Here is a 104325-nt window from a genome sequence, read left to right on the forward strand (position 1 = left end):
GTCGTCACCCTCGTCCGCAACCCCGACATCCTCGCCGAGGTCGCCGCCGAGCGGGCCCGGCCGGACCAGATCGTGGTGGGCTTCGCCGCCGAGACCGACGACGTCCTGGCCAACGGCCGGGCCAAGCTCCGCCGCAAAGGCTGCGATCTGCTCGTGGTCAACGAGGTGGGGGAGCGCAAGACCTTCGGCTCCGAGGAGAACGAGGCGGTCGTCCTCGGCTCGGACGGAACGGAGACCCCGGTGCCGTACGGTCCCAAGGAAGCCCTCGCCGACACGGTCTGGAATCTGGTTTCGGGAAGGTTCCAGCCGATGTAACAATCAACCTCCCGGGTGAGCCGAAATGGCGCATAACGGGGATAACCACCGCCCTCGCGGGCGAATTATCATCCAGGCATCCCCTGTGCCGCCTGCCGTCGCGCTCCAAAGGGCGAGACGCATGGCCCAGCCGGCGGATGCGACCGATAAACTGGTCGACGGCACACGCCGAGCGCAGCTCTCGGACGTGCCGCCCATGATCAGCCAGCAGCCGCTGCAACCCCAGGGAGCGATGTGTCCCGCCGTCTGTTCACCTCGGAATCTGTCACCGAGGGTCACCCCGACAAGATCGCTGACCAGATCAGCGACACGATTCTCGACGCGCTCCTGCGCGACGACCCCGCCTCGCGCGTCGCCGTCGAGACCTTGATCACCACCGGTCTGGTGCACGTCGCGGGCGAGGTCACGACCAAGGCTTACGCCGACATCCCCAACCTCGTGCGCAACAAGGTGCTGGAGATCGGCTACGACTCCTCCAAAAAGGGCTTCGACGGCGCCTCCTGCGGTGTCTCGGTCTCCATCGGCGCGCAGTCGGCGGACATCGCCCAGGGCGTCGACACCGCGTACGAGAAGCGGGTCGAGGGCGCCGCCGCGGGTGAGGAGGACGACGAGCTCGACAAGCAGGGCGCGGGCGACCAGGGCCTGATGTTCGGCTACGCCTGCGACGAGACCCCCGAGCTGATGCCGCTCCCGATCCACCTCGCGCACCGCCTCTCCCGGCGGCTGTCGGAGGTCCGGAAGAACGGGACCATCCCCTACCTCCGCCCGGACGGCAAGACCCAGGTCACCATCGAGTACGACGGTGACAAGGCGGTCCGTCTGGACACGGTGGTCGTCTCCTCGCAGCACGCCTCGGACATCGACCTGGACTCGCTGCTCGCCCCCGACATCCGTGAGTTCGTCGTCGAGCACGTGCTCGCGCAGCTCGTCGAGGACGGCATCAAGCTGGACACCGAGGGCTACCGGCTGCTGGTGAACCCGACCGGGCGCTTCGAGATCGGCGGCCCGATGGGCGACGCCGGCCTGACCGGCCGCAAGATCATCATCGACACGTACGGCGGCATGGCCCGCCACGGCGGCGGCGCGTTCTCCGGCAAGGACCCCTCCAAGGTCGACCGCTCGGCGGCGTACGCGATGCGCTGGGTCGCCAAGAACGTCGTCGCCGCGGGCCTCGCGGCACGCTGCGAGGTCCAGGTCGCGTACGCGATCGGCAAGGCCGAGCCGGTCGGTCTCTTCGTCGAGACCTTCGGCACCGCCACGGTCGACACGGAGAAGATCGAGAACGCCATCGGCGAGGTCTTCGACCTGCGCCCGGCCGCGATCATCCGCGACCTCGACCTGCTCCGCCCGATCTACGCCCAGACCGCCGCGTACGGTCACTTCGGCCGCGAGCTCCCCGACTTCACCTGGGAGCGCACCGACCGCGTGGACGCTCTGCGCGCGGCCGCCGGTCTCTAGGCCCTGATCCGCCGGACAGGCCCTGGCAGCACCGCACAGCTCATGACGGCGGGGCCCGGACACCGAACGCGGTGGCCGGGCCCCGCTGCCGTGCGCGGCCCCCGCTGTCGGGGCCGCTGTGCGCGCTGCCGCCGCTGTCAGTGCCGTCTGGTAGGAATTCAGCTGTGAGCAGCGAGAACGAGCAGTCCGCCGCACCCGGCGCCGGGGCGTCCGAGCCCGGTGCCGGGGCGCCGGAGCAGCTCGCGCTGATCAGGGAGACCGTGCGCCGGGCCAAGGCCCCCCGCGCCAAGCCGCGCACCTGGCGGGGGGCCGCGCTGGCGAAGGAGCTGCCCGTGGCCCGGGTGCTGGTCAACAAGGGGGTCCTCCACCTCGACCAGTACTTCGACTACGCGGTCCCCGAGGAGCTGGACGCCGACGCCCAGCCCGGTGTGCGGGTGCGGGTGCGGTTCGGCGCGGGACGGCACAACGTGCAGGGCGGCCGGCGCGAGGGGGGCGGCCTGATCGACGGGTTCGTCGTCGAGCGCCGCGCCGAGTCCGACTACCCGGGCACCCTGGCCGCGCTCGCCTATGTGGTCTCCCCGGAGCCGGTCCTCGGGCCCGAGCTGCTCGCCCTGTCCCGCGCGGTGGCCGACCGGTACGCGGGCAGCCTGGCCGACGTCCTCCAGCTCGCCGTCCCGCCCCGCAACGGCCGCGCCGAGTCCAAGCCGTCCCCGGACCCGCTGCCGCCGCCCCCGCCCCCGCGGCCGGGCGCCTGGGAGCGGTACGGGCAGGGCCCCGCCTTCCTGCGCGCCCTGGCCGAGGGCGGTGCGCCCCGGGCCGTCTGGACCGCGCTGCCGGGGCCCCACTGGCCCGCCGAGATCGCCCGCGCCGTCGCGGCGACCCTGTCCTCGGGGCGGGGCGCGCTCGTCGTCGTCCCGGACGGGCGGGCCGCCGGACGGGTCGACGCCGCCCTGACCGAGGTGCTCGGCGCGGGCCGGCACGCCCTGCTCACCGCCGACTCCGGGCCCGAGAAGCGCTACCGCCAGTGGCTCGCGGTGCGCCGGGGCTCGGTGCGGGCGGTCGTCGGGACCCGCGCCGCCATGTTCGCCCCCGTCCAGGACCTCGGTCTGGTCGCCGTCTGGGACGACGGGGACTCCAGCCACAGCGACACCAACGCCCCCTTCCCGCACGTCCGCGAGGTCCTGGAGCTGCGGGCCGCGCAGGGCCGGTGCGCCTTCCTGCTCGGCGGGACGAGCTGCACGGTCGAGGCCGCCCAGCTCGTGGAGAGCGGCTGGGCCCTGCCCCTTCTCGCGGACCGGGAGCAGCTGCGGCGGGCCGCGCCCCTCATCCGTACGATCGGCGACGGCGAGCTGGCCCGGGACGGGGCCGCCCGCTCGGCCCGGCTGCCCAGCCTCGCCTGGCAGACCGTGCGCGAGGGCCTGCGCAGCGGCCCGGTGCTGATCCAGGTGCCCCGCCGGGGTTACGCGCCCCGCCTCGCCTGCGAGCGCTGCCGCACCCCGGCCCGCTGCCGCCACTGCGCGGGCCCGTTGGAAGCGCCGGACCAGCAGGACCTGGACTGCGCCTGGTGCGGGCAGGCCGAGCGGGCCTGGCAGTGCGCGGAGTGCGGCTCCAACCGGCTGCGCGCCCAGATCGTCGGCGCGCGCCGTACCGCCGAGGAGCTGGGCCGGGCCTTCCCCGCCGTCCCGGTCCGCACCTCGGGCCGGGACCACATCCTGGACGCCGTCCCGGCCGCCCCCGCCCTGGTCGTCTCCACCCCCGGCGCGGAGCCCGTCGCCGAGGGCGGGTACGCGGCGGCGCTGCTCCTGGACGGCTGGGCCATGCTCGGCAGGCCCGACCTGCGCGCGGGGGAGGAGGCGCTGCGCCGGTGGACGGCGGCGGGCGCACTCGTCCGGGGCCAGGACGAGGGCGGCACGGTGGTCGTCGTCGCCGAGCCGACGCTCCGGCCGGTGCAGGCGCTGGTGCGCTGGGACCCGGCGGGGTTCGCCCGGCGGGAGCTGGCGGACCGGGCCGAGCTGCGTTTCCCGCCGGTCTCCCGGATGGCGTCGGTGACCGGTCCCGCCGAGGCCCTGGCGGCCTTCCTCGCGGCTGCCGGACTGCCGCCGGAGGCCGAGATCCTGGGCCCGGTGCCGGTCCCGGCGGCCGAGCCGGGACGCCCGCGCCGACCGACGGACGCTCCGCCCGGCGCGAGCTGGGAACGGGTCCTGATCCGGGTGGTGCCGGGACGCGGGGCGGCGCTCGCGGGGGCTCTGAAGACGGCGCAGGCGGCCCGCATGGCCAAGGGCGGGGGCGAGCAGCAGGTGCGGATCAGGATCGACCCGCCGGACATCGGCTGACGGCCGGTCCGGCACGAGCGGCGGTCGGGGCGGGGTGTGGGGCGGCGGGCCGGGGAGACCGCCGCTCCGGATTCGTACCGAGGAGGCGCGGGGAGGGTCAGCCGTTGCGCGGGCCCGGGAAGGCTCCGGGGCGCAGCTCCTCGCGGACCGGCTGCTTGCTCATCGACGGCTGCGGCGGCATCGAGCGCGCCGCGGGCACGGAGGTCGCGGGGGAGACGGTCCCGCCGGAGGGCGACCCCGGCAGCCCGGTCGCCACGGAGACGGGACGGGGCGTCGCCGCCGTCTCGGCGCTCGTGTCGGCGGCCGCGGACTGCGCGGTGGCCCGGCGTGAGCCGTAACGGCGGTGCACCGCCTGCTTGGTGACCCCCAGCGCCGAACCCACCGCGTCCCAGGAGAAGCCGAGCGAGCGGTCGAAGTCCACCGCGGCGGTGACGAGGGTCTCGACGCTGTCCCGCAGTTCCTGGGCGAGGCGGACGGTGGGGGCCGGGGCCCTGCCGTAGACGACGAAGCCCGCGGAGGGGCCGGAGCGGCGCGGGCGGTAGACGTTGCCCAGCTGGGCGGTGAGGGTGCGCAGCGCGTCCACCTGCCGCCGGACCCGCTCGATGTCCCGCACCAGGAGGTGCAGGCTGGCCCGCGCTTGGGCGTCGTGGGTTGCGTGGTCGGCCATGAAGAAGCCTCTCGAACCGGCGTTGAAAGGGATCGGGCCGCATCGGGGCGGCCCGCTTCGGTCAATCTCTTTTGACCAACGCCCGAGCCGGGTATGTGGTCACGCTATCGGGGCGTATGTGCATATGCACGGGGCGTGCACGGCGCACGTGCGCCCCCTGGCCGCCGTGCCGTCGCAGCGGGCGAGCCGGGTGTGCCCCGGGGGCGAGCCCGGCGTGCACGACCGGGCACCACTAGACTGATGTGCTGCTCGTCACCGCACGTCCTGGCCCACAGGGTCCGAGAGACCCGCCGGGCCCGAGAGACCGAGAAGCCCGAGAGGCAGTCAGCCACCCATGAAGCTCGTCTTCGCCGGCACCCCCGAGGTCGCCGTTCCCGCCCTGGACGCCCTGATCGCCTCCGACCGCCATGAGGTGGCCGCCGTCGTGACCCGGCCCGACGCCCCCGCCGGGCGCGGCCGCCGACTGGTCGCCAGCCCGGTGGCCGAGCGGGCACAGGAGGCCGGGATCGAGGTGCTGAAGCCCGCGCGGCCCCGGGACGAGGCGTTCCTCGCACGGCTGCGGGAGATCGCTCCGGACTGCTGCCCGGTCGTCGCCTACGGGGCCCTGCTGCCCAAGGTCGCCCTGGACGTGCCCGCCCGAGGCTGGGTCAACCTGCACTTCTCGCTGCTGCCCGCCTGGCGGGGCGCCGCGCCCGTGCAGCACTCGGTGATGGCCGGGGACGAGGTGACCGGCGCTTCGACCTTCCTGATCGAGGAGGGGCTCGACTCCGGTCCCGTGTACGGGGTCCTCACCGAGGAGATCCGCCCCACCGACACCAGCGGCGACCTGCTCACCCGGCTCGCGTTCGCCGGGGCCGGGCTGCTCGCGGCCACCATGGACGGCATCGAGGACGGCGCCCTGCACGCCGTCCCGCAGCCCCACGACGGCGTGACCCTGGCCCCGAAGATCACCGTGGAGGACGCCCAGATCGACTGGTCGGCCCCCGCGCTGCGGGTCGACCGGGTGGTCAGGGGCTGCACCCCCGCGCCCGGCGCGTGGACCCTGTTCCGGGGCGAGCGGCTCAAGCTCATCCAGGCGACGCCCGTCCTGGACCGCGCCGACCTGGCGCCCGGCGAGCTGTCGGCGGCGAAGAACAACGTGTACGCGGGCACCGGCTCGCACGCGGTGGAGCTGCTCTGGGTCCAGCCGCAGGGCAAGAAGCCGATGAAGGCCGCCGACTGGGCGCGCGGCGTCCGGATCGTCCACGGCGAGCTGCTGGGCCCGTAGAACCTCCCGTACGAGAGCCCGGGGACGGCGACGTACGCTGGGAGAGTTCGCCCTCTCACCATCTGCGGAGCACCTTTCACGTGAACGACCAGCCGCGTCGCCGTCCCGCCAAGCCCCACCGCCGCCCCCAGAAGGACCCTGTCCGGTTCCTCGCCTTCGAGGCGCTGCGGGCCGTCGACGAGCGGGACGCGTACGCCAACCTCGTGCTGCCCCCGCTGCTGAAGAAGGCCCGCGCCAAGGGCGACTTCGACGGCCGGGACGCGGCGCTGGCGACCGAGCTGGTCTATGGGACGCTGCGCCGCCAGGGCACGTACGACGCGATCGTCGCGGCCTGCGTCGACCGGCCGCTCCGCGAGGTCGACCCGCCGGTCCTGGACGTCCTCAACATGGGCGTCCACCAGCTGCTCGGCACCCGCATCCCCACCCACGCGGCGGTCTCCGCCAGCGTGGAGCTGGCCCGGGTGGTGCTGGGCGAGGGGCGGGCGAAGTTCGTCAACGCGGTGCTGCGCAAGGTCACCGCGCACGACCTGGACGGCTGGGTGGAGAAGGTCGCGCCCTCGTACGAGGAGGACGCCGAGGACCACCTCTCCATCGTCCACTCGCACCCGCGCTGGATCGTCTCCGCGCTCTGGGACGCGCTCGGCGGGGGCCGCGCCGGCATCGAGGACCTGCTGGAGGCCGACAACGAGCGGCCCGAGGTGACCCTGGTCGCCCGCCCCGGCCGCTCCACCACCGACGAGCTGGTCAAGGCGCTCGGCGACGACAACTCCCTGCCGGGCCGCTGGTCGCCCTACGCCGTCCGGATGGCCGAGGGCGGCGAGCCCGGGGCGCTCACGGCGGTCCAGGAGGGCCGGGCGGGCGTCCAGGACGAGGGCAGCCAGCTGGTCGCCGCCGCCCTCGCCGCCGCCCCCGTGGAGGGCCGCGACACCCGCTGGCTGGACGGCTGCGCGGGCCCCGGCGGCAAGGCCGCCCTGCTGGCCGCCCTCGCCGCCGAGCGGGGCGCCGCCCTGCTGGCCGCCGAGAAGCAGCCGCACCGGGCCCGGCTGGTGGAGCGGGCGCTCGCCGGCAACCCGGGCCCGTACCAGGTGGTCACCGCGGACGGCACCCGGCCGCCGTGGCTGCCCGGCGCCTTCGACCGCATCCTGATGGACGTGCCCTGCTCCGGCCTGGGCGCGCTGCGCCGCCGCCCGGAGGCCCGCTGGCGGCGGCGCGCCGAGGACCTGGAGAGCTTCGCGCCGCTCCAACGCGGCCTGCTGCGCGAGGCGTTGAAGGCCGTACGGGTCGGGGGCGTCGTCGGTTACGCGACCTGCTCGCCGCATCTCGCGGAGACCCGGGTGGTCGTCGAGGACGTGCTCAAGGGGCGCGGCGGCGAGCCGGTGGAGGCCGAGTGGGTGGACGCCCGTCCGCTGATGCCGGGCGTGCCCGCGCTGGGCGACGGCCCCGACGTCCAGCTGTGGCCGCATCTGCACGGGACCGACGCCATGTATCTCGCTGTGCTGCGCAGGACCGGCTGAATACAGCCCCGACAGTGAGCCTCCCCGTACAGCAAAAGAACAGTAAAGCGCAGGCAAAATGCCCAGAATGTGCGAACTGTGATGGCCGGGTGAGGCTTTGGCGACCGCCGGGGCGGGCAACCGGCGCGGAACGTGGCAGGCTTGGGGCATGGCGCAGATCAACCCCAGCATCCTGTCCGCCGATTTCGCGCGTCTCGCTGAGGAGGCGAAGGCCGTCGAAGGCGCGGACTGGCTCCATGTCGATGTCATGGACAACCACTTCGTCCCGAACCTGACCCTCGGCGTGCCGATCGTCGAGGCGCTGGGCAAGGCCACGGACACCCCGCTGGACTGCCACCTCATGATCGAGGACCCCGACCGCTGGGCTCCGCTCTACGTGGAGGCGGGCGCGGGCTCGGTCACCTTCCACGCGGAGGCCGCGGCCGCGCCGGTGCGCCTGGCGCGGGAGATCCGGGCGAAGGGCGCGCGGGCGTCGATGGCGCTCAAGCCCGCGACGCCGATCGAGCCGTACGAGGACCTGCTCCCCGAGCTCGACATGCTGCTGATCATGACGGTCGAGCCGGGCTTCGGCGGGCAGGCGTTCCTGGACATCATGCTGCCGAAGATCCGCCGCACCCGGGAGCTGATCAGCAAGCACGGCCTCGAACTCTGGCTCCAGGTCGACGGCGGGGTCTCCGCCGACACGATCGAGCGGTGCGCCGAGGCGGGCGCGGACGTCTTCGTCGCGGGTTCCGCGGTGTACGGGGCGACGGACCCGGCGGCGGCGGTGCGGGGTCTGCGGGCCCAGGCGGAGGCGGTCACGGCCGCCGCGCCCTGGGCGTGCGGCCACTGAACAAAGGGCAGATGAACGCGGCCCGACAGGGCCGATCAAGGATCGCCGGATCTGACAGGATGAAGGCGTATCGGGCGTGTGAACAGCAGTGAGGAGATCGCGGTGTCTGGCATCTCGGCGGGTCGGTCAGCCATGCGGATGGGACCCGCGGAGCTGGTGCAGGCGGCGGCCATGGCCCGCCGGTTCTACCTGGAGGGCAAGTCCAAGATCCAGATCGCCGAGGAGTTCGGCGTCAGCCGCTTCAAGGTGGCCCGGGTCCTGGAGACGGCCCTGGAGCGTGATCTCGTACGGATCGAGATCCGGGTGCCGGCCGAGCTGGACGCCGAACGCTCCGACGCGCTCCGGGCCCGTTACGGGCTGCGCCACGCGGTCGTCGTCGAGTCCCCGGCCGAGGAGCAGGAGGACGCCCCCGACCCGGAGAACCTGGGCGAGGTCGCGGCCGACCTCCTCGGCGAGCTGGTGGCCGAGGGTGATGTGCTCGGCCTGGCCTGGGGCCGCTCCACCATCCACATGGCGGCGGCGCTCGACCGGCTCCCGCCCTGCACCGTCGTCCAGCTGACCGGCGTCTACGACGCGGGCACCGCCGAGCGCGGCTCCGTCGAGGCGGTGCGCCGGGCCGCCCAGGTCTCCGGCGGCGAGGCGCACCCCATCTACGCCCCGATGCTGCTGCCCGACCCGGCGACGGCCGCCGCGCTGCGCGAACAGACGGGCATCGCCCGCGCCTTCGAGTACTTCGACAAGGTCACCGTCGCGGCCGTCTCGATCGGCTCCTGGGAGCCGGGGATCTCCACGGTCCACGACATGCTCTCCGACGCGGAGCGCGCCCACTACGCCTCGCTCGGCGTCGCCGCCGAGATGTCCGCGCACCTCTTCGACTCGGACGGCCGCAGAGTCGGCCGCGACCTGGGCGAGCGCTGCATCACCGTCGAGGCGGACCGGTTGCGCCGGATCCCCGAGGTGGTGGCGATCGCGGGCGGCCTGCGCAAGGCGGCGGCGATCGGGGCCGTGCTGCGGTCGGGCCTGGTCACCAGCCTGGTGACGGACACCGCGGCGGCGGACTTCCTGCTCACCGAGTCGGCCGCCGGCGTGCGCCCAGCGCTGGAGCGGGCCGACCCGGACGGGGAGTGACCCGGAGCGGGAACTGACGAAGGCCGGGCGCCCTCGCGGGGCGCCCGGCCCTTTCTCGTACGGGAGGCCCTAGTCGTATGAGGCCATAACGTTCGTCACGCTCGCCAGAGCCGGCGATACAGGTGGTCTCCCCGCTGTGGCTCCGTGCGGTCGGTGGTACTCGTCGCGGACGTCCACACGGCAACAGCCGGGTCACCGTGCGACGGCTGATCACCACCCCGACGTCATGGAGTTCGAACGCGATTCGCGACGCCGACCATCTCTGTTCCCGGCGCATCGCCTCGATCCGTTGCGCGGCATCGGCATCTGTCGCGGTCGGCTGCCGGTGTGGTGGTGAAGACCGGTCCGGCAGCACCGCCTCTCCGTGTCTTGGCCACCGGTTCTTCCACTTCGAGGCGCACACCCGCGAGATGCCCGTCCCTGGGGCGACGTGCGCAGTCGGGCGGGTCGTGCACCGCTCGATCAGGCGTCGGCGGCCTTCGACTGACGAGTGGCGCGTCGGCGTGCGTCATATCTTGCTCGCGAAGAACGCGGTGCTCGCTGCCGCGAGCGCCAGGAACACTCCGGGGAACGCGATGGTGGAGAACACTCGAGCACGGATGTGGGCGATGACTGCTCCGATGAAGAAGACGACGAGTCCGACTCCGGCCGCCAGGCCGAGCGGATGAGCCCCGAGCAGGCCGATGACAAGACCTGCGGCTCCTGCGAGCTTGAGCGTCGCGAGGTACGGCAGCATCGCTGAGGGGAGCCGCACTTCTGCTGAGTTGGCCAGCACGAACGGGGCTCGGCCGTAGTCCGCGACGGCGATGCCCAGGTTGGCTGCGATGCACGCGACCGTGGCGATCACCAGGAAGAGGTTCATGATGTGTACGACCCCACGATCGTGAACGGCTCGGGCGTGGGCGCGAGCGGGCCACTGGCTGCCCGGCTGATCGCGTCTCGTAGCCGCTGTGCTCCGGTCAGCGTCAGGAGCGGGTTCGTCGTCGGTTCGGCGAGTTCGAGCGCGAGGATGAAGTCGGTTCCCGACTCGCTCGCGTATGCCGTACGGGCCAGGCCGGTCGTTGGCGCTGAGCAGAGGGCCGCGAGGACACGGGTCAGGCAGTCAGGCGGCTCGGCGGCGGAGTCCACGGCGGCGCTGAAGCGCACCATCTGTAGGCTCATCGTGCTGTCATCTCCTTGGGATGTGAACGGGCATGGTTCTGAACCGACCGTCCTGACGTTCGCCAGATCAAGAAGGTGACACCCGATGCCCATCACGGTCGGAGAATTCGAGGCCGCCAGGCCGCAGCTGCTGTCATTCGCCTACCGAATGCTCGGCTCGTCGCATGATGCGCAGGACGCAGTCCAGACGGCGTGGCTGAGGGCCACGACCACGCGATCCGACGCTGAGATCGAGAACCCCGCCGCGTGGCTGCGGACAGTGACCGCCAGCGTGTGCCTCGATGAACTGCGGATGCGACGCCGCCGTAACGAAGCGCCTCTGCTGGCGGCAGCCATTCCCGCCGAACAGCTCACGGCGGACGAGGCATTCCTGCGGAAAGAGGGCGTCTCTCGGGCGCTGATGGTCTTGCTGAACCAGCTGACGCCGCCGCAACGGGTGGCGTATGTCCTGCACGACCTGTTCTCGGTGCCGTTCGATCACATCGCGCATGTGCTCGGCGGAACCGTGCCGGCGGCGAAGAAGCACGCCAGCCGGGCCCGGCAGCGCATCGCAGGCGCCCCGTCGGTCGAGCACGTGGATCGCGGGGCCCATCGGATCGTCGAAGCATTTCTGGCAGCGGCCGAGACGGGAAACACGCGCGCGATGATCCAGATACTTGCTCCGGACAGTGTCCGTGACGCCGACGCTGCGCTGCTGCCGCGTGGCGCCCGCACCCACGTCGCCGGGTCGACCGCGATCGCGAACGAGACAAGACTCTTCCGCGACCGGATTCGAGCCGCGTGCAGCATCACGGTCGACAGGCGAAGCATGTACCTCATCGCGCCCGGCGGACACCCGCTCGCGACCCTCGAAATCGTCACCACCGGCAAGGAGATCACCAGAATCACGCTGCGCTCAGCAGAACGAGGGCACGTGTACACAGCCCCGGTCGCGTCAACAACCTCCTGACCCGCGACACCTGGGTGCCGCCCCGACGCGCTTCGTGCGGGACTCCCCGGCCCTGGCCGGTTCGTACGGGAGCCCCCACCCCTAGGCCGGTTCGGACCCGGTGCCCCTATCCCTGACGCGGCTCGTACCGGCGGCCCTGCCCCTGGCGCGGAACCTGCGCCGCGCTCGGCGTCGCTTCCGCGTGGTCGGGGGCGACGCCCAGCACGGTCTCCTCCAGATACTCCTGGGGCTCCTCGTACTGGCCGACGTTCGCCGGGTTGTAGCGCGGGGTCTGGCGCGACCAGTCCAGATTCCCGCGCATCCAGCTGCGCATCCCGTCGAGATAGGGCACCAGCAGGCCGGCCAGCTGCGGATGCATCTCCAGCAGCTCGTCCTCGGCGGCGAGGAAGCGCTCGGTCTCCAGGGCCAGCCGCTCCGCCACGTGGTCCAGGGCCTGCTGCTCGCCGAGGCCACGGTGGTGGCTGACCAGGTGGACGAGGTTGTGGATCTCGCCGAGCACCTGCTCCTTCTCGAAGGAGTACACGTCGTTGGCCCAGCACACGTGGTTGCAGGAGGCTTCCAGGGCCGTGATGAACCGGGGGTCGTTGTGGATCGACTCCGGGGCCTCGATGCCGGTCACGATCTCTATGAGGTCCATGCAGACGTAGATGGCGCCGGTGTGCCGGCGCTTGGCGATGTACGTCTCCTCGGACGGCACCACGCCGTCCGCCCGGTTCCCCGCCTCCCAGGTGGTGGCGGTGGTGAGGTAGGTGACCAGGTGCCAGGCGAACCGGGTCCGCCAGTGGGGGGCCGCGTCCGGCGTCGTACGTTCCCACAGGTCCATCAGGGCGATCACGGCGGCCGGCGGCTCCTCGCCCGGCAGCGGGGCGGGGGCTGAGCCGTCCACCACGGCGCGCATCCGCTCGACCACATCGCGCACCCGCTCGGGGGAGCGCCCCAGATGGCCGTCGTCGAGCTGGTCGTCGACCAGGAACAGCCAGACGAACCAGTCGGCCACCAGATCGAGGTGCTGCTCATCGGCCGTGGGATAGACCATGCCGACGAACGCGCCGAAATCGGCTTGTTCGAAGCGGTTCATCGCGGACTCGCGGTGCACCAGGCCCGTCTGTCTGATCCAGGCGCCCAGGTGGCCGCGCGTGTGCCCGACGTGCGGGTTGGTCCGCTGGGGGAACGGGCAGTAGATGTCCGGCAGTTCGCTGTCCACAGGCGGATTGGGGTCCTCTCCGGTCAAAGGGTGTGCCGAGGTCTCCGATGTGCCGGAGCGGCACCTCGGACACCCCCGAGACCTGCGGATTTGAAGCTACCTGACCCCTTGTCACCGGGTCCAGGGATGGTGATCGCGAATGATTCGAAACCCGTTCGGGTAGAGTCCGTGGGTAAGGCAGGTTCCACTTGCCCGGGACCCCCCAACCACCTCCCAGGAGACCTCCAGGAATCCTTTGGAGGAACAGACGAATGCGGGGGTCTTTTGCTGTGTCTTCGTGGAAACGACCTGCACCGTTTCGTATGAAAAAATGAGTGTTATGCGCTTTCTTGAGCCGGGCACCGGTCGCTACACAGACTCCTCCGTCGTCCCGTACGACCTGACGTACGACGACGTCTTCATGGTCCCGGGCCGCTCGGCCGTCGGATCCCGCCAGGCGGTGGACCTCTCCTCGCCGGACGGCACCGGCACGACCATCCCGCTCGTGGTGGCCAACATGACCGCCATCGCGGGCCGGCGGATGGCCGAAACCATCGCCCGCCGCGGTGGTCTCGTCGTCATCCCCCAGGACATCCCGATCGACGTCGTCACCGACGTCATCACCTGGGTCAAGACGCGTCACCTCGTCCTGGATACCCCGATCGAGCTGGCCCCCGGCCAGACCGTCGCCGACGCCCTGTCCCTGCTGCCCAAGCGGGCGCACGGCGCGGGCGTCGTCGTGGACGAGGACCGGCGTCCCGTGGGCGTCGTCACCGACCACGACCTGACCGGCGTCGACCGCTTCACCCAGCTCTCCGAGGTCATGTCCCGGGACCTGGTGCTCTTGGACGCGGACATCGACCCGCGCGACGCGTTCAACAAGCTCGACGGCGCCAACCGCAAGCTCGCCCCCGCCGTGGACGAGGACGGCCGGCTCGTCGGCATCCTCACCCGCAAGGCCGCCCTGCGCGCCACCCTCTACACCCCCGCCACCGACGACCACGGCAGGCTGCGCATCGCGGCGGCCGTGGGCATCAACGGCGACGTGGCGGGCAAGGCCAAGCAGCTCCTGGACGCTGGCGTCGACACCCTCGTGGTGGACACCGCCCACGGCCACCAGGAATCCATGATCAGCGCGGTCCGCGCCGTACGGGCCCTGGACCCGCGGGTCCCGATCGTCGCGGGCAACATCGTCGCCGCCGAGGGCGTGCGCGACCTGATCGAGGCGGGCGCGGACATCATCAAGGTCGGCGTCGGCCCCGGCGCCATGTGCACCACCCGGATGATGACCGGCGTCGGCCGGCCGCAGTTCTCCGCCGTCCTGGAGTGCGCCGCCGAGGCGAGGAAGCACGGCAAGCACGTCTGGGCGGACGGCGGCGTCCGCCACCCGCGCGATGTCGCCATGGCGCTCGCCGCCGGCGCGTCCAACGTGATGATCGGCTCCTGGTTCGCGGGGACGTACGAGTCGCCCGGCGACCTCCAGCAGTCCGCGGACGGCCGCTACTACAAGGAGTCCTTCGGGATGGCCTCGGCGCGCGCCGTGAAGAACCGCACGTCGGACGAGTCCGCGTACGACCGGGCCCGGAAGGCGCTCTTCGAGGAGGGCATCTCCACCTCGCGGATGTTCCTCGACCCGACCCGTCCGGGCGTCGAGGACCTGATCGACTCGATCATCGCGGGCGTCCGCTCCTCCTGCACCTACGCCGGTGCCGCGTCCCTGGAGGAGTTCGCCGACAAGGCGGTCGTCGGCGTCCAGAGCGCCGCCGGATACGCCGAGGGCAAGCCGCTGCACGCCAGCTGGAGTTGATCCCGCGAAACCCCGACATCCCCGCCCCTTCCGGTGCTTCACGCCGGGAGGGGCGGAGTCGTTCACGGGCGCCCCGGAGGTGGCCGGGAGGCCGCTTCAACTCGGGCCGAATATAAGTAATATGAAGCCCAATCAGCTGCCTGCCTCTCTGCGGTAAGGGATCTCATGTCCTTCTTCACTGACCTGGCCCATCAGTACATCGACGGCGAGTGGCGGCCGGGGAAGGGGTCCTGGGACATCATCGACTTCAACCCCTTCGACGGGGAGAAGCTCGCCTCGATCGCCGTCGCCACCGCCGAAGAGGTCGACCAGGCATACCGCGCCGCCGAGCGGGCCCAGCAGGCGTGGGCCGACACCAACCCGTACACCCGGCGCACGGTCCTGGAGAAGGCGCTGCGCCTCGTCGAGGAGCGCGAGCCGGAGATCGGCGAGGCGATCGTCGCCGAGCTCGGCGGCACCCGCCTGAAGGCGGGCTTCGAGCTGCATCTCGCCAAGGAGTTCCTCCGCGAGGCCATCCATCTCGCCCTGCGCCCGTCCGGGCAGATCCTCCCCTCGCCGACCGAGGGCAAGGAGAACCGGGTCTACCGGGTGCCGGCCGGGGTCGTCGGGGTCATCAGCCCCTTCAACTTCCCCTTCCTGCTCTCCCTCAAGTCCGTGGCCCCCGCCCTCGCCCTCGGCAACGCCGTCGTCCTCAAGCCGCACCAGAACACCCCGATCTGCGGCGGCACCCTGCTGGCCAGGATCTTCGAGGACGCCGGGCTGCCCGCCGGACTGCTCAACGTCGTGATCACCGACATCGCGGAGATCGGCGACACCCTGCTGGAGCACCCCGTGCCGCAGGTCATCTCCTTCACCGGCTCCGACAAGGTCGGCCGCCACGTCGCGACCGTCTGCGCCGCCAACCTCAAGCGGGTCGTCCTCGAACTCGGCGGCAACAGCGCCCTGATCGTGCTCGACGACGCCGACGTCGACTACGCGGTCGACGCCGCGGTCTTCAGCCGTTACGTCCACCAGGGCCAGGTCTGCATGGCCGCCAACCGGATCCTGGTCGACCGCTCGATCGAGCAGGAGTTCACCGAGAAGTTCGTCGCCAAGGTCGCCTCCCTCACCGTGGGCGACCCCGCCGACCCCGCCACCCAGATCGGCCCGCTGATCAACTCCTCGCAGGCCGAGTCCATCTCCCGGCTCGTCGACCAGACCGTCGAGGCCGGCGCCACCGCCCTCCTGCACGGCCGCGCGGACGGCAACCTGGTCAGCCCCTCCGTCCTCACCGGCCTCGCCGCCGACTCGCCGGTCCTCCAGCAGGAGATCTTCGGCCCCGTCGCCCTCCTCGTCCCCTTCGACGGCGAGGACGAGGCCGTCCGCATCGCCAACGACACCCCGTACGGGCTCAGCGGCGCCGTCCACACCGGCAACATCGAGCGCGGCGTGCGGATCGGGCAGCGCATCCGCACCGGCATGATCCACATCAACGACGGCACCGTCCACGACGAGCCCATCGTCCCCTTCGGCGGCGAGAAGAGCTCGGGCCTCGGCCGGCTGAACGGCGAGTCGATGATCGACGCCTTCACCACCCAGAAGTGGATCTCCGTGCAGCACGGCCGCTCGCAGTTCCCCTTCTGACCTTCCGGGCCACCTGCCCTTCGGCCGGTCGGCGTCTTCCTCGCCGGCCGGCCGCCCCCTGCGCCGAGCGCGCCCGCGACGGCGGCTCATGGTCTACTGCGGGAGGCGGCGCCCGCCGCCTCCCGCAGGAGACCCCACCGCAGAGAAGTGAACCGCCCGACGTGCGCCTGAACGACCTCGACGAACGCATCGTCCACGCCCTCGCCGAAGACGCCCGGCGCTCGTACGCCGACATCGGCGCGATCGTCGGCCTCTCCGCCCCCGCCGTGAAACGCCGCGTCGACCGGCTGCGGGCCGAGGGCGCGATCACCGGCTTCACCGTGCGCGTCGACCCGGCGGCGCTCGGCTGGGAGACCGAGGGGTTCATCGAGATCTACTGCAGCCGCAACACCTCCCCGGAAGCGATCAAGCAGGGCCTCGCCCGCTACCCGGAGATCGCCTCGGCCTCCACCGTCACGGGCGACGCGGACGCGGTGGTCCAGGTGTTCGCCGCCGACATGCGCCACTTCGAGCAGGTCCTGGAGCGGATCGCGGGCGAGCCGTACGTGGAGCGCACGAAGTCGGTGCTGGTGCTCTCACCGCTGCTGCGCAGGTACTCGGCGGAGGCCCCGCCGGCCTGAGGGGCCGCCCTCGGAGGCAGCCCCCGCAGGCCCGGGCCAGGGCCCCGGAACAGTGGCCCACATCACCCCCCTGACCTGCGGTGATCCTCCACGCAACGTATCGCCGCCACAGCGCCCGCGCGCGCAACGAATCGACGGTCGACGCGCAACGCTCGCGCCTTGTCCGGGGCGAGAGACGCCACGTACCTTCGATACGTCTCCCCACTCCGCCCGCACCGTCCGAGGTCAGCCATGCCGTCGTTGCGCACCGCCCTGCTCCAGAGTTCCGGCCGGCCCGGCGACGTCGCCCAGAACCTGAAGACCCTGGACGAGGCCGCCGCGCGCGCCGCCGCTTCGGGCGCCCGGCTGCTGGTCGCCCCCGAGCTGTTCCTCACCGGGTACGCGATCGGCGACGCCGTCCCCGAGCTGGCCGAGCCCGTCGACGGCCCCGGCGCCCAGGCCGTCGCCGACATCGCCGTACGCCACGGCCTCGCCGTCCTCTACGGCTACCCGGAGCGCGACGGCGAGCGGATCTTCAACGCCTCCCAGCTCATCGGCCCCGAGGGCGCGCGGCAGGCGAACTACCGCAAGACCCACCTCTTCGGCTGCTTCGAGCAGGAGTGGTTCACCCCCGGCGACCAGCCCGTCGTCCAGGCGGACCTGGACGGCGTCCGGATCGGGCTGCTGATCTGCTACGACGTCGAATTCCCGGAGAACGTCCGGGCGCACGCCCTGGCCGGCACCGACCTGCTGCTGGTGCCCACCGCGCAGATGCACCCGTTCCAGTTCGTCGCGGAATCCGTCGTCCCCGTACGGGCCTTCGAGAGCCAGATGTACGTGGCGTACGTCAACCGCACCGGCCCGGAAGGCGAGTTCGAGTTCGTCGGGCTGAGCTGCCTGGCCGGCCCTGACGGCACGGTGCGCACCCGCGCCGGCCGTGGCGAGGAGCTCGTCGTCGGCGAGGTGGACCCGGAGTTCCTGGCCGCGTCCCGCGCCGCCAACCCGTATCTGCACGACCGCCGCCCCGGTCTGTACGGCTCCCTCGGCTGAGCCCGCCCCCTCCCCGAAGAAACCTTCTCCCCAGAGTCATCGCGCAAGGAGTCCGCACCCCATGACGTCCACGGTGCCCAACGCCATCCAGCACACCGACGCGGCCGCCCCGCCGATCACCATGTTCGGGCCGGACTTCCCGTACGCGTACGACGACTTCCTCGCCCACCCGGCCGGTCTCGGCCAGATACCGGCGACCGAGCACGGCCAGGAGGTCGCCGTCATCGGCGGCGGGCTCTCCGGGATCATCGCCGCGTACGAGCTGATGAAGATGGGGCTGAAGCCCGTCGTCTACGAGGCGGACCGGATCGGCGGCCGGCTGCGCACCGTCGGCTTCGACGGCTGCGACCCCTCGCTCACCGCCGAGATGGGCGCGATGCGCTTCCCGCCGTCCTCCACGGCGCTCCAGCACTACATCGACCTGGTGGACCTGGAGACCCGGGACTTCCCCAACCCGCTCTCCCCGGCCACCCCCTCGACCGTCGTGGACCTCAAGGGCGAGTCGCACTACGCCGAGACCATCGACGACCTGCCGCAGGTCTACCGCGATGTGGCCGACGCCTGGAACGCCTGCCTGGAGCAGGGCGCGGACTTCTCCGACATGAACCGGGCGCTGCGCGAGCGCGACGTACCGCGCATCCGGGAGATCTGGGCCAAGCTCGTCGAGCAGCTCGACAACCAGACCTTCTACGGCTTCCTCTGCGCCTCCGACGCCTTCAAGTCCTTCCGGCACCGCGAGATCTTCGGCCAGGTCGGCTTCGGCACCGGCGGCTGGGACACCGACTTCCCCAACTCCATCCTGGAGATCCTGCGAGTCGTCTACACCGAGGCCGACGACCACCACCGGGGCATCGTCGGCGGCAGCCAGCAGCTCCCGCTGCGCCTGTGGGACCGCGAGCCGCAGAAGATCGTCCACTGGCCGCTGGGCACCTCGCTGGCCTCCCTGCACGGCGGCGAGCCGCGCGGCGCCGTGACCCGGCTGACCCGTACGGCGGGCAACCGCATCACCGTCACCGACGCCACCGGCGACATCCGCACCTTCCGGGCCGCCGTCTTCACCGGGCAGTCCTGGCTGCTGCTCTCCAAGATCGACTGCGATGACGCGCTCTTCCCGATCGACCACTGGACGGCGATGGAGCGCACCCACTACATGGAGTCGTCCAAGCTGTTCGTGCCGGTGGACCGGCCGTTCTGGCTGGACAAGGACGAGACCACCGGCCGCGACACCATGTCGATGACGCTCACCGACCGGATGACCCGGGGCACCTACCTGCTGGACGACGGGCCGGACAAGCCCGCCGTCATCTGCCTCTCCTACACGTGGTGCGACGACAGCCTCAAGTGGCTGCCGCTCTCCCCGAAGGAGCGCATGGAGGTCATGCTCAAGTCGCTCGGGGAGATCTACCCGAACGTCGACGTCCGCAGTCACATCATCGGCAACCCGGTCACCGTCTCCTGGGAGAACGAGCCCTACTTCATGGGCGCGTTCAAGGCGAACCTGCCCGGCCACTACCGCTACCAGCGGCGGCTGTTCACCCACTTCATGCAGGACCGGCTGCCCGCCGACAAGCGGGGCCTGTTCCTGGCGGGCGACGACATCTCCTGGACGGCCGGCTGGGCCGAGGGCGCGGTGCAGACCGCGCTGAACGCGGTGTGGGGCGTCATGCACCAGTTCGGCGGGGCCACCGACCCGACCAACCCCGGCCCCGGCGACGTGTTCGACGAGATCGCACCGGTGGAGCTTCCGGAGGACTGAGCCGAAGCCGGGGGCCGTACGCGGGCGTCAGCGGCAGGGGGTGAGCCAGAGGCGCACCACCAGCCCGGCCCCCGCGTCGGTCCGCTGCCGGAACTCCTCGGCCAGCGAGGGGAGTCCACGCAGCTGCCAGAGCACCCGGGCCGCCGACCAGGCGGCCTCCCGGGCCCGCTCCAGGCTCCAGGAACTCACCAGATGGGTCAGCGGATCCGCGATCCGCAGAAGATCGGGGCCCGGCGTCAGATCGTCGCGGATCCGCTCCTCCAGCAACGCGAGGAGATCACCCACCCGCTCGAACTCCCCCTCCAGCTCCGCCGGGGCGCAGTCCCGCGTACGACAGGCGTCCACCACGGCCAGGGCGAGGTCGTGCGCGACGTGCGCATGGAGACCGCCCAGGGCGAACTGCACCGGCCGTACGCCGGGATGGCGACGGCGGGGGAGGAGCGGACGCCAGCACTCCGGCAGACGCCCGCCCGCCTCCGCCGTGTCGACGGCCCACAGATAGCGCTCCATGAGCCGTTCCTCCAGGGTGTCGGCGGTTTCCCCGTCGCGGGGGACGCCCCGCCCGGCCTGCCCGCGCACCGTCTGGGCGACGGCGAGATACGCCTCGTTGAAGACCCCGACACCGTCCCCGCCCGGCCACCGGCCGCCCCACGCACGCATCCGCTCGATCCCCGCGAGCGTCTGCGCCACCGGAATCCCGGGGCCGGCCGGTTCTGCGGACTGCTCGATCTGCACCATGTGCGGAGCGTCCCAGCCATAGGCTCGCCACGGCGCCGCCCGGCCGGAGGTTCATCGGAACGGGCGAACAACGGTGCCGGAAAAGGGGATCGAGGAGTGCCGGGCACACACGCACGACGCCGCATCGCACACCGGGAGCGCCGACGCGCCGCCCGCCGGCACGCCCTGCTGGCCGTCGCGACGGCGGTCGTGGCGATCGGCGCCACGGCCGGGCTGATCGACGCCGGACAGGACGAACGGCGCACCACGGCCGCCCCGGAGCCGACGCCCGGGCCGGTCCTCCAGCCGCTCCCGGCGGTTCCGACCCCGAGCGCCCCGCCGCCGCCTGCCGCGCCGCCCTCGACACGCCCCGCGCCGACACCGCCTCCCGCGTCACCGTCGCCCACCGCTCCCCGTACGAGCGCCGCCCCCTCCGCGACCTCCGCCGGCCCGGCCGCACCGGCCCCGGCCCCCCGGAACCGCCTCTTCCGGCACCCCGGGTCCCAGGTCCTGGACTGGGTGCGGGCCAACCCCGACGACCCGCGCCGCCCGCTCATCGAGTCCCGGATCGCGGCGCAGCCCGCGGCGGTCTGGTTCGCGGCCCACAACCCGGGGGAGATCGCCGGGCAGGTCCGCGGGGTCACCCGGGGCGCGGCCGCCGCCGGGCGGACCCCGGTGCTCGTGCCGTACGCCATCCCCGACCGGGACTGCGGCGGGGCCTCGCAGGGCGGGGCGCCGGATCTCGCGGCGTACGACGCCTGGATACGGGAGTTCGCCCAGGGGCTCGGCAAGGGCCCGGCCATCGTGATCCTGGAACCCGACGCCATCGCCCTCTCCGACTGCCTCACCGCCCCCGAACGCGCGGCCCGCTTCGCCTCGCTGGCCCGCGCCGGAGACACCCTGCGCGCCGCGAACCCCCGGGCCAGGGTCTACTTCGACGGCGGCCACTCCGGCTGGCACGCCCCCGCGAAGCAGGCGGCCGCGCTCCGGGCGGCCGGGGCGGCCACCAGCGGCGACGGCATCTTCACCAACGTGGCCAACTTCCACCGCACCGCCGACGAGACCGCCTACGCCCGCCGCGTGCTCGCCGCCCTCGACGGCCCCGCCCGCCTCGGCGCGGTCGTCGACACCAGCCGCAACGGCAACGGCGCGCCCCCGGCGGGCCAGTGGTGCGACCCGGCGGGCCGGGCCCTGGGGCAGACCCCGACGACCCGGACCGGCGAGAGCGGCATCGACGCGTACCTGTGGGTGAAGCTGCCGGGGGAGTCGGACGGCTGCTCGGGTGCGGCGGGCTCGTTCACCCCGGAGTACGCCTACGAACTGGCCACGGGGTGATCCTGCGGCCGGCCGATCCTGCGACGCTGACATCCGGCTCGTACGGAGGGAGGCCCTTCACGCCTCCGCCGTACAGGAGGCTCTCACGCCCCGGCCGTACGGGAGGCCCTTCACGCCGGCTCTTCGGTGGCCGCCTCCTCCGCGCCGGTGGTGAGCCTCCGGTCGAGTCGTCGGCGTGCACGCGCCAGGCGCATGGATGCCGCTTTCGCGGTGATCCCGAGGGCGTCCGCGATCTCCGCGGTGCGGAACCCGGCGATCATCAGGTTCAGTACCTGACGGTCGTCGAGGTCGAGCTGGGCGATCGCCCCGGCCAGCACCACCGGCACGACCGCCTCGTACGTGGGGTCGACTCCAGGAGCGACGGGGAGCACTCCCTGTCGGAGCGCGTCCGATTCCCGGGCCGCCTTCCTCGCCGCGTTGGAGATGTGACCTGCGGCGATCCTGTAGGTCAGGCTGCGCAACTGCCGTAACCCCACGTCGTCGGTGGGGGCGGGCACCTGTTTGCGCCACACGGTGAGCATCGTCTCGCTGGCCAGGTCCTCGGCGAGCCCGGAAGGGAATCTCGCCCGGATGAAGCGGTGCACCTTCGGAAGCATGTCTGCGAAGAACTCCGCGTAGAAGGCGTCCCCCACCCCGACACCTCCCACGGCGCGTTCGTCGACGCATCGGGCTGATGAGGGCCGCGCTCAGGGATGCGTTCCTCCCGTTGGCAGCGTAACAAGGCGACCATGCACGGGTGTTCGCCCTGCCGGCCCCGTGAACGCTCCCGGAGCGCGGTCTCGCGATTCGTGCGGAGACGCCTGTGGGATTTCCCGATCTCATGACATCAGGTGGTGGACAAGTCGTTCACCGCGATCAACACCCGGGGGCAGGACAGCGTGGGCACACAAGGTGTGAGCAGGACCGTAGGCCGTCTGCCGGCATGGCTCGCCCTCGTGGCGTCGGTGAGCCTGCTGGCGACGGCCTGCGGTGAGGAGACCGGCTGCGGCAGTGGCGCGGGGTCCGGCAAGGACGCGGTGAGCCGGTTCCTGGACGCGGCGGCCCGGGACGAGTCCGACGAGGCTGTCTGCCGCTACCTCCAGGAAGGCGAGAGCGTCGATGAGGCGGTGGAGTGGGTCGCCGGGCTCGACGCCGGGGATGTCGACGCGCTGGAGGTCCGCGAGGTGCGCGGCGACCGGATGGGGGCCGAGCATCGGTTCGTCCTCGGACCTTCGGCGGCGCCGGTCGCCGACCTCGCCGTCATCGAGGTCGATGGACGGTTCGTCGTGTCGGTGACCGGCAGCACGAAGAAGTAGGCAGGCGCAGGCACGGGGGTGTCGGCGCTCGGGGCGGACGGCGTGGGGTTCTCGGCGGTGCGGATGGGCCCCGGGAGCCGATGCCGTTGCCGTGCCTGAGCGGCCGGCTCCTGCCCGCGCGGACTCCTGGACCCGTGGACCTGCGCTACGCGCCGTGCGCCGGGCCCGGGTCGGCCGACTCGGTGAGCGGCGGCTCGGCCTTCATGTGGTCGGGGGCCAGGGCCCGGAGGGCGTGGTAGCCCACGACGACGATCAACGTGCCCAGCGCGATGCCGCTGAGCTCGAAGTTGTCGGTGAACGACAGGCTGACGTTGCCGATCCCCACGATGAGTCCCGCGGCCACGGGCACGAGGTGGAGCGGGTTGGAGAGGTCGACGCGGGAGCGGATCCAGATCTGGGCGCCCAGCAGGCCGATCATGCCGTAGAGGATGACGGTGATGCCGCCGAGGACGCCGCCGGGGATGGCGGCCACGACAGCGCCGAACTTGGGGCACAGCCCGAACAGGATCGCGAAGCCGGCGGCGCACCAGTAGGCGGCGGTCGAGTAGACGCGGGTGGCGGCCATGACGCCGATGTTCTCGGCGTACGTGGTCGTGGCCGGGCCGCCGACCGATGTCGCCATCACGGTGGCCGCACCATCGGCCATGATCGCCGTGCCGAGCTTGTCGTCGAGGGGGTCGCCGGTCATCTCGCCCACGGCTTTGACGTGTCCGGCGTTCTCGGCGATGAGCGCGATGACCACGGGCAGGGCCACGAGAACGGCGGAGAGCGAGAAGCTCGGCGCGTGGAAGGCGGGAAGGCCGACCCAGTCGGCCTGAGCCACCCCTGAGAGGTCGAGACGCCAGTGGTCGACCGCTTCGGCGCCTCCGGCCGGGGAGTGGATCTTGCCGAAGACGCGGTCGAAGACCCAGGAGACCAGGTAGCCGAAGGCCAGGCCGAGGAAGATCGCGATACGCGACCAGAAGCCGCGCAGCACGACGAGGGCGAAACCCGTGAAGAGCATGGTGAGCAGCGCGGTCCACTGGTCCTGGGGCCAGTAGGTGCCGGCGGTGACGGGAGCCAGGTTGAACCCGATCAGCATGACCACCGCGCCCGTGACCACCGGCGGCAGGACGGCGTGGATGACACGGGCCCCGAGGGCGCGGACGACCGCCCCGCACAGGAAGAGGACCGCGCCGACGACCAGCAGCGCGCCGGTGAGCGTCGCCGCGTCGCCGCCCTGCGTCTTGATGACGGCGGCCACGCCGATGAACGACAGGCTGCTGCCGAGATAGCTGGGGATACGGCCCCGGGTGATGAGCAGGAAGAGGATGGTGGCCGCACCCGACGCCATGACGGCGAGGTTGGCGTCCAGCCCCATCAGGATCGGGGCCACGAAGCAGGCCCCGATCATCGAGACCACATGCTGTCCGCCGAGGCCGGCGGTGCGCCCCCAGGTGAGCCGTTCATCCGGTCGGACGACCTCGCCCGGCGCGAGGGTCTTCCCGTCGCCGTGCAAGGTCCAGCGCACGCCGAGGCTCATGGTTGCTCCCTGAAGGTCTGCTCGGTGTGCCGGCCGGTCCGCGTCCGCGGTCCGGTGTGCGGTGTTCACCTGCGGAAAAGATCAGCGCCATGGTAGTGGCGGGGCGGACGGCGGCCGCGCCGAGGGCGGTCGCGGGCCGCGCCGCCGCCCCGCCCGCGTCCCGTCCCCGCCCCGCCGCGTCCCGTCCCCGTACCATCGCGGCCGGGCTCAGCTCCCGGTCGGGCTCTTCGCCGCCGTGCCGCCCACCGCCGCGCCCGTGGCCTTCCGGTCGCCCGCCCGCAGCACGCCGGCCCCCAGCACCAGGCCGAAGGCCAGCACCGTCACCACGCCGAAGGACACCACCAGCGAGGTCGCCTCCGCCAGCGAGCCGATCGCGGACGGGGCGATCAGGCCCGAGGTGTACGTGATGGTGGCGACGCCCGCGATGGCCTGGCTCGCGTTCGGCCCGCTGCGCCCGGCGGCCGCGAAGGCCAGCGGCACCACGACCGCCACGCCCAGGCCCAGCAGCCCGAAACCGCACATCGCCGGTGCCGGAGCGGGCGAGAACACCACCAGCAGGCCGCCCGCGGTGGCCAGCAGCCCTCCCGTCCGTACGGTCCTGACCGCGCCGAACCGGTCCACGATCCGGTCCCCGGCGAGCCGCGCCACCGCCATCATCAGGGCGAAGGCCGTGGTGGAGGCGGCCGCGACCCCGTCCGAGCCGCCCAGGACGTCCCGCAGATAGACCGCCGACCAGTCCAGGCTGGCGCCCTCCGCGAACACCGCGCAGAACCCCACCGCGCCGATGATCAGCGCCGACTTCGGCGGCAGGGTGAAGCGCGGCGGCGGCTCCTCGTCCGGTTCGCTGCGCAGGTCCAGCACGTTCCGGCAGGCGGCCAGGCCCAGCACCGTCAGCACCAGGGCGGCCAGCGTGTGGTGGAGACGGGCGTCCGCGCCGACATGGGCGGCGACCGTGCCCGCCGCCGAACCGATCAGCGCACCCACGCTCCACATCCCGTGCAGCCCCGACATGATCGACTTGTCGAGACGGTTCTCCACCTCCACCCCCAGGGCGTTCATCGCCACATCGGACATGCCGGCGGTGGCCCCGTAGACGAACAGGACGGCGCAGAGCGTCAGCAGGTTCGGCGCGAGCGCGGGCAGGATCAGGGCGAGCGTCCACAGTGCGAGCAGCCCGCGCAGGGCGGTCCGCGCGCCGAAGCGGTGGCTGATCCGGCCCGCCAGCGGCATCGCGATCGACGCGCCGATCGCCGGGAAGGCCAGCGCCAGGCCCAACTGGCCCGCGCTCACGTCCGCGTGGTCCTGGATCCAGGGCACCCGGGTCGCGAAGCTGCCGGTCACCGCCCCGTGCACAGTGAAGACGGCGGCGACGGCGATCCTGGCCCGCTTCACCTGCTCCACGCTGTAGACCGTGGCGGTCTGTTCCTTCGTCATGCGGTGCTGTCCTCCCCTGGATTCCGGTGCGGGGGACTTCTCCCGGCGCTCCCGCTCCCACTGCGTCGCGTAAACTATCAGGAACCCTGCCTGATAAATAGTTCTTTCGGACTGCTCCCGCCGTCGACCCGGGGAAGGGGCTCCGCAGTGATCTGGAAGGATCCCGGTATGCCCGCATCACCGAGCACCGCTCGGGCCATCAACGACCGGCTCGCCCTGCGACTGCTCCAGCGGGACGGCCCGTTGACGGCCACGCAGCTCAAGACCCTGACCGGACTCTCCCGCCCCACCGTGGCCGATCTGGTGGAACGGCTCCGGGACGCCGGGCTGATCCATGTCGTCGGCGAGTCCGGGGCGGTCCGCCGGGGTCCCAACGCGAAGCTGTACGGGATCGTCGCCGACCGGGCGCATCTCGCCGCCCTCGACGTGCGCACCGGCAGCGTCTCCGTGGTCGTCGCCGACCTGCTGGGGACCACGCTCGCGGAAGCCACCCTGCCCATCGCGGGCGACGCCGGGACCGGGCCCGCCGTCGAGCAGTCCTTCGCGCTGCTGGAGCGCACCGCCCGCGAGGCGGGGGCCGTCGCCCTGCACAGCGTCGGCATCGGGGCCCCGGGCCTGATCGATCCGGCCACCGGCGAACTGCGCGACAGCTCCGGGCTGCCCGCCTGGCACCGGGACCTGGTCCGGGTGCTCCAGGAGCGGCTGCCCGCGACCGTACTGGTCGAGAACGAGACCAACCTCGCCGCCGTCGCGGAGCACCGGGCCGGGGCCGCCCGCGACCGTGAGACCTTCGTCCTGATCTGGCTGGGCCAGGGCATCGGGGCCGCCGTGATGCTGGACGGCAAGCTGCGGCAGGGGGCGTCCGGCGGCGCGGGGGAGATCGGCTTCCTGCCGGTGCCCGGGGTGGCCGGGCTGCCCTCGGCCGTCGACTGCGAGGGCGGGTTCTACTCCCTGGCCGGCTCGGCGGCCCTCTGCGAACTCGCCGCCCGGCACGGCGTCGAGGCGCCCGGGACGGCGGGCCGGGCGGAGGCGCCCGGGACAGAGGGCCGGGAGGAGGCGACCGCCGTGGCCGCCGTGCGCGCCGCGCTGGAGGCGGGGGAGCGGGGGGAGCCGTTCCTGGACGAGCTGGCCGACCGCCTCGCCCTCGGGGCCGCCGCCGTGGTCTCGGTCCTGGACCCCGGCTGCGTACTCCTGGCGGGCGCGGTGGGCGAGGCCGGCGGGGCCCCGCTCGCCGCCCGGGTCCAGGAGCGGCTGAACGCGCTGTCGCCGCTGAGCACCGAGGTCCGCGCCGGTTCGCTGGGGGACGGGGCCGTGCTGCGCGGGGCGCTGATCGCGGCCCGGGACGCGGCCCAGGACGCGCTGTTCGCACCGGGCGGCTGATCGGCCCCACAGTCATGCGGGAGCGCACGGGAACGGGAGCCCACGGACCGGGAGCGCACGGGACCAGGGGCCCACGGACCGGGAGCCCCCCCCGGGACCGGAAGCGCGGGAAGCCCCGGCGGTGGACCGCCGGGGCTTCGGTGGAGTGGCCGGAGGTGAGCGGGGGCCCGCTCACCTCCGTACGACCGCTAGCAGGCGCCGAGGTTCTTCCAGACGCCCCACTCGCCGGTGGTCCCGGGCTTCTCGCCCTTCGTCCACCACGAGGCTTTCCACTGGCGGCCGTCCTGGCTGACGGTGGAGCCGCCGCCGTACTCGGTGGCCGCGTTCCACGCCGGGGCCGTGCACGTGCCGCCCGGCTGCGTCGGGGTGGGCGTCGGCGTCGGGGTGGGGCCGGTCGGGTCCGGGGTCGGGGTGGGAGTCGGGGTCGGGTTCGTGCCGGTGCCGGGCTCGACCACCTTCGTACCGCGTGCCAGGTCACCGGCCAGGGAGTAGGACTTGCCGCCGAAGGTCACGGTCCAGTTGGACGGCGTGGACGTCGGCAGGTAGTAGACGAAGTCCAGCTCCACCGACGCGCCGGGGGCCAGGGTCTGCCAGGCCGGGAGCTTCAGGGAGACCCGGTTGTAGTCGCCCTTGAGGCCGCCGATGTTGTTGGCCGCCGTGTGGTCGCTGCGGATGATCGTCGTACCGAAGCCGGACTGGTCCTTGGCGTTGGCCGGAGCGGAGGTGGAGTAGTCGAACTGGAACTCCGTGCCGCCGGGCAGCGTGGCCTGGGTCCGGTTGGTGATCTTCAGCTTGGGGCTGATCGGGTAGTTGGAGTCGCCCAGCGCGAACTGGCCGAAGGAGACGTCGATGTTCACGGCCTCGGTGGGCAGGGCGATGGTGGAGCGCTTCGCGCCGTACGGGGTGGCCGACTTGAACGCGTCGTACATCGCGCTGGTCAGCGTGTTGCCGGTCTCGTACTGGCCCTTCGCCGCGTTCCACTGGTAGTCGCCCGCCAGCTCCCAGATCATCGTGCCGCCGATGCCCTTGTCGACGACGTAGTCGGCCTTGGCCTTCACCGACTGCTCGTCCTCCGTGGACAGGAAGACCTTCTTCTGGGCGTTCCACAGCCACGGGGCGACCAGCGTGGAGTCGTACTTACGGGCGTAGGTACCGGTCAGCTTGGTGTTCGCGGGGAAGCCGTAGTCGGTGAGGTAGTCGCCGACGATGCCCTTCTCCAGGTTCTTCGCGTGCCACATCGGGTTGGAACCGGCGGGCGATTCCTTGCCGTTGTCGTCCTTGTCGTGCCACAGGTTGTCGATGCCGACCGCGCCGTCACCGCACTTGGTCAGCCCCGCGCCCGCCGGGCAGTTGGTCGTGGCCGCCTTGCCCCACAGGCCGTCCGTGCCGCCCTGGACGTTCTGGAAGCCGCGGGTGTAGTAGGGCAGGCCGATGTTGATGCGGCCGGCCGGCATGGAGCCGCGGAAGTAGTGGTAGGCCCAGTCGGTGTTGAGGTAGCCGATGCCGCCGTACTGCGAGGTGGAGTACACACTCGCCTGGGCCAGTTCGGCGTCCTTGCCGTCGTCGAACAGGGTAGCGTTCGGGCCGACGTACTCGTTCCAGGCGCCGTGCAGGTCGTAGGACATGATGTTGACGTAGTCCAGGTACTTCTGCATCTGGTACGTCTCCATGCCCCGCAGCAGGTAGCCGGAGGAGGGGGCGGCGACGGTCAGCAGGTAGTGCTTGCCGTCCGTGGCGCCCGCGCGGTCGAGCTTCTCGCGCAGGGTCTTCATCAGGGCGTCGTAGCCCTTGACCAGACCGGCGCGGCGGCCGTTGGCCAGCGTGTGGTCCATCGGGTTGCCCGCGTCCTTCATGGACGTGGCGTACTCGTAGTCGATGTCGACGCCGTTGAAGCCGTACTTCTTGATGAAGGCCACGGCCGAGTCGGCGAAGGTGTTGATGCCGTTCTGGTTGACCGAGCCGTCCGCGTTGGTCGCCATCGAGTAGAAGCCGCCGGAGTTGACGCGCTTGCCGTCCGGGCCGAAGTAGCCGCCGGTCTCGGCCCAGCCGCCCACGGAGACCAGGGTCTTCACGTCCGGGTACTGCTTCTTGTACTTGGTCAGGAGGTTGAAGTGCCCCTTGTAGGGGAGCGTCGGGTCCATCTCGGCGCCTGCGACACCGGGCCAGGTCATTCCGGTGGAGGCGTTGTCGGCGCTGTCGGGGCCGACCGAGAGCTTGTTGGAGCTGTCGACGTGCGCGAAGGCGTAGTTGAGGTGCGTGACCTTGCCCCAGGGGATGTTCGGGACCAGGTAGGCGTCCTTGCCGTCCTTGCCGGTGCGCCAGTTGGTGAAGTAGCCGATGACGCGGCGCTTGTGGTCGTCGCCCATCTTCTCGCGGCCCTCACCGTCGTAGACGGAGCAGTAGGGGACGTCGACGCCGGGGGTCTTGTACAGCCCGTCCGGGCGACAGGACTCGTGGTCGGTGGCGGCGGCGGACGGGGTGGCGGCGAGGGAGGTCATCAGGAGGCCGGCGATCGCGGCGCCGGCGGCGAGCAGCGTGGCTCTCGCTCTGGTGGGGGACAGCATGTGGACGTTCCTCCTGGGGAGGTCGGCAGAACACAACTGGCAAGGGGGTGGGTCGTGTCGGGGTCCCGGTGTGCGCACACCGTGGGACCGAACCTCGGAGGTGACGCAGAGATTAAGAGGACTAGACCAGTGCGTCAATAGGTCTGGACCTTTAGCGCTCAACTTTCTGAATGACTACGTTGTCGGGTCGAAACGACTACGTTGTCGGCCGCTCATCGGCCCTACATGGCGGGATCTCGCCGGTCCCCCTGTGACCCAGCCCACAGTGCTCACCCGCATGGCCGAGGAGCGTCCGTGGCAGACTGGTTCCGTACCAGTAGCAGCGCACTCCGGGGTCGGTGCAATTCCGAACCGGCGGTTATAGTCCGCGACCCGTCCGCAGCCAGCGGCCGGTTGACCAGGTGAGATTCCTGGACCGACGGTGAAAGTCCGGATGGGAGGCAGTGCGCGGCGGTTCTTCATCGGTACGCCGCCGTGGGCGGACGCATGGCCGGGATGTCCCGGACCCCTGCGTCCCTTCTTCGGTTTTCGGCGTTTGCCCTGGTGAGCCGCTTCATCTGTCGTCATCGACAGGCCCCGGAGTCCGTGCCCGAAGAGGCAGGAGGACCCGGTGGCCACCGCAGCCGACATCACCGCCATGCGCCGAGCCATCGCGCTCGCAGCGCGCGGTCTCGGCTCCACCAGCCCCAACCCGGTCGTCGGATGCGTGATCACCGACGCCTCCGGAGCCCTGGCCGGTGAAGGCTTCCACCAGCGCGCCGGAGGGCCGCACGCCGAGGTCCACGCCCTGCGCGCGGCCGGCGAGCGGGCCCGGGGCGGCACCGCCTACGTCACCCTCGAACCCTGTAACCACACCGGCCGCACCGGCCCCTGCGCCCAGGCCCTCCTGGACGCCGGGATCAGCCGCGTCGTGTATGCGGTCGGCGACCCGAACCCGCAGGCCACCGGGGGCGCCGACACCCTGCGCGCGGCCGGCGTCCAGATCGGGCAGGGGCTCCTGGCCGACGAGGCCGAGGCGGGCAACGCCGCCTGGCTCACCTCGGTGCGCCAGGGCCGCCCGCACGTCCTGTGGAAGTACGCCGCCACCCTGGACGGCCGTATCGCCGCCGCCGACGCCACCAGCCGCTGGATCACCTCCCCCGAGGCCCGCGCCGACGTCCACCGGCTCCGTGCCGAGGCCGACGCGGTGATCGTGGGCTCCGGCACCGCCCGCGCCGACGACCCCCAGCTGGCCGTACGCGGCGTCGACGGCGCGACCCAGCCCCTGCGGGTCGTCGTCGACACCGAGGCCACCGCCGTCAAGCCCGGCGCCCGCGTCCTCGACGCCACCGCGCCCACCCTGATCGCGGTCGCCGCCGACGCCCCGGCCGGCCACCTCCCCGAGGCCGCCGTCCTGCGGCTGCCCCGCGCCGCCACCGGCCCCGGCCTGGACCTCGACGCCCTCCTCGCCGCTCTGCACGCCCGCGGCGTCCGCTCCGTACTCCTCGAAGGCGGCCCCACCCTCGCCGGCGCCTTCGTCGCCGCGCGCAAGGTCGACAAGGTCGTCGGCTATCTCGCCCCGGTCCTGCTCGGCGCGGGCCCCGCGGCCCTCGGCGACGCCGGAATCACCACCATCTCCCGGGCGTTGCGCCTCGATGTGACCGAGACGGTCCGTATCGGCCCCGATCTGCGCATCACCGCCGCCCCCGCCCCTGCTCGGAAGGGAAACTGAGTGTTCACCGGAATCATCGAAGAACTGGGTGAGGTCACCGCCGTCGAGCAGCTCGCCGACGCCTCCCGCTTCCGGCTGCGCGGCCCCGTCGTCACCGAGGGCGCGAAGCACGGCGACTCCATCGCGGTGAACGGCGTCTGCCTCACCGTCGTGGAGACCGGCGAGGGCGAGTTCACCGCCGACGTGATGGCCGAGACCCTCAAGCGCTCCAGCCTGGGCGCGCTCACCACCGGCTCCCGGGTCAACCTGGAGCGCCCGATGGCCCTCGGCGGGCGGCTCGGCGGACACATCGTCCAGGGCCACGTGGACGGCACCGGCGCCATCGTCGAGCGCGTCCCCTCCGAGCACTGGGAGATCGTCAAGGTCTCCCTGCCGCCCGAGCTGACCCGGTACGTCGTCGAGAAGGGCTCCATCACCGTCGACGGCGTCAGCCTCACCGTCGTCGACGCGGGGGCCGACTTCTTCACCATCAGCCTCATCCCCACCACCCTCGCCCTGACCACGCTCGGCCGCAAGCAGCCCGGCGACCCGGTCAACCTGGAGGTGGACGTCCTCGCCAAGTACGTCGAGCGGCTGCTCGGCGACCGTTCCGCACCGGGCCCGCTGCCGGGCGACCCTTCCGCGCGGGACCCGCGATGAGCGCCGTCTCCTGGCTGAACTCCGAGGCGTTCACCGCGTTCGGCCAGCACATCAAGTGGGCCGACATGATCGGCAACCTCATCGGCCTCACCGCCCTGGCCCTCGGCTGGCGGCGCTCCATCTGGACCTGGCCCGCCCAGCTGCTCGCCGGGGCCATCCTCTTCACCGCCTTCGCCTCCGCGCACCTTTCCGGCAGCGCGGGCAAGCAGCTCGTCGTCATCGTCGTGGCCCTGTGGGGCTGGCAGTCCTGGAACCGGGGCAAGCAGCAGGCCCAGGACGGCTCCCTCGCCGTCCGCTTCGCCACCTGGCGCGAGCGCGGTGTGCTGATCGGCGCGGCGGCGCTCGGCACCCTCGCCGTCGGCGGCCTGTTCACGCTGTTCCCGTCGCTCTCCTGGGACCCGTGGCCGGACGCGTACATCTTCGTCGGCACGATCGTCGCGATGTACGCCCAGGCCAAGGGCATGGTCGAGTTCTGGTTCGCCTGGCTCCTGGTCGACCTCGTCGGCGTCCCCCTGAACTTCGCCAACGGCTTCGCCTTCTCCGGCTTCGTCTACATCATGTACGGCGCCCTCGTCCTGTGGGGCATGCGCGACTGGTGGCTGCGTACGCGGACACCCGCTCTGGAAGGAGCCACGGCATGACTGCTCAGCCCACCTGGCTGCACCCCGGCCACGACCCGCTCGCCGAGGACCTCTCCCTGGACCCCGTCGAGCAGGCCATCCGTGACATCGCCGCCGGCCGGCCCGTCGTGGTCGTCGACGACGAGGACCGCGAGAACGAGGGCGACCTCGTCATCGCCGCCGAGATGGCGACCCCGGAGATCGTCGCCTTCATGATGAGCGAGTGCCGCGGCCTGATCTGCGCCCCCATGGAGAGCGACGAGCTGGAACGCCTCGAACTCCCGCAGATGGTCGCGGACAACACCGAGTCGATGCAGACCGCCTTCACCGTCTCCGTCGACGCCTCCGCCGCCCACGGCGTCACCACCGGCATCTCCGCCGCCGACCGCGCCACCACCCTGCGGATGCTCGCGGGCGGCGTCGCCGGCCCCGGCGACTTCGTCCGCCCCGGCCACATCTTCCCGCTGCGCGCCCGCTCCGGCGGCGTCCTCGTCCGCAACGGCCACACCGAGGCCGCCGTCGACCTCGCCCGGCTCGCGGGCCTGCGCCCCGCCGGGGCGATCGTCGAGATCGCGGGGGAGGACGGCACCATGCTGCGGCTGCCCGAGCTGATCCCCTTCGCCCGCAAGCACGGCCTGACGATCATCTCCATCGAGGACCTGATCGCCTACCGCCGCAGCAGCGAGCCGACCGTCCGCCGGGAGGCGCGGACCCGGCTGCCCACCGCGTTCGGCGACTTCACCGCCTACGGCTACCGCTCCACCGTCGACGGCGTCGAGCATGTCGCCCTCGTCCACGGCGACCTCACCGAGGGCGGCGGCGAGGACGTCCTCGTCCGGATCCACTCCGAGTGCCTCACCGGCGACATCTTCCAGTCCCAGCGCTGCGACTGCGGCCCCCAGCTGCACGCCTCCATGCGGCGGATCACCGAAGAGGGCCGGGGCGTCGTCGTCTACCTCCGGGGCCACGAGGGGCGGGGCATCGGCCTGCTCTCCAAGCTGCGCGCGTACGAACTCCAGGAGCGCGGCGTCGACACCCTCGACGCCAACCTGGAGCTCGGCCTGCCCGCCGACGCCCGCGACTACGCGGCCGGCGCGCAGATCCTCAAGGACCTCGGCGTACGCAGCCTGCGGCTGATGACCAACAACCCCGACAAGACCGCCGCCGTCCTGCGCCACGGTCTCGCCGTCACCGGCCGCGAGCCCATGCCCGTCCAGGCCGGTGAGCACAATCTGCGCTATCTGCGCACCAAGCGCGACCGCATGGGCCACGACCTGCCCTGGCTCGACGGCGCGCCCGCGTCGACGTGCGCCAACCAGTAACGACCGACCGACCGTCACCACATCACGATCTTCAGGAGAACCATGAGCGGCAAGGGTGCACCCGAACTGTCCGTACGCAACTGCTCCGACCTGCGGGTGGCCGTCGTCGCGGCCCAGTGGCACGAGAAGGTCATGGACGGTCTCGTCGACGGAGCCCTGCGCGCCCTGCACGAGCTGGGCATCGACGAGCCGACTCTCCTCCGTGTCCCCGGCTCCTTCGAGCTGCCCGTCGTCGCCAAGGTGCTCGCCGGCCGCGGCTACGACGCGATCGTCGCCCTCGGCGTGATCATCCGGGGCGGCACCCCCCACTTTGAATACGTGTCCCAGGGCGTCACCCTCGGCCTCACCCAGGTCACCGTCGACACCGGCGTCCCCGTCGGCTTCGGCGTACTGACGTGCGACACCGAGGAGCAGGCGCTCGACCGGGCGGGCATCGAGGGGTCCAACGAGGACAAGGGGCACGAAGCGGTCACCGCCGCCGTGGCCACCGCGGCCACGCTGCGGACCGTCAGCGAACCCTGGCGCTGAGTGCGCCCCGGCGACCCCGTATTCTGAGGACCATCATGGGACACAAAACCTTCGAAGAGCTCTTCGCGGAGCTCCAGCTCAAGGCCGCCGAAGGCGACCCCTCCACCTCGCGCACCGCCGAACTGGTCGACAAGGGCGTCCATGCCATCGGCAAGAAGGTCGTCGAGGAGGCCGCCGAGGTCTGGATGGCCGCCGAGTACGAGGGCAAGGAAGCCGCCGCCGAGGAGATCTCCCAGCTGCTGTACCACGTCCAGGTGATGATGGTCGCGCGCGGGATCTCGCTCGACGACGTCTACGCCCATCTCTGAGCCCGCCCCGGGCACCGCACCTCCCCGTTCCCCCTCCGCTCCCTCCGCACAAAGGAACCCGACCTCATGCTGCGCATCGCCGTCCCCAACAAGGGTGCACTCTCCGGCTCTGCGATGGCGATGCTCCATGAGGCGGGCTACCAGCAGCGCAAGGAGTCCAAGGAGCTGGTCCTGGTCGACCCGGGCAACGAGGTCGAGTTCTTCTACCTCCGCCCCCGCGACATCGCGATCTACGTCAGCTCCGGCAAGCTCGACATCGGCATCACCGGCCGCGACCTGCTCCAGGACTCGGGCGCCGACGCCGAGGAGATCCTCCAGCTCGGCTTCGCCCGCTCCACCTTCCGTTACGCCACCAAGCCCGGCACCGCCACGGGCCCGCAGGACTTCGACGGCATGACGATCGCCACCTCGTACGAGGGCATCGTCGCCGCCCACCTCGCGCAGGCCGGGGTCAAGGCGTCCATCGTCCACCTCGACGGTGCGGTGGAGACCGCCATCGAGCTCGGCGTCGCCCAGGTCATCGCCGACGTGGTGGAGACCGGCACCAGCATGCGCAACGCGGGCCTGGAAGTGATCGGTGAGCCGATCATGACCTCCGAGGCCGTCGTCATCCGCCGCAACGGCGCTCCCGCCGACGACCCGAAGGTGCAGCAGTTCCTCCGCCGCCTCCAGGGCGTCCTGGTCGCCCGGTCCTACGTGATGATGGACTACGACTGCCGCGTCGAGCACCTGGAGCGCGCCGTCGCCCTCACCCCCGGCCTGGAGTCCCCGACCATCTCCCCGCTGCACCACGAGGGCTGGGTCGCCGTCCGCTCGATGGTCGCCGCCAAGGAGGCCCAGCGGATCATGGACGACCTGTACGAGCTCGGGGCCCGCGCCATCCTCACCACGGCCATCCACGCCTGCCGCCTCTGACGGGCCCCGGCCCCCCGGGGCCGTCCACGGCCACCGCACACCCTCTCGACGGAGAACGCCCCATGTCCGCGCCCCGGCCCGAACTCCCCGCCCTCCCGGTCACCTTCCGGCCCACCCTCACCCGGGTGGTCCTGCTGAGCGTGGGGCTGGCGATGTTCCTCGTCATCACGGTCGTCGCGCTGATGCTGGAGCGGCTGAACGCGGGGGAGCGAGCCAGCTTCGTCTTCGTCGCCGCGCTCTTCCTCGGCGTCCTGGCCCTGCTCAGCAGGCCCAAGGTCACCGCCGACGACGACGGGGTCACCGTCGTCAACCTCACCCGCACCCGCAGGCTGGCCTGGGAGGAGATCCTCCGGGTCAACCTGCGGTCCGGCGACCCCTGGGTCTTCCTCGACCTCAGCGACGGCACCAGCCTGCCCGCCCTCGGCATCCAGCCGGGCATGGCCAAGCAGCAGGCCATCCGCGACGCCCGCGCCCTGCGCGCCCTCGCCGAGTCCCGGTCCGCCGGAGCCGACGACACCCCCTGACCGCCGAGCACCCGCGCTCCGAAACCTCAGGCCGACCCGCCCGGCTCCTGCTTCCCCCGGCCCACCGGACCGCGCCCGGACAGCACTTCGCCGTACGCCTGCATCAGGTCCGGCAGCCGCAGCGTGGACAGGTCCTCACGGGTCAGCGTCCCCGGGTACCCGGAGAGCCGCAGATCGCGGTAGGCGCAGCTCTTCTCGTACAGCGTGCGCAGGAAACGGCCGTTGCCCAGCTCGTCGATCCAGCCCTGGTCCACCACATGGCCGCTGATGGAGCGCAGCTCGTCCACCGCCTCCTCGTCCCACACGTCGTCGTTCTCGGCGGCCAGCACCGTTCCTATGGCGGTGAGTTCGAGCGGGCGGTAGCTGGGGAAGTCGACCCGGCTGGTGAAGCGGGAGGAGAGCCCCGGGTTGGCGCCGAGCAGCCGGTCCATGCCCTCCGGGTAGCCCGCGAGGATGACGACGAGATGGTCCCGGTTGTCCTCGGCCCGTTTGAGGAGGACCTGAAGGGCCTCGTCGCCGTACGCATCGCCCTTGCTGTAACCGGAGTTGGCCAGGCTGTACGCCTCGTCGACGAAGAGCACCCCGCCGAGCGCCGAGTCGATCAGCTCGTTGGCCTTGACCGCTGTCTGGCCCAGGAACTCACCCACCAGATCGGCGCGTTGGGCCTCGATCAGATGGTCGCCGCCGAGCAGCCCGAGCGCGTAGAAGATCCGGCCCAGGATGCGGGCGACCGTCGTCTTGCCGGTGCCGGAGGGGCCGGAGAAGACGAAATGCCGCTTCGGCGGCTGGACCGGGAGCCCCTGCTCCGCCCGCAGCCGCGCCATGTTCAACTGCGCCGACAGTGCCTTCACCTGCCGCTTGACCGGCTCCAGGCCGACCATGCGCTCCAGCTGGGCCAGCGCCTCGGCCAGCAGGACGGGGTCGCTCGGCCCGGCCGGGAAGGGCGGCGGGTTGCGGACCTTCTCGCGCCGGACGCCCGCGACGGGCGCGGGCGGGACGGGGGCCGGATCGTCGCCGAGGAGCCCGGAGTCACCGCCGACCCACGGCTCGCGGCCGTCCACCAGATCCGTGGAGAACGGCAGGTCGCCCTCCGGCTGCGCCTCGCTCACCGCTCCCTGTGCGCCCCCCGCGCCGAAACCGGTCAGCAGCACGGCGGCCAGGTCCGCCGACTCGTCGTACCCGTCGCCCTCGGAGATCGCGGCCAGCCGGGCCGAGGTGTCCATGAAGGCCGGGTCGACCCGGTGCACCGCGCGGTAGAGCGGCAGGGCGGCCGCACTGCGCCCGGTGCCCTCGTGGGCCCGGGCCAGCCAGTAGCGCAGCTCCTTGCGCTGCGGCTGCTCGCTGCGGCAGCGCATCAGGGCCGCCGACAGCAGGGGTTCGGCCTGCCCGTACATCTCCAGCCGGACCCGGGCCATGCCGCCGAAGAGACCCGCCTCGATGCCCAGCATCGGATCGTCCACGAGCTGCTCGGTGTAGCGCACCAACTGCTCCCAGTCCTTGACCAGATACGAGCGGCAGGCGTGCAGGAACCGCACCTGCGGGTCCGTGTCCACCGGCGGCAGCCCCGCCAACGCCCGGTCCAGCTCCGGGACATGGCGGCCGTCCAGCCAGTGCGAGGCGTGGGCGAGCAGCAGATCGCGCGGACTCTCCAGCAGCGGTTGCACCCACCAGCCCAGCCAGTACCAGGAGTTGAGCGGGCGGCGATGGCGGGAGCGCTGTTCGCCGAAGCGGTCGCGGTGCCGGTGCATGCGTAAGAGCGCGGTGGCGGTGTCGACGCGCAGCGCGTGGAGGCCGAGCCAGCCGTCCGCCATGCCGGGATCGATCCGTACCGCAGCCCTGAACTCGTCCTCGGCCTGCGGGTAGGCGCCCATCGTGTAGGCGTCCATGCCACGCAGCCAGGCGAGGTCGGCGGGGGCGTGTGCGCCCTGTGTGCCGATGTCCATCAGGTCCCCCACACAACCGTTCCCCAGGATGTCCCGCCCGCACATCATGCCCACCGGAGCGCGCCGAATCACTGCACGGAGGAAGGGAATTGACCGCACCGGGCTGCATCGTACCTGCGCAGAGGGCGGACGGCCGGTGAACGGCGGACCAGGGCGGGCGGTGACCCACAGTGAGGGGATCGCTCTGCGTGGTCGCCGGGCGGCGGTGCGCGCACAGAACGAAGCCCCCGATCACGGGGGAACAACCGGGGGCTTCGCGTCTGCGGGGGCTCCGAAAAGCCGCACAATGAGAACGTAAGACCAGTAAGGCCCCTCGGTCAAGCCGAGTTGCGGCACTTCCCGGCTGATTTCCGACTGCTCAGTATGGCGGACCCACCCGCCTACCGTGGGTCACGAAGCGGTTCCCTCCGGCCGTCGCACCAGGCCCCTCCCGCCACTCGTACCCCTCGGGCAACTGCCGTACCAGCGCGTCGGCGTGGGGGCGCGAGGGGTCATCGGCGAAATGCCGCTCCTCGGCGGCGGTCCAGCCGTCCCAGAACTCCGTCAGGCCCGCGCCGTCCCGCGCTCTGCCGCGCTCCCAGGAGGCGCTTCGCCCCAGCTCCATCCAGCACAGGGCCGCCAGCCACGGCCGCACCTCCCGGCGGCCCGCGCCGACGCCCTCGATCAGCACCACCGGGGCCGGCTCCAGGGTCCGCGCCGGTCCGAAGCGCCGCTCGGTCCAGTCGTACGGCGCGTACCGCGCGCTCCCGCCGCGCGAGAGCGGCAGGAGCACCTGCTCCCGCAGCCGCTCCACCCAGCCGAACAACTCCTCATGGGTCGCGAGATCGTCCAGATGGAGCACCGGCGCGACCCCGGGCGCCGGCGCCCTCTCGGGCACCCGCGCCCCCTCGGGCAGCGCCGCGCTCTCGGACTCCGGTGCGCTCTCGGACTCCGGCGCGCCACCGCGTACCGCCGGCGCACCGCCCAGCGCCGCCGCGAGCCGGGCGGCGAACGTGCTCTTGCCCGACCCCGCGTGCCCGTCCACCGCGACCAGCCGGACCGGCCCGCAGGAAGGGGGGAGCGCGCGCAGGGCGTCGGCGTGGCGGGCCAGGTCGTTCATGGCCCCAGCGTACGGGCCCCGCCCCGGCCGCCCGGGCTCGGCCGCCCCGCCCCGGCCGCCCGGGCCCGCCGCAGGTCACGCCAGTGGTCCAGACCGATATTGGTGGCGCGGCACAGGCCGAATCACTGGCCTGACCGGGTCGGGAGCCGGGATAGTTGACGCACCGATCGGCATCCGCAGCCCCACTCCCACCCATGACCGGGGGTCTCGCCCATGACCAGTCCCACCTCACGCAGGACCGTCCTGACCGCCGCGCTCGCGGCAGCGGCGGGCACCGCCGCATCCGCGGGCCCCGCGGCGGCCGTGCCCGCGGCGACGCCCAGCGCCGAGCCCTCAGCCGAGCCCTCCGCACCCCAGGCGGCAGCCCGTCCCGTGGACAACCGTTTCTGGCACACCTACACCGACTGGCGCCAGGGCTCCGGCGACGGCGCCCGGGTCCTCGCGGGCAGCCGCCCCGGCCTGGCGATCGCCACCCCGGCCGGCCGCACCGACTACACCGACCCGCACACCGGGACGACGGCCGCCTGGGAGTACGCCACCTGGACCTCGCCCGTCCACCGCTCCGCCGTCCCCGCCACCGAACTGATCACCTCCTGGAACGCCCGTACGCCCGCGGGCACCTGGATCGGCATCGAGCTGCGCGCGACCTACGCGGACGGCACCGCGACCCCCTGGTTCACGATGGGCCGCTGGGCCTCGGGCGACGGCGACATCCGGCGCACCTCGGTGGACGACCAGGGGGACCCGCACAGCTCCGTCTGGACCGACACGCTCGCCGTGGACGACGCGGCGAGCGGCGTACGGTTCACCTCCTACCGGCTGCGGCTCACCCTGTACCGCACTCCGGGCAGCCGCCTCACCCCGACCGTGTGGCGGGTCGGCGCGATGGCCTCCGACGTCCCCGACCGCTTCACCGTCCCGGCCAGCACCCCGGTCCACGCCCGTGAACTGCGGGTCCCGCGCTACTCGCAGAACGTGCACATCGGCCAGTACCCCGAGTACGACAACGGGGGCGAGGCGTGGTGCAGCCCCACCTCCTCCCAGATGATCGTCGAGTATTGGGGTCGCAAGCCCACCCCCGAGGACCTCGCCTGGGTCCGCCCCGGCCTGCCCGACCCCCAGGTCTGCCACGCCGCCCGGTACACGTACGACTACCAGTACGGCGGCTGCGGCAACTGGCCCTTCAACGCCGCCTACGCCGCGACCTACCGCGACCTGAACGCGGTCGTCACCCGCCTCGGCTCGCTCACCGACCTGGAGCGGCTGGTCCGGGCCGGGATCCCCGTCATCACCTCGCAGTCCTTCCTCCAGGAGGAGCTGACCGGGGCGGGCTACGGGACGGCGGGCCACCTGATGACGGTGGTCGGCTTCACCCCCGAGGGCGATGTGATCGCCAACGACCCCGCCTCCCCGGACAACGCGGCGGTGCGCCGGGTCTACCGGCGGCGCGAGTGGGAGAACATCTGGCTGCGCACCAAGCGCTACGACGCGAACGGGCGGGTCCGGAGCGGTACGGGCGGGGTCTGCTACGTGTTCTGGCCCTCGGGTCCGACACCGGGGCAGCGCCGCGTGCTGCGGTCGCTGGGCCTGGTGTGAGCCCGACCGGGGCGGGTCCGGCGGGCATCACGCCCGAAGGGCCAACACATCATCCCCGCAGGGGAGTTGCCAAGGCGGTGCGCTAGGTTGACCGGGTGACCGACATCGAATCGCGCATCGACACGACCCGGCCGCACACCGCCCGGATCTGGAACTACTGGACCGGCGGCAAGGACAACTACCCGGTCGACCGCGAGGCCGGCGACCGGATCCGGGCGCTGCACCCCGGGATCGGGGAGTACGCGAAGGCGGACCGGCTGTTCCTGGGGCGGGCGGTCCGCCACCTGGCCGAGCGGGAGGGCATCCGGCAGTTCCTGGACATCGGGACGGGGCTGCCGAGCGCCGACAACACGCACGAGGTCGCCCAGCGCGTCGCCCCCGACGCGCGGGTCGTGTATGTGGACAACGACCCGCTCGTGCTGGCCCACGCCCGTGCCCTGCTGGTCGGGACGCCCGAGGGGCGCACCGACTACCTGGACGCCGATCTGCGGGACGTCGACACGGTCCTGGCCGCCGCGGCGAAGACGCTCGACCTCTCGCGGCCGGTCGGGCTGATGCTGCTCGGCGTCGTCATCTTCATCGAGGACGACGAGGAGTCGTACGCGCTCGTCCGCCGGCTCATGGACGCCCTCGCCCCCGGCAGCCACCTCGTCCTCTCCCACACGGTCACGCACCCCGACATGCCGGACGTCGACGCGGCGGTGGCGTTCTGGAACGAGCACGGCACCCCGAAACTCACCCAGCGGACCCCCGCCGCCGTCCGGCGCTACTTCGACGGCCTGGAGCTGCTGGAGCCCGGCGTGGTGTCCTGCTCCGCCTGGCGGCCGGAGAACCCGACTCCTGACGTCGCGATGTACGCGGGCGTCGGCCGCAAGTGAAGGCGCTGCCGGGCCGGGGGAGGCGCTCGGCCGGGTGACCCCGGCCGAGCGCCTCGATCCGGACCGTCAGGCGGTACGCCGTCGCTGGACGGCCCCCACCACCACGTCGACCACCAGGAACCCGGCCAGCGTCACCCCCAGGACCGGCAGCGCCCACCCCAGCGCGACCACGGCGGGGACGCCCACGATCAGGACCGGCAGCGGCAGCCGCCGCCACGCCCCGCGCTCGGGGGCCCTGCCCACGCGCGCCGCGCGGTCACCGCGCGTGGGACGCCGCTGCCACCACATGCGGTATCCCCAGACGATCACGGCGGTCAGACCGATCGCGAGGAGCGCCAGCACGATCTGGTTGACGACCCCGAACAGCACGCCCATGTGCCCCTGGACGCCCAGCTTGCTCAGCTTGGACAGGACCGGGTGGTCGGCCCAGCGGGTGCGCGAGGTGATCTCGCCGCTTTCGGCGTCCACGGCGACCCGGTCGTAGTGCACCGGCCAGACGTTGTCGTTCTGCGCCACGACCCACGCGCTCGCCGCGTCCGCCGGGGGCGAGACCACGACGGTGCCGCCGAGCCCCGCGCCCCGGGCCGCCGCGAGGGCCGCGTCGAAGTCCGCCGGGTCGGCGTCGCCCGCCGCCTCCCCGGAACCGCCGTGCCCGGCGTGCTCCGAGTGGTCCTCTGCGGGGGCCTTCGCCCCCGGGAGCGCCGTGTCGAGCGCCGGGGCGTTTCCGCTCGCCGCGTCCAGCAGCCGCCCGAACCGCTCACCGGCGTAGTTCGACCAGGTCAGCCCGGTGGCGCTCAGGAACAGCAGCCCCAGCGCCAGCCATACGCCGGTGGCGGCGTGCCAGCTGCGCGTGCGGCGCACCCCCTTGGCCGTGCGGTCGGGGAGCAGCACGCCCCGCGCCGACTTCGCCCGCCGTCCCCGGCTGCGCCCGAGCCACAGGACGAGGCCGCCCGCGACGGTCACCCACAGCCAGCTCGCGGCGACCTCGGAGTACAGGCGGCCGGTCTCACCGAGGTTGAGGTTGCGGTGGAGGTCGTCGAGCCAGGTGGTGAGGGGCGTCGACCCGAACCAGGTCGTCAGCTCTCCGCGTACCTCGGCGGTGTACGGGTCGACGAAGACCGTGCGCTGTTTCTCGCCCAGCTCCGGCACCGCGAGCACCACCCGGGTGGTGTCCTCGGGTCCCGGCGGGGTGATCACCGAGGCCGTGGAGCCCTCGGGGTACGCCGCCCGCGCGGCGGCTATCTGCTCCGCCAGCGGGCGCGGCTCCTCGCCGACCCGCTCGACCCGCAGCTGGTCGCCGTACACGAGCTGGTCGAGCTGGGGCGTGAGGGTGTAGGCCAGTCCGGTCAGCGCGGCCACCAGCAGGAAGGGCGCGATGAGCACACCGGCGTAGAAGTGCAGCCGGACCAGGAGGTGCCGTACCGCCTCCCAGGAGCGGCCCGTCCCCGGCCGGCCCGTCGCGGGTTCCGCGGGGCCCTCGGGTCTGCCGGATGCGGGACCGGCGGTGTCGGCGTCGGTGGGATCGTGGTCGTTCTGCGGTATTTCTTCGGTGGTGCGAGACATGGGTGCTCCTCGGATGGCAGGCCGCGGGGAGACTCCGTGGACCTGCCGGGTGGGACCGGGTCCTGCCCGGGGCGGTGGGAAGCGATGGCGTGGGCGACCCGAGGGCTCCCGCCCGCACGGCTCATGGCCGCCGGATCACATCCGGCGGCCGTGGCTGGGGCGGGCGGGCTCGTCAGGCCGAAGCCGCCGCCGGCGGCCCACGCCGGTGCCGGGACCGGGCGAGGAGCGCCCCGAACCGGATCCGCCCGACCACCGGCGGCACCGGGCGCAGCCGGGGGAGACAGGGGAGCGACGGCGCGCGCCGGAGCGCGAGGCGGGGGGCGACCAGGGCCGCGAGTCGTCGCAGCACCCGCTCCCCGTGGATCACGCACAGGGCCGTGCCGAGTGTGGCCGCCGCGTGGGCCAGGGTCATGCGGGCGTCCATGAGGTGCCCGGCGTCCCCGCCCACGCCATGGCCGCCGTGCCCGGCGAGGTGGCCGCCGTGCCCGGCCGCCGCTGCCGGGCGCCCGGCAGAGCCGGGGGCCGGGAGGTAGTGGAAGGCCGTGTGCAGGCCGAACTGCGTTCCGCCCATCACCAGCGTCACGACGTCGAAGCGGCGTCGCCGGCCGCCGAGGAGCAGAGCCCCCTGCGCGGACAGGGCGAGGAGAAGGAGGGCGAGGATCCCCGCACCCGGCAGCCGTCCGCCCGCCGCGACATGGCTCACCGCGCCCAGGAACAGGCATGCCGAACCGCAGAGCAGGCCCTTGGCCGCTCGTGTCGGCCGACCGCCCGGTGCACGCATGGACACAAAGTAGCCATCCCCTTGGCGTGATTCGCTCGGGGGTCCTCGGTCAGGGTCTCTTCCCATGGGGCAGTAGTCGGCCGGGTGGCCGAAAAAGTTCCCGTGGATACGCAGGCGGGGAGCCGGGCCGTGTCCGGACGCGTCCGGGGCGGGGCGGCGAACATTGCCGCTTTACGAACACCGTGTTGCCCCGCCCCCGAAGGGGCCTCCGCGCCGAGGCGCGTGCCCTACGCTCCGACCGCGGTGCGCACATACGGCCACCGGCCCCTGACAGGTCATCGGAGGACCGCCCCATGCCGAGGTCCGCGTGGTCCGCGGCGTGAGCGGGCGAGAAGGCGCGGCGACGGCCAGCGACGCCCGGCCGTCCCTGCTGAACCGGCCGATGGTCATGCTGCTGGTGGCGTCGGTCGGCGGGATGGGCGGCTTCTACCTCCTGCTGTCGGTGATCCCCCTGTACGCGGCCACGGCCGGTGGCGGCGGCGTGGGGGCCGGGCTGACCACCGGAGTCATGATGCTGGCCACCGTCCTGGCGGAACCGGCGGTGCCGTGGTTCCTCGCGCGCTTCGGCCACCGTGCGGTCGTGGGCGCGGGCCTGCTCCTGCTCGGGGTCCCGGCGGCGGCCCTGTGCCTGTGGTCCTCGTTCCCGCTGACGCTGGCCGTCTGTCTGCTGCGCGGCGTGGGCCTGGGCATCGTCGTCGTCGCGGGCACGAAGCTGGCGGCCGAACTCGCGCCGCCCGGCCGGCGGTCCGAGAACCTCGGCCTGTACGGAGTGAGCCTGGGCGTCCCCTCGGTGCTGGGCCTGCCCGCCGGGGTCTGGCTCAGCGATCGCTTCGCCTTCGAGCCGGTCTTCCTCATGACCGCCGCCCTGACCCTGCTGGCCCTCCCCGCCGTCGCGGGGCTCCCCGGCCGGCGGACCGAGGCCCCGTCCGAGCCCACCGGCGGCACGGTGCGCGGCCTCCTGCGCGGTGTGGGGAACGGCTCGCTCGGCAGGCCCACGCTGATCCTGGCGGCCGCGACGTTCGCCGCCGGGGTGCTCGTCACCTTCCTGCCGCTCGCCCTGCTGGGCGGGCCGGGACACCTGGCGGTGGCGGCCCTGCTGGTGCAGTCGTCGATCGCTCCGGTCGCCCGCTGGGGGGCCGGGTGGTGGGGCGACCGCCACGGGACGTCGTCGCTGCTCCTCCCCTCGGTGCTGGCCGTGGCCCTCGGCACGGCGGGGCTCGTACGGCTGGAGAGCCCGGCCGTGGTCATCGTGAGCATGGTCCTGTTCGGCGCGGGGTTCGGCGCGGTGCAGAACATCACCCTCGCCTCGATGTTCGAACGCGTCCCGCGCTCCGAGTTCGGCCGGGTCAGCGTGGTCTGGAACCTCGCCTTCGACGCGGGCATGGGGCTGGGTGCGGTCGGCTTCGGCCTGCTGATCGACCGGACCGGCTACCCCTGGGGGTTCGCCCTCACCGCCGCGCTCCTGCTGGCCGTCCTCGGCCCCGCCTGGCGCGACCGGCGGGCGGGCAAGGAGCACGCGGCGGCCGGCGAACAGCGATCCGCTGCCGCCGCCCGGCTCCCGGACCGGGAGACGTTCACTTGAGCAGCCCCCGGTGTGCGGCGAGATACCCCGCCTGGAACCTGCTCTCCGCACCGATCGCCTCGAAGATCTCCGCCACGTACTTCCGGCAGGTGCGCAGCGACACCCCCAGCCGCCGGGCGATCGTCTCGTCCCGTGCGCCCTCGCTGAGCAGCCGGAGGACCGTCCGGTGCAGATCGCTCAGCTCCGCGCACTTCGCCCGGCCGTCCTCGGCCGGACTCGCCCGGCCCCAGGCGTGGTCGAACGCCTCGCACAGCAGGGCGACCACCGACCGGTCCCGGACGACCGCCGCGCCGCCCGCCGCGCGGTGATGCGGTACGAAGGCCACGGACCGGTCGAAGACGATGAGCCGGCCGAACAGTTCGGCGCTCGACCGCACGTCCGCGCCGGCCGCCGTGACCCTGGCGACGTACGAACGCGTGGGCGGATGGTGCAGGGACGACTCCTGGAAGAGGGCCCGGATCCGGACCCCTCGGCCGAGCAGCTCCACATCCCTCGCCGCGGCCCGCTGCGCCTCTTCCGCGGGCCGCCCTTCGCCCGGCTGCGCGCTGATCACCTCGGATCGGCACCGGGTCATGGCCTCCTCGATGAGCAGGGCGGTGTCCGTGGGCGATGCGAAGACCTCGATCGCGTCCCTGCTGCGGCTGGCGGTGGAGAGGGCCGAGTAGACCCCGAACAGTTCGTCGAGGTCCTGCCGGTCGCAGCTCAGTTCGGCCGTCAGCCGTCGCAGCCGGGACTCGGCCGCAGCGAGACCCGCCGCGGCGATCTGCGGATTGAGCGCGCGCCACCGCATGCCCTCGGCGTCCCGCTCTTTTCCGGGGTCCGTATGTAAGTCCATCAGACGCACGGAAACCAGGCCGTCCAACGCGTCTCTCGCCTCTCGTTGTGTCAACCCCAGGAGGTCAATTGTTTCGGCAATCGAAACATAACCGCGAGAAACTGCCCATGTGTAAACCCGAATGGCGGTCGCATTAAGGCGAGGCCCGATGGGTGCGTCGTCGATAAGGTCGCTTCTGTCCATTTTTACCCCCTGCAGGTTGCTGTTTGCAGCATCATGTCCCCATGGGTGGTTGAATGCAAGGCTCGCCGTGGGCGACCCTTACATGGGCATGATTCAGCCAACCAATTCTGGCTCCCGAGCCCATTTTTCTTTCGAGATGAAAGAAGACCATGGCCATCAATGACTTCGATCAGACGGAACGTGATACTGCCGGAGAACAGTGCCTCCCCCACCTTCTGCTGGAGCAGGTGCGGGATCATCCCGAACGCACGGCAGTCATCCGTGGGGACGAGCGTCTCAGCTACCGCGACTTCGTCGGCCGATGCTCGGAGACCGCGGATTATCTCCGAAATCTCGGCGTCGGTCCCGACGATTCCGTCGGGATCTTCGTCGAACCGTCGATCGAATTGATGACGAGCGTCTGGGGTGTACTCCTCGCAGGGGGCGCCTACCTTCCGCTCTCGCCCGAATACCCGGAAGAACGCCTCCGCTACATGATCGAGGACTCCGGGGTGCGCGTCATCGTCGCGTCGGAGGAGCTCCGGCCGAGACTGTCCCAGCTGGCCCCGCACGGCACCAGGATCATCGGCCCGGACGGCGTGCCGGGGGACCGGGCCCGGGGTGGATCGCGGCTCGGGCGGTCCGCCCCCGCCGCGCTCACGCCGGCTCACCTGGCGTACGTCATCTACACCTCCGGCAGCACGGGGAAGCCCAAGGGCGTCATGATCGAGCAGCGCAGCATCGTGCATCAGATGCGCTGGCTGGCGGAGTCCGGCGCACTGGACCGGACGACCGTCGTGCTCCAGAAGACGCCCATGAGCTTCGACGCGGCCCAGTGGGAGATCCTGGCCCCCGCCTGCGGGAGCACCGTGGTCGTCGACGGCCCCGGCCTGCACCGCGATCCGGAGAGGATCATCGCGGCCGTCACCGCCCACCGGGTCACCGCGCTGCAATGCGTGCCCACCCTGCTCCAGGCGCTCGTGGACACCGAGGACTTCTCCGCCTGCACGTCGCTCACCCAGGTCTTCAGCGGCGGCGAGGCGCTCTCCGGGAATCTCGCGCGGAAATTCCTTCAAACGCTGCCCCGGAGCACCCTGACCAATCTGTACGGGCCGACCGAGACGACGGTCAACGCGTCGGCGTTCACCGTGGACCGCCGCACTCTCGCCGATGACCCGCAGGTGATCTCCATCGGCAGACCCGTTCCCGGAACGCGGTTCCACATTCTCGACGAGAACCGGTCGCCGGTGCGGGCCGGGGAAAACGGCGAGCTCTACATCGAAGGCGTTCAGCTCGCCCGGGGATATCTCAACCGGCCCGAACTGACCGCGGAGAGGTTCATCTCCCATGTGTTCGACGGCGAGGGCGCTCCCGTGCGGCTGTACCGCACGGGCGACCTCGCCCACCGGGGCGACGACGGCACGGTCCGTTTCGCCGGCCGTGCGGACAACCAGATCAAGCTGCGCGGTTTCCGGGTCGAGCTGGACGAGATACGGCTCGCGATCGAGACCCACGACTGGGTCAAGAACGCCGCGGTCCTCGTGAAGGAGGACACCGCCACCGGATTCCAGAACCTGATCGCCTGCATCGAGCTGAGCCCCAAAGAAGCGGCACTGATGGACCAGGGCAATCACGGAGCCCACCATCAGTCAAAAGAAAGCAAACTCCAGGTAAAAGCGCAGCTCGCGAATCCGGGTATGCGGGACGACCGGGAGATCAGCGGCAGGCCCGCGATCGATCTGCCCGGCGCCGCCGCCACCCCCCGGCAGCGACAACTGGCGTTCGGACGGAAGACCTACCGGTCGTTCGAGGGCGGCGGCGTCACCGAGGCCGACCTCCTCGCCCTGCTCGCAGGCCCCGAAGGCCCCACCGCACACTCCCGGGACCTCAGCGCCCTGACACTCGCCGAGCTCGGCGGACTCCTGCGCAACTTCGGGCAGTTCCTCAGTGAGGAGCGCCTGCTGCCGAAGTACGCCTATGCCTCGCCGGGCGCCCTCTACGCGACGCAGCTCTACCTCGAAGTCGCCGGGGTCCCGTTCCTGAGGCCCGGATTCCACTACTACCACCCGGTGGAGCACCGGCTCGTCCTCATCAGCCCGAACGAAGAGCCCTCCGGGTCGCCCGCGCGCATCAGGGTGCACTTCGCCGGCAAGCGCCGGGCCATCGAGCCCGTCTACCGGAACAACATCCTTGAGGTCCTGGAGATCGAAGCGGGCCATATGGCCGGTCTGTTCGAGCGGATCCTGCCCGCCCACGGACTGGGACTGGAGGCCGCGGCGTACGAGCCGGCCGTGAAGGACCGGCTGGACTGCGCCGAGGAGGACTTCTACCTCGGGACGTTCGAGGTGCGTCCGCTCGACGCCGTACGCGCCGCGGCCGCCGCCGATCTCTATGTGCAGGCGCACCCCGGGAAGGTCGCCGGGCTGGCCGGGGGACAGTACCGGTACCGGGACGGCGTCCTGGAGCGGATCTCCGACGCGCTGGTCCTCAAGCGACATGTCATCGCCATCAACCAGCAGGTCTACGAGAAGGCCGCTTTCGGCATCACCATCATCAGCCGCGCACGGGAGGCATGGCGCGAGTACATCGATCTCGGAAGAGAACTCCAGCATCTTCAGATGAACGGCCTCCGCATCGGGCTGATGTCCTCGGGATACAGCTCGAAGACCGGACACGACCTGCCCTCCGCGAAAAGAATCGCGGACATCCTCGGCGCACGCGGCGAGCACACCGGAGCGTCGTACTTCTCCGTGGGCGGCCGCATCAGTGAAGGCCAGCTGCGCAGCGAGGGAATGCGCGAGGACATCGTGCACATGAAGGGCCCGGCGGAGATCATCCGGGAGGACCTGAGCCGCTTTCTCCCCGACTACATGATGCCGAACCGGGTCGTGGTCCTGGACTCGCTCCCGCTTTCCGCGAACGGAAAGATCGACGTCAAGGCTCTGGAGGCTTCGGACCGGATGGCCGCGGTCACCACCGACCGGGTGTTCGTCGCGCCCAGGACGAAGACCGAGGAGAGAATCCGCGACATCTGGGAGAAGGTGATGAAGCGGGACGGCTCCTCCGTGCAGGACGACTTCTTCGAAGCCGGCGGAAACTCCCTGCTCGCGGTCGGGCTCGTCAACCGCATCAACCGGGAGTTCCGCAGCTCACTGCCGTTGCAGATCCTCTTCGAGTCCCCGACCATCGAGAAACTCGCCCTCGCCCTCGAAAGCACCGACACCGAACCCGCTTCCCGGCTGGTGCGCCTGCACAACGAAGGCGCCGACAGCCCCGTGTTCTGCTGGCCCGGTCTCGGCGGCTACACCATGAACCTGCGGCTGCTGGCCGGCGAACTCGGCATCGACCGCCCGTTCTACGGCGTGCAGGCGTACGGGATCAACCCGGGCGAGACCCCGTACGCCACCATCCAGGAGATGGCCGCCGCGGACGTGCGGGCCATCCAGCGGCTCCAGAAGACCGGCCCGTACACCTTATGGGGCTACTCCTTCGGCGCCCGCGTGGCCTTCGAGGCGGCCCATCAGATCGAGCGGTCCGGCGGCACGGTCGAGAACCTCTTCCTCCTGGCCCCCGGGTCGCCCGTCATCCCGCGCGCGGACGACGACGGCGCACTCCCGCACGGCGACGGCCCCGTCTACACCAACAAAGCGTATGTGCGCCTCCTCTACTCCGTATTCGCCGGGACCATCACCGGGGAGGAGGCGGACGCCTGCGTGGAATACGCCGGGGACGACGAGACCTTCGCCGCGTACATCCGCGAGAAATGGTCGAACCTCGACACCGAACTGGTCAAACGCATCATCCACGTCGTCCGCCGGACCTTCGAACTGCGCTACACCTTCAGGGAACTTCGGGAACGGAAGATCACAGCGCCCATCACCATCTTCAAGGCGCGCGGCGACGACTACTCGTTCATCGAGAACAGCAGCGGATACTCCGAGACGGCCCCGACCGTGATCGACCTGTCGAGCGGGCACTACGCCATGCTCAAGAACCCCGACCTCCATGAGCTCGTACAGCAGACCCGCCGCCGTCTCACCGAGAGGAAAGAGGAGACCGTCGTGCCTCACGTCAACATCAAACACTTTCCCGTCTCGCTCAGCGAGGACCAGCAGTCGAAACTCGTCGCGGCTGTCACCCAGGCGGTCAAGAGCGCGTTCAGCTGCGACGAGGGAGTGATATCGGTCGCCCTCGAACCGGTGGAGAAAGAGGTCTGGAACGAACGCGTCTACATACCGGAGATCGTGCAGAGAAGGGACCTGCTGCACAAGACGCCGAACTACTGAGATGTTCGGCGGCGCACGAAGAAGATCCGTAACACAAAGGGAGGGTGCATGAAGAACGCAACCGTTGGACGATTTCTGCTGCTGGCATTCCTGTGGGGAGGCAGCTTCACCTTCATCAAGGTGTCACTGGACGGGCTGACCCCCGGTCAGCTCGTGCTCAGCCGCCTGGTGCTGGGCGCGGCCGTACTGCTCGCGATCGTCGCGTTCCGCAAGATCGGCCTTCCCCGGTCCGCGGCCGTCTGGGGGCATATCGCCGCCGCGGCCCTCTTCGGCAACGTCATCCCGTTCCTGCTGCTCTCCTACGGCGAACAGACCACCGGAGCCGGCATCGCGGGCGTCCTCATCGGCGCGACGCCGCTGCTGACCCTGACGATCGCGGCGGCGGCACTGCCGTCCGAGCGGGCGACCCGGCGCAAGGTGATCGGGCTCGTCATCGGGTTCGCGGGCGTGGTGCTCCTGATCGGCCCGTGGACCGACGCCCTCGGCTCGTTCGGCGGACAGCTCGCCTGCCTCGGCGCGGCACTGAGTTACGCGTGCGGCTTCGTCTACGTACGCAAGTACCTCTCCCCGCTCGGTCTCGCCCCCATGGCCGCAGCGGCCTCCCAACTCCTCGCCGCCACCGTCCTCCAGGCCGCCGTCACCCCCTTCCTCACCTGGCACACCCCGGAGTTCACCCTCAAGGTGACGCTCAGCATCGTCGCGCTCGGCCTGTTCAGCACCGGTCTGGCGTACGTGCTGTACTTCCGGCTCATCGGCGACGTCGGCGCCACCACCGCGTCGGCCGTGAACTACGTGGTCCCGGTCGCCTCCGTCCTCATCGGCGTGGTGGCGCTCGGCGAGTCCGTCACCTGGAACCTGCTGGTCGGCGGACTCGTCGTGCTCGCGGGCGTGGCGTACGCGGAGAACCGCCTGCGGCAGCTCCGGGGCGGCGACAAGGAACCGGCCGCACCGGCCGCGGCGACCACCCCCGCACCCCCGGCCGGGGAAGAGGCCGAACCGGTCGCGGGCAGCCGCCCCGGCGGCACGGAGGAACCGCGGTGAGCCCGCCCGGCCTCTACCGCCGGGCGGTCGGGGACCTGGACCTGATCCGGTCGCGGGACCCCTCGGTGCACTCGCGGACCGAGGCCCTGCTGCACCCCGCCGTGCCGGCCGTCTGGGGCTACCGCGTGGCGCACCGGCTGCACCGGCGGGGGCTGCGCCGTACCGCGCGGCTCCTCTCGGTCGCCGCGCGGCTGGCGTCGGGCGGCATCGAGATCCACCCCGGCGCGAGGATCGGCCGCGGCTTCTTCGTCGATCACGGCACGGGAGTGGTGATCGGTGAGACCGCCGTCGTCGGCGACGACGTCACGGTCTTCCACCAGGTGACGCTGGGGTCGGTCGGCTGGTGGCACGACGACGCCCGGCCCCGGGGCGCGCGCCGCCACCCCGAGGTGGGGGACCGGGTGGTGATCGGCGCGGGCGCCACCCTGCTCGGGCCGATCACCGTGGGGCACGACACGGTGATCGGCGCGCAGGCCCTGGTCATCCGCGACGTGCCCAGCCACTCCCGGGTGCTCGCGCCGGTGGCCGCCCTGCCGCGCCGCACCCCCGGGTCCGGGCCGCGCGCCGCCCACCGGCCCCTCCCGTCCCCGTCGCCCGGGAGGGAGGTGTCCCTGCTCTTCCCCGCCTGGTGACCTCCCCCGCCCGGCGACCCGCCCCGGCGGCCCGCTCCCTGGTGACCCGATCCACCGAAACGGAGAAGCACATGCTTGTCTCGGACCGACGCGGGCTCGCGTCGTCGCTCGACGATCTGATCGGCGGCACCCCCACCATCCGGCTGGACCTGGGCGGGGCCGACCCCCAGACCACCGTCTACGCCAAGCTGGAGATGGCGAACCCGCTGTCCAGCGTGAAGGACCGCACCGGGCTGTACATGATCGAGGCGGCCGAGAAGCGCGGCGAACTGACTCCCGGCAGCACCGTCGTGGAGGCCACCTCCGGGAACACCGGCATCTCGCTGGCCGCCCTGTGCGCAGCCCGCGGCTACACCTGCGTCATCGTGCTCCCGGACAACGCGACCAACGAACGGGTGCAGCTGCTCCGCGCGTTCGGCGCGGAGGTCGTCCGGACCCCGCACGAGCAGGGATACGCGGCGGCGATCGAGAAGGCCCAGGAGATCCACCGCGAGCGGCCAGGCTCGTGGTTCGCCTGCCAGCACGAGAACCCCGACAACGTGCAAGCGCACTACGCCACCACCGGCCCGGAGATCTGGAACGACACCGAGGGCAGGGTGGACGTCCTGGTCTGCGGCGTCGGCACCGGAGGCACCCTGAGCGGCACCGCCCGCTATCTCAGGGAACGCAACCCGGACCTGCGCGTGGTCGCGGTCGAGCCGGTGCGCTCTCCCGTCCTCAGCGAGGGCTGGGGCGGCCTGCACCGCATCCCGGGGCTCAACGGCGGGTTCGTCGCGGACACCACCGACGTCGAGGTGATCGACGAGGTGGTCACCGTCTCCGACGACGAGGCGTTCGCCACCGCGCGCTTCCTGGCCCGCACGTTCGGCCTTCTGGTGGGCGTCTCCTCCGGAGCCGCCGCCCACGCCTGTCGTCTCCTCGTCGAGCGGCCCGCATACGCCGGCAAGACCATCGTCACGGTCTTCCCCGACACCGGCGAGAGGTATCTGTCCTGGCTCGAGGCCGCCGCCGACGAGGAGCAGGCCGGCGGACAGCAGCGCACCGAATCCGTCGCGAAGATTGAGGAGTGAGTCCTGATGACCATGCTTCCGCGCATACTGCTTCCCGGTGAAGGCGAAGCGGTGCAGATAGGCACGACCACCAAGACGACGTTCAAGGCCGTGGGAGGGGAGACCGACGACCGCCTGGGCCTGTTCGAGCACCGCATGGAGCCCGGCGCCCCCGGCGCCTCGCCGCACATCCACCGTGAACAGCTGGAGGCTTTCTACGTCCTGGACGGGGTCGTCGAACTGCACCTGGACGGGGAGACCTTCGCCGCGCCACCGGGCACCTATGTGAATGTCCCCGAGAACATGTCGCACGGGTTCCGCAATCCCTACCAGGACCAGGCGACCATGCTCATCATCTTCACTCCCGCCATCAACCGCGAGGAGTACTTCAGGGGACTGGCCGAGCTGTACGCGGACGGGAACCGCCCCACGGAGGACGAACTGCTGGACCTCATGGCCCGCTACGACCAGTTCGAACTGACCCTGGACGGGACGACCTCCCGCCCCGGCTGGGGCCGGCACTGAGCCGGTGACCCGCACGGCAGGTCTCCGGCCCGGAGACCTGCCGGCGGCCTCGGGCGCGTCAGGCGGCGGCCCTCAAACCCCATTCGGCGGCCAGGAGTTCGAAACTGCGGACGCGGTCGGCGTGGTCGTGCGTGATCGTCGTGACGATCAGCTCGTCGGCCCCCGTGGCGTCCCGCAGGGTCCGCAACCGCTCGGCGACCTGCGGGGCGGTCCCGACGAACTGGGTCTCGGTGCGGTCCGCGACCAGCGCCCGGTCCTCCTCGCTCCAGATGTGGCGGCGGGCCTCCTGCGGGCTGGGGTACGCGATGGCCCCTTCGCCGCTGCGGATGCTGCGCACCCACAGCCCGTACCCCGCGGCCAGTTCACGGGCCGCGCCCTCGTCGTCGGCGACCACGACGTCGGCGGAGACGCTGACGTAGGGCCGGTCCAGCTCGGCCGAGGGCTTGAACGCCTCGCGATAGCCCTCGACGGCCTCCAGCACCGTACCGGGGCTCACGTGGTAATTCGCCGCGAACCGCAGCCCGTTGGCACCGGCCGTCCGCGCGCTGACGCCGGCGCTGCTGCCCAGGATCCACAGCTGGAGCTCCGCGCCCTCCCCGGGCACCACATGCGTCTCGAACCCGGCGTCGGGTGCGTAGTCGCCCGCCAACAGGGCCAGGATGTCCGCCACTTGATCGTCGTACGCCTGCGACTGCGCGCCCGACTGCTGGAGCAGCCCCTGGTAGAGCGCGGCGCGCGGCGAACTCTGCAAGTGCGCGTTGGAGTAACGGGCCGGTATGCGCAGCCCGTTGGGCGTCAGCCCCTCGACGACGGCGACCGTCCCCGGCCCCCCGCGCTCCGGCGGCGCACCCCGCTCGGCCGAGCCGCCGGAGCGGCCGAGGCCGAGGTCGAAGCGGCCCGGGTGCACCGCGTCCAGCAGCCCGAACTCCTCCACCGCCGACAGGGCCGTACGGTGGCCGAGTTGCAGGGCCCCGGAGCCGAGCCGGATGGCCGACGTCGCCGTTGCGGCGAGCGCCAGGAGTACGGCGGGCGAGGTGCCGGCGACACCGGGGTTGAAGTGGTGCTCGGCGAACCAGTAGCGGCTGTAGCCCAGTTGCTCGGCTCTGCGGACGAGGTCGAGACTGTTGCGCAACGCCTGTCCCGCGTTCGATCCGGTGGTGACCGGCACGAGGTCCAGCACGGCGAGAGGCGTGTGAGCGGTTGCCACGATGAGGTTCCCTGGGGAGCGAGAGGCAGCGGTACGGGGCCGGTCTGGCCGTAACGTACGGAGGCCGCCGAAAGCGCGTCAATCACTTCTCCGGCCTGGCAACGCAACCTTCATACGCACCCCTGCCCCGGCCCCCGGGAACGCCGAAAGGGGGCGGGGAGCCCGTCCGGCGCCCCGCCCCCCTACGGTCCGCCTAGTCGATCGCCTTGATCAACTCGCCGTTCGCGGTGTCACCGCTCAACTCCCAGAAGAAGGTGCCTCCCAGGCCCTGCTGGTTCTTGTACTCCATCTTGGAGCCGATGGTCTCCGGAGTGTCGTAGCTCCACCAGTCGTTGCCGCAGTGGGCGTACGCCGTACCGGCCACGGCGCCCGTCGCGGGGCAGCTGTTCTTGAGGATCTTGTAGTCCTCGATGCCCGGCTCGTAGCTGCCCGCCGCCGCGCCGGTCGCGCTGCCGCCGGGCTCGGGCTGGGTGACACCGGTCCAGCCGCGGCCGTAGAAGCCGATGCCCAGCAGCAGCTTCTCCGAGGGGATGCCCAGCGACGTCAGCTTGGAGATCGCGGCGTCGGAGTTGAAGCCCTCGGTCGGGATGCCCGGGTAGGAGGTCAGCGGGGAGTGCGGGGCCGTGGGGCCCTGCGCCGCGAACGCGCCGAAGAAGTCGTACGTCATCGGGAGGTACCAGTCCAGGTGCTTCGCCGCTCCCGCGTAGTCCACCGCGTCGATCTTGCCGCCGTCCGAGCCGTCCGCGGTGATCGCCGAAGTGATCAGGTTGTCGGCCCCGAAGGACTTGCGCAGCTCGCCGAGCAGCTCGCCGTAGGCGTCGCGGCCGCTGGTGTCACAGGTCAGACCGCAGGCGTTGGGGTACTCCCAGTCGATGTCGATGCCGTCGAAGACATCGGCCCAACGGGGGTCCTCCACCAGGTCGTAGCAGGACTTGGCGAACGCGGCGGGGTTCTGCGCGGCCTCACCGAACCCGCCCGACCAGCTCCAGCCGCCGAAGGACCAGAGGACCTTGATGTCCGGGTGGAGTTCCTTGAGCTTGCGCAACTGGTTGAAGTTGCCGCGCAGTTCCTGGTCCCAGGTGTCGGCGACCCCGTCGACCGAGTCCTCGGCGGTGTAGGCCCTCTCGTGGTCGGCGTACGCGTCGCCGATGGTGCACTTGCCGTTCTGCACGTTGCCGAAGGCGTAGTTGATGTGGGTCAGCTTGTCGGCGGAACCCGACGTCACGATGTTCTTGACGTGGTAATTCCGGTCGTACGTGCCCCAGTTGGTGAAGTATCCGATCACCTTGTCGCCGGCCGCTGTGGGGGCGGCGTCGGCGGCCGCAGGGGCCGCGGCGGGCTGGGCCGCCGGCGTGGCGCCGGCCGGGGACGTGCCCGCGACGCCGAGCAGGGTGGCGCCGAGCGCCGCCGTACAGGCGGCCGCGGCGAACGCCCTGAGCCGGGCGCGGGGGCGGTGCGATGTGAGCATCGTGGCTCCTCGTGGGGGAGGGCTGGTGCGTGGGGGGTGCGGGTCGAACTCCGGGCCGTACGCGCCCGGTTTGGCATGAACGCGGTAAAGCGTTCGATGGGAACCGTAGAAGGACTAGACCAGTTGGGTCAATGGTTCGGACCAATTTCCCGATCTTCGCGCGGCCCCGCAGCCCGTCCGACCAGCCCGTCGCCCCGTGACGGAAGGCATCCGATCGGGCATACTCAACCCGCCACAGCCGCTGACCCGCGCCCCCCGAGACCCGGGAGGGCAGGATCGGCTGGGCAGTCTGTTCTTCCCGGCTCCGTTCCGGGAGATCACCCGGCGGCGCCACTCACACCCCGAGCGCGCGACCGTCGCAACGCCCGACAGGGAGGAGAGCGCCGTCATGTCCGACCGTGCCCCGCAGCCGGTGGAACGCCGTCTGCCCACCGAGGAGTCCCGGCAGCTCGTCGCGCTCGTCCGCGACATCGTGTCCAAGGAGATCGCTCCCCGGGCGGCCGAGGAGGAGGACGCGGGCCACTTCCCGCGCGAGGTGTTCACCCTCCTCTCCGACTCCGGCCTCCTCGGACTCCCCTACGGCTCCGCCCACGGCGGCGGCGACCAGCCCTACGAGGTCTACCTCCAGGTGCTGGAGGAGCTCGCCGCGGCCCGCCTCACCATCGGCCTCGGCGTCAGCGTCCACTCCCTGGCCTGCCACGCCCTCGCCGGATACGGCACCGAGGAGCAGCGGGCCGCGCACCTGCCGGCGATGCTCGCCGGCGGCCTGCTGGGCGCGTACTGCCTCTCCGAGCCCGCCTCCGGCTCCGACGCCGCGTCCCTGCGCACCAAGGCCGTACGCGACGGCGAGGACTGGGTCATCACGGGCACCAAGGCGTGGATCACCCACGGCGGCATCGCGGACTTCTACACCGTGCTCGCCCGCACCGGCGTCGAGGGCCCCCGGGGCATCACGGCCTTCCTCGTCCCCGGCGACGCCGAAGGGCTGAACGCCGCGCTTCCCGAGAAGAAGATGGGCATGAAGGGCTCGCCCACGGCCCAGCTCAACTTCGACGGCGTACGGGTCGCCGACGACCGCCGCATCGGGGACGAGGGCCAGGGCTTCGCCATCGCCCTGTCCGCGCTCGACTCCGGCCGCCTCGGCATCGCCGCCTGCGCGGTCGGGGTCGCCCAGGCCGCCCTGGACGAGGCCGTCCGGTACGCCACCGACCGACGCCAGTTCGGCCGCCCCATCGCCGACTTCCAGGGGCTGCGCTTCATGCTCGCCGACATGGCCACCCAGATCGAGGCCGGCCGCGCGCTCTACCTGGAGGCGGCACGGCTGCGCGACGCGGGGCAGCCCTTTTCCCGCCAGGCGGCCATGGCGAAGCTGTTCTGCACCGACGCGGCCATGCGGGTGACCACCGACGCCGTCCAGGTGCTCGGCGGCTACGGCTACACGCTCGACTTCCCGGTCGAGCGGCTGATGCGCGAGGCCAAGGTGCTCCAGATCGTCGAAGGCACCAATCAGATCCAGCGCATGGTCATCGCACGCCACCTCGCGGGCCCCGAGACCCGCTGACCCCCAGGGGCGCGTCCGAGCCGTCCCGCCCACGCGGGACGGTTCAGACGCGCCGCGGCGGCCGGTCCGACCAGACGGGCAGGGCGACGGCCCGGTTCCATCCCTGGTCCCGGATCCCCGGCACGGTCCGGCCGCTGCTCTGCCAGTGCCGCAGCAGCGCGCTGTAGATGGGCGGATCGACCGGGGAGGCCATGGGCGAGGTCCCCGTCGACCGGGGCGGCGGCTGGGGCGTCGACCGGGGCTGCGGCAGCGGCTGCGGTTGCGGAACCGATTCTTCGGGGGCCGGAGGGGCGAGACGGCGGCGGCCCGAGCCGACCGGTGAATGCAGCGTCGTCATACGGGGTCAACGCGTCGGGGCGGCCCCGGGTCACTGCCGCCCCGATCCGAGTGCCAGTTCGGCGGGTGCCGGGTGCGCCGTGCGCCGGCCCGGGGAACCCGCCGACCGTCGCGAGCGGCGGCTCAGGCGGCCTCGCGCCGCATCCGGGGCACACGCAGCGGGCGGGAGCCGGGGCCTCCGGCGTGGGAGAACGGCTGCATCCGCCAGTCGAGTCCCTGGGGGAGCGTCAGCAGCAGCGCCGCCTCCTGCTCCTGGGGCTCCAGCGTCTCGTCGGCGGGCCGGGCGTCCGCCGCGACACGGCCGGTGCCGGAGCAGACGGTGAGCACGAACGGGTTCCACGGGGTGGGGCAACGGGCGTGCTCCGGCAGGACGTCCTCGTCGGCCAGCAGCGCGATCGGCTGGGCGCAGTCCGGGCAGATCACCCGGAACATCTCGAACATGTCGTACGCGTCGGCGCTGTCGTCCTCGTCGGGATCGACAGGCTCCGGTTCGGTACGTCCGGTGAGCTTCAGGCTCTGCATGGGAATTCCCCCCTCGGGTGGGCCGGCCAGGCGCCACGGCCTCGGCCACAGCAAGCACTTCCCGTCGCGTGACGCCGATAATCGCGAGCCCGCCCGCTACTGACCCGTAAACATGTGGCATTCGTCACATGCCCCCCGCAGGTGCCGTTCCGTGACCTCGCGCGACTGTGCCGACAGGCTCCCGGGGCCATAGGTTGATCCGCATGGAGGAGCTGGACCGTCAGATTGTGGAGTTGCTCGTCAAGGACGGGCGGATGAGCTACACCGACCTGGGCAAGGCCACCGGCCTGTCCACCTCGGCCGTTCATCAGCGCGTCCGCCGGCTCGAGCAGCGCGGGGTCATCCGCGGCTATGCGGCGGTCGTCGACCCCGAGGCGGTCGGGCTGCCCCTCACCGCGTTCATCTCGGTGAAGCCGTTCGACCCCAGCGCGCCCGACGACATCGCGGAGCGGCTCGCCGGGGTGCCCGAACTGGAGGCGTGCCACAGCGTCGCCGGGGACGAGAACTACATCCTCAAGGTGCGCGTGGCGACCCCGCTGGAGCTGGAGCACCTGCTCACGAGGATCCGCTCGCTGGCGGGCGTCTCGACCCGGACGACCGTCGTCCTGTCCACCCCGTACGAGGCCCGGCCCCCGCGCGTCTGAGGGGGGCGGGGGCCCCACGGCTCGCGGCAGGCGCGAGACTGGTCCCATGACCGAGAGCACCGCCCCCCAGAGCGCCCCCGAACACCGCACCGTGCTGCTGCGCGGCGGAGACGTCCACAGCCCCGCCGACCCGTTCGCCACCGCGATGGTCGTCGAACGCGGGCAGGTCGCCTGGGTGGGCTCCGAAGGGGCCGCCGACGCCTTCGCGAGCGGTGTCGACGAAGTGGTCGACCTGGAGGGCGCCCTGGTCACCCCGGCGTTCACCGACGCCCACGTCCACACCACCGCGACCGGCCTGGCCCTGACCGGGCTCGACCTCTCCGGAGCCCGTACGCTCCCCGAAGCCCTCGGCCTCGTCCGTGCGTTCGCGAACCGCCACGGAGCCGGGGACGTCCTGCTCGGCCACGGCTGGGACGCCGCGCGGTGGCCCGGACAGCGCCACCCCTCGCGCGCCGAGCTCGACGAGGCGGCTGGCGGCCGGGCCCTCTACCTGCCCCGGATCGACGTGCACTCCGCCGTCGTCACGACCGCCCTGCTGGACCTGGTCCCCGGCGTCAGGGCGATGACCGGATATCACCCCGACGCGCCGCTGACCGGCGACGCCCACCACGCCGTACGGGCCGCCGCGCACAACGCGTTGACGTCCGGGCAGCGGGCCGCCGCCCAGCGCGCCGCACTCGACCACGCAGCCTCCCTCGGCATCGGCACGCTTCACGAGTGCGGCGGACCGGAGATCTCCGACGAGGAGGACTTCATCTCCCTCCTGGCCCTCGCGGCCGAGCGGCCGGGCCCCCGGGTCTTCGGGCTCTGGGCCGAGGAGATCGCCGACGAGAAGGGCGCGCGCCGCATCCGGGAGCTCGGCGCGGTCGGCGCGGCCGGCGACCTCTTCGTGGACGGCTCCCTCGGCTCGCACACCGCCTGCCTGCACGAGCCGTACGCCGACGCCCCGCAGACCGGCGCCGCCCACCTGGACGCCGCCCGGATCGCCGCCCATGTCACCGCCTGCACCGAGGCCGGCCTCCAGGCGGGCTTCCACGCCATCGGCGACGCGGCCGTCACCGCCGTCGTGGAAGGCGTCCGGGCCGCCGCCGAGACGCTGGGCCCGGCCAGGGTCCGCGCCGCCCGCCACCGCGTCGAGCACGCCGAGATGCTCACCCCCGAGACCGTCGCCGCCTTCGCGGAGCTGGGCCTCACCGCCTCCGTCCAGCCCGCCTTCGACGCCGCCTGGGGCGGACCCGACGGCATGTACGCCCAGCGCCTCGGCGCGGAGCGGGCCGCGACCCTGAACCCGTACGCCGCCCTCCTGCGCGCCGGAGTGCCGCTCGCCTTCGGCTCCGACAGCCCGGTCACCCCGCTCGACCCCTGGGGGACCGTCCGGGCGGCCGCCCACCACCGCACCCCGGAGCACCGCATCTCCGTCCGGGCCGGCTTCACCGCCCACACCCGGGGCGGCTGGCGGGCCATCGGCCGCGACGACGCGGGGCTCCTGGTGCCGGGCGCACCGGCCGACTACGCCGTCTGGCGGACCGCCGAACTCCTGGTCCAGGCACCCGACGACCGGGTCGCCCGGTGGTCCACCGACCCCCGCTCCGGCACGCCCGGCCTGCCGGATCTGACGCCCGGGGCCGAACTTCCGGTCTGCCTGCGGACCGTGGTCTTCGGACAAACGGTCTACGTGCGACCGAACGAGTGATGTCGGGACATCCGATACCGCCGATCGATGGCCCGCGCGCTTCTCCACGACCTGCGGATCTTCGGCACTGACCAGGCAATTTGGGCAAAAGCCGCAGGTCGCGCGGGTGTTGACAGAACGCGCCCACGGGCCGGTAGGTTCGGCCGGGTCCACCACAGGACGTCCGACCGGTTAAACCTCCACGCAGTCGTCGAACGCCGCTGGGTCATGGGGCGGTGTGCCGCACCGGCGCACCGTCACTGACAGCCAGGTTCAGCGCCCGCGCCTCGGGGGCGAGGGAAGGTTTCAGCCGGACGGAGGGTGCGACCCGGGTGGGGCCCGGACGTTCAGTAGACAACGGCTTTCGGTCGACCCGCAGCCAGCGGGTCCCAGGTCGGCCCGAAGGGCGCCGGGCCCCGATCCGCAGTTCCGTCCGCGATTCCGTCCGTGGTTCTGTCCGCAGTTCCGTCCATCTGCCCGGCCTGTGCCACACGCCCGTCCGACCGCGTCGGACCCCGGGGGCCGCGCGCTGGATATGGTGTCCCTCTGTGTACGGACTTTAAGGGGCAGTAGTGAACGACGGCGGTCAGAGGCAGTTCGGCCCGCTCGGCAAGGTCTTGGTGATCATCCCGACCTACAACGAGGTCGAGAACATCAGGCCGATCGTCGACCGGGTGCGCACGGCCGTGCCGGATGCCGACATCCTGGTGGCCGACGACAACAGCCCCGACGGCACCGGGAAGGCGGTCGACGAGATCGCCGCCGCCGACGACCAGGTCCACGTCCTGCACCGCAAGGGCAAGGAAGGACTCGGCGCGGCCTACCTCGCGGGCTTCGCCTGGGGCGCCGAGCATGGCTACGGCGTACTCGTCGAGATGGACGCGGACGGCTCCCACCAGCCCGAGGAGCTGCCCCGGCTGCTCACCGCGCTCAAGGGCGCGGACCTGGTCCTCGGCTCCCGCTGGGTGCCCGGCGGCCGGGTGGTCAACTGGCCCAAGAGCCGCGAGGTGATCTCCCGCGGCGGCAGCCTCTACTCCCGGCTCGCCCTCGGCCTCTCGGTCCGCGACGTCACCGGCGGCTACCGCGCCTTCAGGACCGAGACCCTCCAGGGCCTCGGCCTCGACGAGGTCGCCTCCCAGGGCTACTGCTTCCAGGTCGACCTGGCCCGCCGCTCCGTGGAGGCCGGCTACCACGTGGTCGAGGTGCCCATCACCTTCGTGGACCGCGAGGTCGGCGACTCCAAGATGAGCCGGGACATCCTCGTCGAGGCGCTGTGGCGGGTCACCGGCTGGGGCATCACCTCCCGCGCCAACAAGGTCCTGGGCCGCGGGAAACCCTGACCCCGGCGCGTACGGGCCCGGCCGGCCCATGATCACCCCCTTGCGCCGCTTCCCCCTCCGTACGGGCACACTGGTTGCATGACGACCGGCACTCCGCCCCCGACCCGTCCCCGGCGCTCGCGCGCCCGTAGATTCCTGCCGCTGGCCCTCGCCGCCTGGCTGGTCCTGGAGATCTGGCTCCTGACCGTGGTCGCGTCGGCCGCGGGCGGGCTCACCGTCCTGCTGCTCCTGATCGCCGGGGCGGTGCTCGGCGCCGCGGTGATCAAGCGCGCCGGCCGCCGCGCCTTCAAGAACCTCACCGAGACCCTCCAGCAGATGCCGGGGCACCCCGGCGCCACCGAGGCCCCGCAGGTCACCGGCGGCAAGGGCAGCAGGGGCAACGGGCTGCTGATGCTCGGCGGGCTGCTGCTCCTGATCCCCGGCCTGATCTCGGACGCGGCCGGTCTGCTCCTGCTGGTGCCGCCCGTCCGCACCCTGATCAGCCGCCGGGCGGAGCGGTCCCTGGAGCGCCGGATGCGGGCCGCTTCCCCCGGCAGCCTCTCGGACGCCTTCCAGCAGGCCCGTATGCACCGGCCGGACGGAAAGGTCGTCCAGGGCGAGGTCATCCGCGAGGAGGGCCCACAGCCCCCCTCGCGTCCCGACGACGAAGATCCCCGGGGCCCGCGCCCGCCGCTCACCCCCTGACGCCGGCGCACCGGCCGGGGCGCGCCACCGGAGCGCCCCCGGCGTCCCGGCAGGTCGCAGCAGTCGGGGCGCCGGACCTGCGGGTGCCGGACAGCCGGGACACGCGCGAAGAGCCGCGGGCCGTGACACATGTTCTGTGTCACGGCCCGCGGCTCTTGTGCTGTGCTGTTGTCGCGCTCGGTGCGGTGTCACGCGGAGCGGTGGTGCGTCGCGGTCAAGCAGACTTCCTGCTGTCCCGCGGGTGCACGGCGATGTTCATGGCTCCGGAGCGCAGAACCGCCAGCCTCTCGGCCAGCACCTCCTCCAGCTCCTCGCGGGTGCGCCGCTCCATGAGCATGTCCCAGTGCGTGCGCGCAGGCTTGCCCTTCTTCTCCTCGGGGCCGTCCCCGTCCACCAGGAGTGCCTGGGCGCCGCACGCCTTGCACTCCCACTCCGGCGGAATCTCCGCCTCCACCGAGAACGGCATCTCGAATCGATGTCCGTTCTGGCATGCGTACTCCACCGCCTGGCGCGGGGCCAGATCGATGCCGCGGTCCGTCTCGTAGCTGGTCACCACAAGTCGTGTGCCGCGGAGAGCTCGCTCACTCATGAATCGTGCCTCCCGGGCTTGTCGCCCACAGGACAAAATGTCGCTGTCGTCGTCATCCGGTCAACGTCCGGTCGGCGGTAAAGATTCCCGTTGCCGGTCATGCGTCGCCCGTCGTGCCGCTGCTTTATCTGGGTTGAGTACCCGCCGTTGCCCGGTTTGTCACCTCTGGTGGACGTTGTCACCCAACGGTTGAGCTGCTTCCACTCGCAGTAACGGTCCTCCGGGCAGGCCAAAGGCGTACACTACCGGCCTTTCACTTCAACGTCTAAATCCGCTCCGGTACGGGATTGCCCGCGGCCCGGATCGCCCGCTCCACCGGGACCCGCGCGAGCAGTGCCGCGCCGAGCGCGAAGAACACGATCAGCGAGATGATCGCCTCCCGGTAGCTGCCGGTCAGCTGGTACGCCACACCGAACACCAGGGGCCCCAGCCAGCTCAGACCGCGGTCGCTCATCTCGTACGCCGAGAAGTACTCCGCCTCCTTGCCGCGCGGCACGAGGTGCGAGAACAGCGAGCGCGACAGGGCCTGGCTGCCGCCCAGCACCAGTCCGATGGCCGCCGCGAGAACGAAGAAGAAGACGGGCGCGTCGGCGGGCAGCAGATAGGCGGCGATCAGGATCGCGGTCCACACGACCAGCGAGCAGAGGATCGTGCGCTTGGCCCCGTACACCCGGGCCAGCCGGCCCATGCCGAGCGCCCCCGCCACCGCGAGGATCTGCACCAGCAGGACGGCGATGATCAGGGTCGTCTGGTCGAGGCCCAGCTCCTCGGAGCCGTACAGCGACGCCTGGGAGATCACCGTCTGGATGCCGTCGTTGTAGACGAGATAGGCGAGCAGGAACGAGAGCGTCAGCGGGTGGCGGCGCATGTCCTTCAGTGTCGCCCGCAGTTGCTTCCAGCCGGAGCCGACCGCCCCCTCGCCGTCCGACGCCACCCGCCGGTCGCGCAGCCGGCGCAGCGGTACGAGGGTGAACGCGCCCCACCACACGCCCGCCGACGCGAGGCAGATCCGCACCGCGTCGGACTCCGCAAGGCCGAAGGACGCGTGGTTGGTGTAGAGGATCAGGTTGAGGACCAGGACCAGGGCGCCCGAGGTGTAACCGAAGGCCCAGCCGCGCGAGGAGACCGCGTCCCGCTCCTCCGGTTCGGCGATCTGCGGCAGATAGGCGTTGTACAGGACCATCGACACGGAGATCGACGCGTTCGCCACGATCAGCAGGAACGCGCCCAGCAGATAGCGGTGGCCGTCCAGGAAGAACATCCCGGCCGTCGCGGCAGCGCCCGTATAGGCCGCCGCCGCCAGCAGCGGCTTCTTACGTCCCGTACGGTCCGCCGCCGCGCCCACGATCGGCATCAGGATCACGGCCACGACGATGGACGCCGAGACGGAGTACGCGAACAGCGAGCCCGCGCGCACGGGTATGCCCAGCGGGCGCACGAAGCCCTCGGGGTCGGCCGCCGCCTTGGCGATCGACGTCAGATACGGACCGAGGAAGACGGTCAGCACGCTGGTGGAGTAGACGGAGCACGCGAAGTCGTAGAAGTACCAGCCGTGCTGTTCACGCTTGCGGGCGGCGGGCGACCCGTCGCGCGGTGGCTGTCCGGCCGGCTCGGCCGTTCCTGTGGTCCCGGTGCTCACGCCGCGTCCCCTCGGTCGTCCCCTGTGGACGTGGACGGACCGGGCGTCAGGACCATGCCCCCCGCTCGCTCAGCACCGTACGCAGCGTCTCGATGTGATCGGTCATGATGCCATCCACCCCGAGGTCCAGGAGCGCCGCCATCCTCTCCGGCTCATTGACCGTCCAGACGTGCACCTGGAGCCCCAGCGCGTGCGCGGTGCGGACGAACCGGGCGTCGACCACCGGGATGCCGCCCTGGCGCTCCGGAACCTGCGCGCAGACGGCCCCCGCGCGCAGTGCCGCGCCGATCCCGTACGAGCGCAGCCGCAGCCCCAGGACGCCGCGCACCCCGTACGAGGTCGCCAGGCGCGGGCCCGCCAGGCGGTGCGCGCGGGCCACCCTGGCTTCGGAGAAGGAGCCGACGCAGACCCGGTCCCAGGCGTCGGTCCTGCGGATCAGCTCCAGGAGGGGGTCGAGGGCCGGTTCCGCCTTGACGTCCACGTTCCAGCGGGCGTCGGGGAACTCCTCCAGCAGCTCTTCGAAGAGGGGGAGGGGTTCGGCGCCCCCGACCCTGGCCCGGCGGACCTCGCTCCAGGGCAGCGCGGAGATCCGGCCCCGGGCGTCGGTGACCCGGTCCAGGGTCGGGTCGTGGAAGGCGACCAGCCGGCCGTCCGCCGTGGTGTGGACGTCGGTCTCGAAGTAGCGGTAGCCCACGGCGGCCGCCCGGCGGAAGGCGGCCGCGGTGTTCTCCACGCCGTCCGCCGCCCCGCCCCGATGGGCGAAGGCGAGCGGCGTCGGATGGTCGAGATAAGGGTGGCGGCTCGGTTTCACTGCGGCAGTATGGCCTGCCCGGATGGAGTGGCGTCAACGGGGTCGGGTCCGGCGGGAGGCGTGGTGGTGGCCGGTCCGGCGGAACCGGGCGCTGCGGGCTCGGCCGGCTTGGCGGGCTCGGCGGGCTCGGCGGGCTCGGCGGTCGACGATCCGCCGGCGGGAGCCTTGGGGAGCTCGAACATCCGCAGGAACAGCTGGGCCAGTGGGCCGATCGCCAGGGCGTACAGGACCGTACCGGCCCCCAGCGAGCCGCCCAGCAGGAAGCCGGTGACGACGACGGCCACCTCGATCGCGGTGCGGACCAGCCGGATGGAGCGGCCCGTGACCCGGTTCAGCCCGGTCATCAGCCCGTCGCGCGGGCCCGGGCCGAAGCGGGCCGCTATGTAGAGGCCGGTGGCCACCCCGTTCAGCACGATGCCCAGGACCATCACCGGGATCCGCAGGCCGAAGCCGTCGACGTCGCCCACCAGGGCGAGCGTGCCGTCCATCGCCAGGCCGACCACGAAGACGTTCGACACGGTGCCGAGCCCCGGGCGCTGCCGCATCGGGATCCACAGCAGCAGCACGATCGCCCCGACGATGATCGAGACGACGCCGATCGAGATGCCGGTCAGCTCCGTGAGGCCCTGGTGCAGGACGCCCCACGGCTCCAGACCGAGTTCGGCGCGGACCAGGAGCGCCGAACTCGCCCCGTACAGCGTCAGACCGACGTACAGCTGGACCAGCCGCCGGGTGAGGCGGGTGGTGCTCCGGGCGGTGGTCCTGGACACGAATTTCCCCCTGGTGTGGTGGTAGTGGACTGCTGCGTGTCACTCTGTGGCAGGGGATCGGCCACCAACCATGGCCAATTCGAGGAAGGTGGACTGATTTCGATGGCTCAGTGGACTTCGACCGTAGGGGCGGCCCAGCTGGCCCGGCAGCTCCAGGCCCAGCAGCCCAGGCCCACCGGCCCGGCCGGCCGCAAGCCGCCCGCCTACCGCGCACTCGCCGACGGGGTACGGCTCCTCGTGCTGGAGGGCCGGGTCCCGGTCGCCGCCCGGCTGCCCGCCGAACGCGAGCTCGCCCTCGCCCTCGCCGTCAGCCGCACCACCGTCGCCGCCGCCTACGAGGCGCTGCGGGCGGAGGGGTTCTTGGAGTCGCGGCGCGGCGCGGGCAGCTGGACCGCCGTCCCGGCCGGGAACCCGCTGCCCGCCCGGGGCCTCGAACCGCTGCCCCCGGAGTCGCTCGGCTCGATGATCGACCTGGGCTGCGCCGCCCTGCCCGCCCCCGAACCCTGGCTGACCCGGGCCTTCCAGGGGGCGGTGGAGGAACTGCCGCCGTACGCCCACACGCACGGCGACTACCCGGCCGGGCTGCCCGTGCTGCGGCAGATGATCGCCGACCGCTACACCGCGCTCGGCATCCCCACGATGCCCGAACAGGTCATGGTCACCACCGGGGCGATGGGCGCCATCGACGCCATCTGCCACCTCTTCGCGGGCCGCGGCGAACGGATCGCGGTCGAGTCCCCCAGTTACGCCAACATCCTCCAGCTGATGCGGGAGACGGGCGCCCGTCTCGTCCCGGTCGCGATGGAGGAGGGGCTCGGCGGCTGGGACATGAACCGGTGGCGTCAGGTGCTGCGGGACTCCGCGCCCCGGCTCGCCTACGTGGTGGCCGACTTCCACAACCCGACCGGCGCGCTCGCGGACGAGCAGCAGCGGCGGGAGCTGGTCGACGCGGCCCGCTCCGCCGGGACGGTGCTGGTCGTCGACGAGACGATGACCGAACTCCGCCTCGACGCCGGCACCGCCATGCCGCGCCGGGTCTGCGCCTTCGACCCGGCCGGCAGCACGGTGCTGACGGTCGGCTCGGCCAGCAAGGCGTTCTGGGCCGGGATGCGGATCGGCTGGGTGCGGGCGGCCCCCGACGTCATCCGCTCCCTGGTCTCCGCCCGCGCCTACGCGGACATGGGCACCCCGGTCCTGGAACAGCTCGCCATCAACTGGCTGATGCGTACGGGGGGCTGGGAGCAGGCGGTCGAGATCCGGCGGGACCAGGCGCGGGTCAACCGCGACGAGCTGGTCGCGGCGGTGCGGCGGGAGCTGCCGGAATGGGAGTTCGCGGTGCCGCGCGGCGGCCTCACCCTCTGGGTGCGCACGGGCGGCCTCTCCGGCTCCCGGCTGGCGGTGGCCGGCGAGCGCGTCGGGGTGCGGGTGCCCTCGGGCCCGCGGTTCGGGGTCGACGGGGCGTTCGAGGGCTATGTGCGGCTGCCCTTCACGGTGGGCGGCCCGGTCGCCGACGAGGCGGCGGTGCGGCTCGCGGCGGCGGTGGAGCTGGTGCGGTCGGGGGCGGGCGCGGGGGCGGACGCGCCGCGCAGCTTCGTGGCCTGAGGGGGCGCGGGACGCCTGCGGGCGGGGAGACGGGCCGCCCGGCCCGTCTCCCCGCCCGCCTCACGCTTCGGCGTCCCGGCTCACCCTTCCGCGATGGCCGCCGGGGCCCTGGCCGGCTGCCCGGCCGGCCCGCCCTCCGCGGCGACCGGGACCTGAGCCGTGTCCTGGTCGTCGTAGGCATCACGGTCGTCGCGGGTGGCGTCGGCCGGTGCGTCGGCCGCCGGGTCCGGCTGCGGGGACGCGCCCGGCAGCTCCGGCAGTACGTCGAGCACCGCCTGCCGGTGCTTGTCCTCGGCGGCGTCGTCGTACGGGTCGGGCGTCGCCGGCACCTGGAGGCGCAGCACCGGCCCGGCGCCCAGGCGTACGTACCCCCGGCCGGCCGGGACCTCCGGCGGCGGGAAGGTGTTCGGCTCCGCGCCCAGCACGGCGGTGATCTGCTCGCGCGAGGCCGGGCCGAGGACGACGCGGGCCCGGGTGTGGGTCCGCACGGTCTCGGTGAGGGTCTCCAGAGCGTCGATCTGGTCGGCCAGCACGACCGTCACCCCGGCCGCCCGCCCGTGCCGCAGCGGCACCTGGAGCAGCTCCTGGGGGTCGGGCCTGCCATCGGCCGCCGCGAGATGGCCGAGGACGCCGGGGCGGTCCAGCAGGATCCAGAGCGGGCGCTTGACGTCCTCGGGGACGGGGTGTCCGCCCTGCCGGGCCCGGTTGGCGAAGATCAGCCGCCGCTCCGTCTCGTGCGCCGCCCACTCCAGGGTGGCCAGCGCCCCGCCGAGTCCGGACTCCACGGCGAGGACGCCGGTGCGCCCGGTGAGCGCGCCGTACTCACCGGTCCCGCCGCCGTCGATCACGAGGACGTCGCCCTGCTGGAGGGCCTGGAGGGCGATGGAGCGGATCAGGGTCGTGGTGCCGCTGCCGGGCTGTCCGACGGCCAGGAGGTGGGGCTCGGTGGAGCGGCCGCCGGTCCGCCAGACGACGGGGGAGGCGTCCACGGTCGTGTCGCCGTCGCGCACCGGGACGGTGCGCCGCACCGCGTCGGGGTCGGTGAATCCGAGGACCGTCTCGCCGGGGGCGGTGACGAAGCGCTGGGCGGCGATCGAGGTGGAGAGCGGGGCCGGCACGGTCATCACGAGGCGGTTGGCCTCCTCGTCCCACGCGAAGCGGTACTCGCGGCCGCGGCCCGACTTGGTGTGCAGCAGCTGCTCGATCCGGGACCGGGCGGCGGCCTCGCCATCGGGGAAGTACGCGGGGTAGGAGACCTGGAGGCGGGTGAGCCGCCCGTCGCCGTCGAAGGCGTAACCCTCGAAGGTCTTCTCCCAGTCGCCGCCGTGGGCGAAGAGCGGGCTGGGGTCGTCGGCCACCGAGAAGTACGGCACGAGCGCCTCGTACAGGGCGCGCAGACGTGCGGTCTCCGCCTCGTCCGGGCCGGTCTTCACGGGGGTCCGCTCCCGCCCCTTCCACGCGGCGGCGCCCATCACCGTGATCAGGGCCAGGATCGGCCCGTAGGGGACGAGCGCCACCGCGAGGACGCAGGCCGCGGCGAGGAACAGCTTGGGACCACGCCGTTCCTTGGGGGTCGCGGCCCACTTCTGCCGGCCGGACACGGCCAGCAGCCGCAGACCACGGATGATCGTGATCAGCGGATGGAGCACATCGGTGGCGCCGTCGGCGGCCGTGCGCGCGATCTCTCTGCCGCGAGTGATCGAAGCGCTGCCGCTGCTGAGAATGCGGGGGAGTGGTCGCCGGGCCACAGCTGTCTCCTGAAGGGGTGGGAGCGGTCGCGGAGCGTCAGAACTTGATCCCGCCCAGCAGGCCGGCGAGGCTCGCCCCGCCCGCCGTGATGCTCGGCGCGATCGCGGTGCCGGCCAGGTAGAAGCCGAACAGCGCGCAGACGATGGCGTGGGACGCCTTGAGCCCGTCCTTTTTGAAGAACAGGAAGACGACGATGGCGAGCAGTACCACGCCCGAGATGGAAAGGATCATGAGCGGATCTCCTGGTTGAGGGGACAGTCACCATGAGTCCTTCCAGGATCACGCGAAGTATCTATGTGATAAAAGGTGCAATCGAGTGAATAAAACGCATTTTCACTTGACCGGTCCAAGGAACCCGTGGCCCGCGCGCGGAATTTCGCCGCCCGTGCCGGGCATGTATGACCCTCGGTGATCCTTTGCCGTATCCGGGCCCGGTCATGTCCGGCCCGGAGCAGTACCCTGTCGATTCACTCGTACGGCCCCGGCCGTACGCCCCACGGACAACCGGTCAGCAGCGGCGAACAGCCGCGGCGACGGTCAAGGAAGGCGGCCCGCGCGATGAGCGAAACCCCCGATCCCGAGGTGGTCGAGCTGGCGACCAAGGTCTTCGACCTGGCCCGCACCGGCGAGACCGGGACGCTCGCCGCGTACGTCGACGCCGGAGTCCCCGTCAACCTCACCAACGACCGGGGCGACTCGCTGCTGATGCTCGCCGCCTACCACGGGCACGCCGAGGCGGTCACCGCCCTCGTCGCCCGCGGCGCCGACCCGGACCGGGCCAACGACCGCGGCCAGACACCGCTGGCCGGAGCCGTCTTCAAGAGCGAGGACGCCGTCATCGACGCCCTGCTCGCCGCGGGCGCCGACCCCGCCGCCGGTACGCCGTCCGCGCGGGACACGGCCCAGATGTTCGGCAAGGCCGACCTGCTGGAACGCTTCGGTGCCCGCTGAGACGGCGGCGGCCGCACGTGCGGGTGTGTCCGCCGAGGGCTCTGCTGACCGGTCCGTCGTAAATGTGGTCGCGGTGGCGAAATGGCTGGGTCATCATGACGTCGCGGGTCCATTTCGGGCCACCGACGAGAGGCAGAGGAAGATGCTTTACACCAAGCACAAGACGGCGGTCGGCCGATCATGTCGCTGCGCGGCGTAGGAGTGTCCCCCGGACACCCCCTCGTGCCCACGGGCACGGGGCACTGCACAGTCCCGGTTGCGTCGACAGCTTGATGTGAGGCTTTCTCCCATGTTCGATCCGTTCATAGCGCCGAGCGGCACCCTGCTCGGCCTGCTGCAGAGGGGCCGCGGCGACGGCACGCTCCACGCGCTCGCCGCACCGCGCCCCGAGGCCCTCGCGGCCCTCAACCACTGCGTCGTGAGCGACCCCCGTCACGACTGGCAGGTGGAGAACCGCTCCCTCTACTACGCCCGTCTGTACCTGGACCTCGACGGCGGCGTCGAAGAGATCGCGCGCCACCTCGGCGACCCGGACGACCACACCGAAACCGACGACTGCCGAACGGGCCTCGCGCTCTCCGTACTCGGCCACCTCGCCTCCTACGGACGCGACGACGCCCTGGCGCTCCTGAGGCGCTACGCGGCCACCGGCGCCAACTGGGCCTGGGCCCTGGACGAGCTCGCCCTCCGCGACGACGACGCGGCTCTGCGCTCCCTCGCGCTGCCCGTCCTCAGTCGCTTTCCGGCCACCGAGGAAGGCGCCGCCGAGCTCGCCGCCGCCGTACGGGACTCCTTCGAACCGCGCCCCTGGCGGCTCTGGGCCGACGACCCGCGCGAAGCGGTCGGCGCCCGGGTGAGGGCCGCCACCGAGCAGGGCTCCTTCGACCGCTGGCAGCGCCAGATGCGCCCCGGCGGCCCGCGCCCCGGCTGGAGCGTCCAGGCCGTCTTCGACTGGGCCCAGCAGGCCCTGGAGCGCGGCAGCGAACTGCACGTCCCCGCGGCACGCTGCCTCTCCGCCGTCGCCGGCCCCGACGACCGCCCCCAGATCATCGAGGCCGCCCGCGACGGCTCCGAAGGCGCCCGCTGCGCCGCCCTGCACTACCTCGCCGAGGCGGCCGACCCCGCCGTCCTCGACCTCATCGAGGCCGCCGCCCTCAGCCCCGCCCGCACCGTCGCGGACGCGGCCGTCGCCGCCTTCGAGCGGATGTGCGGGGACGACGCCGTGGAACGCGCCCGGCGCTGGGCCAGGCGGCCCGACGCCCTCGGGACCTCCGCCGCCGGGATCCTCGCCTGCCGCGGCACCGCCCAGGACGCTCCCCAAGTCCTCGGCGCGCTGCGCGAAGCCGTACGCGGCGAAGGCCCCGACGCCCCCCGGCTGTGGACCCTCGTGGACGGCGCCGGCCGCCTCGGCATCGCCTGCGCCGCACCCGTACTGCGCCACGTCTACCGCGAGACGTCCTCCTCCCACCTGCGCGGCCGGGCCGCCCGCGCCCTCGCCGCCACCGACCCCTCCTTCGCGACCGGCTTCGCGGTGGAGTGCCTGTGGGACTGCGAGGAGACCACCCGCGAGGTGGCCGCCCTGCACGCCGAGACCGGAGACATCCGCGTCGAGGAACGCCTGCGCCGCCTCGCCGCCGACCCGGCCGAGGAGGCCGAGGTGCAGACGGCGGTGCGGAGCCGGATCGGACCGGACGCACCGGCGCTCTGAACCGCTGCCGGTCCGTGGGAGGGGGGCGTTGTCAGACCCCCCTCCTACGCTTCTCACCATGGACATCAACGAGTGGTGGGGGCTGGTCCACCGGGCGCGTGAGGCGGCCGGGGACCGGGCGGACGACCGGGACCTGCCCGAGGACCCCTTGCCGGACGCACTGACCGGCGTGCTCGCGGCCCTGGAGCCCGCGGAGATCGTCGACTTCGCGGCGACGGCGGACGAGGTGACCCAGTCCGCCTACCGCCGGCCTCTGTGGAACGCGGCGTATCTCATCGAGGGCGGTTGCGGCGACGACGGGTTCATGGACTTCCGCGACGGGCTGGTCCTGCTCGGGCGCGAGGTCTTCACCCGGGCCGTGGCCGACCCCGACTCCCTGGCCGCCCTGCCCGTCGTGGTCCGGATGAGCCGTGGGAAGGGCGGCTGGATCGGCTACGAGTCCCTGGACGGCCCGGCGCGGGAGGCGTACGCGCGCGCCGGGGGATCGGGCGACGAGTTCTACGCGGCCGTGGCGGCGGCCGACCAGGACCGAATACGGCTCAGGGAGCCGGGCGGGGAGAGCTGGGACGCGGAGGACGCCGAGGCCACGCGCCGGAACCTGCCCCGGCTGGCAGCGCTCTTCCTGGACTAGCGCCTCTCGTTCGGATCAGGGCGGGCCGGGTCTTCTCCGCCCGCGGATTCGCGCACGTGGGCGTCCGCGAGTTCGTGCCGGCGGCCATCCGCCAGTCCGTGCGCCGGAGCTCTGCGAGTTCGCGCGCGCGGGCCCAGAATGGCGCCATGACCGGACGCTGGGAGTTCTGGATCGACCGGGGCGGCACCTTCACCGACGTGGTGGGCCGCCGCCCGGACGGGCGGCTGGTCACCCGCAAGCTCCTCTCGCACGACCCGGACCGCTACGACGACGCGGCCGTGGCCGGGATCCGTCTGCTCCTCGGCCTGGGTCTCGACGACGGCGAGCCCGTGCCCGCCGACCGGGTCGCCGCCGTCCGGATGGGCACGACGGTCGCCACCAACGCCCTGCTGGAGCGGCGCGGCGAGCCGACCGTGCTGCTCGTCACCGAGGGCTTCCGGGACGCGCTGCGGATCGCGTACCAGAACCGCCCCCGCCTCTTCGACCGGCACATCGTCCTCCCGGAGGCCGTCCACGAGCGCGTGATCGAGGTCCCCGAACGTATCGACGCCGAAGGCCGCACCGTGCGGGCCCTCGAACTCGACCCCGTACGCGAGCAGTTGCGCGCCGCCCACGCGGACGGGCTGCGCAGCGCCGCCGTCGTCCTGATGCACGGCTACCGCCACCCGGCGCACGAGAGGGCCGTCGCGGACGCGGCCCGTGAGGCGGGATTCACCCAGGTCAGCGCCTCCCACGAGGTCAGCCCCCTGATCAGGCTCGTCCCGCGCGGCGACACCACCGTCGTCGACGCCTACCTCTCACCCGTGCTGCGCCGGTACGTCGACGAGGTCGCCGCCCGCCTGGAGGGCATCCGGCTCCTGTTCATGCAGTCCAACGGCGGACTGCGCGAGGCCGCCCGGTTCCGCGGCAAGGACGCCGTGCTCTCCGGACCGGCCGGGGGCGTGGTCGGCATGGTCCGTACGTCGCGGCAGGCCGGACACGACCGGGTCATCGGCTTCGACATGGGCGGCACCTCCACCGACGTGTCCCACTACGCCGGAGAGTTCGAACGCGAGCTCGGCACCCAGGTCGCCGGGGTGCGGATGCGCGCCCCGATGATGAGCATCCACACCGTCGCGGCGGGCGGCGGCTCCCTGCTCCACTTCGACGGCCGCCGCTACCGCGTCGGTCCCGACTCCGCCGGCGCCGTCCCCGGCCCCGCCTGCTACCGCCGGGGCGGCCCCCTCACCGTCACCGACGCCAACGTCATGCTGGGCCGCGTCCAGCCCGCCCACTTCCCGGCCGTCTTCGGACCGGACGGCGACCTTCCGATCGACGCCGACACCGTCCGCCGGCAGTTCGCGGACCTCGCCGACGAGATCGGGCGCGCCACCGGACGCAGGCCGGCCGAGGCCGAAGTGGCCGCGGGCTTCCTGGAGATCGCCGTGCTCAACATGGCCAACGCCGTCAAGAAGATCTCCGTGCAGCGCGGCCACGACATCACCCGCTACGCCCTCACCGGCTTCGGCGGCGCGGGCGGCCAGCACGTCTGCGCCGTCGCGGACGCGCTGGGCATCGACACCGTCCTCGTACCCCCGCTCGCCGGGGTGCTCTCCGCGTACGGCATCGGCCTGGCCGACGCCACCGCCATGCGCGAACAGTCCGTGGAGGCGGAGCTCGACGAGACCGTACGGGGGAGGGTCGATTGGCTCTGCGATGAGCTGGCCGACCGTACCCGGGACGCCCTGCGGGCCGATGGAGTGCCCGATTCCGCGATCAGCACGCGCGCCCGCATCCTGCTGCGGTACGCGGGGACGGACGCGGCGCTCGCGGTGGCGCCGGCCTCCGTGGCCGCGATGAGCGAGGAGTTCGCGGCCGGGCACCGCACCCGGTTCGGCTTCACGATGGACAAGCCGGTGGTCGTCGAAACCGTCTCGGTCGAGGCCACGGGAACCACCGGGGAGCACGCGCTCCATCCCCACGGCCCCGCCTCCCGCGAGGGCCCGCGCGACCCCGCACCCCGCGAGGGCCCGCTCCAGCCGTTCGACACCGTCACCGTGTACGCCGAGGGGCGGGAGCAGCGGGCCCCCCTCCACCGCCGCGAGGACCTGCGCCCCACCGACACCGTCACGGGGCCCGCCGTCGTCGCGGAGGACGCCGCCACCACCGTCGTCGACCCCGGCTGGCAGGCGGCGGGCAGCGCCACCGGGCACCTGGTGCTGACCCGGGTCCGCCCCCGGCCCGACCGGACGGCGGTCGGCACCCGGGTGGATCCGGTGCTGCTGGAGGTCTTCAACAGCCTCTTCATGTCGATCGCCGAGCAGATGGGCGTCCGCCTGGAGAACACCGCCCACTCCGTCAACATCAAGGAGCGCCTCGATTTCTCCTGCGCCCTGTTCGACGCCCGGGGCGACCTGATCGCCAACGCCCCGCACATCCCGGTGCACCTCGGCTCGATGGGGGAGTCCATCAAGGAGGTGCTCCGGCGCAACGAGGGGAGCATGCGCCCCGGAGACGTGTACGCCGTCAACGACCCGTACCACGGGGGCACCCACCTCCCCGACGTCACGGTGATCACGCCCGTGTTCGACGAGGGGGAGTTGCGGTTCCTCGTGGCCTCGCGCGGTCATCACGCCGAGATCGGCGGCATCACCCCCGGCTCCATGCCCGCCTTCAGCCGGACGATCCACGAGGAGGGCGTGCTCTTCGACAACTGGCTCCTGGTCCGCGACGGCCGCCTCCGTGAGGCCGAGACCCGCGAACTGCTCGCCTCCGCCCCGTACCCCTCCCGCTCCCCGGACACCAACCTCGCGGACCTCCGCGCCCAGATCGCCGCCAACGAGAAGGGCATCGCGGAACTCGGCCGCATGGTCGACCAGTTCGGGGCCGACGTCGTGCAGGCGTACATGGGGCACGTCCAGGACAACGCCGAGGAGTCCGTACGCCGGATCGTCGCCCGGCTGCACGACGGCGGCTTCCGTTACGAGACCGACGACGGGGCCGTGATCCAGGTGACGCTGACCGTGGACCGCGACGCGCGCGGCGCCGTGATCGACTTCGCCGGCACCTCGCCGCAGCGACCCGGCAACGCCAACGCGCCCCGCTCGGTGGTGATGGCCGCCGTCCTCTACGTCTTCCGCACCCTCGTCGGCGAGGACATCCCCCTCAACAGCGGCTGTCTGAAACCGCTGGAGGTGAGGATTCCGCCCGGTTCGATGCTCGATCCCACCTACCCGGCGGCGACCGTAGCGGGCAATGTGGAGACGTCCCAGGCCGTCACCGGAGCCCTGTACGGAGCGCTCGGCGGCCAGGCCGAGGGGTCCGGCACGATGAACAACCTCACCTTCGGCAACGACCGCGTCCAGTACTACGAGACGGTCGCCAGCGGCTCCGGGGCGGGCGACGGCTTCGACGGAACCGACGCCGTCCAGACCCATATGACCAACTCCCGGCTCACCGACCCCGAGATCCTGGAGTGGCGGCTGCCCGTCCTCCTGGAGAGCTTCGCCGTCCGGGAGGACGGCGGAGGAGCGGGGCGGTGGCACGGCGGCCGGGGCGTGGAGCGCCGGATCCGCTTCCTGGAGCCGGTCACGGTGGCGCTGCTCTCGGGGCACCGGCGGGTCCCGCCGTACGGAGCGGAGGGAGGGGAGTCGGGGGCGCTCGGGAGCCAGCACATCGAACGGGCGGGGGGCGGCGTCGACCGGCTGGAGGGGTGCGACACCGCCGAACTGGAGGCCGGTGACGTGCTGGTGGTGCGTACGCCGGGCGGCGGGGGATACGGGCCCCCGGCCCGCCCGGAAGCCGCCCGGCCCCGGTCGCATTAGCGCCGTTTCGACCGTTGTCAGTGCGAGGACCTAATCTGTCCCACGTGACTTCGCCTGCCGACACGGAAAACGCTGCGCCGCAGCTCAGCGCGGGGCCGAGGCCCGCGCCGGGCCCCGCCGCCGACGAGGGGCTCTCCCGGCGGCTGCGCGCGCTCGCGTGCACCGCGCCGCTGCACGACCTCGACGTGCGCAAGGCGAATCTGGCCGGCGAGTACACGGTCTACGCCATGGCCGAGGTCGCCCTCGCGGCGATCGACCACGTCACGCTCAACATGGACTTCGACACCGGGGCCGACCACGACCAGATAGTGGCCAGACTGCTGCCCCGCGTCGGAGCCCAGGCCCCGGACCGCCCCGTCGCCGAGCACGAACGGGTCGCGCGCTGGGTCCTGGACAACCTGATCAACGTCGGCAGCGTCGACCGGGGGTTCCGCGCGGTCTACGGCACCTTCGGCCCGGACGGCGTCTACGTCCGCCGGGACTACGACTTCAAGCTGATCGAGGAGGTCCCGGGATACGGCGGCACGGTCTATCTCCGCGCCACCGACGAGGCCGTCAACGTCCTGGTCGGGGCGCTGGACACCGATGTCACCAGCGCCCAGATCGCCGCGGAGGTCAAGCTGGAGGTCCTGATCAGCCGGGGCCGCCTGGCCGACGCCCAGCTCGCCGCCGAACAGGCCCGCTACCGCACCGTGCAGTACGCGGAGACGCTGCGCCGCACGCTGGAGGCCACCCGGCGCAACGTCCGCGCGGTCGACTGGCTCACCACCGTCCCCGACATGATCGCGGAAGCCCTGGACCACGTGGCCGACCGCTACCGCCACGAGAACGCGATCCTCACCAACATCCGCAAGGCGCGCGACGAGGCCGAGGAGCCGGAGCACAAGCGCCGGGCCGCCGAGCTCGTCGACATCGTCAAGGACTGCATCCGCCGCCACACCCAGCTCCAGTCCCGGCTGCTGGAGGCCGGACCGCTGTTCCGCGCCGAGCAGGACCGGCAGGCGTTCGCCACCCCCGCCGCCCACGCGGGCCTCGATCTGTACGGGCAGCTCCTGGCCCCGCTCCTGCCGCTCCCCGTCGAGCAGTCCCTCCGGGCGACCGACGCGTTCTTCGCGCACGGCACCGGACTGCGCACCCCCACCTCCGTGCGCGTGGGCGACCTGGTCGAGATGCTCCTCACCCCGCCGCTGGAGCGGGAGCACCTCGGCATAGAGATGCCGGAGCCGGACCTGATCGCGACGCCCGACGACAGCCGGTTCAGCGATGCCCAGCTCACCAGCGCCATGGCCCTCCTCGACCTGGAGCACGACGCGCCGCGCAGACTCTCCGGGCTGCTCGCCGAGGCCCGCCGCGGCGACCCCGAGCTGCCCTATCTGGTCGCCCTGCTCGCCGTCCACGCGGCCAGCCCGCCGGTCGGCACCGCCTACCGCCAGGGTGAGCGCCGCCTGCTGTTCGCGGTGGACGACGGTACGGAGCTGGACGACCCGGAGTTCGGCGGCGCGGACCTGATCGTGGGCACCGCCCTGCTGGACGCCGCCGGAATGGCCGCGGACCGCAAGGAGGCGTCGTGACCGGCCCCGGTCCTGGTCCTGGTTCCGGTCCCGTACGTTCCGCGCACCCCCACCCCTTCCGTACCGAGGAGTCCCAGCCGTGAGCGACCACGACGCCGAGCACCCCGACGCGTGGACCGAGCCCTCCGCGTACGCGGGCCCCTCCACCGCGCAGTACGCGGGCTCCGCCACCGGCCCGTACGCGAGCCCCTCCACCGCCCACGCCGCCTCCCCGACGACGTACGCGGGCGACTCCGCGCACCCGCACCCCGCCGGGCCCACCGGCCAGCCGGCCGTCACCCCGGCCGACGCCGCCGACGCCGCCCGCCTGGTCTCCTTCGGGCTCCAGCCCAAGCTGCTGCCCGCCCGCGACGCCGAATACGCCGACCTGCTCCGCCGCTACCGGGAGGAGAGCGCCTTCGCCCGGCTCGCCGACGCCGTCGCCACCGGGCTCGGCCTCATCGTCCTGGAGGTCTCCCCGCGCGCCGGGATGGCCGTCACGGCGGGCGAGGACTCCGTGTTCGCCGTCCGCATGGGCGACTACGCCCGCCGCGCCTCCTCCGACGCCGCCGACCGCTTCCTCCACGGCCTCGCCCACCTCGCCGTCGCCGCCCTCGCCTTCCCGCGCCCCGAGGACCTCGCCGACGACGCGTACATCGGCCGCATCACGGTCAACGGCGTCGACGCCTTCGTACGCCAGGCGTGCAAGCGGCTGGAGGAGCGCGCCGAGGAGCAGGGCGACAACACCGACCCCGCCACCGACGCCCCCGGCCTCGAATCCGGCTGGCGGATCTACGCCCGCCGCAGCTCCACCGGCGCCACCAAGGACGCCCGCCGGCTCGCCGGATCCACCACCGGCATCATCGGCAAGGCCGTCGCCTTCCTCACCGACTCCGGTTTCCTCCAGCGCACCGGCGACGACGCGGGCGGCGCCTACCGCACCACCGCCCGCTACCAGCTCCAGGTCCGCGACATGGCGGGCAGCGCCGCCATGGCCGAGCTGCTGGAGCTGGGCGTCGTCCCCGTCACCGACGGCTCCGCCACCCTGCTGCCGCCGGCCGACCCCGACGACCTGGAGCTGGCCGCCGACGCGGGCCTGCCCTTCCACTCCTCCTGACCCCGCCCCTACCGCCCAGCTCCACCACCTGCCACACCCGTCCGCACCGCACCGCCCAGCTCCACCACCCGCCATACCCAGCCCGCACCGCCCAGCTCCGCCACCGCTTCTCCGAACGACGAGAGTCCGCCGCCATGTACGAGTTGTCCCGGGTCCGCCTCTACTCCATCGGGCCTGCCGGTGCGCGCTACGCCGACACCGTCCTCGACCTGCGCGGCGTCGGTGAGCCCGTCCCCACCCCCGCACCCGCCCAGGCGGAGTTCTTCGAGGACGAGCCGGTCGGCCCACCGCGCCGGCCCGCCCCGGCGGGCGTCCTCTTCCTGGAGAACGGCGGCGGCAAGTCCGTCCTGCTCAAGCTGATCTTCTCGGTGATGCTCCCGGGCCACCGCAACACCCTGGGCGGCGCGAGCTCCGGCGTGCTCCGCAAGTTCCTGCTCGCGGACGACTGCGGGCATGTCGCCCTGGAGTGGCAGCACACCCTCACCGGCGAGTGCGTCGTCGTCGGCAAGGTCAGCGAGTGGCGGGGGCGGCAGGTCTCCAACGACCCGCGGAAGTTCGCGGAAGCCTGGTACTCGTTCCGGCCCGGTCCCGGGCTCAGCCTGGACAGCCTGCCCGTCGCGGAGGCCACCGCGGTGGGCCGCCCCGCCGAAGGGGTCTCCGGAGCCCGGGGCAGGCGCCGCACGATGAAGGGCTTCCGCGACGCCCTGGTGGACGCGGGCAAGTTCTACCAGCACCTCGACGTGCACTGGGAAGAGATCCACGACCGCTGGAACGAACACCTCGGGGACCTCGGACTCGACCCCGAACTCTTCCGCTACCAGCGCGAGATGAACGCCGACGAGGGCGAGGCCGCCGGCCTCTTCGCGGTCAAGAAGGACTCCGACTTCACCGACCTGCTGCTCCGCGCCGTCACCGACACCCGCGACACCGACGGCCTCGCCGACCTGGTCAGCGGCTTCGGCAACAAGCTGGGCCGCCGCGCCGAGCTCACCGCCGAACGCGACTTCACCGCCGGCTCCGCCGATCTGCTCGGCCGGATCGTCGAAGCCACCGAAACCCGCGCCCGCAGCCGCGACATCCACACCGCCGCCGAGCGCCGCAGCCGCACCCTGGCCCGCCGCCTGGCCGCCCGCGCCGCCGAGGAGCGCGGCCGGACCGCCGAGCTGGCCGAGCGCGTCACCGCCGCCGCCCATACGGTCACCGAGGCCGAGTCCACCCGTGGCCACCGCTCGCTGATCGCCTCCGAACTCGCCTACCGGCACGCCTCCCTGGCCCTGGCCGGCGCGGAGAAGAGCGCCGCCGCCGGACGCAAGGAGCTGGCCGAGGCCCGCACTCTGCACGCCGCCTGGCAGGCCGCCGAAGCGGTCCTGCGGCACCGCGCCGCCGCCGACCGCTCCGCCAGGGTCGCCGTCGCCATCCGTGAGGCCGAGCGCGACGCCGCCCCCGCCCTCGCCGCCCGCGCCACCGCCGCCGCCGACCTCGTACGGGCCCTGCACACCGCGGCCGAGGACGGCGAGCGCGTCGCCAACGAGGAGGAGGAGCGCTCCGAGACCCTCCAGGCCACCGGCGAGCGCGCCCACCGCGACGCCACGGTCGCCGCCACCGAGGCCCAGCGCGCCCGCAGCGAGGCCGGCCATCTGCGCCAGCGCCTCGCCGAGGTCGAGCAGGAGACCAGCGAGGCCGTGCGGGCCGGCTGGCTCGACAACACCGCGCCCGACGCCGACCCGGCCCGCGCCGCCCTGGCCGCCAGCGACGCCGAACAGTCCGCCGTCGCCGCCTGGGACACCGCCCGCGAAGCCGCACGCACCGCCGCCGACCACGCCCGTGAGGCGGCGGCCACCGAGAGCCGCGCCGAGCTGGCCGCCGCCCGCGCCGCCGACGCGGCCACGGCTGCGGAACAGAGTTACGAGGACGAGCTCGGGGCCGCCGAGTCCCTCGCCGCCGACCCCCGCCTCGCGGACCTGCTGGGCCTGCCGTCCGGTACGGGCGTCCCGCACCCCCGCCGGGGAGCGGCCGAGGAGACGCCGGGAGCGGGCCGGGGGACCGCCGCCGCCCGCAGCGCCGCGCAGAGCGACGACAGCACAGGTCCGGGCTCAGGGGCAGGCACGGGTCCAGGGTCAGGTCCGGGCTCAGGCTCAGGCGCCGGTCACCCAGGCAACGCCACGGCCACCGGCCCCCAGGCCAACGGCACGACCCCCGGCCACCACGGCGACGGCGCAAGCCCCGCCTCCGGGTCCTCCCCGGACAGCGCGATCGCCCTCGCCGCCCAGGCCGCGCCCGCCCATCAGCCGCTCAGCGCCCAGGAGTTCGACCGCAGCGCCGACGAACTGCGCGACCTGCTCGACCAGTCCGTCACCGCCGCCGAGCGCCGCCTCTTCGACCTGCGCACCGCCGCAGCCGACGACGCCCGCATCCTCGGCGCGCTCGGTGAGGGCGGGCTGCTGCCCCCGGGGCCCGACGTCCTGGCCACCGTCGAGTATCTGGGCGAGCACGGCATCCCCGCCCTGCCCGGCTGGCGCTACCTCGCCCAGGCCGTCGACCCGGCCGACCACGCCGCCGTGCTCGCCGCCCGGCCCGAGCTGGTCGACGGCGTCGTCATCACCGACCCCGACGCCCATACCCGCGCCCGCGAAGTCCTCGGCAGCGCGGCCCTGTTGCCCCGCTCGGCCGTCGCCGTGGGCACCGCGGCCGCCCTCCTCGCCCCCGTCCCGGACCCCGGCACCGGGTCCGACGCGCAGCACCACGGCGTCTTCCTCGTCCCGCCGAACCCGGCCATGCACGACGAGCACGCCGCCGACGAGGAGCGCCACGCCCTGCGCTCCCGTGCCGCCGCCCGCGACGAGGACATCCGGACGCTCGCCGCCCGCCTCTCCGGTGACCGCGCCCTCGCCGCCCGCATCGGCTCCTGGCGCGCCGACTGCCCGCCCGGCATGCTCGCCGAGCTGGCCGAGGCCGCAGCCACCGCCCGTACGGCGGCCGAGAGCGCCGAAGCCGTCCTCACGGAGGCCCGCACCGCGCGCGCCGAGGCCGACGAGGCCGCCGCCGACACCGCCCGGGTCCGCGAGGAACGCCAGGAGGCCGCCCAGCGCGCCCGACGCGTCGCCGACGCCCTCGCCGGTCTCGCCCACCGGCTGCGGGAGCGGGCCCGCTGGCAGGTCCGGCTGCGCGAACTGGTCGACGAGGCCGCCGAGTCCGAGGCCCGCGCCGCCGTCTGCCTCGACCTGGCCCGCGCCGCCGACGAGGACCGCAGGGCCGCCCAGCGCGCCGGGGACGACGCCCGCCGCACCGCCCGCGCGCTGCGTGCGGAGCGCGCCGAGATCGCCGGGGCCCCCGAAGTCCTCCCGGAGCCCGACGAGAACAAGCCCCGCACCGCCCTGCCCACGCTCCGCGAGGCGTACCGGGCCGCCTCGCAGCTGTACGAGAAGGTCGGCGTCGGCGCGGACCTGCGCGCCGAACAGGCCCGTGCCGAGAGCGACGAGAGCGCCGCCCTCGCGGAGCTGGACCGTCTCACCAACAAGGTCCGCACCCGGGCCGCCCAGCTCCTGGAAGGCACCGACGGAGCCGACGGACCCTCCCGCCAGGCGGCGGCGGCCCGCGCCGAATCCCACGTACAGCTCCTGGAGACGCGGGCGTCCACCGCCAGTGAGCAGCTGGGCCGGTTCCGTGGCGAGGCCGAGCGGCTCGCCCCCGACGACGAGCGGCCGCACCACACCGAGCTGCCCGACGAGCTCGTCCCGGCCGACGCCGAACAGGCCCAGGCCCTCCTGCGTACGGCCACCGCCGAACTGGCCGCCGCCACCGCCGCCCTGGACACCGCCCGCGCCGCCCACAGCGAGCTGCTGCACGCCCATCGCACCGCCGAGGACTCGGCGGGCGGCTTCGACGAGACCGCCGCCCTCCTGCGCGACCTGCTCCGCGACCACGGGGCGGAGGACGGGACCGAGGCCCCCGACCCGTATCCCGGCACCCTGGAGGAGGCCCGGCAGTCCGCCGCCGAGGCCCGCCGCTCCCTGCGCGGCTGCACCGCCGACCTCTCGGCCGCCGAGAGCGCCGTGCGGGAAGCGAGCGACATTCTCGTACGGCACGCCAACTCCACCCGTTACGAGCAGGTCCGCACCCCCGCCCGCCAGCAGATCCGCGAACTGCCCGCATCGGCGCTCCCGGACCACGCCCAGAAGTGGGCCGACGCCTTCGCGCCCCGGCTGCGCGTCCTCACCGACGAGCTGGTCCAGCTGGAGCGCAACCGCGACTCCATCGTCGACCGGCTGCGCGGCCTGGTCGAGTCGGCCCTCGCCACCCTGCGCTCCGCCCAGCGGCTCTCCCAGCTCCCCGAGGGGCTGGGGGAGTGGTCGGGGCAGGAGTTCCTCCGGATCCGCTTCGAGGAGCCTGACCAGGCCACCCTCACCGAACGCCTCGGCGAGGTCATCGACGAGGCCACGCACGCCGCCCTCAAGAAGAACTCCGACCTGCGCCGGGACGGCATGTCCCTGCTGCTGCGGGGCGTCGAGGCGGCCCTGCGACCCAAGGGCATCGCGGTGGAGATCCTGAAGCCGGACGCGGTGCTCCGCGCCGAGCGCGTCCCGGTCGGGCAGATGGGCGACGTCTTCTCCGGTGGCCAGCTGCTCACCGCCGCCATCGCCCTGTACTGCACGATGGCGGCGCTGCGCAGCAACGACCGGGGCCGCGACCGCCACCGGCACGCGGGCACGTTGTTCCTGGACAACCCGATCGGCCGGGCCAACGCCACGTATCTGCTGGAGCTCCAGCGCGCGGTCTCCGACGCGTTGGGCGTGCAACTGCTCTACACGACGGGCCTCTTCGACACGACCGCGCTCGCCGAATTCCCGCTGGTCATCCGGTTGCGCAATGACGCCGACCTGCGGGCGGGGCTGAAGTACATCAGCGTGGAGGAGCACCTGCGCCCCGGGCTGCCCCAGCAGGACCCGGACGGCGAGACGGTCCACGGCGAGATCACGGCGACCCGCATGTTCAAGCGGAGCGGGCAGCAGACCCCGGCTCCGGCACCCGCCGGCGAGGCCCCGGTCCCGGCTGTCCAAGCCCCGGCCGTCCAAGCCACGGAAGCACAGCCGGAATCACCGCCGGAGGCATAGCCGCCGGTCCGTGTGTCGGCTACGGCATACATACGGCGCGGGCCCGACGCGACCGCTCGGGCCCGGAAGGTCCCGCCGACCGGCCTCAAGCCCGGGAGAGATCGCCGGTGCTCCGGCGGCCGCGTATCCTGCCGGCCGCCCCGTCGCGCTCGGCCGCCCGTGCCGCCCGCTGGGCCTGACGCCGCTCGCGGCGCATCTGCCGGGCGGTGCTGCTCGGCTCGGACAGCACGCCGTGCCGCTGGTTCCACACCTGCCGGGTGACCCAGACGTCCAGCACCGCCCACGTGGCGACCACCGTGCTGGCCACGCTGCTGAGCACCATGGGGAAGGCCAGCCAGGAGCCGGCCAACGTGCACAGAAAAGCGACCACCGCCTGAACGATCGTCAGCGACATGATCAGAACGGCGCGCACGGCGGCCGTCCGCACCGCGTCCGGCATCCGTCGCTTGGACGCCGGCTCCTCCACCCACAACTGCCGCGGAACCCGTGCCTCGTCCTCGGCGTCCACCCTCGCGGCGCCGACCGGTGCTCCGGTGATTCCCCGTTCCTGCGTACTCAAGATCCTTCAACTCCCCGCCACTGTCCGACTTCAGGGTGGCTGCCCGGCTTGCGCCGGTTCTACGCGGCGAATGCGCTCCGTACTACCGCGCGCGCCCCGCCCCTGCGCCTACCCCGTACATATGGACGAACCACCCGCTCCGAAGATTCCCCCTGAAAGCCACCGGGAGGGCCGGAACGTCACGGAACGAATAATTCCAGCCAACTGATACGGGCCCGCGCCGGGTGGGTCGGTGGGTAGCCTCTGTCGCTTTCGCGAACTTCATCTCCGGGAATACCGGGACAATTCATGATCAAACCTTGACCGGACGGCTGAAAATCATCCGGACGTGTCTTCGAGTTGTCTCTGTGTCAGTAGTAGGCTCGCGCCGTTTATTGACGCAGGACGGACCCTCGCCCGCGTTCGCCCGATGCGCGCCGGTGTACGCGACGGCGGACACCGGAGGCCGGGGCCGAGGGACGACCGGGAGAAGACCACCCCCGCGGTGCGGGGCCGAGCTGGGGGAGGCCATGCGCTTTCGCGGGAAGTCCATCCGCAGGAAGATCGTGGCGTTGCTGCTGGTGCCGCTCGTCTCCCTCACGGGCCTGTGGGTCCTCGCCACGTACATCACCGGCCGTCAGGCGAGCGAACTGATGAGCGCCGGCGCCATCGTGGAGAAGGTCGGCGGGCCGCTGGAGGAGACCGTCCGGGCCGTGCAGGCGGAGCGCCGGCAGACCCTCGTCTTCCTGGCCGACCCCCGGGCCTCCGACGCCCTGCCCGTCCTGCTGCGACAGCGCGCCGCCACCGACCGGACCGTGGCCGAGGTCAGGGACAACGCCCGGCAGCCCGACGTCCGGGAAGCGCTGAACGCCGAGGCCCGCACCCGTCTCGACGCGATCCTGAGCGCCGTCGACGGCCTGGGTTCCCTGCGGGACTCGGTCGAGAAGCGCACCATCAGCCGGGCGAAGGCGCTCGACTTCTACAACGGCCTCGTCGACCCCTCGTACCGCTTCCTCAACGGCCTCCACACCTTGGAGGACGCGTCGCTGGACAAGCAGATGCGAGCCCTGGTCGGGATATCCAGGGCCCGCGAGATGCTGTCGCGCGAGGACGCACTCGTCGCCTCGGGGCTCATCGCGGGCCGCTTCACCACCGCCGAACTGCGGCAGATATCCGGCCTGGCGGCCCAGCGCGAACTGCTCTACGAGGTCAGCCTCGAGAACCTTCCCGCCGCCGAACGCCGGCGCGTCGAACAGTTCTGGAGCAGCCCGGACGCCGAACCGCTGCGCACCGCCGAGGACACGCTGATCGCCGCCGGTCCCGTCAAGCGCCCGGGCGCCGTCGACATCGAACGCTGGCAGGAGGCCGCCTCGCCCGTCCTGGACCGGCTGGGAAACGACTCCACGGAGATGGGCCACCGCTTCCAGGACCGCGCCGAACCGGCCGGATACCGGGTCCTCGCCCAGGCCGGCGTCGCCGGAGTGCTCGGCTTCCTGGCCCTGATCGTCTCGATCTTCGTCTCCGTACGCATCGGCCGCCAGCTCGTCCGCGACCTCTCCCGGCTGCGCAAGGACGCCCACGAGGTCTCCGGCGTCCGGCTGCCCAGCGTCATGCGCCGGCTGGCCGCGGGCGAACAGGTTGACGTCGAGACCGAGGCCCCGCACCTCACCTACGAGCGCGACGAGATCGGCCAGGTCGGCCAGGCGCTCAACACCCTCCAGCGCGCCGCCGTCGAGGCCGCCGTCAAGCAGGCGGACATGCGCCGCGGCGTCTCCGAGGTCTTCGTCAACCTCGCCCGCCGCAACCAGGTCCTCCTGCACCGCCAGCTGACTCTGCTGGACACCATGGAGCGCCGCACCGAGAACAGCGACGAGCTCGCCGACCTGTTCCGCCTCGACCACCTCACCACCCGCATGCGCCGCCACGCCGAAGGGCTCGTGATCCTCTCCGGCGCCGCCCCCTCCCGCCAGTGGCGCAAGCCCATCCAGCTGATGGACGTGGTCCGGGCCGCCGTCGCCGAGGTCGAGGACTACGAACGCATCGAGGTCCGGCGGCTGCCCCGGATCGGCGTGGGCGGCCCCGCCGTGGCCGACCTGACCCACCTGATCGCCGAACTCCTGGAGAACGCCACCGTCTTCTCACCCCCGCACACCGCGGTCCAGGTGCACGGCGAACGCGTCTCCAACGGCTTCACCCTCGAAATCCACGACCGCGGCCTCGGCATGCCCCCCGAAGTCCTCCTCGACGCCAACCTCAGGCTCGCGGAGACCCCCGACTTCGAGCTCTCCGACACCGACCGCCTCGGCCTCTTCGTGGTCAGCCGGCTCGCCCAGCGGCAGAACGTCCGGGTCTCCCTGCAGAAATCGCCGTACGGAGGCACCACCGCGGTCGTCTTCATCCCCGCCGCCCTCCTCACCGAGGCCCCCGACACCCACGGCACCGGCTTCCGTCTCGACCGCCGGGCCGAGCGCGCCATCGGCGGCGGAGGCCGCGCCAACGGCGACACCCCGTCCGCGGACAAGGCCACGGCGGGCGGCGACCGCAGGGCGGGCGGCAGATCCGCCGTCCTCTCCCCGGTCCCCGCCGGCCTCACCGGACCGGCCGCCCTCGACGGCCCGGTCGAACTGGAAGCCCCGGTCGGCCCGCTGGACTTCGCCGGCGACCCCCTGGACCGCTCACCGGACCCGGCCCTCGACCCGGCCCTGGGCCCCGTGCTCGACGGAGTCTCCGACCTGGAGGACACCGAGAGCGAGCGCGGCGGCATCTTCCGCGCCCGCGACCTGCGCCGCGAAGCCGACCGGGACGCGCGCCGCGAGGACGCCCGCCGCCCGCGCCGCGACACCGACCGCGACCATCAGCAGGCCCGCGACCAGGGCGACGGGCACACGGCGTCCGTCCGCCCGATGCGCCCCGCCGGCCCGACACCGCTGCCCCGCCGCACCCCGCCGACGCTGGTCACCGACCGGGGCCGCCGCGTGGACGACCGGGATCAGGACACGGCCGCCGAGGCCGCCCCCCGCACCCCGACCGGCCCGGTACCGCACACCGGAGCGCCCCGAGCCGCCACACCCCCCCACGCCACCGACGCAACCCGGCCCATCCCCACCACCCCCTGGGCCGCCCGCGCCGCACGGCGCACCCCCGAACCACTCCGCACCCGGGAAACACCCGGCACCACAGAACCACCGCACACCCCCGAACCACCCCGCACACCCCAACCGCCCAGCACCGCACCGGCACAGCGCGACAGCACCGAGACGCGGCGAGACGCCCCTCAGGCACAGCGCGACAGCACCGAGGCACGGCACGGCGCCACCCCGGCACCGGCCGGCCCGACCGCCCCCGACACCGTGGGCGGCCTGCCCCGGCGGGTCCGGCAGGCCAGCCTCGCCCCCCAGCTCCGCGCGGACTCCGAGGACCGGACTCCGCACCGGGCGCCCGTGGACACGGTCGACGACGTCGAGCGTGACGCGGACGAGGTACGCAACCGCATGGCTTCACTCCAACGCGGCTGGCAGCGCGGTCGTCGGCAGAACGCAGAGGACGCCGAGGACGCCGACGACACGGCCGGCTCCGAAGGAACAGCACCAGGAACCACTCCGGGAGGGGACGGTCGATGACCGCACCGAACGCCGCAGCACCCAACCCCGCACGCCACGGCTCGGGCGAACTGAACTGGCTGCTCGACGAACTCGTCCAGCGCGTCGCCAGCATCCGCAAGGCGCTGGTGCTCTCCAGCGACGGGCTCGCCACCGGCGCGTCGCAGGACCTGACCAGGGAGGACAGCGAGCACCTGGCCGCGGTCGCCTCCGGGTTCCACAGCCTCGCCAAGGGCGTGGGACGCCACTTCGACGCGGGCCAGGTGCGCCAGACCATCGTCGAACTGGACGAGGCGTTCCTCTTCGTGACCGCCGCCGGGGACGGCAGCTGTCTCGCGGTCCTGGCCGACGCCGACTCCGACGTGGGACAGGTGGCGTACGAGATGACGCTGATGGTCAAGCGCGTGGGCGCGCACCTGGCCAACGCCCCGCGGACGACCGGTCTGCCCGCCGGAGGGTGAGGTGCGGGCATGAGCGCTGACTCCCCCCGGGGCACGGACCCCGGGCCCACGAACCCCGGACCCGCCGACGCGCCCGCCGACCCCCAGTCCTCGCGTTGGTACGACGCCGAGGCGGGGCCGGTGGTCCGTCCGTACGCCATGACCCGGGGGCGTACGAGCAGCGCCTCCCGGCACCGGCTCGACCTGATCGCCCTCGTCGTGCCCGAACCGGCCGCCGAGGACCCGGGCCGGGACCAGACGCTCGCGCCCGAACACGTCACCATCGTCGAACTCTGCAGCGACATGCCCCAGTCGATCGCCGAGCTCGCCGCAGGACTCGACCTCCCGGTAGGGGTGGTACGCGTCCTGGTCGGCGATCTCGTCGAGGACGAGCTGGTGCACGTCACCCGTCCCGTTCCGCCGGCCGAGCTGCCGGACGTGAACATTCTTCGCGAGGTTATCAATGGCCTTCGGGCGCTCTAGCCGCAAGAATCAGCGGCCCGTCGAGCCCGTCACCCTGAAGATCCTGGTGGCGGGCGGATTCGGCGTCGGCAAGACGACCGCGGTGGGCGCGGTCAGCGAGATCAGACCGCTGCGCACCGAGGAGCAGCTGACCGAGGCGGGCCGCCCGGTGGACGACCTGGACGGGATCGAGGGGAAGACCACCACCACGGTGGCCATGGACTTCGGCCGGATCACGCTCCGCGAGGACCTGGTCCTCTACCTCTTCGGCACACCCGGCCAGGACCGCTTCTGGTTCCTCTGGGACGAGCTGGCCCAGGGCTCCCTGGGCGCGGTCGTCCTCGCCGACACCCGGCGGCTCGAGGACTGCTTCGCGGCCGTCGACTACTTCGAGCGCCGGCAGATCCCGTTCACCGTGGCCGTCAACTGCTTCGAGGGGGCGGGCCGGTTCCCCACCGAGACGGTACGGGCCGCCCTCGACCTCGACCCCGAGGTGCCGGTGCTCCTGTGCGACGCGCGGGACCGCTCCTCGGTGCGGGACGTGCTGATCGCGGTGGTCGAACACGCGCTGGAGCGCGCGGCGCGGGCCCGCGAGCCCGTCACCACCTGACAGCGGTACGCGTACGACCCGTACCCCCGCCGACAGGGGTACGGGCCGCACGACGTCCGGCGGACCGGGCTGTGAGTGTTCTGCGGCCATGACGAACCGTCAAGACACCTACCACGTAAGGCCCTTGTCAACGCACGACCACCACCGCCGAACCGTGCCCGAACAGCCCCTGGTTGGCGGTGATGCCCACCCTGGCACCCGGCACCTGCCGCGCTCCGCCCCGGCCGCGCAACTGCCGGGTCAATTCGCAGACTTGAGCGATCGCCTGCGCGGGCACCGCCTCGCCGAACGAGGCGAGCCCGCCGCTCGCGTTGACGGGGATCCGGCCGCCCAGCCCGGTCGCCCCCTCCCGCACCAGCTTCGCGCCCTCACCCGGACCGCACAGCCTGATGTCCTCGTACCACTCCAACTCCAGTGCCGTGGACAGGTCGTAGACCTCGGCCAGTGACAGATCCTCCGGCCCGATGCCCGCCTCCTCGTACGCGGCCCGCGCGATCGAGGCGCGAAAGCTCTCCGGCGACGGGTCCACGGCCACCGCCGAGTCGGTGCCGATGTCCGGCAGGTCGAGGACAGTCCTCGGGAAGGTCGGCGTCACAGTGGACACGGCACGGATGCGCACCGGATCGGCCACCCCGCGCCGCCGCGCGTACTCCATGCTGCACAGCACCAGAGCCGCTGCCCCGTCCGAGGTGGCGCAGATGTCCAGCAGCCGCAGCGGATCGGCCACCATCGCGGAAGCGGCGACCTCCTCGGCCGTCACCGGCGTCCGGTAGCGGGCGTACTCGTTCAAGGCCCCGGCCGCCGCGTTCTTCACCTTGACCAGCGCGAAGTCCCCGGGCGTATCCCCGTACAGGGCCATCCTCCGGCGGGCGTACAGCCCGAAGTACGCCGGGTTCGTCGCCCCGAGCACCCGGAAGCGCAACCAGTCCGGGTCGTCCGGCCGCTCCCCGCCCGCCGGGGCGAAGAACCCCTTGGGCGCGGCGTCGGCCCCCACCACCAGGACCACGTCCGCCATCCCCGCCAGGATCTGCGCCCGCGCGGTGTCGACCGCCTGCGCCCCCGAAGCGCACGCGGCGTACACCGAGGTCACCCGCGCCCCCTGCCACCCGAGCGCCCGCGCGAACGTCGCCCCGGCCACGTACCCCGGATAGCCGCCCCGGACCGTCTGCGCGCCCACCACCGACCGCACCTCGGGCCAGTCCACGCCCGCGTCGGCGAGAGCGGCGCGCGCGGCGACCCGCCCGTACGCGACGAAGCCGCGCCCCCACTTCCCCCACGGGTGCATCCCGGTCCCGAGGACGGCCACATCGCCGGTCACGCCACCACCCCCGCCCCCGCGACGGGCCGCCAGTGCCAGGTCGTGTGCACGGTGTCCGTCGCCGGACCCTCGTCCAGGACGCCCGGGACCACCTCCACCACCGAGCCGACCGGGAAGTCGCCCACCACCGCCCCGGGCACGCCCTGCCCCAGCACCACCATCCGCTCGGCCGCCAGCTCCACGGCGACCAGGGTGCAGGGGACCCAGGGCGCGTCGGGATCGCTGACATACGGGGGAGGGGGCCGGTAGCGCCCATCGGTGCAGGACCACACCGTGCCCCGCTTCGACAGCGGCGCCTCGTCCAACTCCCCGCCGGGGCAGCCCGGGTTGCGGCAATGGCCGTCCTCGCGGGGGAAGTGGACCGTCCGGCAGCCCGAGCAGCGGGTGCCCAGCAGCCGGAACTCCTCCTCGGCGGCGTCCTCGGTGAACCAGCCGGCCACCACCGGTATACGCGTGCGCGACAAAGCCCCTCCCCGGTACGGCATCTGACGAGACGTCAGAAGTGTGCCACGGGCAGCCGTCGCCGACGAGGGGTGCGGCCCGGGGGCCTGCCCCTCCGGCGGCTCAGCCGTTCTCGGCCAGCCACTTCGCCGCGGTCTCCGCCAGCTCCGCGTCCCGGCCGGCGAGCATCATCCCGATCATCTGCGCGTCCCCGCGCAGCGACCACGCCGGATGCCCGAACGTCGCCGGGTTGTTCTTCTCGATCAGGAAGTGCGCGGGCCAGGCCGTGCCGTACCCGATCAGCGGCAGCGCCGCCAGATACCGCTTCCGGCCCCGGGCCAGCCCGTAGGCGGCGATGGTCAGACCGGTCAGCGTGCCCGTCAGATGGACCCAGCGGGTGGCGGCACGGGAGTGCATCGCCACGTAGTACGGCCAGAATTCCTCGTACGAGTCGAACGTCTGCTGTGACATACGGGCACCGTAGCCGTCCGATCGGCAACCGAACACGCCTGTGCCGCGTCGATAAGGAAGAACGGGCGGCCGGAGCCCACGGGGGTGGTCCCGGTCGCCCGTTCCTTTCGGCTCCCGCCTGCCGAATCAGAGCCGCCTGCCGATCAGCGCCCGCCCACGGATCAGCGCCCGCCCACCGACCGGCGATCCACCGGAAAGTCGAAGTAGGAATCCGGGAATGGCTCGGGCTTGTAGGTGAAGTGCCACCACTCCTCGGGCAGGTTCACGAACCCCGCCTCGGTCAACGTCCGCTTCAGGAACTGCCGGTTGGCGCGCTGCGCACCCTGAATGCGGGGGTCGTCCGTGTGCGACAGGGTGTCGAAGCAGTCGTAACCGGTGCCCATGTCCACCGAGTTGTCGGGGAACCGCTCACCCTTCGGGGCGAAGCAGGGCGTCAGCCGCTCGCCCGGACGGTACGGCCGGGTCGGCAGAGCCGGCAGCCGGACCAGCGTCAGGTCCACCGTGCTGCCCCTGCTGTGCCCGGACTTCTCCGCGATGTAACCGTCCTCGAACAGACGGGACTTGTCGACCAGCGGATAGAACTCCCCCTTCATGGACTGGTCGTCGAGATCCTTCGCCCACCGCACGAAGTGGTCCACCGCCCGCTGCGGCCGGTAACAGTCGTACACCTTCAGCGAATATCCCTGCCGCAGCAGTCGCTTCTGCGCCAGGTGCAGAGCACGGGCGGCGGGCCGGGTCAGGATGCAGACCGGCTGCCGGTAACCGTCCACACGCTCGCCGAGGAAGGTGTGCGCCGTGGTGTAGCGCATCTCCTGGATGATCGTCGGATCCACCGAACGCAACGCCACGAACCCATCGGGCGCCTTCGGTTCGGTACCGGCCCGCACCGACGCGGATCCGGGGCGGGCCTGTGCGGGCGCGGGGGAGACGGCCGAGGTGGCGAGCAGGGCAGTGGCGGCGGCCGCGGTGGCCAGGGCGCGGAGAGCGGTACACATTCCTGTCATGGGCACATCGTCCATCAGCTTCGCCGCCCCGGCGAAAGGACGATCGGATACAGTCCGCCCGTGTCCGAGCCCACCGAGCGCACCGAGCGCGCCGAGCCCTCCAACACCCCAGCCCCGACGACCGGTCGGCAGCCGACCCCGTACGTCAGGGACTCCCACTGCTCCACCTGCGGAGCCCCGTACACCACCCTCCCGGACCCCGGCGCCTGGCCCCGCACCTGCGCGCGCTGCTCCACCACCGCGTACCGCAACCCGCTCCCGGTCGCCGTGGCCCTGCTGCCCGTGACCGGCCGGGGTGCGACCGGACTGGTCGTCATCACGCGCACCATCCAGCCGCAGAAGGGCGGCACCGCGCTGCCCGGCGGCTTCATCGATCACGCCGAGGACTGGCGGCACGCGGTGGTCCGCGAGCTGCGCGAGGAGACCGGGATCGAGGCCGCCGAACAGGACGTCCGCCTCGCCGACGCCCTCAGCGACAGCGGAGGCCACCTCCTGCTCTTCGGCCTCCTCCCGCGACGACCCCACGCCGCCCTGCCGCCGTCCGTCCCCACCCGCGAGACCTCCGGTTACGAGATCCTGTACGCCCCGCGCCCCTTGACCTTCCCGCTGCACACCGAAGCGGTGAACGCCTGGTTCGCGGGCCGCTACGGCTGAGCCGACACGAGCCACGACAACCGAGGCCCCCGGCGTACGGGACGTCGGCAAGGCGGCAGGAGGCACGAGCCAGGACCCAGCAGCCACGAGCCAGCAGCCAGCAGCCGGAAGCCTGAGGCCAGCAGCCAGGAGCCGGAAGCCAGGAGCCAGGAGCCAGAAGCCGCGACCCAGCAGCCAGGACCCAGCAGCCACAAACCCCGCTACCCCTCCTCCACCCCCCGCACCCGCACCGAAAGCCCGACCCCCGCCTCCGCCCCCGCCCCGCCCTCCCGCTCGACCGCCACCCGGCCCCCGCCCCACCGGGACACGTACCGCTCGACCACCGCCTCGCCCCACCCGTCACCCGGGTCCCGGACCAGCAGCCCGCCCCCGGTACGCCCCGGCGCGGGCGGCCACACCTCGAGCTCCAGCTCACCGTCCGCGTCCCGCACCGGAATCACCGCCCCCGCCCGGGCCAGCACCGGGATCCGGGACAGCGGCGCGTCGATGGCCACCGGCCCCGGCCCCTCGTACGCCCGCCCGGTCGCCGTGTCGTACCAGCGCCCCCGGGGCAGCCGCACCACCCGCCGGTCCGCGCCGCCCTCCATCACCGGCGCGACGAGCAGCGCGTCGCCCAGCAGGAACGCGTCCTCGCACCCCCGCAACGCCCGGTCGCCCGGGGCCGCCCACCACACCGGCCGCACATAGGGCGCCCCCGACAGCCGCGCCACCTGCGACAGCGTCACGAAGTACGGGTGCAGCCGCTCCCGCTCCACCAGCGCGGCCCGCGCGTGCTCCAGCACCTCGGGCCCGAACTCCCACGGCTCCCGCCGCCCCGCGTCGATCGCCGCATGGGTGCGGAACAACGGCAGATACGCGCCCATCTGGAACCACCGCAGATACAGCTCCGGCGACGGGAACCCGTCGGACCCGCCCACGTCCGGCCCCGAGTACGGCACCCCGCACAGCCCGAGACCCAGCACCAGCGACAACGACGACCGCAGCCCCTCCCACCCCGTCGGCACATCACCGGACCAGGTGCCCCCGTATCTCTGCATCCCCGCCCACCCCGACCGCGAGAACAGGAACGGCCGCTCCTCGGGACGCAACCGGAGCAGCCCCTCGTACCCGGCGCGCGCCATCGACAGGGCGTACACGTTGTGCGCCTCGCGGTGGTCGCCGCCACGGCCCTCCAGGACGTGCCGGGCGGAACGGGGGAGCGACGGATCCCCGAACGCGGCGAAGGACACCGGCTCGTCCATGACGTGCCAGACCCCCGAGAAGCCCTGAGCCAGCCGCTCCCCGTAAAGAGATCCCCACCATTCCCGCACAACCGGATCAGTGAAATCCGGATAGACGCAGGCCCCGGGCCACACCTCGCCCACCACCACCCGCCCCCGCGCGTCCCGGACGTACGCCCCACGCGCCCCAAGCGCCGCACCCGCGTCGAACACCGCGTCGCCCGGCGCGGCCTTCACCGCCGGACCCACCACCGACACCAGCCGCACGCCCTCCTCCCGCAACTCCTCCGCCAGCCCGGGCAGCCCGGGGAACCGCTCCCGGTCGACCGTGAACACCCGGTGCGCGTCGTAGTGGTCGATGTCCAGATGCAGCACGGACAGCGGCAGCCCCCGCTCCCGGTACCCGGCGACGACCCGCCGCACCTCCCGCTCATCGCCGAATCCCCACCGGGCGTGCTGCGGACCCAGCGCCCACGACGGCGGCACCGCCGGCGCACCCGTCAGCGCCGTCCACCCCCGCAGCACCCGGGCCGGCGTCCCCGACACCACCCAGCAGCGCAGCGGACCGCCCTCCATCCGCACCTCACAGGTCCCCGGCCGGTCGTGCCCGGAACCCGCGCCCTCCTCGCCCTCGCGCACCACCACCCGGCCCGCCCAGGTGTTGTCGTGGAACGCCAGATGGGTGCCCGCGTCCGACACCACCACCTGCACCGGCATCGTCAGATGCAGCGGATCGTCCCCCGGACCCAACCGCCCGCCCCGATCGGTGTTCCACAGCCCGTACGCCCCGTCCCGCAGCCGGGGCCCCGACGCCCGCCCGCCGAGCCCGAAGAACCGCGCGTCCGCCGGCACCTCCGACCGCTGCACCCACCGCACCGCACCCCCGCCCACCGGCTCCCACCAGCGCGGCGGCAACTCCCGCCGCAACAGCACCCCGCCCGGCGTCCGCAGCTCCACCGCACCCGTACGCGACACCACCACCGTCAGCCGCTCGGACACCACCTGCCAGCCGCCGTCCTTGTCCGGCTCCAGCACCGCCCGCGGATCCGGCCCGGGCACCTCGCCCGCCAACGCGTACGACGGCAGCGGATCCGCCCCGTCCCACGCCCAGAACACCGCACCGCCCACCGCCACCCGGATCCGCAGCTCCGAACGCGCGAACCGCACCACACCCCCACCAGGACCCGGCTCCGCCCCCACCAGAGCCCCGGGCACCCGGGCCCGCTCCGCACCGCGCGCGGGCAGCGCACGCGCATCCGCCGACCGCCGCCGCCAGGCCGCGCGCACCATGCGCAACCCCCGCACCGAACCGACCAACCTCACCCGACGCACCAGGTCACGACCGTCCATGGCGCACACCCTGCCACCCGCCAGACCCGCAGAACCCCCCGTTCAACTGCCGTTCACCCGCCCCGGCCGCGTCACCGCGGACGCGCCCGCCACTCCCGCGCGGACGCCCCGGCCGCGTCACCGCACACCCCCTCACCCCGGGCCACCCTGGTGCCGAAGACGATCACATGGCATCGTCCGTGTCAGCCGCTCACGCGCACACCCCAGCCCGTGCGCGCCGACACGCCACCCGCGTACCCGTCCAGCCAGGGAGCCGCCCCATGACCGCAGCCACGCCCGACGCCCCCCTCTGGCAGCCCGGCCCCGACCGCATCGCCGCCGCCGCCGTCACCCGCTTCCAGAGCTGGGCCGCGAGCCGCTTCGGAGCCCCGGCCGAGGGCGGGTACGCGGCCCTGCACCGCTGGTCGATCGACGAGCTCGACACCTTCTGGCAGGCCGTCGCCGAGTGGTTCGACGTCCGCTTCTCCACCCCGTACGAGAGCGTCATCGGCGACCGCGCCATGCCCGGCGCGACCTGGTTCCCCGGCGCCACCCTGAACTACGCCGAACACGCCCTGCGCACCGCCGAGGACCCGGCCCGCGCGCAGACCCCCGCACTCCTTTACGTCGACGAGACCCACACCCAGGTCCCCGTCAGCTGGGCCGACCTCCGCCGCCAGGTCGGCGCACTCGCCGCCGAACTCCGCGCCCTCGGCGTCACCCCCGGCGACCGGGTCAGCGGCTACCTCCCCAACATCCCGCAGGCCGTCGTCGCCTTCCTCGCCACCGCGGCCGTGGGCGGGGTCTGGACCTCCTGCGCCCCCGACTTCGGGGCCCGCAGCGTCCTGGACCGGTTCCAGCAGATCGAACCCGTCGTCCTGTTCACCGTCGACGGCTACCGCTACGGCGGCAAGGAGCACGACCGTACGGAGACCGTCGCCGAACTCCGCCGCGAACTGCCCACCCTGCGCGCCGTCGTCCACATCCCGCTGCTCGGCACCGACGCCCCCGAAGGCGCGCTCGCCTGGGCCGCCCTCACCTCCGCCGACACCGAGCCGGTCTTCGAACAGGTCCCCTTCGACCACCCGCTCTGGGTCCTCTACTCCTCCGGCACCACCGGCCTGCCCAAGGCCATCGTCCAGTCCCAGGGCGGCATCCTGCTCGAACACTTCAAGCAGCTCGGCCTGCACTGCGACCTCGGCCCCGAGGACCGCTTCTTCTGGTACACCTCCACCGGCTGGATGATGTGGAACTTCCTCGTCTCCGGCCTCCTCACCGGCACCACCGTCGTCCTGTACGACGGCAGCCCCGGCTATCCGGACGTCAGCGCCCAGTGGCGGATCGCCGAACAGACCGGGGCCACCCTCTACGGCACTTCCGCCGCGTACGTCATGGCCTGCCGCAAGGCCGACATCCACCCCGGCCGCGACTTCGACCTCTCCCGCGTCCAGTGCGTCGCCACCACCGGCTCCCCGCTCCCGCCGGACGGCTTCCGCTGGCTCCACGACGAGGTGGCCGACGACCTCTGGATCGCCTCGGTCAGCGGCGGCACCGACGTGTGCAGCTGCTTCGCCGGAGCCGTCCCCACCCTCCCCGTCCACATCGGCGAACTCCAGGCCCCCTGTCTGGGCACCGACCTCCAGTCCTGGGACCCGGCCGGCGAGCCCCTCACCGACGAGGTCGGCGAACTCGTCGTCACCAACCCCCTGCCCTCCATGCCGATCCGCTTCTGGAACGACCCGGACGGCAGCCGCTACCACGACAGCTACTTCGACATGTACCCCGGCGTCTGGCGGCACGGGGACTGGATCACCATCACCGACCGCGGCTCGGTGATCATCCACGGCCGCTCCGACTCCACCCTGAACCGCCAGGGCGTCCGCATGGGCTCCGCCGACATCTACGAGGCCGTCGAACGCCTCCCCGAGATCCGCGAGTCCCTCGTCATCGGCCTCGAAGAACCCGACGGCGGCTACTGGATGCCGCTCTTCGTGCACCTCGCCGAAGGCGCGACCCTGGACGACGACCTGCGAGCCGCGATCAAGGCGACCATCCGCGAGAACCTCTCCCCGCGCCACGTACCGGACGAGGTCATCGAGGTCCCCGCGATCCCGCACACCCTCACCGGCAAGCGCATCGAGGTCCCGGTCAAGCGCCTGCTCCAGGGAGCCGAACTCGCCAAGGCGGTCAACCCGGGCTCCGTCGACAACCTCGACCTGCTCCACTTCTACGCCGAACTGGCCGCGAAGCGCCGCCACTAGGCCGGTTGTCAGACCCCCTGATTACGCTGAGTGAGCAAGGATTCACCGCGCACAGGGGGACACATGGCGCAGACCGACAACACCGACCACAGCTCCACCGACAACACGAAGCACCGCATCGAACCCGGGGCCGGACAGGGCGGCGCCCAGCAAGCCACCACCATGCGCCGCACACTGCGCCGCGAAGCTCCCAGCACGGTCGGCCTCCTCGTCGACGAGCGGGACTTCGCGGCCATGCGGCACTACCGCACCTTCGCCTTCACCGACCACACCGTCTACCTCCAGCAGGTCGAGGCCCTGCTCAAATCCCTCACGGCCCAGGGCGTGCACACCACCATCGCCCTCTTCGACCCCGAGGACTACGCGGAATTCTGCGCCGACTCCGGCCTCGACGCGGACACCGGAGCCAGCCGCAGCCGCTTCACCGCCGAGATCGCCGCCGCCGGAGCCACCGTCGCCTACACCGGCCAGCAGCTCAGCGACCTCATCCCGCTCCTGGTCTCCCGCGCGGTCCGCCGGGCCACCTGGGAGTACGCCACCCTCCGCCTCGCCGACCTCGGGGCCTGCGTGGACTGCGGCCAGGACATCGGACGCGCGGCCTTCGACCGGGCCTCGCACCTCCTCATGCGCCTGCTGCAAGCAGCGGGCCCCGGCACCCACCACCTGGTCTGCTCCACCCCCACGGAGAACGACCAGCTCCTGGCGGTGCTCCACACCCGGCGCGACTCCACCGGCCCGGCCGAGCTGGACACCTCGGAAGGAGCGGAGTTCGCCACCGTGCTCGCGGTGGCCATCGCCCTGGAGGCGCGCGGCGGAGTCGTGCTCCGCACCAGCACCCCCGACCGCCGGGACCGCGTCCACGGCTGGCGTCTGGCCTACGGCGCGCTCGCCCCGCTCACCGCGGGCGAGGTGTTCAACGCCTACTGCACCGACGCGGAGACCGGCGAGCCCGTCTCTCCGGAATCCGGTGTGGAGTACTGCGCCGGATTCGACATCGGAGCCGACCCGGCGGAGCCGCACCACTGAGAGGGCACACAGCGGGAGGGGCTTCCCGCCACCCGGCGGAAAGCCCCTCCCGAACATGAACAGCCGACCCCGGCTACTCGCCCGACAGCACCGCCTGAGCGGCGTTGCGCGCCTCGTCGGCGGAGTCGGCCGAGCGGGCGGCGTTCGCCGCGCGCTCGCACTGCGCCAGCGTGTACTTGGCCAGCGTGGCCCGCACATAAGGAATGGACGCCGCACCCATGGAGAGCGAGGTGACGCCCAGCCCCGTCAGCACACAGGCCAGCAGCGGATCGGCGGCGGCCTCCCCGCACACACCGCAGCTCTTGCCCTCGGCACGAGCCGCCTCGGCGGACAGTGCCACGAGATCCAGCAAGGCCGGCTGCCACGGGTCCTGAAGCCGGGACACCGCACCCACCTGACGGTCGGCGGCGAAGGTGTACTGCGCCAGGTCGTTGGTGCCCAGCGACAGGAACTCGACCTCCTGGAGGATCGACCGCGCCCGCAGAGCGGCGGAGGGAATCTCCACCATGGCACCGAACTTCGCCCGCAGCCCGGCCTCACGGCACGCGTCCGCGAACGCCTTGGCGTCGATGCGGTCGGCCACCATGGGGGCCATGACCTCCAGGTACACCGGCAGCCCCTCGGCGGCCCTCGCCAGCGCGGTCAGCTGGGTCCGCAGCACATCGGGGTGCTCCAGCAGGCTGCGCAGCCCCCGCACACCGAGCGCCGGGTTCGGCTCGTCGGCCGGCGTCAGGAAGTCCAGCGGCTTGTCGGCGCCCGCGTCCAGTACGCGTACGACGACACGCCCCTCGGGAAACGCCTCCAGCACCGCGCGATAGGCCGCGACCTGCTTCTCCTCGGAAGGAGCCTGCTTGCTGTCGTCCAGGAAGAGGAACTCGGTGCGGAACAGCCCGACACCCTCGGCCCCCGCCTCGACCGCCGCGGGCACATCGCCCGGACCGCCGACATTGGCGAGCAGCGGCACCTTGTGCCCGTCCGACGTGGCGCCCGGACCGGTCGAAGAGGACAGCGCCGCCTTACGAGCGGCAGCCGCGGCCTCCATCTCCTCACGCTTCTCGGCGCTCGGGTCGACGAAGATCTCGCCCGTGCTGCCGTCCACCGCCACGACCGTGCCCTCGGCCAGCTCACCCGCGCCGGGCAGAGCCACCACGGCCGGAACGCCGAGCGCCCGAGCCAGGATGGCGCTGTGGCTGGTCGGCCCGCCTTCCTCGGTGACGAAGCCGAGCACCAGCGTCGGGTCGAGCAGTGCCGTGTCGGCGGGAGCCAGGTCGCGCGCGATCAGCACATACGGCTCGTCGCTGTCCGGAACCCCGGGCATCGGCACACCGAGCAGCCGCGCCACGATCCGGTTCCGTACGTCGTCGAGGTCGGCGACCCGCCCCGCCAGGTACTCCCCGGCGCCGGCCAGCAGCGCCCGGTACGCGGCGAACGCGTCGTACACGGCACGCTCGGCGGTGCTGCCCACGGCGATCCGCCGCTCGACATCGGCCATCAGCTCGGGGTCCTGCGCCATCATGGCCTGCGCCTCGAGCACGTGCTGTGCCTCGCCGCCGGCCAGATTGCCGCGCGCGATCAGATCGGCAGCGACCGCCTCCACCGCCTGCCGGGCGCGCCCCTGTTCGCGACCGGCCTCCTCGGCGGGAATCGATTTGGCGGGCGGCTCCAGCACCGCCGTACCCATGTGCCGAACCTCGCCGATGGCCACACCGTGGCTCACGCCGACGCCTCGCAGCGTTGTCTCCATTTCACCCGTCTCCGGTTGTGCGGCGACCGAGTCACCGCGGTGGTTGTGCAACTGGCCCGTCACTGCGCCCGAGGCGTCACTGCCAGCCGAACAGTGTGTCGCCGACCTTCACGTCCCCGTCCTCACGGACGTCGGAGAGCGACTCGGCGGTGGCCTCCAGGGCCACGATGGGGCAGATGGGCGACTTGCCGGCGGCCTCGACGCCGGCCGGGTCCCAGCGCACGATGCTCTGGCCCCGGGTCACCGTGTCCCCCTTGTTCACGAGGAGCTCGAAGCCCTCGCCGTTGAGCTGGACGGTGTCGATGCCGAGGTGCGTCAGCACCCCGTGCCCGTGTTCGTCGACGACGACGAAGGCGTGGGGGTGGAGGGAGACGACGATGCCGTCCACCGGGGACACGGCCTCGGACGCCTCACGCACGGGGTCGATGGCGGTACCGGGACCGACCATCGCGCCGGAGAAGACCGGGTCGGGAACCGCGGTGAGTCCGATGGCGCGTCCGGCAAGAGGGGACGTCACGTTGGTCATGGGGAGCCTCCCAGGGGGTGGAGAGTCAGGTGTCGCCGCCGCGGCTGATGGGGGACGGCGTACTGCTCAGCAGAGTAAGTCATATGAAGTCCCGGTTCCGCCCGAGACCGCCCGGTTGACAGCCCTAGGGGTGCACCGCAAGCGATTTGCCTCGGTCCCCGGCGGCCTGTACTGTCGTACTCCTGCCTGACCCCAACGCGACTTTGAGTCGGGGGTCGGCGGCGACCTTCAAGCCCAGATCCTAACCCTGAACGTTCTTTCGGCATGCCCGCAGGACACGGTCAAGGAAACGGAAAATGCCTGATAGAGTCGGACTCGCCGAAAGGGAAAACCGCGAAAGCGAATTACCTGGAAGCGAAAGTCAGCAAAACCGCTTGACCCGCTTCGACCGGGAATCGGACAGGAAACAGTCTGATAGAGTCGGAAGCGCAAGACAGCAAAACAGCAAGAAAAAATACGAAGGGAAGCGCCCGGAGGGCCCCGGTGATACGGGACCGAAGGAAGCGTCCGTTCCTTGAGAACTCAACAGCGTGCCAAAAGTCAACGCCAGATATGTTGATACCCCGGCCTGCACCTGGTGCAGGTTGGTGGTTCCTTTGAAAAGTCCTACGGCCGCCATGTGTGGCGGTAGGCATTACACAGCGAGGACGCTGTGAACAACAGGTCTTATTCCGACTTGTTGTTCCGCTCTCGTGATGTGTGCACCCGATGACGGGTAAACATTCACGGAGAGTTTGATCCTGGCTCAGGACGAACGCTGGCGGCGTGCTTAACACATGCAAGTCGAAC

General features: G+C 72.5%; 84 protein-coding genes, 1 rRNA gene, 1 pseudogene and 1 riboswitch (1 of these 87 running past the window's edge). Of the genes and pseudogenes, 53 read left to right on the top strand and 33 right to left on the bottom strand.

Features of this window, described 5'->3' with window-relative positions:
- The 3 genes from coaBC to ACLJPL_RS27145 all read left to right on the top strand — a co-directional run.
- A protein-coding gene (gene coaBC, locus ACLJPL_RS27135; protein ID WP_411083559.1) for a bifunctional phosphopantothenoylcysteine decarboxylase/phosphopantothenate--cysteine ligase CoaBC crosses the window boundary here: on the top strand, positions 1 to 315 show its 3' end. 894 nt of this gene lie to the left of the window's left edge; 315 of the gene's 1209 nt are visible here — the last part of the coding sequence; the start codon falls outside the window, past its left edge; the stop codon is at positions 313 to 315.
- A 234-nt stretch (positions 316 to 549) separates the two neighbouring features.
- Positions 550 to 1773, top strand: a complete 1224-nt coding sequence (metK, locus tag ACLJPL_RS27140) for a methionine adenosyltransferase (protein ID WP_411083560.1) — start codon at positions 550 to 552, stop codon at positions 1771 to 1773.
- A gap of 164 nt (positions 1774 to 1937) precedes the next feature.
- Positions 1938 to 4106, top strand: a complete 2169-nt coding sequence (locus ACLJPL_RS27145) for a primosomal protein N' (RefSeq protein ID WP_411083561.1) — start codon at positions 1938 to 1940, stop codon at positions 4104 to 4106.
- A gap of 97 nt (positions 4107 to 4203) precedes the next feature.
- Here the strand turns inward: ACLJPL_RS27145 and ACLJPL_RS27150 are convergent, their stop codons facing one another.
- The gene (locus ACLJPL_RS27150; RefSeq protein ID WP_411083562.1) at positions 4204 to 4773 is read right to left on the bottom strand and encodes a hypothetical protein; all 570 of its coding nucleotides are present in this window, start codon (positions 4771 to 4773) and stop codon (positions 4204 to 4206) included.
- 334 nt (positions 4774 to 5107) lie between these two features.
- On the opposite strand from ACLJPL_RS27150, the gene fmt reads away from it, so the two are divergent.
- The 4 genes from fmt to ACLJPL_RS27170 all read left to right on the top strand — a co-directional run bounded on the left by fmt (position 5108) and on the right by ACLJPL_RS27170 (position 9514).
- Entirely contained in the window at positions 5108 to 6040 is a 933-nt protein-coding gene (gene fmt, locus ACLJPL_RS27155; protein ID WP_411083563.1) for a methionyl-tRNA formyltransferase, read from the top strand.
- A gap of 80 nt (positions 6041 to 6120) precedes the next feature.
- Positions 6121 to 7554: an RsmB/NOP family class I SAM-dependent RNA methyltransferase gene (locus ACLJPL_RS27160; protein ID WP_411083564.1), complete on the top strand. Its 1434-nt coding sequence runs from the start codon at positions 6121 to 6123 to the stop codon at positions 7552 to 7554.
- Between the two features lie 148 nt (positions 7555 to 7702).
- A complete protein-coding gene (gene rpe, locus ACLJPL_RS27165; protein WP_411083565.1) occupies positions 7703 to 8386 on the top strand; it encodes a ribulose-phosphate 3-epimerase in 684 nt (227 codons plus the stop codon).
- Positions 8387 to 8518: 132 nt separating this feature from the next.
- Positions 8519 to 9514 carry a sugar-binding transcriptional regulator gene (locus ACLJPL_RS27170; RefSeq protein ID WP_366823113.1) on the top strand — a complete coding sequence of 332 codons (996 nt, stop codon included), beginning with the start codon at positions 8519 to 8521 and terminating at the stop codon, positions 9512 to 9514.
- Positions 9515 to 9695: 181 nt separating this feature from the next.
- Here the strand turns inward: ACLJPL_RS27170 and ACLJPL_RS27175 are convergent.
- The 3 genes and pseudogenes from ACLJPL_RS27175 to ACLJPL_RS27185 all read right to left on the bottom strand — a co-directional run.
- Positions 9696 to 10026: pseudogene (locus ACLJPL_RS27175) on the bottom strand (helix-turn-helix domain-containing protein); the annotation flags it as partial.
- Complete coding sequence (locus ACLJPL_RS27180; protein ID WP_411083566.1) at positions 10023 to 10376, bottom strand: DoxX family protein; 354 nt, start codon at positions 10374 to 10376, stop codon at positions 10023 to 10025. The pseudogene ACLJPL_RS27175 and the gene ACLJPL_RS27180, both read right to left, overlap by 4 nt.
- Positions 10373 to 10675, bottom strand: coding sequence for a hypothetical protein (locus ACLJPL_RS27185; protein WP_411083567.1), 303 nt, complete (start codon positions 10673 to 10675; stop codon positions 10373 to 10375). Before ACLJPL_RS27185 ends, ACLJPL_RS27180 begins: the two co-directional genes overlap by 4 nt.
- 85 nt (positions 10676 to 10760) lie before the next feature.
- Here ACLJPL_RS27185 and ACLJPL_RS27190 point away from each other — a divergent pair, with 85 nt between their 5' ends.
- Positions 10761 to 11624: a sigma-70 family RNA polymerase sigma factor gene (locus ACLJPL_RS27190; RefSeq protein WP_411083568.1), complete on the top strand. Its 864-nt coding sequence runs from the start codon at positions 10761 to 10763 to the stop codon at positions 11622 to 11624.
- Between the two features lie 106 nt (positions 11625 to 11730).
- On the opposite strand, the gene ACLJPL_RS27195 is transcribed toward ACLJPL_RS27190, so the two are convergent.
- Positions 11731 to 12828, bottom strand: coding sequence for a terpene synthase family protein (locus ACLJPL_RS27195; protein WP_411083569.1), 1098 nt, complete (start codon positions 12826 to 12828; stop codon positions 11731 to 11733).
- A 319-nt stretch (positions 12829 to 13147) separates the two neighbouring features.
- Between ACLJPL_RS27195 and ACLJPL_RS27200 the strand changes: the two genes are divergently transcribed.
- The 5 genes from ACLJPL_RS27200 (at position 13148) to ACLJPL_RS27220 (ending at position 19642) form a co-directional block, all read left to right on the top strand.
- Complete coding sequence (locus ACLJPL_RS27200) at positions 13148 to 14614, top strand: GuaB1 family IMP dehydrogenase-related protein (protein WP_411083570.1); 1467 nt, start codon at positions 13148 to 13150, stop codon at positions 14612 to 14614.
- A 165-nt stretch (positions 14615 to 14779) separates the two neighbouring features.
- A complete protein-coding gene (locus ACLJPL_RS27205; RefSeq protein WP_411083571.1) occupies positions 14780 to 16237 on the top strand; it encodes an aldehyde dehydrogenase family protein in 1458 nt (485 codons plus the stop codon).
- 161 nt (positions 16238 to 16398) lie between these two features.
- Positions 16399 to 16857, top strand: a complete 459-nt coding sequence (locus ACLJPL_RS27210; protein WP_366820620.1) for an Lrp/AsnC family transcriptional regulator — start codon at positions 16399 to 16401, stop codon at positions 16855 to 16857.
- Between the two features lie 231 nt (positions 16858 to 17088).
- Positions 17089 to 17886 carry a carbon-nitrogen hydrolase family protein gene (locus ACLJPL_RS27215; RefSeq protein WP_411083572.1) on the top strand — a complete coding sequence of 266 codons (798 nt, stop codon included), beginning with the start codon at positions 17089 to 17091 and terminating at the stop codon, positions 17884 to 17886.
- Between the two features lie 61 nt (positions 17887 to 17947).
- On the top strand, positions 17948 to 19642 hold the full coding sequence (locus ACLJPL_RS27220) for a flavin monoamine oxidase family protein (RefSeq protein WP_411083573.1): 1695 nt from the start codon (positions 17948 to 17950) through the stop codon (positions 19640 to 19642).
- Positions 19643 to 19669: 27 nt separating this feature from the next.
- On the opposite strand, the gene ACLJPL_RS27225 is transcribed toward ACLJPL_RS27220, so the two are convergent.
- Positions 19670 to 20380, bottom strand: coding sequence for a DUF5995 family protein (locus tag ACLJPL_RS27225; protein WP_411083574.1), 711 nt, complete (start codon positions 20378 to 20380; stop codon positions 19670 to 19672).
- Positions 20381 to 20476: 96 nt separating this feature from the next.
- Between ACLJPL_RS27225 and ACLJPL_RS27230 the strand changes: the two genes are divergently transcribed.
- Positions 20477 to 21694 carry a glycoside hydrolase family 6 protein gene (locus ACLJPL_RS27230; RefSeq protein ID WP_411083575.1) on the top strand — a complete coding sequence of 406 codons (1218 nt, stop codon included), beginning with the start codon at positions 20477 to 20479 and terminating at the stop codon, positions 21692 to 21694.
- A 110-nt stretch (positions 21695 to 21804) separates the two neighbouring features.
- Here the strand turns inward: ACLJPL_RS27230 and ACLJPL_RS27235 are convergent, their stop codons facing one another.
- Positions 21805 to 22341 carry an RNA polymerase sigma factor gene (locus tag ACLJPL_RS27235; RefSeq protein WP_411083576.1) on the bottom strand — a complete coding sequence of 179 codons (537 nt, stop codon included), beginning with the start codon at positions 22339 to 22341 and terminating at the stop codon, positions 21805 to 21807.
- Positions 22342 to 22587: 246 nt separating this feature from the next.
- Between ACLJPL_RS27235 and ACLJPL_RS27240 the strand changes: the two genes are divergently transcribed.
- Positions 22588 to 22989, top strand: a complete 402-nt coding sequence (locus ACLJPL_RS27240; RefSeq protein ID WP_411083577.1) for a hypothetical protein — start codon at positions 22588 to 22590, stop codon at positions 22987 to 22989.
- A gap of 145 nt (positions 22990 to 23134) precedes the next feature.
- Here the strand turns inward: ACLJPL_RS27240 and ACLJPL_RS27245 are convergent, their stop codons facing one another.
- Both ACLJPL_RS27245 and ACLJPL_RS27250 read right to left on the bottom strand, forming a co-directional pair.
- Positions 23135 to 24511, bottom strand: coding sequence for a uracil-xanthine permease family protein (locus tag ACLJPL_RS27245; protein ID WP_411083578.1), 1377 nt, complete (start codon positions 24509 to 24511; stop codon positions 23135 to 23137).
- Between the two features lie 207 nt (positions 24512 to 24718).
- Positions 24719 to 25945 carry an MFS transporter gene (locus tag ACLJPL_RS27250; protein WP_411083579.1) on the bottom strand — a complete coding sequence of 409 codons (1227 nt, stop codon included), beginning with the start codon at positions 25943 to 25945 and terminating at the stop codon, positions 24719 to 24721.
- A 168-nt stretch (positions 25946 to 26113) separates the two neighbouring features.
- Between ACLJPL_RS27250 and ACLJPL_RS27255 the strand changes: the two genes are divergently transcribed.
- Positions 26114 to 27325 carry an ROK family transcriptional regulator gene (locus ACLJPL_RS27255; RefSeq protein WP_411083580.1) on the top strand — a complete coding sequence of 404 codons (1212 nt, stop codon included), beginning with the start codon at positions 26114 to 26116 and terminating at the stop codon, positions 27323 to 27325.
- Between the two features lie 188 nt (positions 27326 to 27513).
- On the opposite strand, the gene ACLJPL_RS27260 is transcribed toward ACLJPL_RS27255, so the two are convergent.
- Positions 27514 to 29889, bottom strand: a complete 2376-nt coding sequence (locus ACLJPL_RS27260) for a chitinase C-terminal domain-containing protein (protein WP_411083581.1) — start codon at positions 29887 to 29889, stop codon at positions 27514 to 27516.
- A 320-nt stretch (positions 29890 to 30209) separates the two neighbouring features.
- A riboswitch (FMN riboswitch) is annotated at positions 30210 to 30340 on the top strand.
- 159 nt (positions 30341 to 30499) lie between these two features.
- On the opposite strand from ACLJPL_RS27260, the gene ribD reads away from it, so the two are divergent.
- The 8 genes from ribD to ACLJPL_RS27300 all read left to right on the top strand — a co-directional run bounded on the left by ribD (position 30500) and on the right by ACLJPL_RS27300 (position 36456).
- The gene (ribD, locus tag ACLJPL_RS27265; protein ID WP_411083582.1) at positions 30500 to 31600 is read left to right on the top strand and encodes a bifunctional diaminohydroxyphosphoribosylaminopyrimidine deaminase/5-amino-6-(5-phosphoribosylamino)uracil reductase RibD; all 1101 of its coding nucleotides are present in this window, start codon (positions 30500 to 30502) and stop codon (positions 31598 to 31600) included.
- Positions 31601 to 32239, top strand: coding sequence for a riboflavin synthase (locus ACLJPL_RS27270; protein ID WP_411083583.1), 639 nt, complete (start codon positions 31601 to 31603; stop codon positions 32237 to 32239).
- Entirely contained in the window at positions 32236 to 32880 is a 645-nt protein-coding gene (locus ACLJPL_RS27275; protein WP_411083584.1) for a nicotinamide riboside transporter PnuC, read from the top strand. The genes ACLJPL_RS27270 and ACLJPL_RS27275 overlap by 4 nt, the downstream gene beginning before the upstream one ends.
- Positions 32877 to 34181, top strand: a complete 1305-nt coding sequence (locus tag ACLJPL_RS27280) for a bifunctional 3,4-dihydroxy-2-butanone-4-phosphate synthase/GTP cyclohydrolase II (RefSeq protein WP_411083585.1) — start codon at positions 32877 to 32879, stop codon at positions 34179 to 34181. Before ACLJPL_RS27275 ends, ACLJPL_RS27280 begins: the two co-directional genes overlap by 4 nt.
- A gap of 42 nt (positions 34182 to 34223) precedes the next feature.
- Positions 34224 to 34709, top strand: coding sequence for a 6,7-dimethyl-8-ribityllumazine synthase (gene ribH, locus ACLJPL_RS27285; RefSeq protein WP_411083586.1), 486 nt, complete (start codon positions 34224 to 34226; stop codon positions 34707 to 34709).
- A gap of 35 nt (positions 34710 to 34744) precedes the next feature.
- Positions 34745 to 35017, top strand: coding sequence for a phosphoribosyl-ATP diphosphatase (locus tag ACLJPL_RS27290; RefSeq protein WP_161268897.1), 273 nt, complete (start codon positions 34745 to 34747; stop codon positions 35015 to 35017).
- A 66-nt stretch (positions 35018 to 35083) separates the two neighbouring features.
- Entirely contained in the window at positions 35084 to 35932 is an 849-nt protein-coding gene (gene hisG / locus ACLJPL_RS27295; RefSeq protein ID WP_411083587.1) for an ATP phosphoribosyltransferase, read from the top strand.
- A gap of 62 nt (positions 35933 to 35994) precedes the next feature.
- Positions 35995 to 36456 (top strand): PH domain-containing protein, encoded by a 462-nt coding sequence (locus ACLJPL_RS27300; protein WP_411083588.1) that lies wholly within the window; start codon positions 35995 to 35997, stop codon positions 36454 to 36456.
- 26 nt (positions 36457 to 36482) lie between these two features.
- On the opposite strand, the gene ACLJPL_RS27305 is transcribed toward ACLJPL_RS27300, so the two are convergent.
- Positions 36483 to 38399, bottom strand: a complete 1917-nt coding sequence (locus ACLJPL_RS27305; protein ID WP_411083589.1) for an AAA family ATPase — start codon at positions 38397 to 38399, stop codon at positions 36483 to 36485.
- A gap of 358 nt (positions 38400 to 38757) precedes the next feature.
- Positions 38758 to 39498 (bottom strand): uridine kinase, encoded by a 741-nt coding sequence (locus tag ACLJPL_RS27310; RefSeq protein ID WP_411083590.1) that lies wholly within the window; start codon positions 39496 to 39498, stop codon positions 38758 to 38760.
- A 213-nt stretch (positions 39499 to 39711) separates the two neighbouring features.
- Here ACLJPL_RS27310 and ACLJPL_RS27315 point away from each other — a divergent pair, with 213 nt between their 5' ends.
- Entirely contained in the window at positions 39712 to 41094 is a 1383-nt protein-coding gene (locus ACLJPL_RS27315) for a peptidase C39 family protein (RefSeq protein WP_411083591.1), read from the top strand.
- A gap of 95 nt (positions 41095 to 41189) precedes the next feature.
- A complete protein-coding gene (locus ACLJPL_RS27320) occupies positions 41190 to 41972 on the top strand; it encodes an SAM-dependent methyltransferase (RefSeq protein ID WP_411083592.1) in 783 nt (260 codons plus the stop codon).
- 66 nt (positions 41973 to 42038) lie between these two features.
- Here ACLJPL_RS27320 and ACLJPL_RS27325 read toward each other — a convergent pair whose 3' ends face one another.
- Both ACLJPL_RS27325 and ACLJPL_RS27330 read right to left on the bottom strand, forming a co-directional pair.
- The gene (locus ACLJPL_RS27325; RefSeq protein ID WP_411083593.1) at positions 42039 to 43535 is read right to left on the bottom strand and encodes a PepSY-associated TM helix domain-containing protein; all 1497 of its coding nucleotides are present in this window, start codon (positions 43533 to 43535) and stop codon (positions 42039 to 42041) included.
- A gap of 172 nt (positions 43536 to 43707) precedes the next feature.
- Positions 43708 to 44196 (bottom strand): hypothetical protein, encoded by a 489-nt coding sequence (locus tag ACLJPL_RS27330; RefSeq protein ID WP_411083636.1) that lies wholly within the window; start codon positions 44194 to 44196, stop codon positions 43708 to 43710.
- Between the two features lie 439 nt (positions 44197 to 44635).
- Between ACLJPL_RS27330 and ACLJPL_RS27335 the strand changes: the two genes are divergently transcribed.
- Positions 44636 to 45898, top strand: a complete 1263-nt coding sequence (locus ACLJPL_RS27335; protein WP_411083594.1) for an MFS transporter — start codon at positions 44636 to 44638, stop codon at positions 45896 to 45898.
- On the opposite strand, the gene ACLJPL_RS27340 is transcribed toward ACLJPL_RS27335, so the two are convergent.
- The gene (locus tag ACLJPL_RS27340; RefSeq protein ID WP_411083595.1) at positions 45891 to 46733 is read right to left on the bottom strand and encodes a LuxR C-terminal-related transcriptional regulator; all 843 of its coding nucleotides are present in this window, start codon (positions 46731 to 46733) and stop codon (positions 45891 to 45893) included. The two genes, ACLJPL_RS27335 and ACLJPL_RS27340, sit on opposite strands and share 8 nt — an antisense overlap.
- Positions 46734 to 47065: 332 nt before the next feature.
- Here ACLJPL_RS27340 and ACLJPL_RS27345 point away from each other — a divergent pair, with 332 nt between their 5' ends.
- The 5 genes from ACLJPL_RS27345 to ACLJPL_RS27365 all read left to right on the top strand — a co-directional run bounded on the left by ACLJPL_RS27345 (position 47066) and on the right by ACLJPL_RS27365 (position 54428).
- Entirely contained in the window at positions 47066 to 51181 is a 4116-nt protein-coding gene (locus ACLJPL_RS27345; RefSeq protein WP_411083596.1) for an amino acid adenylation domain-containing protein, read from the top strand.
- A gap of 48 nt (positions 51182 to 51229) precedes the next feature.
- Complete coding sequence (locus ACLJPL_RS27350) at positions 51230 to 52222, top strand: DMT family transporter (protein ID WP_411083597.1); 993 nt, start codon at positions 51230 to 51232, stop codon at positions 52220 to 52222.
- Complete coding sequence (gene epsC / locus ACLJPL_RS27355) at positions 52219 to 52854, top strand: serine O-acetyltransferase EpsC (RefSeq protein ID WP_411083598.1); 636 nt, start codon at positions 52219 to 52221, stop codon at positions 52852 to 52854. Before ACLJPL_RS27350 ends, epsC begins: the two co-directional genes overlap by 4 nt.
- 71 nt (positions 52855 to 52925) lie before the next feature.
- Positions 52926 to 53924 (top strand): cysteine synthase A, encoded by a 999-nt coding sequence (gene cysK / locus ACLJPL_RS27360; RefSeq protein ID WP_411083599.1) that lies wholly within the window; start codon positions 52926 to 52928, stop codon positions 53922 to 53924.
- Between the two features lie 6 nt (positions 53925 to 53930).
- Positions 53931 to 54428 carry a cupin domain-containing protein gene (locus tag ACLJPL_RS27365; RefSeq protein WP_128851613.1) on the top strand — a complete coding sequence of 166 codons (498 nt, stop codon included), beginning with the start codon at positions 53931 to 53933 and terminating at the stop codon, positions 54426 to 54428.
- A 58-nt stretch (positions 54429 to 54486) separates the two neighbouring features.
- Here ACLJPL_RS27365 and ACLJPL_RS27370 read toward each other — a convergent pair whose 3' ends face one another.
- Both ACLJPL_RS27370 and ACLJPL_RS27375 read right to left on the bottom strand, forming a co-directional pair.
- Positions 54487 to 55635, bottom strand: coding sequence for an LLM class flavin-dependent oxidoreductase (locus tag ACLJPL_RS27370; protein WP_411083600.1), 1149 nt, complete (start codon positions 55633 to 55635; stop codon positions 54487 to 54489).
- Positions 55636 to 55828: 193 nt separating this feature from the next.
- Positions 55829 to 57103, bottom strand: a complete 1275-nt coding sequence (locus ACLJPL_RS27375) for a glycoside hydrolase family 18 protein (RefSeq protein ID WP_411083601.1) — start codon at positions 57101 to 57103, stop codon at positions 55829 to 55831.
- A 388-nt stretch (positions 57104 to 57491) separates the two neighbouring features.
- Between ACLJPL_RS27375 and ACLJPL_RS27380 the strand changes: the two genes are divergently transcribed.
- Positions 57492 to 58664: an acyl-CoA dehydrogenase family protein gene (locus tag ACLJPL_RS27380; protein WP_411083602.1), complete on the top strand. Its 1173-nt coding sequence runs from the start codon at positions 57492 to 57494 to the stop codon at positions 58662 to 58664.
- Between the two features lie 43 nt (positions 58665 to 58707).
- Here the strand turns inward: ACLJPL_RS27380 and ACLJPL_RS27385 are convergent, their stop codons facing one another.
- Positions 58708 to 59001: a hypothetical protein gene (locus tag ACLJPL_RS27385; RefSeq protein ID WP_411083603.1), complete on the bottom strand. Its 294-nt coding sequence runs from the start codon at positions 58999 to 59001 to the stop codon at positions 58708 to 58710.
- Between the two features lie 122 nt (positions 59002 to 59123).
- On the bottom strand, positions 59124 to 59522 hold the full coding sequence (locus ACLJPL_RS27390) for a hypothetical protein (protein ID WP_411083604.1): 399 nt from the start codon (positions 59520 to 59522) through the stop codon (positions 59124 to 59126).
- A 203-nt stretch (positions 59523 to 59725) separates the two neighbouring features.
- On the opposite strand from ACLJPL_RS27390, the gene ACLJPL_RS27395 reads away from it, so the two are divergent.
- The 4 genes from ACLJPL_RS27395 (at position 59726) to fxsA (ending at position 63862) form a co-directional block, all read left to right on the top strand.
- A complete protein-coding gene (locus tag ACLJPL_RS27395) occupies positions 59726 to 60166 on the top strand; it encodes an Lrp/AsnC family transcriptional regulator (protein WP_018490165.1) in 441 nt (146 codons plus the stop codon).
- A 46-nt stretch (positions 60167 to 60212) separates the two neighbouring features.
- Positions 60213 to 61859, top strand: a complete 1647-nt coding sequence (locus tag ACLJPL_RS27400; protein WP_411083605.1) for an amidohydrolase — start codon at positions 60213 to 60215, stop codon at positions 61857 to 61859.
- Between the two features lie 551 nt (positions 61860 to 62410).
- Positions 62411 to 63178 (top strand): polyprenol monophosphomannose synthase, encoded by a 768-nt coding sequence (locus ACLJPL_RS27405; RefSeq protein WP_411083606.1) that lies wholly within the window; start codon positions 62411 to 62413, stop codon positions 63176 to 63178.
- A gap of 78 nt (positions 63179 to 63256) precedes the next feature.
- Positions 63257 to 63862 carry an FxsA family membrane protein gene (gene fxsA / locus ACLJPL_RS27410; RefSeq protein ID WP_411083607.1) on the top strand — a complete coding sequence of 202 codons (606 nt, stop codon included), beginning with the start codon at positions 63257 to 63259 and terminating at the stop codon, positions 63860 to 63862.
- A 214-nt stretch (positions 63863 to 64076) separates the two neighbouring features.
- On the opposite strand, the gene ACLJPL_RS27415 is transcribed toward fxsA, so the two are convergent.
- The 4 genes from ACLJPL_RS27415 to ACLJPL_RS27430 form a co-directional block, all read right to left on the bottom strand.
- Positions 64077 to 64451 carry an RNA polymerase-binding protein RbpA gene (locus ACLJPL_RS27415; protein WP_003959706.1) on the bottom strand — a complete coding sequence of 125 codons (375 nt, stop codon included), beginning with the start codon at positions 64449 to 64451 and terminating at the stop codon, positions 64077 to 64079.
- Between the two features lie 265 nt (positions 64452 to 64716).
- A complete protein-coding gene (locus tag ACLJPL_RS27420; RefSeq protein ID WP_411083608.1) occupies positions 64717 to 66090 on the bottom strand; it encodes an MFS transporter in 1374 nt (457 codons plus the stop codon).
- 46 nt (positions 66091 to 66136) lie between these two features.
- The gene (locus ACLJPL_RS27425; protein WP_411083609.1) at positions 66137 to 66901 is read right to left on the bottom strand and encodes a glycerophosphodiester phosphodiesterase; all 765 of its coding nucleotides are present in this window, start codon (positions 66899 to 66901) and stop codon (positions 66137 to 66139) included.
- On the bottom strand, positions 66898 to 67671 hold the full coding sequence (locus ACLJPL_RS27430) for a YczE/YyaS/YitT family protein (RefSeq protein WP_411083610.1): 774 nt from the start codon (positions 67669 to 67671) through the stop codon (positions 66898 to 66900). The genes ACLJPL_RS27425 and ACLJPL_RS27430 overlap by 4 nt, the downstream gene beginning before the upstream one ends.
- A gap of 102 nt (positions 67672 to 67773) precedes the next feature.
- On the opposite strand from ACLJPL_RS27430, the gene ACLJPL_RS27435 reads away from it, so the two are divergent.
- Complete coding sequence (locus ACLJPL_RS27435; protein ID WP_411083611.1) at positions 67774 to 69273, top strand: PLP-dependent aminotransferase family protein; 1500 nt, start codon at positions 67774 to 67776, stop codon at positions 69271 to 69273.
- Between the two features lie 80 nt (positions 69274 to 69353).
- Here the strand turns inward: ACLJPL_RS27435 and ACLJPL_RS27440 are convergent, their stop codons facing one another.
- Both ACLJPL_RS27440 and ACLJPL_RS27445 read right to left on the bottom strand, forming a co-directional pair.
- The gene (locus ACLJPL_RS27440; protein ID WP_411083612.1) at positions 69354 to 71021 is read right to left on the bottom strand and encodes a hypothetical protein; all 1668 of its coding nucleotides are present in this window, start codon (positions 71019 to 71021) and stop codon (positions 69354 to 69356) included.
- 37 nt (positions 71022 to 71058) lie between these two features.
- Positions 71059 to 71253, bottom strand: coding sequence for a hypothetical protein (locus tag ACLJPL_RS27445; protein WP_003970432.1), 195 nt, complete (start codon positions 71251 to 71253; stop codon positions 71059 to 71061).
- Positions 71254 to 71580: 327 nt separating this feature from the next.
- On the opposite strand from ACLJPL_RS27445, the gene ACLJPL_RS27450 reads away from it, so the two are divergent.
- The 7 genes from ACLJPL_RS27450 to ACLJPL_RS27480 all read left to right on the top strand — a co-directional run bounded on the left by ACLJPL_RS27450 (position 71581) and on the right by ACLJPL_RS27480 (position 85893).
- The gene (locus ACLJPL_RS27450; protein WP_411083613.1) at positions 71581 to 71973 is read left to right on the top strand and encodes an ankyrin repeat domain-containing protein; all 393 of its coding nucleotides are present in this window, start codon (positions 71581 to 71583) and stop codon (positions 71971 to 71973) included.
- A gap of 289 nt (positions 71974 to 72262) precedes the next feature.
- Positions 72263 to 73681, top strand: coding sequence for a HEAT repeat domain-containing protein (locus ACLJPL_RS27455; protein ID WP_411083614.1), 1419 nt, complete (start codon positions 72263 to 72265; stop codon positions 73679 to 73681).
- A gap of 58 nt (positions 73682 to 73739) precedes the next feature.
- Complete coding sequence (locus ACLJPL_RS27460; RefSeq protein WP_411083615.1) at positions 73740 to 74312, top strand: DUF4240 domain-containing protein; 573 nt, start codon at positions 73740 to 73742, stop codon at positions 74310 to 74312.
- 146 nt (positions 74313 to 74458) lie between these two features.
- A complete protein-coding gene (locus ACLJPL_RS27465; protein ID WP_411083616.1) occupies positions 74459 to 78115 on the top strand; it encodes a hydantoinase B/oxoprolinase family protein in 3657 nt (1218 codons plus the stop codon).
- A gap of 44 nt (positions 78116 to 78159) precedes the next feature.
- Positions 78160 to 79686 carry a hypothetical protein gene (locus tag ACLJPL_RS27470; protein ID WP_411083617.1) on the top strand — a complete coding sequence of 509 codons (1527 nt, stop codon included), beginning with the start codon at positions 78160 to 78162 and terminating at the stop codon, positions 79684 to 79686.
- Positions 79687 to 79765: 79 nt separating this feature from the next.
- Complete coding sequence (locus tag ACLJPL_RS27475; protein WP_411083618.1) at positions 79766 to 80782, top strand: hypothetical protein; 1017 nt, start codon at positions 79766 to 79768, stop codon at positions 80780 to 80782.
- 134 nt (positions 80783 to 80916) lie between these two features.
- On the top strand, positions 80917 to 85893 hold the full coding sequence (locus ACLJPL_RS27480; RefSeq protein WP_411083619.1) for a hypothetical protein: 4977 nt from the start codon (positions 80917 to 80919) through the stop codon (positions 85891 to 85893).
- Between the two features lie 85 nt (positions 85894 to 85978).
- On the opposite strand, the gene ACLJPL_RS27485 is transcribed toward ACLJPL_RS27480, so the two are convergent.
- A complete protein-coding gene (locus ACLJPL_RS27485) occupies positions 85979 to 86332 on the bottom strand; it encodes a hypothetical protein (protein ID WP_411083637.1) in 354 nt (117 codons plus the stop codon).
- A 629-nt stretch (positions 86333 to 86961) separates the two neighbouring features.
- On the opposite strand from ACLJPL_RS27485, the gene ACLJPL_RS27490 reads away from it, so the two are divergent.
- From ACLJPL_RS27490 to ACLJPL_RS27505, 4 genes are read left to right on the top strand one after another with little or no spacing between them, the layout of a single operon-like run.
- On the top strand, positions 86962 to 90051 hold the full coding sequence (locus tag ACLJPL_RS27490; protein ID WP_411083620.1) for a nitrate- and nitrite sensing domain-containing protein: 3090 nt from the start codon (positions 86962 to 86964) through the stop codon (positions 90049 to 90051).
- A complete protein-coding gene (locus ACLJPL_RS27495) occupies positions 90048 to 90491 on the top strand; it encodes a roadblock/LC7 domain-containing protein (RefSeq protein ID WP_411083621.1) in 444 nt (147 codons plus the stop codon). Before ACLJPL_RS27490 ends, ACLJPL_RS27495 begins: the two co-directional genes overlap by 4 nt.
- A 9-nt stretch (positions 90492 to 90500) precedes the next feature.
- On the top strand, positions 90501 to 90953 hold the full coding sequence (locus ACLJPL_RS27500; RefSeq protein WP_411083622.1) for a DUF742 domain-containing protein: 453 nt from the start codon (positions 90501 to 90503) through the stop codon (positions 90951 to 90953).
- Positions 90934 to 91542: a GTP-binding protein gene (locus ACLJPL_RS27505; RefSeq protein WP_411083623.1), complete on the top strand. Its 609-nt coding sequence runs from the start codon at positions 90934 to 90936 to the stop codon at positions 91540 to 91542. Before ACLJPL_RS27500 ends, ACLJPL_RS27505 begins: the two co-directional genes overlap by 20 nt.
- A gap of 127 nt (positions 91543 to 91669) precedes the next feature.
- On the opposite strand, the gene ACLJPL_RS27510 is transcribed toward ACLJPL_RS27505, so the two are convergent.
- From ACLJPL_RS27510 to ACLJPL_RS27525, 4 genes are all read right to left on the bottom strand, one after another.
- A complete protein-coding gene (locus ACLJPL_RS27510; protein ID WP_411083624.1) occupies positions 91670 to 92860 on the bottom strand; it encodes a lipid-transfer protein in 1191 nt (396 codons plus the stop codon).
- A complete protein-coding gene (locus tag ACLJPL_RS27515; protein WP_411083625.1) occupies positions 92857 to 93324 on the bottom strand; it encodes a Zn-ribbon domain-containing OB-fold protein in 468 nt (155 codons plus the stop codon). The genes ACLJPL_RS27510 and ACLJPL_RS27515 overlap by 4 nt, the downstream gene beginning before the upstream one ends.
- Positions 93325 to 93424: 100 nt before the next feature.
- Positions 93425 to 93772: an Mpo1-like protein gene (locus tag ACLJPL_RS27520; RefSeq protein WP_398823260.1), complete on the bottom strand. Its 348-nt coding sequence runs from the start codon at positions 93770 to 93772 to the stop codon at positions 93425 to 93427.
- A gap of 161 nt (positions 93773 to 93933) precedes the next feature.
- Positions 93934 to 94767 (bottom strand): M15 family metallopeptidase, encoded by an 834-nt coding sequence (locus ACLJPL_RS27525; protein WP_411083638.1) that lies wholly within the window; start codon positions 94765 to 94767, stop codon positions 93934 to 93936.
- 69 nt (positions 94768 to 94836) lie between these two features.
- Between ACLJPL_RS27525 and ACLJPL_RS27530 the strand changes: the two genes are divergently transcribed.
- Positions 94837 to 95430 (top strand): NUDIX domain-containing protein, encoded by a 594-nt coding sequence (locus tag ACLJPL_RS27530; RefSeq protein ID WP_411083626.1) that lies wholly within the window; start codon positions 94837 to 94839, stop codon positions 95428 to 95430.
- Between the two features lie 200 nt (positions 95431 to 95630).
- Here ACLJPL_RS27530 and ACLJPL_RS27535 read toward each other — a convergent pair whose 3' ends face one another.
- Entirely contained in the window at positions 95631 to 98000 is a 2370-nt protein-coding gene (locus tag ACLJPL_RS27535) for a glycoside hydrolase family 31 protein (RefSeq protein WP_411083627.1), read from the bottom strand.
- A 260-nt stretch (positions 98001 to 98260) separates the two neighbouring features.
- On the opposite strand from ACLJPL_RS27535, the gene ACLJPL_RS27540 reads away from it, so the two are divergent.
- Together ACLJPL_RS27540 and ACLJPL_RS27545 are read left to right on the top strand one after the other, a co-directional pair.
- Complete coding sequence (locus ACLJPL_RS27540; protein ID WP_411083628.1) at positions 98261 to 100240, top strand: acetoacetate--CoA ligase; 1980 nt, start codon at positions 98261 to 98263, stop codon at positions 100238 to 100240.
- Positions 100241 to 100303: 63 nt separating this feature from the next.
- Positions 100304 to 101266 carry a hypothetical protein gene (locus tag ACLJPL_RS27545; RefSeq protein WP_411083629.1) on the top strand — a complete coding sequence of 321 codons (963 nt, stop codon included), beginning with the start codon at positions 100304 to 100306 and terminating at the stop codon, positions 101264 to 101266.
- Positions 101267 to 101339: 73 nt separating this feature from the next.
- Here ACLJPL_RS27545 and ptsP read toward each other — a convergent pair whose 3' ends face one another.
- Together ptsP and ACLJPL_RS27555 are read right to left on the bottom strand one after the other, a co-directional pair.
- Positions 101340 to 103010 carry a phosphoenolpyruvate--protein phosphotransferase gene (gene ptsP, locus ACLJPL_RS27550; protein ID WP_411083630.1) on the bottom strand — a complete coding sequence of 557 codons (1671 nt, stop codon included), beginning with the start codon at positions 103008 to 103010 and terminating at the stop codon, positions 101340 to 101342.
- Positions 103011 to 103086: 76 nt separating this feature from the next.
- Positions 103087 to 103536: a PTS glucose transporter subunit IIA gene (locus ACLJPL_RS27555; RefSeq protein WP_411083631.1), complete on the bottom strand. Its 450-nt coding sequence runs from the start codon at positions 103534 to 103536 to the stop codon at positions 103087 to 103089.
- Between the two features lie 722 nt (positions 103537 to 104258).
- On the opposite strand from ACLJPL_RS27555, the gene ACLJPL_RS27560 reads away from it, so the two are divergent.
- Positions 104259 to 104325: ribosomal RNA gene (locus tag ACLJPL_RS27560) — 16S ribosomal RNA — on the top strand; the annotation flags it as partial.

It is taken from the genome of Streptomyces sp. cmx-18-6 (assembly GCF_046548915.1).
Lineage (GTDB): Bacteria > Actinomycetota > Actinomycetes > Streptomycetales > Streptomycetaceae > Streptomyces.

Excerpts from the sequence above, each read along its gene's own strand:
- ACLJPL_RS27150 (WP_411083562.1), bottom strand. The coding sequence starts at position 4,773 with ATGGCCGACCACGCAACCCACGACGCCCAAGCGCGGGCCAGCCTGCAC.
- fmt (WP_411083563.1), top strand. The coding sequence starts at position 5,108 with ATGAAGCTCGTCTTCGCCGGCACCCCCGAGGTCGCCGTTCCCGCCCTG.
- rpe (WP_411083565.1), top strand. The coding sequence starts at position 7,703 with ATGGCGCAGATCAACCCCAGCATCCTGTCCGCCGATTTCGCGCGTCTC.
- ACLJPL_RS27170 (WP_366823113.1), top strand. The coding sequence starts at position 8,519 with ATGCGGATGGGACCCGCGGAGCTGGTGCAGGCGGCGGCCATGGCCCGC.
- ACLJPL_RS27180 (WP_411083566.1), bottom strand. The coding sequence starts at position 10,376 with ATGAACCTCTTCCTGGTGATCGCCACGGTCGCGTGCATCGCAGCCAAC.
- ACLJPL_RS27185 (WP_411083567.1), bottom strand. The coding sequence starts at position 10,675 with ATGAGCCTACAGATGGTGCGCTTCAGCGCCGCCGTGGACTCCGCCGCC.
- ACLJPL_RS27190 (WP_411083568.1), top strand. The coding sequence starts at position 10,761 with ATGCCCATCACGGTCGGAGAATTCGAGGCCGCCAGGCCGCAGCTGCTG.
- ACLJPL_RS27200 (WP_411083570.1), top strand. The coding sequence starts at position 13,148 with ATGCGCTTTCTTGAGCCGGGCACCGGTCGCTACACAGACTCCTCCGTC.
- ACLJPL_RS27205 (WP_411083571.1), top strand. The coding sequence starts at position 14,780 with ATGTCCTTCTTCACTGACCTGGCCCATCAGTACATCGACGGCGAGTGG.
- ACLJPL_RS27215 (WP_411083572.1), top strand. The coding sequence starts at position 17,089 with ATGCCGTCGTTGCGCACCGCCCTGCTCCAGAGTTCCGGCCGGCCCGGC.
- ACLJPL_RS27220 (WP_411083573.1), top strand. The coding sequence starts at position 17,948 with ATGACGTCCACGGTGCCCAACGCCATCCAGCACACCGACGCGGCCGCC.
- ACLJPL_RS27225 (WP_411083574.1), bottom strand. The coding sequence starts at position 20,380 with ATGGTGCAGATCGAGCAGTCCGCAGAACCGGCCGGCCCCGGGATTCCG.
- ACLJPL_RS27245 (WP_411083578.1), bottom strand. The coding sequence starts at position 24,511 with ATGAGCCTCGGCGTGCGCTGGACCTTGCACGGCGACGGGAAGACCCTC.
- ACLJPL_RS27250 (WP_411083579.1), bottom strand. The coding sequence starts at position 25,945 with ATGACGAAGGAACAGACCGCCACGGTCTACAGCGTGGAGCAGGTGAAG.
- ACLJPL_RS27255 (WP_411083580.1), top strand. The coding sequence starts at position 26,114 with ATGCCCGCATCACCGAGCACCGCTCGGGCCATCAACGACCGGCTCGCC.
- ACLJPL_RS27260 (WP_411083581.1), bottom strand. The coding sequence starts at position 29,889 with ATGCTGTCCCCCACCAGAGCGAGAGCCACGCTGCTCGCCGCCGGCGCC.
- ACLJPL_RS27275 (WP_411083584.1), top strand. The coding sequence starts at position 32,236 with ATGAGCGCCGTCTCCTGGCTGAACTCCGAGGCGTTCACCGCGTTCGGC.
- ACLJPL_RS27280 (WP_411083585.1), top strand. The coding sequence starts at position 32,877 with ATGACTGCTCAGCCCACCTGGCTGCACCCCGGCCACGACCCGCTCGCC.
- ribH (WP_411083586.1), top strand. The coding sequence starts at position 34,224 with ATGAGCGGCAAGGGTGCACCCGAACTGTCCGTACGCAACTGCTCCGAC.
- ACLJPL_RS27290 (WP_161268897.1), top strand. The coding sequence starts at position 34,745 with ATGGGACACAAAACCTTCGAAGAGCTCTTCGCGGAGCTCCAGCTCAAG.
- hisG (WP_411083587.1), top strand. The coding sequence starts at position 35,084 with ATGCTGCGCATCGCCGTCCCCAACAAGGGTGCACTCTCCGGCTCTGCG.
- ACLJPL_RS27300 (WP_411083588.1), top strand. The coding sequence starts at position 35,995 with ATGTCCGCGCCCCGGCCCGAACTCCCCGCCCTCCCGGTCACCTTCCGG.
- ACLJPL_RS27305 (WP_411083589.1), bottom strand. The coding sequence starts at position 38,399 with ATGGACATCGGCACACAGGGCGCACACGCCCCCGCCGACCTCGCCTGG.
- ACLJPL_RS27310 (WP_411083590.1), bottom strand. The coding sequence starts at position 39,498 with ATGAACGACCTGGCCCGCCACGCCGACGCCCTGCGCGCGCTCCCCCCT.
- ACLJPL_RS27315 (WP_411083591.1), top strand. The coding sequence starts at position 39,712 with ATGACCAGTCCCACCTCACGCAGGACCGTCCTGACCGCCGCGCTCGCG.
- ACLJPL_RS27325 (WP_411083593.1), bottom strand. The coding sequence starts at position 43,535 with ATGTCTCGCACCACCGAAGAAATACCGCAGAACGACCACGATCCCACC.
- ACLJPL_RS27340 (WP_411083595.1), bottom strand. The coding sequence starts at position 46,733 with ATGGACTTACATACGGACCCCGGAAAAGAGCGGGACGCCGAGGGCATG.
- ACLJPL_RS27345 (WP_411083596.1), top strand. The coding sequence starts at position 47,066 with ATGGCCATCAATGACTTCGATCAGACGGAACGTGATACTGCCGGAGAA.
- ACLJPL_RS27350 (WP_411083597.1), top strand. The coding sequence starts at position 51,230 with ATGAAGAACGCAACCGTTGGACGATTTCTGCTGCTGGCATTCCTGTGG.
- cysK (WP_411083599.1), top strand. The coding sequence starts at position 52,926 with ATGCTTGTCTCGGACCGACGCGGGCTCGCGTCGTCGCTCGACGATCTG.
- ACLJPL_RS27365 (WP_128851613.1), top strand. The coding sequence starts at position 53,931 with ATGACCATGCTTCCGCGCATACTGCTTCCCGGTGAAGGCGAAGCGGTG.
- ACLJPL_RS27375 (WP_411083601.1), bottom strand. The coding sequence starts at position 57,103 with ATGCTCACATCGCACCGCCCCCGCGCCCGGCTCAGGGCGTTCGCCGCG.
- ACLJPL_RS27380 (WP_411083602.1), top strand. The coding sequence starts at position 57,492 with ATGTCCGACCGTGCCCCGCAGCCGGTGGAACGCCGTCTGCCCACCGAG.
- ACLJPL_RS27385 (WP_411083603.1), bottom strand. The coding sequence starts at position 59,001 with ATGACGACGCTGCATTCACCGGTCGGCTCGGGCCGCCGCCGTCTCGCC.
- ACLJPL_RS27390 (WP_411083604.1), bottom strand. The coding sequence starts at position 59,522 with ATGCAGAGCCTGAAGCTCACCGGACGTACCGAACCGGAGCCTGTCGAT.
- ACLJPL_RS27395 (WP_018490165.1), top strand. The coding sequence starts at position 59,726 with ATGGAGGAGCTGGACCGTCAGATTGTGGAGTTGCTCGTCAAGGACGGG.
- ACLJPL_RS27400 (WP_411083605.1), top strand. The coding sequence starts at position 60,213 with ATGACCGAGAGCACCGCCCCCCAGAGCGCCCCCGAACACCGCACCGTG.
- fxsA (WP_411083607.1), top strand. The coding sequence starts at position 63,257 with ATGACGACCGGCACTCCGCCCCCGACCCGTCCCCGGCGCTCGCGCGCC.
- ACLJPL_RS27415 (WP_003959706.1), bottom strand. The coding sequence starts at position 64,451 with ATGAGTGAGCGAGCTCTCCGCGGCACACGACTTGTGGTGACCAGCTAC.
- ACLJPL_RS27435 (WP_411083611.1), top strand. The coding sequence starts at position 67,774 with ATGGCTCAGTGGACTTCGACCGTAGGGGCGGCCCAGCTGGCCCGGCAG.
- ACLJPL_RS27445 (WP_003970432.1), bottom strand. The coding sequence starts at position 71,253 with ATGATCCTTTCCATCTCGGGCGTGGTACTGCTCGCCATCGTCGTCTTC.
- ACLJPL_RS27450 (WP_411083613.1), top strand. The coding sequence starts at position 71,581 with ATGAGCGAAACCCCCGATCCCGAGGTGGTCGAGCTGGCGACCAAGGTC.
- ACLJPL_RS27455 (WP_411083614.1), top strand. The coding sequence starts at position 72,263 with ATGTTCGATCCGTTCATAGCGCCGAGCGGCACCCTGCTCGGCCTGCTG.
- ACLJPL_RS27460 (WP_411083615.1), top strand. The coding sequence starts at position 73,740 with ATGGACATCAACGAGTGGTGGGGGCTGGTCCACCGGGCGCGTGAGGCG.
- ACLJPL_RS27465 (WP_411083616.1), top strand. The coding sequence starts at position 74,459 with ATGACCGGACGCTGGGAGTTCTGGATCGACCGGGGCGGCACCTTCACC.
- ACLJPL_RS27480 (WP_411083619.1), top strand. The coding sequence starts at position 80,917 with ATGTACGAGTTGTCCCGGGTCCGCCTCTACTCCATCGGGCCTGCCGGT.
- ACLJPL_RS27485 (WP_411083637.1), bottom strand. The coding sequence starts at position 86,332 with ATGCCGGACGCGGTGCGGACGGCCGCCGTGCGCGCCGTTCTGATCATG.
- ACLJPL_RS27490 (WP_411083620.1), top strand. The coding sequence starts at position 86,962 with ATGCGCTTTCGCGGGAAGTCCATCCGCAGGAAGATCGTGGCGTTGCTG.
- ACLJPL_RS27495 (WP_411083621.1), top strand. The coding sequence starts at position 90,048 with ATGACCGCACCGAACGCCGCAGCACCCAACCCCGCACGCCACGGCTCG.
- ACLJPL_RS27500 (WP_411083622.1), top strand. The coding sequence starts at position 90,501 with ATGAGCGCTGACTCCCCCCGGGGCACGGACCCCGGGCCCACGAACCCC.
- ACLJPL_RS27505 (WP_411083623.1), top strand. The coding sequence starts at position 90,934 with ATGGCCTTCGGGCGCTCTAGCCGCAAGAATCAGCGGCCCGTCGAGCCC.
- ACLJPL_RS27520 (WP_398823260.1), bottom strand. The coding sequence starts at position 93,772 with ATGTCACAGCAGACGTTCGACTCGTACGAGGAATTCTGGCCGTACTAC.
- ACLJPL_RS27525 (WP_411083638.1), bottom strand. The coding sequence starts at position 94,767 with ATGTGTACCGCTCTCCGCGCCCTGGCCACCGCGGCCGCCGCCACTGCC.
- ACLJPL_RS27535 (WP_411083627.1), bottom strand. The coding sequence starts at position 98,000 with ATGGACGGTCGTGACCTGGTGCGTCGGGTGAGGTTGGTCGGTTCGGTG.
- ACLJPL_RS27540 (WP_411083628.1), top strand. The coding sequence starts at position 98,261 with ATGACCGCAGCCACGCCCGACGCCCCCCTCTGGCAGCCCGGCCCCGAC.
- ACLJPL_RS27545 (WP_411083629.1), top strand. The coding sequence starts at position 100,304 with ATGGCGCAGACCGACAACACCGACCACAGCTCCACCGACAACACGAAG.
- ptsP (WP_411083630.1), bottom strand. The coding sequence starts at position 103,010 with ATGGAGACAACGCTGCGAGGCGTCGGCGTGAGCCACGGTGTGGCCATC.
- ACLJPL_RS27555 (WP_411083631.1), bottom strand. The coding sequence starts at position 103,536 with ATGACCAACGTGACGTCCCCTCTTGCCGGACGCGCCATCGGACTCACC.